Annotated in this window: 102 protein-coding genes, 2 tRNA genes and 2 pseudogenes (2 of these 106 running past the window's edge); 59 read left to right on the top strand and 47 right to left on the bottom strand. The window is 42.7% G+C overall.

Translation table 11 applies throughout. The annotated features are described in order from the left end of the window. On the bottom strand, positions 1 to 323 hold the 5' portion of the coding sequence (gene tsaA / locus C505_RS0101930) for a tRNA (N6-threonylcarbamoyladenosine(37)-N6)-methyltransferase TrmO (RefSeq protein ID WP_026317667.1). 379 nt of this gene lie to the left of the window's left edge; 323 of the gene's 702 nt are visible here — the first part of the coding sequence; its start codon is at positions 321 to 323; its stop codon lies off the left edge, out of view. A gap of 142 nt (positions 324 to 465) precedes the next feature. Between tsaA and C505_RS23375 the strand changes: the two genes are divergently transcribed. The 7 genes from C505_RS23375 (at position 466) to C505_RS0101895 (ending at position 9,799) form a co-directional block, all read left to right on the top strand. Then, entirely contained in the window at positions 466 to 1,773 is a 1,308-nt protein-coding gene (locus C505_RS23375) for a glycosyl hydrolase family 18 protein (protein WP_157368734.1), read from the top strand. Between the two features lie 326 nt (positions 1,774 to 2,099). After that, complete coding sequence (locus tag C505_RS0101920) at positions 2,100 to 5,393, top strand: ImpA family metalloprotease (RefSeq protein WP_018690912.1); 3,294 nt, start codon at positions 2,100 to 2,102, stop codon at positions 5,391 to 5,393. Positions 5,394 to 5,459: 66 nt separating this feature from the next. Then, complete coding sequence (locus tag C505_RS0101915; protein ID WP_211215038.1) at positions 5,460 to 6,239, top strand: substrate-binding periplasmic protein; 780 nt, start codon at positions 5,460 to 5,462, stop codon at positions 6,237 to 6,239. A gap of 7 nt (positions 6,240 to 6,246) precedes the next feature. After that, positions 6,247 to 7,026 (top strand): substrate-binding periplasmic protein, encoded by a 780-nt coding sequence (locus C505_RS0101910; protein ID WP_018690910.1) that lies wholly within the window; start codon positions 6,247 to 6,249, stop codon positions 7,024 to 7,026. 29 nt (positions 7,027 to 7,055) lie between these two features. Beyond that, the gene (locus C505_RS23370) at positions 7,056 to 7,826 is read left to right on the top strand and encodes a substrate-binding periplasmic protein (RefSeq protein WP_018690909.1); all 771 of its coding nucleotides are present in this window, start codon (positions 7,056 to 7,058) and stop codon (positions 7,824 to 7,826) included. 368 nt (positions 7,827 to 8,194) lie between these two features. Beyond that, the gene (locus tag C505_RS0101900) at positions 8,195 to 8,926 is read left to right on the top strand and encodes a substrate-binding periplasmic protein (RefSeq protein ID WP_018690908.1); all 732 of its coding nucleotides are present in this window, start codon (positions 8,195 to 8,197) and stop codon (positions 8,924 to 8,926) included. 84 nt (positions 8,927 to 9,010) lie between these two features. Then, a complete protein-coding gene (locus C505_RS0101895; RefSeq protein WP_018690907.1) occupies positions 9,011 to 9,799 on the top strand; it encodes a substrate-binding periplasmic protein in 789 nt (262 codons plus the stop codon). Between the two features lie 13 nt (positions 9,800 to 9,812). On the opposite strand, the gene C505_RS0101890 is transcribed toward C505_RS0101895, so the two are convergent. Together C505_RS0101890 and C505_RS0101885 are read right to left on the bottom strand one after the other, a co-directional pair. After that, positions 9,813 to 10,490: a 4'-phosphopantetheinyl transferase family protein gene (locus tag C505_RS0101890; protein WP_018690906.1), complete on the bottom strand. Its 678-nt coding sequence runs from the start codon at positions 10,488 to 10,490 to the stop codon at positions 9,813 to 9,815. 125 nt (positions 10,491 to 10,615) lie between these two features. Then, entirely contained in the window at positions 10,616 to 11,602 is a 987-nt protein-coding gene (locus C505_RS0101885) for an aldo/keto reductase (RefSeq protein ID WP_018690905.1), read from the bottom strand. A 138-nt stretch (positions 11,603 to 11,740) separates the two neighbouring features. Here C505_RS0101885 and C505_RS21130 point away from each other — a divergent pair, with 138 nt between their 5' ends. Continuing rightward, entirely contained in the window at positions 11,741 to 12,637 is an 897-nt protein-coding gene (locus tag C505_RS21130) for an AraC family transcriptional regulator (protein WP_018690904.1), read from the top strand. Between the two features lie 78 nt (positions 12,638 to 12,715). Here the strand turns inward: C505_RS21130 and C505_RS0101875 are convergent, their stop codons facing one another. The 3 genes from C505_RS0101875 to C505_RS0101865 all read right to left on the bottom strand — a co-directional run bounded on the left by C505_RS0101875 (position 12,716) and on the right by C505_RS0101865 (position 14,459). Further along, complete coding sequence (locus C505_RS0101875) at positions 12,716 to 13,270, bottom strand: DUF2931 family protein (RefSeq protein ID WP_026317665.1); 555 nt, start codon at positions 13,268 to 13,270, stop codon at positions 12,716 to 12,718. A gap of 21 nt (positions 13,271 to 13,291) precedes the next feature. Then, positions 13,292 to 13,519 carry a hypothetical protein gene (locus tag C505_RS0101870; protein ID WP_157368725.1) on the bottom strand — a complete coding sequence of 76 codons (228 nt, stop codon included), beginning with the start codon at positions 13,517 to 13,519 and terminating at the stop codon, positions 13,292 to 13,294. Positions 13,520 to 13,880: 361 nt separating this feature from the next. Further along, entirely contained in the window at positions 13,881 to 14,459 is a 579-nt protein-coding gene (locus tag C505_RS0101865; RefSeq protein WP_018690901.1) for an NADPH-dependent FMN reductase, read from the bottom strand. Positions 14,460 to 14,594: 135 nt separating this feature from the next. Between C505_RS0101865 and C505_RS0101860 the strand changes: the two genes are divergently transcribed. Then, complete coding sequence (locus C505_RS0101860) at positions 14,595 to 15,494, top strand: LysR family transcriptional regulator (RefSeq protein ID WP_040439212.1); 900 nt, start codon at positions 14,595 to 14,597, stop codon at positions 15,492 to 15,494. A 63-nt stretch (positions 15,495 to 15,557) separates the two neighbouring features. Continuing rightward, on the top strand, positions 15,558 to 16,562 hold the full coding sequence (gene hemH / locus C505_RS0101855) for a ferrochelatase (RefSeq protein WP_051090573.1): 1,005 nt from the start codon (positions 15,558 to 15,560) through the stop codon (positions 16,560 to 16,562). Between the two features lie 71 nt (positions 16,563 to 16,633). Here the strand turns inward: hemH and C505_RS24190 are convergent, their stop codons facing one another. Then, the gene (locus tag C505_RS24190) at positions 16,634 to 16,792 is read right to left on the bottom strand and encodes a hypothetical protein (RefSeq protein WP_018690898.1); all 159 of its coding nucleotides are present in this window, start codon (positions 16,790 to 16,792) and stop codon (positions 16,634 to 16,636) included. Between the two features lie 437 nt (positions 16,793 to 17,229). Here C505_RS24190 and C505_RS0101845 point away from each other — a divergent pair, with 437 nt between their 5' ends. Continuing rightward, on the top strand, positions 17,230 to 17,664 hold the full coding sequence (locus C505_RS0101845; protein WP_018690897.1) for a glutaredoxin family protein: 435 nt from the start codon (positions 17,230 to 17,232) through the stop codon (positions 17,662 to 17,664). Between the two features lie 168 nt (positions 17,665 to 17,832). Here the strand turns inward: C505_RS0101845 and C505_RS0101840 are convergent, their stop codons facing one another. Then, on the bottom strand, positions 17,833 to 18,612 hold the full coding sequence (locus tag C505_RS0101840) for a substrate-binding periplasmic protein (protein WP_018690896.1): 780 nt from the start codon (positions 18,610 to 18,612) through the stop codon (positions 17,833 to 17,835). A 184-nt stretch (positions 18,613 to 18,796) separates the two neighbouring features. Then, positions 18,797 to 19,762, bottom strand: a complete 966-nt coding sequence (gene cysK, locus C505_RS0101835; protein ID WP_018690894.1) for a cysteine synthase A — start codon at positions 19,760 to 19,762, stop codon at positions 18,797 to 18,799. 256 nt (positions 19,763 to 20,018) lie between these two features. Between cysK and C505_RS0101830 the strand changes: the two genes are divergently transcribed. The 5 genes from C505_RS0101830 (at position 20,019) to C505_RS0101810 (ending at position 27,774) form a co-directional block, all read left to right on the top strand. After that, positions 20,019 to 20,864, top strand: a complete 846-nt coding sequence (locus C505_RS0101830) for an AAA family ATPase (protein ID WP_018690893.1) — start codon at positions 20,019 to 20,021, stop codon at positions 20,862 to 20,864. Position 20,865: 1 nt separating this feature from the next. Next, the gene (locus C505_RS0101825; protein ID WP_018690892.1) at positions 20,866 to 22,035 is read left to right on the top strand and encodes a vWA domain-containing protein; all 1,170 of its coding nucleotides are present in this window, start codon (positions 20,866 to 20,868) and stop codon (positions 22,033 to 22,035) included. Between the two features lie 70 nt (positions 22,036 to 22,105). Next, positions 22,106 to 23,224, top strand: coding sequence for a beta-ketoacyl-ACP synthase III (locus tag C505_RS0101820; protein ID WP_026317663.1), 1,119 nt, complete (start codon positions 22,106 to 22,108; stop codon positions 23,222 to 23,224). A gap of 216 nt (positions 23,225 to 23,440) precedes the next feature. After that, on the top strand, positions 23,441 to 24,646 hold the full coding sequence (locus C505_RS0101815) for an efflux RND transporter periplasmic adaptor subunit (RefSeq protein ID WP_018690890.1): 1,206 nt from the start codon (positions 23,441 to 23,443) through the stop codon (positions 24,644 to 24,646). Beyond that, a complete protein-coding gene (locus tag C505_RS0101810) occupies positions 24,643 to 27,774 on the top strand; it encodes an efflux RND transporter permease subunit (RefSeq protein WP_018690889.1) in 3,132 nt (1,043 codons plus the stop codon). The genes C505_RS0101815 and C505_RS0101810 overlap by 4 nt, the downstream gene beginning before the upstream one ends. A gap of 22 nt (positions 27,775 to 27,796) precedes the next feature. On the opposite strand, the gene C505_RS0101805 is transcribed toward C505_RS0101810, so the two are convergent. From C505_RS0101805 to C505_RS0101765, 8 genes and pseudogenes are all read right to left on the bottom strand, one after another. After that, positions 27,797 to 28,507: a substrate-binding periplasmic protein gene (locus C505_RS0101805; protein ID WP_169336987.1), complete on the bottom strand. Its 711-nt coding sequence runs from the start codon at positions 28,505 to 28,507 to the stop codon at positions 27,797 to 27,799. Positions 28,508 to 28,644: 137 nt separating this feature from the next. Next, on the bottom strand, positions 28,645 to 29,364 hold the full coding sequence (gene arsH / locus C505_RS0101800) for an arsenical resistance protein ArsH (RefSeq protein ID WP_018690887.1): 720 nt from the start codon (positions 29,362 to 29,364) through the stop codon (positions 28,645 to 28,647). Position 29,365: 1 nt separating this feature from the next. Further along, positions 29,366 to 29,818: an arsenate reductase ArsC gene (locus C505_RS0101795; protein ID WP_018690886.1), complete on the bottom strand. Its 453-nt coding sequence runs from the start codon at positions 29,816 to 29,818 to the stop codon at positions 29,366 to 29,368. A gap of 26 nt (positions 29,819 to 29,844) precedes the next feature. Then, complete coding sequence (locus C505_RS0101790; protein WP_018690885.1) at positions 29,845 to 30,204, bottom strand: metalloregulator ArsR/SmtB family transcription factor; 360 nt, start codon at positions 30,202 to 30,204, stop codon at positions 29,845 to 29,847. A 426-nt stretch (positions 30,205 to 30,630) separates the two neighbouring features. Continuing rightward, positions 30,631 to 30,858, bottom strand: coding sequence for a hypothetical protein (locus C505_RS0101780; RefSeq protein ID WP_157368721.1), 228 nt, complete (start codon positions 30,856 to 30,858; stop codon positions 30,631 to 30,633). Between the two features lie 125 nt (positions 30,859 to 30,983). Then, positions 30,984 to 33,542 (bottom strand): annotated as a pseudogene (locus C505_RS24930) (methyl-accepting chemotaxis protein); the annotation flags it as partial. A 258-nt stretch (positions 33,543 to 33,800) separates the two neighbouring features. Then, positions 33,801 to 34,127: pseudogene (locus C505_RS24925) on the bottom strand (methyl-accepting chemotaxis protein); the annotation flags it as partial. Positions 34,128 to 36,081: 1,954 nt separating this feature from the next. Next, entirely contained in the window at positions 36,082 to 37,089 is a 1,008-nt protein-coding gene (locus C505_RS0101765; RefSeq protein ID WP_018690881.1) for a transposase, read from the bottom strand. A 127-nt stretch (positions 37,090 to 37,216) separates the two neighbouring features. Between C505_RS0101765 and C505_RS0101760 the strand changes: the two genes are divergently transcribed. Beyond that, on the top strand, positions 37,217 to 37,720 hold the full coding sequence (locus C505_RS0101760) for a GNAT family N-acetyltransferase (protein WP_018690880.1): 504 nt from the start codon (positions 37,217 to 37,219) through the stop codon (positions 37,718 to 37,720). A 126-nt stretch (positions 37,721 to 37,846) separates the two neighbouring features. Here the strand turns inward: C505_RS0101760 and yfaE are convergent, their stop codons facing one another. The 5 genes from yfaE to ubiG form a co-directional block, all read right to left on the bottom strand. Next, on the bottom strand, positions 37,847 to 38,104 hold the full coding sequence (gene yfaE, locus C505_RS0101755; RefSeq protein ID WP_018690879.1) for a class I ribonucleotide reductase maintenance protein YfaE: 258 nt from the start codon (positions 38,102 to 38,104) through the stop codon (positions 37,847 to 37,849). Continuing rightward, positions 38,104 to 39,234, bottom strand: a complete 1,131-nt coding sequence (gene nrdB, locus C505_RS0101750) for a class Ia ribonucleoside-diphosphate reductase subunit beta (RefSeq protein ID WP_018690878.1) — start codon at positions 39,232 to 39,234, stop codon at positions 38,104 to 38,106. Before nrdB ends, yfaE begins: the two co-directional genes overlap by 1 nt. Before the next feature lie 69 nt (positions 39,235 to 39,303). Beyond that, entirely contained in the window at positions 39,304 to 41,577 is a 2,274-nt protein-coding gene (nrdA, locus tag C505_RS0101745) for a class 1a ribonucleoside-diphosphate reductase subunit alpha (RefSeq protein WP_018690877.1), read from the bottom strand. Positions 41,578 to 41,993: 416 nt separating this feature from the next. Next, positions 41,994 to 42,659, bottom strand: a complete 666-nt coding sequence (locus tag C505_RS0101740) for an HAD family hydrolase (protein ID WP_018690876.1) — start codon at positions 42,657 to 42,659, stop codon at positions 41,994 to 41,996. A 12-nt stretch (positions 42,660 to 42,671) separates the two neighbouring features. After that, on the bottom strand, positions 42,672 to 43,388 hold the full coding sequence (gene ubiG, locus C505_RS0101735) for a bifunctional 2-polyprenyl-6-hydroxyphenol methylase/3-demethylubiquinol 3-O-methyltransferase UbiG (RefSeq protein WP_018690875.1): 717 nt from the start codon (positions 43,386 to 43,388) through the stop codon (positions 42,672 to 42,674). Positions 43,389 to 43,808: 420 nt separating this feature from the next. Here ubiG and C505_RS23360 point away from each other — a divergent pair, with 420 nt between their 5' ends. Next, complete coding sequence (locus tag C505_RS23360) at positions 43,809 to 46,970, top strand: PKD domain-containing protein (RefSeq protein ID WP_018690874.1); 3,162 nt, start codon at positions 43,809 to 43,811, stop codon at positions 46,968 to 46,970. 207 nt (positions 46,971 to 47,177) lie between these two features. On the opposite strand, the gene C505_RS0101725 is transcribed toward C505_RS23360, so the two are convergent. From C505_RS0101725 to C505_RS0101700, 6 genes are all read right to left on the bottom strand, one after another. Then, entirely contained in the window at positions 47,178 to 47,375 is a 198-nt protein-coding gene (locus C505_RS0101725) for a hypothetical protein (RefSeq protein WP_018690873.1), read from the bottom strand. Positions 47,376 to 47,433: 58 nt separating this feature from the next. After that, complete coding sequence (locus tag C505_RS0101720) at positions 47,434 to 47,868, bottom strand: DUF2069 domain-containing protein (protein WP_018690872.1); 435 nt, start codon at positions 47,866 to 47,868, stop codon at positions 47,434 to 47,436. Beyond that, the gene (arsC, locus tag C505_RS0101715) at positions 47,865 to 48,212 is read right to left on the bottom strand and encodes an arsenate reductase (glutaredoxin) (RefSeq protein ID WP_018690871.1); all 348 of its coding nucleotides are present in this window, start codon (positions 48,210 to 48,212) and stop codon (positions 47,865 to 47,867) included. Before arsC ends, C505_RS0101720 begins: the two co-directional genes overlap by 4 nt. Positions 48,213 to 48,254: 42 nt before the next feature. Further along, positions 48,255 to 49,688: a beta-barrel assembly-enhancing protease gene (bepA, locus tag C505_RS0101710; protein ID WP_018690870.1), complete on the bottom strand. Its 1,434-nt coding sequence runs from the start codon at positions 49,686 to 49,688 to the stop codon at positions 48,255 to 48,257. A 25-nt stretch (positions 49,689 to 49,713) separates the two neighbouring features. After that, complete coding sequence (locus C505_RS0101705; RefSeq protein WP_018690869.1) at positions 49,714 to 50,367, bottom strand: hypothetical protein; 654 nt, start codon at positions 50,365 to 50,367, stop codon at positions 49,714 to 49,716. Between the two features lie 250 nt (positions 50,368 to 50,617). Then, the gene (locus C505_RS0101700) at positions 50,618 to 51,466 is read right to left on the bottom strand and encodes an AraC family transcriptional regulator (protein ID WP_018690868.1); all 849 of its coding nucleotides are present in this window, start codon (positions 51,464 to 51,466) and stop codon (positions 50,618 to 50,620) included. A gap of 39 nt (positions 51,467 to 51,505) precedes the next feature. Here C505_RS0101700 and C505_RS21115 point away from each other — a divergent pair, with 39 nt between their 5' ends. Together C505_RS21115 and C505_RS0101685 are read left to right on the top strand one after the other, a co-directional pair. Further along, positions 51,506 to 52,741 carry an MFS transporter gene (locus C505_RS21115; RefSeq protein WP_018690867.1) on the top strand — a complete coding sequence of 412 codons (1,236 nt, stop codon included), beginning with the start codon at positions 51,506 to 51,508 and terminating at the stop codon, positions 52,739 to 52,741. Between the two features lie 431 nt (positions 52,742 to 53,172). Continuing rightward, positions 53,173 to 54,249, top strand: coding sequence for an AI-2E family transporter (locus tag C505_RS0101685; protein ID WP_018690865.1), 1,077 nt, complete (start codon positions 53,173 to 53,175; stop codon positions 54,247 to 54,249). 259 nt (positions 54,250 to 54,508) lie between these two features. On the opposite strand, the gene C505_RS0101680 is transcribed toward C505_RS0101685, so the two are convergent. Together C505_RS0101680 and C505_RS0101675 are read right to left on the bottom strand one after the other, a co-directional pair. Next, a complete protein-coding gene (locus tag C505_RS0101680; protein WP_018690864.1) occupies positions 54,509 to 56,833 on the bottom strand; it encodes a putative bifunctional diguanylate cyclase/phosphodiesterase in 2,325 nt (774 codons plus the stop codon). Beyond that, positions 56,814 to 57,455, bottom strand: coding sequence for a methylamine utilization protein (locus tag C505_RS0101675; protein WP_040439010.1), 642 nt, complete (start codon positions 57,453 to 57,455; stop codon positions 56,814 to 56,816). The genes C505_RS0101680 and C505_RS0101675 overlap by 20 nt, the downstream gene beginning before the upstream one ends. Before the next feature lie 161 nt (positions 57,456 to 57,616). Here C505_RS0101675 and C505_RS0101670 point away from each other — a divergent pair, with 161 nt between their 5' ends. After that, positions 57,617 to 57,988: a hypothetical protein gene (locus tag C505_RS0101670; protein WP_018690862.1), complete on the top strand. Its 372-nt coding sequence runs from the start codon at positions 57,617 to 57,619 to the stop codon at positions 57,986 to 57,988. Positions 57,989 to 58,029: 41 nt separating this feature from the next. Here C505_RS0101670 and C505_RS0101665 read toward each other — a convergent pair whose 3' ends face one another. Next, on the bottom strand, positions 58,030 to 58,515 hold the full coding sequence (locus C505_RS0101665) for a glutathione peroxidase (protein WP_018690861.1): 486 nt from the start codon (positions 58,513 to 58,515) through the stop codon (positions 58,030 to 58,032). Between the two features lie 171 nt (positions 58,516 to 58,686). On the opposite strand from C505_RS0101665, the gene C505_RS21110 reads away from it, so the two are divergent. The 10 genes from C505_RS21110 (at position 58,687) to C505_RS0101615 (ending at position 70,366) form a co-directional block, all read left to right on the top strand. Next, positions 58,687 to 58,968, top strand: coding sequence for an Hsp20/alpha crystallin family protein (locus C505_RS21110; protein ID WP_169336985.1), 282 nt, complete (start codon positions 58,687 to 58,689; stop codon positions 58,966 to 58,968). A 146-nt stretch (positions 58,969 to 59,114) separates the two neighbouring features. Then, positions 59,115 to 62,573, top strand: coding sequence for an AAA family ATPase (locus C505_RS0101655; RefSeq protein ID WP_026317654.1), 3,459 nt, complete (start codon positions 59,115 to 59,117; stop codon positions 62,571 to 62,573). Between the two features lie 53 nt (positions 62,574 to 62,626). Beyond that, positions 62,627 to 63,388 carry a cell division protein ZipA gene (gene zipA, locus C505_RS0101650; protein ID WP_018690858.1) on the top strand — a complete coding sequence of 254 codons (762 nt, stop codon included), beginning with the start codon at positions 62,627 to 62,629 and terminating at the stop codon, positions 63,386 to 63,388. A gap of 62 nt (positions 63,389 to 63,450) precedes the next feature. Next, on the top strand, positions 63,451 to 65,484 hold the full coding sequence (gene ligA, locus C505_RS0101645) for an NAD-dependent DNA ligase LigA (RefSeq protein ID WP_018690857.1): 2,034 nt from the start codon (positions 63,451 to 63,453) through the stop codon (positions 65,482 to 65,484). Positions 65,485 to 65,578: 94 nt separating this feature from the next. Then, positions 65,579 to 66,067 carry a DUF2919 family protein gene (locus C505_RS0101640; RefSeq protein WP_018690856.1) on the top strand — a complete coding sequence of 163 codons (489 nt, stop codon included), beginning with the start codon at positions 65,579 to 65,581 and terminating at the stop codon, positions 66,065 to 66,067. Between the two features lie 56 nt (positions 66,068 to 66,123). Next, positions 66,124 to 66,813, top strand: coding sequence for a GAF domain-containing protein (locus tag C505_RS0101635; RefSeq protein WP_018690855.1), 690 nt, complete (start codon positions 66,124 to 66,126; stop codon positions 66,811 to 66,813). Positions 66,814 to 66,859: 46 nt separating this feature from the next. Further along, positions 66,860 to 68,053 (top strand): amino acid aminotransferase, encoded by a 1,194-nt coding sequence (locus tag C505_RS0101630; RefSeq protein WP_018690854.1) that lies wholly within the window; start codon positions 66,860 to 66,862, stop codon positions 68,051 to 68,053. A gap of 594 nt (positions 68,054 to 68,647) precedes the next feature. Further along, positions 68,648 to 69,301 carry a class I SAM-dependent methyltransferase gene (locus C505_RS0101625; protein WP_018690853.1) on the top strand — a complete coding sequence of 218 codons (654 nt, stop codon included), beginning with the start codon at positions 68,648 to 68,650 and terminating at the stop codon, positions 69,299 to 69,301. Between the two features lie 274 nt (positions 69,302 to 69,575). Next, positions 69,576 to 69,652 (top strand) — tRNA-Arg (locus C505_RS0101620). A gap of 306 nt (positions 69,653 to 69,958) precedes the next feature. Next, positions 69,959 to 70,366 carry a VOC family protein gene (locus C505_RS0101615; RefSeq protein WP_018690852.1) on the top strand — a complete coding sequence of 136 codons (408 nt, stop codon included), beginning with the start codon at positions 69,959 to 69,961 and terminating at the stop codon, positions 70,364 to 70,366. 165 nt (positions 70,367 to 70,531) lie between these two features. Here C505_RS0101615 and C505_RS0101605 read toward each other — a convergent pair whose 3' ends face one another. Beyond that, positions 70,532 to 71,050 carry a DUF805 domain-containing protein gene (locus C505_RS0101605; RefSeq protein WP_018690851.1) on the bottom strand — a complete coding sequence of 173 codons (519 nt, stop codon included), beginning with the start codon at positions 71,048 to 71,050 and terminating at the stop codon, positions 70,532 to 70,534. Positions 71,051 to 71,320: 270 nt separating this feature from the next. On the opposite strand from C505_RS0101605, the gene C505_RS0101600 reads away from it, so the two are divergent. Both C505_RS0101600 and C505_RS0101595 read left to right on the top strand, forming a co-directional pair. Further along, on the top strand, positions 71,321 to 71,542 hold the full coding sequence (locus C505_RS0101600; RefSeq protein ID WP_018690850.1) for a hypothetical protein: 222 nt from the start codon (positions 71,321 to 71,323) through the stop codon (positions 71,540 to 71,542). 249 nt (positions 71,543 to 71,791) lie between these two features. Then, positions 71,792 to 72,148 carry a DUF3192 domain-containing protein gene (locus tag C505_RS0101595; protein ID WP_018690849.1) on the top strand — a complete coding sequence of 119 codons (357 nt, stop codon included), beginning with the start codon at positions 71,792 to 71,794 and terminating at the stop codon, positions 72,146 to 72,148. 57 nt (positions 72,149 to 72,205) lie between these two features. On the opposite strand, the gene C505_RS0101590 is transcribed toward C505_RS0101595, so the two are convergent. Then, positions 72,206 to 72,436, bottom strand: a complete 231-nt coding sequence (locus C505_RS0101590; RefSeq protein ID WP_018690848.1) for a DUF2789 domain-containing protein — start codon at positions 72,434 to 72,436, stop codon at positions 72,206 to 72,208. A 175-nt stretch (positions 72,437 to 72,611) separates the two neighbouring features. Here C505_RS0101590 and C505_RS0101585 point away from each other — a divergent pair, with 175 nt between their 5' ends. From C505_RS0101585 to C505_RS0101565, 5 genes are all read left to right on the top strand, one after another. After that, a complete protein-coding gene (locus C505_RS0101585) occupies positions 72,612 to 73,262 on the top strand; it encodes a GNAT family N-acetyltransferase (protein WP_018690847.1) in 651 nt (216 codons plus the stop codon). Further along, positions 73,259 to 73,621 carry a DUF962 domain-containing protein gene (locus tag C505_RS0101580; RefSeq protein ID WP_018690846.1) on the top strand — a complete coding sequence of 121 codons (363 nt, stop codon included), beginning with the start codon at positions 73,259 to 73,261 and terminating at the stop codon, positions 73,619 to 73,621. Before C505_RS0101585 ends, C505_RS0101580 begins: the two co-directional genes overlap by 4 nt. 65 nt (positions 73,622 to 73,686) lie before the next feature. Continuing rightward, positions 73,687 to 74,403 carry an AraC family transcriptional regulator gene (locus C505_RS0101575; RefSeq protein ID WP_018690845.1) on the top strand — a complete coding sequence of 239 codons (717 nt, stop codon included), beginning with the start codon at positions 73,687 to 73,689 and terminating at the stop codon, positions 74,401 to 74,403. Between the two features lie 86 nt (positions 74,404 to 74,489). Further along, a complete protein-coding gene (locus C505_RS0101570; protein WP_018690844.1) occupies positions 74,490 to 74,855 on the top strand; it encodes a VOC family protein in 366 nt (121 codons plus the stop codon). Between the two features lie 126 nt (positions 74,856 to 74,981). Continuing rightward, positions 74,982 to 76,553: a hypothetical protein gene (locus tag C505_RS0101565; protein WP_157368715.1), complete on the top strand. Its 1,572-nt coding sequence runs from the start codon at positions 74,982 to 74,984 to the stop codon at positions 76,551 to 76,553. 144 nt (positions 76,554 to 76,697) lie between these two features. Here the strand turns inward: C505_RS0101565 and C505_RS0101560 are convergent, their stop codons facing one another. Next, a complete protein-coding gene (locus C505_RS0101560; protein ID WP_018690842.1) occupies positions 76,698 to 77,405 on the bottom strand; it encodes a hypothetical protein in 708 nt (235 codons plus the stop codon). A gap of 111 nt (positions 77,406 to 77,516) precedes the next feature. Here C505_RS0101560 and C505_RS0101555 point away from each other — a divergent pair, with 111 nt between their 5' ends. From C505_RS0101555 to C505_RS0101535, 5 genes are all read left to right on the top strand, one after another. Continuing rightward, positions 77,517 to 78,320 (top strand): substrate-binding periplasmic protein, encoded by an 804-nt coding sequence (locus tag C505_RS0101555; RefSeq protein WP_083938201.1) that lies wholly within the window; start codon positions 77,517 to 77,519, stop codon positions 78,318 to 78,320. A gap of 83 nt (positions 78,321 to 78,403) precedes the next feature. Next, entirely contained in the window at positions 78,404 to 83,269 is a 4,866-nt protein-coding gene (locus C505_RS21105) for an alpha-2-macroglobulin family protein (RefSeq protein ID WP_018690840.1), read from the top strand. Next, on the top strand, positions 83,259 to 85,616 hold the full coding sequence (pbpC, locus tag C505_RS0101545; RefSeq protein ID WP_026317653.1) for a penicillin-binding protein 1C: 2,358 nt from the start codon (positions 83,259 to 83,261) through the stop codon (positions 85,614 to 85,616). Before C505_RS21105 ends, pbpC begins: the two co-directional genes overlap by 11 nt. A gap of 106 nt (positions 85,617 to 85,722) precedes the next feature. Next, on the top strand, positions 85,723 to 86,061 hold the full coding sequence (locus C505_RS0101540) for a hypothetical protein (RefSeq protein ID WP_018690838.1): 339 nt from the start codon (positions 85,723 to 85,725) through the stop codon (positions 86,059 to 86,061). Between the two features lie 19 nt (positions 86,062 to 86,080). Further along, positions 86,081 to 86,419 carry a hypothetical protein gene (locus C505_RS0101535; RefSeq protein WP_018690837.1) on the top strand — a complete coding sequence of 113 codons (339 nt, stop codon included), beginning with the start codon at positions 86,081 to 86,083 and terminating at the stop codon, positions 86,417 to 86,419. A 236-nt stretch (positions 86,420 to 86,655) separates the two neighbouring features. On the opposite strand, the gene C505_RS0101530 is transcribed toward C505_RS0101535, so the two are convergent. The 4 genes from C505_RS0101530 to lolB form a co-directional block, all read right to left on the bottom strand. Further along, on the bottom strand, positions 86,656 to 87,609 hold the full coding sequence (locus tag C505_RS0101530) for a ribose-phosphate pyrophosphokinase (RefSeq protein ID WP_026317652.1): 954 nt from the start codon (positions 87,607 to 87,609) through the stop codon (positions 86,656 to 86,658). Between the two features lie 40 nt (positions 87,610 to 87,649). Further along, positions 87,650 to 87,724: transfer RNA gene (locus C505_RS0101525), tRNA-Gln, on the bottom strand. 7 nt (positions 87,725 to 87,731) lie between these two features. Next, the gene (gene ispE, locus C505_RS0101520) at positions 87,732 to 88,595 is read right to left on the bottom strand and encodes a 4-(cytidine 5'-diphospho)-2-C-methyl-D-erythritol kinase (protein ID WP_018690835.1); all 864 of its coding nucleotides are present in this window, start codon (positions 88,593 to 88,595) and stop codon (positions 87,732 to 87,734) included. Next, positions 88,595 to 89,221: a lipoprotein insertase outer membrane protein LolB gene (gene lolB, locus C505_RS23355; RefSeq protein ID WP_018690834.1), complete on the bottom strand. Its 627-nt coding sequence runs from the start codon at positions 89,219 to 89,221 to the stop codon at positions 88,595 to 88,597. Before lolB ends, ispE begins: the two co-directional genes overlap by 1 nt. 103 nt (positions 89,222 to 89,324) lie before the next feature. On the opposite strand from lolB, the gene hemA reads away from it, so the two are divergent. From hemA to kdsA, 7 genes are all read left to right on the top strand, one after another. Beyond that, complete coding sequence (hemA, locus tag C505_RS0101510) at positions 89,325 to 90,593, top strand: glutamyl-tRNA reductase (RefSeq protein WP_018690833.1); 1,269 nt, start codon at positions 89,325 to 89,327, stop codon at positions 90,591 to 90,593. Further along, entirely contained in the window at positions 90,590 to 91,681 is a 1,092-nt protein-coding gene (prfA, locus tag C505_RS0101505; RefSeq protein ID WP_018690832.1) for a peptide chain release factor 1, read from the top strand. The genes hemA and prfA overlap by 4 nt, the downstream gene beginning before the upstream one ends. Before the next feature lie 55 nt (positions 91,682 to 91,736). Then, entirely contained in the window at positions 91,737 to 92,585 is an 849-nt protein-coding gene (gene prmC, locus C505_RS0101500) for a peptide chain release factor N(5)-glutamine methyltransferase (protein ID WP_018690831.1), read from the top strand. Between the two features lie 75 nt (positions 92,586 to 92,660). Then, entirely contained in the window at positions 92,661 to 94,214 is a 1,554-nt protein-coding gene (locus tag C505_RS0101495) for a response regulator (protein WP_018690830.1), read from the top strand. Between the two features lie 554 nt (positions 94,215 to 94,768). Further along, complete coding sequence (locus C505_RS0101490; RefSeq protein ID WP_018690829.1) at positions 94,769 to 95,551, top strand: tetratricopeptide repeat protein; 783 nt, start codon at positions 94,769 to 94,771, stop codon at positions 95,549 to 95,551. 98 nt (positions 95,552 to 95,649) lie between these two features. Further along, positions 95,650 to 96,909, top strand: coding sequence for a DUF819 family protein (locus C505_RS0101485; RefSeq protein WP_018690828.1), 1,260 nt, complete (start codon positions 95,650 to 95,652; stop codon positions 96,907 to 96,909). A gap of 131 nt (positions 96,910 to 97,040) precedes the next feature. After that, a complete protein-coding gene (gene kdsA / locus C505_RS0101480) occupies positions 97,041 to 97,883 on the top strand; it encodes a 3-deoxy-8-phosphooctulonate synthase (protein ID WP_026317651.1) in 843 nt (280 codons plus the stop codon). 150 nt (positions 97,884 to 98,033) lie between these two features. Here the strand turns inward: kdsA and C505_RS0101475 are convergent, their stop codons facing one another. Then, positions 98,034 to 98,306: a hypothetical protein gene (locus tag C505_RS0101475; protein WP_018690826.1), complete on the bottom strand. Its 273-nt coding sequence runs from the start codon at positions 98,304 to 98,306 to the stop codon at positions 98,034 to 98,036. A 218-nt stretch (positions 98,307 to 98,524) separates the two neighbouring features. Here C505_RS0101475 and C505_RS0101470 point away from each other — a divergent pair, with 218 nt between their 5' ends. From C505_RS0101470 to C505_RS0101435, 8 genes are all read left to right on the top strand, one after another. Beyond that, positions 98,525 to 99,436 carry a transcriptional regulator GcvA gene (locus tag C505_RS0101470; RefSeq protein ID WP_018690825.1) on the top strand — a complete coding sequence of 304 codons (912 nt, stop codon included), beginning with the start codon at positions 98,525 to 98,527 and terminating at the stop codon, positions 99,434 to 99,436. Next, the gene (locus C505_RS0101465) at positions 99,433 to 100,080 is read left to right on the top strand and encodes an alpha/beta fold hydrolase (protein ID WP_018690824.1); all 648 of its coding nucleotides are present in this window, start codon (positions 99,433 to 99,435) and stop codon (positions 100,078 to 100,080) included. The genes C505_RS0101470 and C505_RS0101465 overlap by 4 nt, the downstream gene beginning before the upstream one ends. Next, positions 100,077 to 100,448, top strand: coding sequence for a DUF423 domain-containing protein (locus C505_RS0101460; protein WP_018690823.1), 372 nt, complete (start codon positions 100,077 to 100,079; stop codon positions 100,446 to 100,448). The genes C505_RS0101465 and C505_RS0101460 overlap by 4 nt, the downstream gene beginning before the upstream one ends. 28 nt (positions 100,449 to 100,476) lie before the next feature. Continuing rightward, positions 100,477 to 101,547 carry a 23S rRNA (cytidine(2498)-2'-O)-methyltransferase RlmM gene (gene rlmM / locus C505_RS0101455; RefSeq protein WP_018690822.1) on the top strand — a complete coding sequence of 357 codons (1,071 nt, stop codon included), beginning with the start codon at positions 100,477 to 100,479 and terminating at the stop codon, positions 101,545 to 101,547. 152 nt (positions 101,548 to 101,699) lie between these two features. Continuing rightward, the gene (locus tag C505_RS0101450) at positions 101,700 to 102,512 is read left to right on the top strand and encodes a substrate-binding periplasmic protein (RefSeq protein ID WP_018690821.1); all 813 of its coding nucleotides are present in this window, start codon (positions 101,700 to 101,702) and stop codon (positions 102,510 to 102,512) included. Positions 102,513 to 102,593: 81 nt separating this feature from the next. Continuing rightward, on the top strand, positions 102,594 to 103,736 hold the full coding sequence (locus C505_RS0101445) for a response regulator (protein WP_169336984.1): 1,143 nt from the start codon (positions 102,594 to 102,596) through the stop codon (positions 103,734 to 103,736). Next, the gene (locus tag C505_RS0101440) at positions 103,737 to 106,451 is read left to right on the top strand and encodes an ATP-binding protein (protein WP_018690819.1); all 2,715 of its coding nucleotides are present in this window, start codon (positions 103,737 to 103,739) and stop codon (positions 106,449 to 106,451) included. A 70-nt stretch (positions 106,452 to 106,521) separates the two neighbouring features. Further along, complete coding sequence (locus C505_RS0101435; protein ID WP_083938199.1) at positions 106,522 to 107,280, top strand: substrate-binding periplasmic protein; 759 nt, start codon at positions 106,522 to 106,524, stop codon at positions 107,278 to 107,280. Between the two features lie 60 nt (positions 107,281 to 107,340). Here C505_RS0101435 and C505_RS0101430 read toward each other — a convergent pair whose 3' ends face one another. Further along, positions 107,341 to 108,144 (bottom strand): substrate-binding periplasmic protein, encoded by an 804-nt coding sequence (locus C505_RS0101430; RefSeq protein WP_169336983.1) that lies wholly within the window; start codon positions 108,142 to 108,144, stop codon positions 107,341 to 107,343. A 130-nt stretch (positions 108,145 to 108,274) separates the two neighbouring features. Here C505_RS0101430 and C505_RS0101425 point away from each other — a divergent pair, with 130 nt between their 5' ends. After that, positions 108,275 to 108,721, top strand: a complete 447-nt coding sequence (locus C505_RS0101425; RefSeq protein WP_018690816.1) for a type 2 periplasmic-binding domain-containing protein — start codon at positions 108,275 to 108,277, stop codon at positions 108,719 to 108,721. A 13-nt stretch (positions 108,722 to 108,734) separates the two neighbouring features. On the opposite strand, the gene ttcA is transcribed toward C505_RS0101425, so the two are convergent. From ttcA to C505_RS0101390, 7 genes are all read right to left on the bottom strand, one after another. Beyond that, entirely contained in the window at positions 108,735 to 109,649 is a 915-nt protein-coding gene (gene ttcA, locus C505_RS0101420; RefSeq protein WP_018690815.1) for a tRNA 2-thiocytidine(32) synthetase TtcA, read from the bottom strand. Positions 109,650 to 109,783: 134 nt separating this feature from the next. Next, entirely contained in the window at positions 109,784 to 110,707 is a 924-nt protein-coding gene (gene uspE / locus C505_RS0101415; RefSeq protein WP_018690814.1) for a universal stress protein UspE, read from the bottom strand. Between the two features lie 200 nt (positions 110,708 to 110,907). After that, positions 110,908 to 111,636, bottom strand: coding sequence for a fumarate/nitrate reduction transcriptional regulator Fnr (gene fnr / locus C505_RS0101410; protein WP_026317646.1), 729 nt, complete (start codon positions 111,634 to 111,636; stop codon positions 110,908 to 110,910). Between the two features lie 21 nt (positions 111,637 to 111,657). Beyond that, the gene (locus C505_RS0101405) at positions 111,658 to 112,338 is read right to left on the bottom strand and encodes a sulfite exporter TauE/SafE family protein (RefSeq protein ID WP_018690812.1); all 681 of its coding nucleotides are present in this window, start codon (positions 112,336 to 112,338) and stop codon (positions 111,658 to 111,660) included. Further along, the gene (ccoS, locus tag C505_RS0101400; protein WP_018690811.1) at positions 112,335 to 112,535 is read right to left on the bottom strand and encodes a cbb3-type cytochrome oxidase assembly protein CcoS; all 201 of its coding nucleotides are present in this window, start codon (positions 112,533 to 112,535) and stop codon (positions 112,335 to 112,337) included. Before ccoS ends, C505_RS0101405 begins: the two co-directional genes overlap by 4 nt. Then, positions 112,532 to 114,949: a heavy metal translocating P-type ATPase gene (locus C505_RS21095; RefSeq protein ID WP_018690810.1), complete on the bottom strand. Its 2,418-nt coding sequence runs from the start codon at positions 114,947 to 114,949 to the stop codon at positions 112,532 to 112,534. Before C505_RS21095 ends, ccoS begins: the two co-directional genes overlap by 4 nt. Beyond that, positions 114,946 to 115,343: the 3' portion of a FixH family protein gene (locus tag C505_RS0101390; RefSeq protein ID WP_018690809.1), read on the bottom strand. It continues 97 nt past the right edge of the window; the window shows 398 of its 495 coding nt (coding positions 98-495); the start codon falls outside the window, past its right edge; it ends in the stop codon at positions 114,946 to 114,948. Before C505_RS0101390 ends, C505_RS21095 begins: the two co-directional genes overlap by 4 nt.

The raw sequence follows: 115,343 nt of genomic DNA, 5'->3' as shown, positions 1-115,343 counted from the left end.
ATTAATTCGACAGCAGACATGCCAATGGCGTTTGGACGAAACGTTGCTCGAGTTGCAAAAACCCCTTTTTTGGCATTGCCACCCAGTCTTGGTGGACGAACGAGATTTGACCAACCTTTTTCCATAGTTTCGTGAAATGCAAATACCAACCATAGGTGTGAAAAATCTTCAATCCCTCTCAAAGTATCTGGATGATTGACGTGATCAGCCAGTGCCAACCAAGCACGCGCTTGTGGGATCAACCGAGGTTGCCTTGGGATTGCAAATTTTTGTTTGTAAGGGGAATGAAGGATCCCAACGGGTTCGAAAGAAATCTGCATGATGACTGCCTGACAAAAAGAGAAGGGCGAATTATGCCATGAGAAATGGTGTTTGAGTAGCATCGTGAAAATCAGTCCAGAGTCTGAGGTTTTTTTAATCCTTATCTGGATAATTGGATTTGCCTTTACAACAAGGAAAACAACAATGATAAATAAAATATTACTTTTCACAGCATCTGCTGTACTGTTTTCTCTCACTTCGCAAGCGGATTTGATCCGTGCTTCCCATCAAATCTGCCCAAGTGATTATATCCATGTCACACCTCAAGAAGCAGAAATGAATCGGGAAAAACTTTGCCAGCAACTGGATACCTGGGATATTGCTCGGTTATCTGGCAATGCGTCAATGGATGGGCCAGGGTATGGTTGTGGGCAAAGGAGCTTTGATGATCGTCAATTAGGCCCCTCTCTTTGTAAGTCGATCCAAAAAGTGGCTCAAGAGGAGTGCCCTCATGGGACTTTCCATGTGACTTCAGAAGAAGTGGCACAAAATATGGAGAAAATCTGCGGCATGTTAGACCGATGGGATATTGCAAGGCTGCATGGCAGCGCTTCTTTATCTGGCTCCGGCTATGGCTGTTCGATCATCGAAAAAGATACGCGATCATTAGGCGCTGCAATGTGTAAACCAATTGCAAATGATGCACCGGGTCGACCCAACTCAGATCTGATGAAAGTGGCTTATGTAGAAGTAAATGATCATCCGGTGCGTGATGCAGGTTGCTTTGTTGAAGATGATGGAGAGCCACTATTTGATATTGCCGTCATTTTTGCTGCCAATATCAACTATGATGGACAAAAAGCGGTACTGCACTTGAACCGTCAAGTGACTGACTTGCTGGAAAACAACTTACATCAAGTACGGGAACTTCAAGCGAAAGGGATCAAGGTGGTTTTGGATGTACTTGGTAATCATCAAAATGCGGGTTGGTCTTGTTTTGCGGATGATGCAAAAGCACGTGCATTCGCCCATGTGTTGAAAACAGCGGTTGAACAATATGGATTGGATGGTATTGATATTGATGATGAATACTCCAAATGTGATCGTGAATATGACGACTCGCTGATTAAAGTCACCAGTGCGCTGCGCGAGATCATGCCAAACAAAATCATTTCAAAAGCACTTTTTCATGATCAAAGGCATTTTGATGCACAGTGGCAAGGGAAAAAACTCCATGAGCAATTAAGCTATGGCTGGGAAATGAGTTACTGGGCAGCTGGCTGTGGTCGAGTAAATGGCTATTTGAATGCTGGCATGTCTAAGAAAAAGTTGGGGATTGGGGTCTCGACAACGATTACATCAACATCAACTGCGAATGACATTTCAGCTTGCCTAAAAAGTCAAAAGCTCGGAGGAGGAATGATGGTCTTCAATGTCAGTCGGCATTCAGAAGCTTTCCTGCAAGCGATTTGGCCGAATGTGACCGCTGATCAGAGTTGTCTCAACCGATAGCGCTCTTTTTTACATCGATCGATATAAGAATCAAAACTCAGTCTCAAGGATGAGGCGAGGTGATGTAAACATGATTGGTACTTTTGTTTTATTTTTAACTGATTGAATCGTTTTTGTAATAATCTGGTCGAAATTCAGTTGTGTTTATTGTTAACATTCTCTCCTGCATGACATTTCTAGTGAAATTTCACGATAAACCCAAGAATAAAGGAATGTCTGTGGTCATTCGACCTTAAGCCATTGTTCGTATTTTTATTTTTCGATAAAAGGGATAAAACGAAAGGGCAGCGTCCATACCTGCTTTTTTAGGTTTTTGATTTCACACCATGAATATAACGCGATTTTTCTTATTTTCTTTTTTACTGGCGATATGTCTTTACCTTGGGGCATGTTCTGATCAATTCAATCGAAACAATAATCAAGCAAATAGACCGGACAGCAAAACTTCCCCCACGCAGGATAATCAGGATGGGCACGAAGGTAATGAAAATGATGAGAGTGTAAAGCTGGTCCACATCAAAACACGGATTGGATCGGGTGGTGCTATCTTTCCTGAATTTCAAACAGTTCAGGTGGGGGAAAAAGCTGTTTTTTCAATGAAGTTATCACCAGGCTTTACGGTTTCCCATGTAGAGGGATGTGGTGGGGTGCGTCGTAAGTTACAGTACGACATTCTTTCAGCAACCCAAAATTGTACAGTAGAAGTGACTGTCCTGAAAAAGGCTGTTCATGCAATTCAAAATGAAGATCATCAACTTGCTTCTCAAGAAGAACTCATCGCTTATAGCCTGACGCAAATCCAGGCTACCAAGCAAAAGCACGAATCTCTCATTGAGACTTTATACCAAGGCATCGATCAAATTTCTTGGCACCCTTCGAGTGATAGTGTGACATTTGGGACATACAAGCCTGAGTTAACTTTCCAGATCCTCCGTTCTACTCAAAAAGAGGAAGGAGAGGCTTCAGCAAAAGGTTTGATGTACGTTGGTGAGCAAGCACAACATCGTTATGCAGCCATGAGCGCAAATATGTTTTATGTAAACCGTTCGAAAGAAACGACACAACTATTAAAAAATACGATGCAGTGGCTCACACAAACAGAGGAAAACGCGTATTTGAATGTAGTGACTGCACATATTTCGAGTCGTGAAGATAGTGACTACTTTCCTCACAACGAAGGGATCCGAAAGTGGTTAAAGGAGGTCTATCCGAATCGCCATTCAATCAACGATGCAAATACATGTGATGATATTGCGATGCTCCATTGTTTGGAGTCGCGTAAGCCTGATATCTTGATTTTGAGTAATCTGGATAGAAACAAAGTTGGTTATGTGGGAATAAAAGCCGCGATTGAATACGCTAAAGCGAATCGTATTCCGCTCTTTTATAGCAATTACTACCGAAATGAAATACCTTTTACCCAACAGATCCACAGATATATGGGGTTAACAGCATCGAATAATTACTGGTCAGAACACCTTGCTCGCGGTATTACGAAAGATAAAATGAAGCAGTTTGATACCTTTGATGATGTGACTGTTCTATTAAAGAATTTGAAGGCAAACGTGTTGGATAAGACAGCATTAGAAGCCTGTAAAGGAAATTTTCTTCGCTGCAATGAAGCGGGTTTCCTAGCTAATTTTAAAGCTGGTGCTGATTGGTATCGAGCGCATGCAATCATTTACGATAAGGTCGGTGAAAATGTGTTTGAAACACCAGCAACATTGCTACCAGCGGGATTACTTTTAGCTGATAAATATCGAAGTCACATTGATTACCCCATTGCTTTGAATGAAACATCTGCATGGCAACAAGCAATGTTTGCAGACTGGGCTGTGAGCTATCTCAGAAAGAAGAACACTCCGCAACCTGATTTGGGCGCTTTTATTGTTGATAGCAGTCAAGTTGAGAAAAATAAGTCTGCCCATTATGACTATCCAGCCCCTAAACAAGACTCAAAAACATTTTCTATTTTAAAATCCAATCAATGGACGACAACGGGTTGGTATGCCGTGCCAGGGCGAATAATACGTTTAAAACGCACAGATGAGTCTTCTGCAACTGTAAGAGTCAAACTAAACTATCATCGTTCCAATACAAACCGTGCTTACCAAACACATCGTTATTTGTTCCCTTTAGAAGTAATGCAGAATCGGATAATGCTGCCACCTGGAGAAACGGTGACATTTTCGACGCCGTATGGTGGTCCGATTTATGTTGAGATGAGTGGGGAAGAAATGCCAATTTCTGTGGAGATTAATGCACAGGGTGTTGTTCACCACCCTGTCATTACGGATTTTAAAAACCTTGAACAATTGTCCAATTTTCAAAAAACGATGGCGAGAACATCTTTACCTCATGTGGACTTGAGAATGGCAGATGCAGAAATGCACCTTCGTCGTGATCGTCTCGTTGAGGGTATCGCTGGGAAAGTGACCGACCTCAAGATGTTGCTCGATTCGATTGAACATGATCATATCAATCGGGTTTATACCTTAGCAGGATTTAAACGCCAGGGAACAACATTAGAAGATTCATTACCAAAAGATGTTCAATCCATTTGTCGTCGATTATTGGGTTCATCTGACTGTTTTGATCCTGTACTTCACACCCGGAAGAAGATCCAACATGCAAATTATGATGAGAACGCACACTGTGGCGGCGCATGTTCTGGTAATCCATGGGATTCTTCTTGGTATATTGATCCGCTCGGTTGGGGGGATAATCATGAACTTGGCCATAACTTACAAGTGACCCGATTGAATGTGCATTATGTTCCTGAGGAAAAACGGGATCGTTGGGATGCGTATTCTTCCAGAGCTAGGGAAAACTCGAATAATATTTTCCCATATTATGTGAAATGGTATGCCCACTATATGCGTGATAAACAAACAACAACAATCACGGATGGGCATATGAACCAAAAGTATGCGTTTTTCGCATTTATGTCTGATGCAGCAAAAGTAAAAAATGCAGAAGGTCAACGGGTGGTTTTCACCCCATCTTGTGATGTAATGGATGAAGGGGAAGATAGATTTACAGCACCTTGGAAGAGCAATAAATATGCGGCGCATAATGGGTATCGCATGGCTTTTTATATCCAAATGGCACTAAGAGCGCATGTGATGCAATTGGCACAGAACGAACGCTTTGAAAACGGGTTCCACTTATTCACATTGCTGTATCAACATGAGCGGATTTTTGGAAAGTATGCCCGGAGCCAGTCTGCATGGGATCAAGCAAAAGACAGGCTAGGGTTTAGTGAGTTTCCATATCAAGGTCACGCGGTTTATGGCGGTCATCTTGGAAATAGGACAGTCAGTTCTATGCCAGGCAATGACTTTATGTTGGTCTCTTTGAGTGTTATGACGGAAAAAGACTGGCGGCCATATTTTGATATGTTTGGACTTCGATACTCAAGTCTGGCTGAAAAGCAAGTCATCAAAAATGCAAAAAAAGGGAAAGTTCGAATGGGACTTTACGTGCTAGAGAGTGACTTACCGCCTGCAACAATGAGTCAAGGATTAACGTTTTTGCCATTGGATACAGGAAACCCAAGCACAATATGGCCTCGGGCAAAAGCAGGTGATATTGCTTCACCGATGGATTGTCAGGTTTAATTTACTTCATCCTGCCAAATTCCGCCTAAAATTGGGGTAGGCGTCCTTTCTTGATCGGTGGTCATGATGAGCATACTGAAACCAATCCTTTTGGCTGTTTTGATAGCTTTAGGCTTTGTTGTCAATGCAAAAGACCGTGTCACCCTGACCAATGGAGAATGGCCGCCATTTCTCGGCAAGCAATTGCCTCACTATGGTGCCTCGACACATATTGTTTCGGAGGCGCTGATGAAAGCCGGAATCGAAGTGAAGTATGAATTTTATGCTTGGCCGCGGGCGTATAACTTTGCGTTACAGGGGCTCAAAGATGGATCGGTGATCTGGGTGTGGACAGAAGATCGCGATAAACACTTTTACTTTAGTGACTCCATACTTGAGTCGGAAGACGTCTTTTTTTATCTCAAAAGCGCTAATTTTGATTGGCAAGGTTATGAAGATCTCGGTGAGCGGATCATCGGGGCATCTTCTGGTTATTCTTATGGTGCAGGATTTGACTTGGCTGATCGAACGGGGTTGATTGTTGTCGAGCGTGTGACTTCTGAGGCACAGAACTTTATGAAATTGATCTCAGGCAAGATCGATTTGGTTGTTGCAAATTACCATGTCGGCTGGGAGATCATTCGTACAAGCTTACCGAAACGTTTTCGAGAGCGGATCACCTCACATAAGAAACCAGTTGATAGAAATTCTTGGAAGTTGATCCTGAGTAAAAAAGTCCCTGAGAATGAAGAAAGGATGAAACAATTTAACGCAGCTTTGATTGATCTGAAAAAAACAGGTTATGTTGATAAGGTTTATCAAGATGCGCTGGCTGGAAAGTATAGTTTTCGGGTCGCAAAAAAATGAGACATCAATGAAATGGTTGAAGCAGCTAGCCTCATTGATGATATTGCTAAGTAGCAATAGTTTTGCAAAAGACTTGGTGCAAATTACGTCAGGAAGCTGGGAGCCTTTTACTGGAGAAAACCTGCCAGAAAAAGGTGTTTTTTGCCATATCGTGAAGTTAGCGTTTGAGCGTGCTGGGATCAAAGTTTACTTCGAGTTTTATCCGTGGGTGCGTGCATTCCATTATGGAGAAACAGGAAAGCGACATGGAACTATCCCTTGGAAATCGACGGCTGAAAGAGCTGAGAAATTCTATATTTCTCAGCCTATTATTTCTTACAGTTATCACTTTTATCACATGAAAAACCAGCCCATTGAATGGGAAAGCTATCAAGATCTCAAGTCGTATATAATTGGTGCGACAAAAGGATACAATTATGGACAGACTTTCCAACAAGCTGAAAAAGACGGTGTGCTTCAAGTGACTCGACTTGTGAAAAACTCTTCCGATTTTATCCGGTTGATTTTCAATCAGCGCATCCAACTATTTCTTGGCAATCGTCATGTCATGGAATATACCTTGAACCACTATTTCAATCAGGAAGAACGGGCGCGCATCACTTTTCATTCAAAAGCAATCGATCAAGATGAATTGCATATACTTCTATCGAAAAATCATCCTCAAAATCAGCGACGTATTGCACTTGTTGATCAACAAATCCAGCTAATGCGCGAAAAAGGTGAAATTCAAGCATTGATCCAACAGGCACTAGAGAATAGACAAAAAGACACTCTTGGCTCACAGTAAATGAGAGGCAAAACAATGAGAGGTTTGTGATGAGGCACTGTTGGTTTAGTCTTCTTGTTTTCATACTCTTTTCTCAGCCAATTGCTGCAAAGGAAGTGATCAGAATTGCGAATGGCGGCTGGGCACCGTATACAGGAGAAGATTTACCTGACAAAGGCATTTTTTCATACATAGTCACGGAGGCATTTCGTCGTGCAGGGTTGGAAGTGGAGTATGAGTTTTTTCCGTGGACGCGTGCTTACCATTATGCAAAAACAGGCGAAAGAGATGGCACGATCCCATGGAAGTGGGCGAAGGAACGTGCACAATTTTTTTATTTTTCCGAACCGATTATGTCCTATAGCTATAACTTTTATCATTTGAAAGAAAAAACGATTCAATGGGAACAGCTATCTGATCTAAAAATGTATTCGATTGCAGCGACAAAGGGATATAACTATGGAGAAGATTTTCACAAGGCTGAACGAGAGAAAATCATCAATGTGTCCCGTTTAGTATTTGAATTGCCAGACATGCTGAAATTGCTGATAAACAAGCGCATGGATATAATTGTGGCAAGCCATCATGTCGCTGAGTTTGCCTTATATCGTAATTTTACAAAAGAAGAGCGAGCGTTGGTCACGTTTGATCCAAAAGTTCTGGATACGGGGGGCTTACGTGTTCTTCTTTCCATCAAAATTCCCGAAAATAAAACACGCATCAAACTGCTGGATGAGCAAATCATTAAAATGCGTCAGCAAGGTGAAATCAAAGAAATCGTTCAAAAAAAGCTGCGTGGTGAGTTTCATATCAAGCATTAAGTTCGTTTACTTAGCATATAGAGATCAATAGACCCAAGTTATCGAGTGTATCGAGCTGATTTACCCGAGTTTCAGCTTTAAATCTTCAGTCCGTTTGAGACGATCCCGACTATTTATTTTTACCTGATTTCCCTTACAACTGTTCAAAGCTAAGTTAGCGTCAGTGAATTTAAAACCTGATTTTTAAAGATGAGGATTGGCATGGGTCTGCAACCCAAGTTTTACTGAAAGAATTGAGAAATCTGTGCGACAGCACGCTGATTGTATCTTGACTATGATTAAGGCTAAGTACAGCGGATAAAATCAATGATATGAGGTTTTTCAGAGCACTTTTATACAAGAAAATCGGGTTCATATTCTTGTGTATAATGCACTATCAGTTACACGCAGAGCCAATTCGTATCACGGTTGGTGAGTGGCCTCCTTTTATCGGAGAACACCTAGAAGATAAAGGTGTTGGAGCCAAAATCGTGAAGGAAGTTTTTCAAAATGCTGGTTATGAAGTGATCTATGAGTTTTATCCTTGGTCACGTTCATATCGGTATGCGGCCATTGCTGAAAGAGAAGGCACAATATTATGGAGTTATAACGAAGAAAGAGCCAAAATCTTCCACTATAGTGATCCGATCATGATGTCAGGCAGCTTTTTCTTCATGAAAAAAAATCGTCTTATACCATGGAAAAGCTTTCGGGATTTACGTGGGAATGTGGTTGGTGCGTTGAGTGGGTATTATTATGGTCCTGATTTCGCCAAAGCAGAAAAAAATCGTGAGATTGATGTACAACGGATGACGATTACGGATGAAAAACTACTTCGGTTGCTGTTAACGCGTCTGGATATCGTTGCGGTTGATTATTATGTCGGTCACTCGATTCTCAATCAATATTTCGAAGCTGAAGATAGAGAACAGATAACACACCACCCAAAACCACTTTCACTCGAAGATTTGTTTTTGATTATGCCGAAAAAAGGGAAGTATTCTCAGAAATATATTGACCATTTCAATGTGAAATTGAAAGAAATGAAAGCAAAAGGCGATATCGAAAGCCTGCTCAAAAAAGCCCTTGGTGGTGCTGAACTCCCTTCACCACAATCATGACTCTATTCCCTGCCGGATGACTTATCGAAGTCTTCGGCTGATTCGACTATTCTTTAATCTAAACGCAATGGATACACCTCGATTATGTGGAGATTTGATTTACCTACAGGTAAAAAATTCGGACTGTGTATTTACCTTGCTTTGCTATGTTTGACACATTGGTCCGTTCAAGCGACATCCATAAAACTGACCGTTGGTGAATGGCCACCATTCATCGGGCAGCACTTGGAAGATGAAGGTGTTGGCAGTAAAATCGTAAAAGAGCTTTTTCGTCGGGCAGGATATGAAGTCATTTTAGAGTTTTATCCTTGGCCCCGTGCTTATCGTCATGCAGCCGAGGCAGAAAAAGAAGGAAGTATTCTTTGGATTTGGACCGAAAAGCGTGCAAAGTTGTTCCATTATAGTGAGCCAGTTTTTAGTTCTGGCAGCTACTTTTTTATGCGTAAAAGTCGCTATATAGATTGGAACTCATTTAAAGATTTTAAAGGGAAAGTGATTGGAATTGCAGCGGGCTATCAGTACGGACATGATTTTGCACAAGCTGAAAAACAGAGGCTCATTGATACAGAGCGATTTAATGGTAATGATGAAAAGCTTTTGCGGTTGTTATTAGGGAGACTGGACGTTGTAGTTGTGGACTATTATGTTGCTTACTCGATTCTTAATAACTACTTTGAGCCGGATGAGAGAGCAAAAATCAAACACCACCCAAGACCCATTGCAACGGAAGGTCTTCATCTCATTATGCCCAAGAAAAGTAAGGCTTCTTTGAAATATTTAGAGCAATTTAATAAGAAGCTACAAGAAGCGAAAGATGAAGGCTACATTGAACGTATGTTAAAAAAAGCCCTCGGCGGTGCTGAGCTTCCTTAACCGCCTGATTCAATTAAACAGTGATCAATGTGATAACTTGATCATCATGCCAATAGTACTGACCTTCAAATCGGATACCTTGTTGTAGCTGCTCGCTGAGTGTTTCTTGAAGCTCTATCACAAAATGCCGCTCTCCGATATCAATCATCTTTGCCGCTTGAAAGTCAAAGAAACGCTGAACGGATGGATACAGTGCTTTATAAAGACTCTCTTTTGCTGAGAAAATCAAACTGATCCAAGATGTTTCATCAAGAGGATACTGGTTTGATGTGCGTTCTGATGGGGTGAGGATCATGGGGGTGAGTTCCTTCGCGGTTTTATGATCCATTTTGTGTTCGATATCAATACCAACGCCTTGATACAGGTTAGAAATTGCCGCAATTGCAATTTGGTCAGTATGGGTGATGGCGCCAGCAATGCCAGCAGGCCACATCGGTTCACGCATCTCTCCAGTATGAACCTGTACAGATTCATACTGGAGAGATAAAGAAGAAAGGGCTTTCTTTGCGCAGATACGTCCAGCTAAGAATTCACTTTTTCTTTTGATAACTGCATTGTTCAAACTTGTCGGATAGTTGATTTGAAATTGATGAAACAGCGCTTGTTGAAACAAATCACGGCGGAAACTTCCAAAAACCAGCTGACCTTGAAATTCAAAATGATTGAACGGACTGAGCGTAATAAACGACATATGATCGACATCCAGAACTGTAATTTACCTAAAATATCTGTGTACCCAAAAAAGCAATGACAGTATCCTATCATTGCCAGGAGTTTCAGTAAAAAGAATCTTGTTTATTGCCCAATCGCTCGACTTTATTGGTCAATGTACTGGAGCACTGATTCCGGGTACCTTTCACCCCAAACTTTGGTTTTATTGAGAATGCTTTCTAGCTCGTCCAGCTCATTGTCCAAGAAGCTGATCTGGCTTGCTGCAATATTTTCTTCGAGGCGCAGCGGATTTGTCGTCCCAGGAATTGGAATATGTCCTTGCCGGATCACCCAGGCAAGGGCAAGCTGTGCGGGGGTGCACTGCTTATTCGTCGCAAGCTCCTTGAGTTTCTCGACGAATTGAAAATTTAAGTCGAAGTTTTCTTCTGAGAATCTGGGATGCTGTTTTCTCCAGTCTCCTTCTGATAAATGATCCCGTGAAGATATCTTTCCTGTTAGGAACCCTCGTCCAAGAGGACTATATGCGACAAGGCTTACGCCTAACTGCTTGCATAATGGGAGCATTTCTAGTTCGAGTTCTCTTGTCCAGAGTGAATATTCACTTTGTATTGCAGATATAGGATGAACGGTATGAGCCTTTTTGAGATTCTTTGTTGAAACCTCTGAAAGGCCAATTGCACGAATTTTCCCTTCACGCTTTAAATCTGCCATAACACCGACCGTTTCTTCGATGGGGATGTTTGGATCGATACGATGTTGATAGTATAAATCGATAGTTTCTATGCCTAATCGTTTCAAGCTGGCTTCACAACTTTGGCGAACATAGTCAGGATGTCCACTGACACCTTGCCAAGTGCCATCATCATTTCGCATGATGCCAAATTTTGTTGCAATCACAACTTTGTCGCGTGCTTGCAGTGACGACAACTGATGCCCGATGAGTGATTCGTTGTGGTAGGGACCGTACATATCGGATGTATCCCAAAAATTGACACCAAGGTCTAATGCTTTTGCCAATGTTTCTTTTGCGCGATGATCATTGCGGTGACCATAAAACTCAGACATTCCCATACAACCAAGACCAATGTTGGAAACTTCAATATCACTGTGTCCAAGCGTTACTTTTTTCATAGATAGCTCCTTGTTTTTATTCGATTGATTTAAGTTGGCATGTCATATTATCCTTATCTATCTAATGGCGTGTTATCTCAATACTCCATAAGATTTGCCTATTTCTATCTTTTGCCTATTTCTAACTAAGGAAGGTTGATGAAGTATCAAAATCGACTCGCTCAGCGACTTGAGATGTTAGTGACTAAAAATGGAATCATGAAGACGGATATTCCTGGATTAGACTTAATACGAGTTTCTGAACCAACTCAGCCAAAACCCGTTATTTACCAACCCTGCATTTATGTTGTCGCTCAAGGAGAAAAGCGAGCTTATGTTGATGAGTACACTTATTGCTATGACGATCTTCACTATCTTATTTTGTCAGTACCATTACCGCTTTATGCAGGGGTCACTGTTGCAACGGAGGACGAGCCATTTTTAGCATTGCGACTGGAGATCCCTATTGAGCAGTTACAGGCTTTACACCAACAATGCTCTCCTCAAATGGAGATGCATACGCAGTTATGTGATCCAGGTATTTTTATCACGCCTCTTGATGAACAAATAGAGGATTGCTTTGTTCGATTGCTTCAAACGTTAAAAAATGCTGAGACGACTAGTGTTATTGCACCACTCATACAGCAAGAGTTGTTGTTTTATTTGTTGAAAGGACCGCAAGGGAAAGTGCTTAGCGACTTTGTTGCTCAGGATAGAATCGGGTTTAGAATTTCGACGGTGATCCACTATATTCAGCGACATTATCAAGAACAATTGGAAGTTGCAGAGCTTGCCAATATAGCAAATATGAGTCCATCTACTTTTTTTAAGCATTTTAAATCAGTGACAAAAGTATCACCGATTCAATATGTCAAAAGCATTCGTCTTCATCAAGCAAAGCGTATGTTTGATGAAGGCAGGCTGACCAGTGGTGAGGTTGCATATCAGGTTGGATATAGCAGCCTTTCACAATTTAGTCGTGAATATAAACGGCTATTTCAAGTCACTCCAAGTGCTTCGCGCAATGACCGATATCAAGAAATACGGGGTATGTAGTGTCATTTCCTCATCAGGACGCTGTACGCTGATCATTTCTATATCAGTAAACTTGACCTCATTCGGGTAAACAGGCCCTCAAAGCAGGGTCACACGCTTTTTTGGGCCATGAGTACGTCTGAGGGATTTGGGTTGTTGGTATGCATGAATATTTGCAGCAGCTCTACCAACGGTATGTAATACACGTCCTTTAACATTTTTATGAGATCGACTGTTGGACAGCCAGACTTCAACTTGACCTTGATGGTGGATCCCAATAATTAAGTGTTTTCTGGCAGAAATTCGTTTTCCAGAGTCAACGACTGTATAGGCTGGCAGTGCTTGTAACCTTTCTTCAAAGTCGACACTGAGATCAATTTGTGCATCATAGATCACATCCTGGCTTAAGTCTTTCCAGCGGAGAGATAGTTGCTTGGGAGGGTGATTATTGAATACACCGTTGACGGAGTGTGCTTCTTTCCAACAACAGTCGAGCTTTCCTGCTGTGATATTCCAGCCATTATCAAATGAGGCATCATAGACCCACACAGCGTTGCCTTCTGGTGTAGAAAAGCCAATCGAGAGTGTATCAATATGATTTTTTTGGCACCCGAATAAGGTGGATATGGCGAATAACATCAGCAGGTGTTTCATAATCTTTCTCCCAACTTTTTGTCAACAGGAGTACCGTGTTGATTTGATATTGAGTAGTTCGCAAAGCCGACTTCTCTCTTCAAAAGTTGACTCGGCTACTTCTTCATTCAACCAAGTATTATATGTTGGCTGTGTTTGACACCGTTTGGCTTTACGTTGATGTTGTTGCTGGATCCATTGATGAATGTTACTTAGTGTTTGATTCCCCATGTCGTCCATGTTGAGGTTATTCTCATTTTTATCTTGCATTTCGAAATCACACTTTTTTTTATGGTTATGTAATGTCATCGAATTGGGTTGCCCCATTCGGTAGAGACAAGTTAAGTCTAATAAAATCAGCACCTCACACAATAGCTAAAATAGGAACATGTTGATGTATATCAAATATCATATATGGTGATAAATCAAACAATGGGAGGATATGCTGTCATATTTTTATTTCAAAAAAATGATAAAACATGACAAATATCAAGATATGTATTTGAAATATAAGAGTTAAAGTTGTTTTTAGGTCATTATCGTCAAAAAGGCTTAATTTATCAAAACTAAGCCAAATAAAATCATTGATGAGTGATAAATTATTCGCAATTTATCAGAATTATGTGATGGGCTATTCACCTTTTAGGGCGGTAGTTAACTGGACCAGTGCCAGCATGGATTGCTGAACCATTGTGTTGATTTTCTCATCTTGAATATCACCTGACTCAGAAAAAATGCTATATGCACTAGGAACTGCAACGGTTTTTGGTGAAATAATTCCTCCTAGGTTGAATAAAACATCACGGACGTGGTTTAACCCGCGAAGTCCACCTAGTGCACCAGGGGATGTCGCAACGAGTCCAACAGCCTTACCAGCAAAAGCGGATCCAATCTCAACACTCTTGGAAGGACGAGAAAGCCAATCGATCGTATTTTTTAAGGCTGCTGTCATTGAACCATTGTATTCTGGGCTCGCAATGAGGATCCCATCTGCTTCTGCAAAAATGGCTTTCAAGTCATTGACGCTTGATGGGGTTTCTTGGGCTTCGATATCCTCTGAGAACAAAGGCATTGGAAAGTCATTTAATCGAATATGGATCACTTCAGCCCCTGCGGTTTCGATATGAGCTGCTGCTGCATGAATGAGCTTTTGGTTGAGTGACCGTTCTTTTAAGCTGCCTGATAGTGCGACAATTTTAGATGGTTGCATTGGATACTCCTTGGTGGTGTCTGTTCATTGAGCATAAGTATGTCAGTGTTTCTTTTGAACATAAACAGAATGTATGCAATAGTTTTGTGCGTATATGCACAAAAGTTGCCAAAAATTCTATGGGGTGAAAAGTTGATGGAGAAAAATAAAGACAAAGAAAACTGGCACGATATTTATACAGCTTACATGGTGATGCGTCATGGAACGTTGTCAAAAGCAGCAGAAGACCTTGGTGTGTATCATTCAACAGTATTGCGTCGGATCAATGCGCTGGAAAAACGTCTCAATACTCGGTTGTTTCATCGCCACCCACGGGGGTACACACCAACAGATGCTGGTTATCTGTTACTTTCAGCAGCAGAGAATGCACAATCTGAGTTTGAAAGGTTAATGGGAAAGCTGCAAGGTGTGGATGGCCAACTGACGGGACGTTTGGTGATCACGACAGTGGAGGAATTAGTACCGCGTGTGCTTCCCGTGATCCGTGCATTTCAAACCGAGCATCCGAATATACAGATAGAGCTGCTTGCAGATAGACGCGTTCTAAAATTGGAGCATGGTGAAGCGCATATCAGCTTTCGTCCCGGGAAGGGGCCAAATGAGCCGGACTATATTGCACAGAAGCTGGCCAAACTTCAGTCCTCTCTTTATGCAAGCCGAGCGTATATCGATCAATTTGGGGCAAACCTGTCGTTGGAAGATATTAGGCAGCATCGATTTATCAAGATCCTCGGTCATTCACATATTGCTTCGGTGAAATGGTTGGAGGAAAAAGTCCCTGAGTCGCAGATCTATCTATCTGTTTCCAGTTTTCATTCTTTACGTCAGGCTGTTTTATCTGGCTTTGGGGTTGGGTTGATGGATAGCTGGATCGCAGGACAGCATGAAAGTGTCGTACAATTAATCGAGCCGCCATCAGAATGGGATTATTATTTATGGATAGTGACCCATAAAGATGCACATCATGCAATAAAGGTTCATACGTTTGTACAATTTGCAAAAAAATTTTTTGCGAAGGATGATGTAAATAATTGATTGGTAATATTGGTCGTTAACCCTTTAAAATATGAGCCTCCTTCCGTGATGATCGAAAAGAATATGATAGATAACGAGCCGAACATTCAATTTTCTACAACCAATACAGCAGTATTGATCACTAATTTAGGAACGCCAGATGCGCCGACTACACCAGCGCTACGTCGATATTTAAAAGAGTTCTTATCTGATCCTCGAGTGGTGGAAAAACCAAGGTGGTTGTGGTGGCTGGTCTTGAATGGTGTCATTTTAAATATTCGCCCAAGCCGTTCTGCAGAAGCATATCAAACTGTTTGGACAGAAGAAGGCTCTCCATTACTGACTTATACTGTTGCGCAGAAAGAAAAGTTGAAACAACGTTTACAAGTGAAGTACGGCCAGGAACTCGTCGTTGACTTTGCAATGCGCTACGGTAACCCTTCAATTGCTTCTACTTTTCAGCGATTTGAAGAAAATGGGATTGAGCGAGTCATTGTGTTGCCATTGTATCCGCAATATAGTGGCTCAACATCGGGTTCTACTTTTGATGCAGTCTCAGCAGTGTTACAAAAGTCCAGAAAAGTCCCCAGCTTACATTTTATATCTGAATATCACGAAGAACCTGCATATATCGAAGCAATGGCACTTCGGATTGAAGAATACTGGAAAGAAAATGGACGTGCTGAGTTACTCCTTTTTTCATTTCATGGCATCCCAAAGAGTTATGTTGATAAAGGTGATCCGTACCAAAAGCAATGTCTGCGCAGTGCAGAGTTACTAGCGGCTCGTCTTGGTGTTCGTGAGTGCGACTATCGTGTGACTTTCCAGTCAAGGTTTGGTCCAGAGGAGTGGTTGAAGCCATATACGGATGAAACGCTCAAAGCATTACCAGGAGAAGGGTTCAAGCATGTGCAGGTTTTTTGTCCTGGATTTTCTGCCGATTGCTTGGAAACCATCGAAGAAATTGGAGAAGAAAACAGAGAATATTTTATGGAAAGCGGTGGTGAGACCTATGCCTATATCCCAGCTTTGAATGATTCAGATGCACATATAGAAGCAATGATGCAGCTGATTGAACGCGCTTTATGAAGACGAAAAGGACTCGCAAAAAGTCGCCTTGAAATAAACCGGAGCAATTTGCTCCGGGGTTGCCATTTTTGTCAGGACCAACACATCCATTGCAAGCAAACCACCTGACCTTGTAAGTCCACATCTGCTTCGGAGCACCAACAGCGGTATTCTGCTGCAGTATGAAACCCAACAATCGCAGCGAGCATCACTGCACCTGTTGTACAGATACGACGTTTTGTCACTTTCATAGACGTGTCTCAGTCGAATTTTTCCAAGGGGCATCTTTCATCCTATCTTGCGAAATCACCTTTCGCAATACAACGAAGAAAAAACATATTCATTCAAAAAAAGTTGCTAATTTTTCAGTTTACACTTTGTTCTACTTTACCGATAAAGTCATTCAAAATATGATACTTTTTTTGTATTTATAGGTAAGAAAAGTCATCAAGTTTCCCTACGATTTTTCATCTTGTTAACCCATATAACCAATTGTTTTTAAATAAAAAATAACAAAGGGTCAAAAGGTTCTGAGTTGACTTCAATGGTCAGGGCATTATTATCTAAAAGTATGATAAGTCAGCAACACCAATTGGTGAATGGATACGCAAACTTCGATTCAATATCATCTGACTGATGTGGCTGCGGGAATGCAAAGCTCAGTCAAATAGTATAGGTAAAGTCGGCCATGTCGCTTGTACAGCTCATTGATACGCTCAAGGTCTTTTTTTTCATATTTGCTGTTTTTCTTGGGACATTTGCTTGTGGTCGCTGGTATTTTGAATGGCGACACACACAGTCGGTCTCGCAGTTTCCGGTTGAAGTGAATCAAGATTTCTCTGAAATCCTTGCAGCCTACCAAACTAAACACATCATTGTCGGTGCTTCATGGTGTAAATTCTGTGAACAAACAAAACAATGGTTTATACAGCGTCAGGTGCCTTTTGTCTTTTTAGATATCCATCAAGATAAAGCGGCGAAAACAATCTATGAGAATTTAGGGGAGGGCCCCATCCCACTCATTTTATTTAAGGATGGTTATGTCCGAGGGTTTGATTCGCAAAAACTAGTATCGCGTGTTAACCAGAGCATGAAAGAGCATGAACAAAAAACAAGAATTTAGCACAACCCTCGCCATACATCCATGAACCAGCTTAGACGAGGTTAAGTAATTTTGCTGCCACTCAATACCTATTGATCCTGAACTAAGCTATGGGATGCAAGGAACAGTCGCCTTGAGTATATATTTTGAACATGTGATTTTTAACATATGCTCAAGTTTCTTGTATGCTCATTCCTTCTTTAGATTTGAGTCTATTTTTCCACGTAACGCACCATTCATATAAGTGTCGATGATCGCTTGATAACGACCGGACTCTTGAATGGCTTTGAGCCCCTGATTGAGCTGTTTGAGAAACATGGTGCTCTCATGCCGCTTTCGAGAATAGACAACATGAAGTTCACTGATATAGAAAGGTGTTGGATGGGCATCTACCAGTCCTCTCATTTTACTTCTCATTTGATTTTGTAGCATGTACCTGCCGATGTTGACTTCGGTTATGACCAAATCCAGTTGGTTTTGAATGAGTAATTGAAAGAGATCTGTTTCGTGTGTGGTTCGTGTGACTTGTATTCGTTGCTTCTTCTCGAGATCTTCAAGCGTGTCTCCATAATAATAACCACGCCCAATTCCTATATTTTTACCGTATAAGTCCGTCGGTTGCTTCCAGTGAAATCGTACTTTTTTCAAATAAAAGAAATGAGCTGTAGAAAGAAACACAGGGTCTGAATAGATCACCGTTTTTTCGCGTTCAGCACTCTTGACCCAGAAAGCTGAAGCAATCGTTTTACCTGATGTTGCAAACTGCATTGCTCTGGCCCAAGGGGTGAAAAAAAATTCAGCGGTGACTCCTTGCTGCCGATAGGCTTCACGAATAATTTGTAAAACAAGGCCTTTTTCAGGCAACTTTTTTCCTGAAAAAGGAGCCCATTCACCCGTCACAATTTCAATTTTCTGTGTGGCGAATAAAGGAAATGTGAACAATAAAAAAGAAATGAGCAACAGTCTCATATGAGCTATGTAAGCTGTTCAGCGTTTGAATTTATTGAGTATGATTTGGTTTTAAAGTTGGGTCAACATCATCAACTGAGATACTTTGCTAGAAAAAAGCGTGCACGCTGTTGGGAGTAGCGTGCACAACTTGTTGTTGGAGATAGTTCCCTCTGGGCAAAAACAGATAAGCCCAAAACGAGGGTTATTGACTGAGCTCCTGCTCAGTAAAATAGTCAGCAAATAACGGAGAGGTTAAATATCTCTCTGCTGAACTAGGGAGTACAACAACGATTGTTTTGTCCGTATACTCTGGTTGCTCTGCAATTCGGTTGGCTGCAACAATGGCCGCACCACTAGAAATGCCAGCAAGAATACCTTCTTCTTTCATTAGACGGTGTGCCATATCCATCGCCTCTTCATTGGAGACAGTCTCAACACGGTCGACCACTTCCAGGTCGAGGTTGCCAGGAATAAATCCAGCGCCGATCCCTTGAATCTTATGTGGACCTGGCTTCAGTTCTTCACCCGCAAGTTTTTGTGAGATCACTGGAGAATCACTTGGCTCAACAGCAACGGAAAGCACCTTTTTTTTCTTTTCGTATTTTAAGTAGCGGCTGACACCTGTGATTGTGCCACCTGTGCCAACGCCTGCGATGAACACGTCCACATCACCTTGTGTACCTTCCCAGATCTCAGGTCCGGTTGTTTTAAAGTGGATCTCTGGGTTTGCCGGGTTTTCAAATTGTTGCAGCAGGACGTATTTTTCTGGATTTTGATCGTAAATCTCTTGGGCTTTATCGACCGCACCTTTCATTCCTTTTGGGCCTTCTGTGAGGACGAGCTTGGCACCCAGCGCCTTGAGTAGTTTCCTACGTTCCAGGCTCATGGTATTTGGCATGGTTAGTGTCAGCGAATAACCTTTAGATGCAGCGACAAATGCCAGAGCAATCCCGGTATTACCGGATGTTGGCTCAATAATTTCTTTTCCTTCTTTCAAGAGACCTTTTTTCTCAGCATCCCAGATCATGCTGGCACCGATTCGGCATTTGACACTAAAGCTTGGGTTGCGAGATTCAATTTTGGCGATCACGTTTCCTTTTGTGACACGATTGAGCTTCACTAACGGGGTATTCCCTATGGAAAGTGAGTTATCTTCAAATACCGTCATCGTTTCTTACCTCATAGAAAATTACATTGGGTAAAGGCTTTTCCTACCCATCGTTGCATCCTTAGAAGCTTACTCTGAACAGCGTGAGAAAGAAGGATAGTTTCGCTATAAATTATGTCTAAACGTTATACATGAGCATTTTTTTATAATTTTTTATTCATATATCGCAAGAGATAATTCATCGTACATGATTGTGATGTTGTCAGACACTCCGATACAATGCAGGATAAATCACCATTTGAAAAGAGAAAAAGGTATGACATTTCGTGGTACGGACGAATATATTGCATCGCAGGAGTTGCAACTGGCCGTCAATGCGGCAGTAACACTGGAAAAGCCATTACTCATCAAAGGAGAGCCAGGGACAGGCAAAACCATGTTGGCAGAAGAATTAGCCAAAGCTTTGGATACAGATCTGATCCAATGGCACATCAAGTCAACAACCAAAGCGCAACAAGGGTTATATGAATATGATGCCGTATCCCGATTAAGAGACAGTCAACTTGGTGATGAGCGTGTTCATGACATCAGTAATTATATTGTCAAAGGAAAGCTATGGCAGGCATTTGAAGCCCCCAATCGTCCCGTTTTACTGATAGATGAAATCGATAAAGCGGATATTGAGTTTCCTAATGATTTGTTACAAGAACTGGATCGCATGGAGTTTCATGTGTATGAAACGCAGGAAGTGATCAGTGCGCAACAAAGACCGATAGTCATCATTACTTCAAATAACGAAAAAGAACTTCCAGATGCCTTTCTCCGTCGTTGCTTTTTCCATTACATTCAATTCCCAACACCAGAAGAAATGCAGGCAATCGTCAATGTACATTACCCTGACTTGAAAAAAGATCTCCTCGCCGTTGCCCTCAATTCATTTTTCCAGCTTCGAGAAGTGACTGGATTAAAGAAAAAACCATCTACATCAGAGCTGCTTGATTGGTTGAAATTACTGCTTGCAGAAGATATCGATCCAGCGGTGCTTCAAGACAAGCAAAACGAAGGCGGTTTGATGCCATTATTTGGTGCGCTATTAAAGAATGAACAGGATGTTTCTCTCATCGAAAAAATAGCCTTTATGACACGTAGGCACGGAGCTTAAGATGCTGATCGATTTTTTCATGACGTTACGCAAACATCGAGTACCTTGCACTCTACGGGAATATCTCGATTTGCTGAATGCGCTGGAAAAGGGGATCGTTTTTGCAGATATTGAAGGTTTTTATTATCTCTCTCGCGCCGTTTTAGTGAAAGATGAAACGCATTACGACCGTTTCGACCGTGGATTTGGTGAATATTTTGAGGGTATTCAATCCATTGACTGGCTGGAAGGAGAAATCCCCGAGGAATGGTTACGTAAGGAATTCGAGAAGTTTTTGACTGAAGAAGAAAAAGCCAAACTTCAATCACTGAGTAGCTTGGAAGAGCTGATGGAAAAATTTCGCGAACGGATGAAGGAACAACAAAAGCGTCATGCTGGTGGCAATAAATGGATTGGGACAGGCGGGACTTCACCTTTTGGAGCTTATGGCTTCCACCCTGGAGGGATCCGCATCGGCCAAAAAGGGAATCGAAATCGGCAGGCCGCGAAAGTCTGGGATAAGCGCGCTTTTCGAAATCTCGACTCAGATGCAGAATTAGGTTCCAGAAATATGAAGTTGGCGCTGAAAAAATTACGTAAGTTTGCCCGTGTCGGTGCGAGTGAAGAATTAGATCTGCACGAAACGATTCATGGAACAGCTAAAAAAGGTATGTTGGATGTGAATATGCGCCCAGAGCGACATAATGCTGTCAACGTACTGATGTTTTTTGATGTCGGCGGGTCGATGGATGATCATGTTCAAATTTGCCAGGACTTGTTCTCTGCGGCGCATGGTGAATTCAAACACCTTGAATTTTTTTACTTTCACAATTGCATTTATGAAGGCGTTTGGAAAGATAGTACACGACGCTACAGTGAAGTGATTGATACATTCGATATCATTCATCGCTTTGGGCGCGATTATAAAGTGATTTTTGTCGGTGATGCGACGATGGGGCCTTATGAAATCGCATACCCAGGAGGTAGCGTGGAACACTGGAACGAGGAGTCGGGAGAAGTTTGGATGCAGCGATTGGTGCATCATTTTGATAAAGCGGCATGGCTGAACCCTCAATCAGAGGAAATTTGGGGATATTACCCCTCGATTCAACAGATGAGAGGACTCATGGATGAAAGAATGTTTCCATTGACACTGGATGGGATCAGTACAGCGATTAAATCGCTGACTTAAACTTGTAATTATTTGAATTGTCCTGATAATGAGGGCAATTCAAAGCATTGAAAATGATGAAGAGAGTTCCATGACAGATATCGTGATTTCCGGTTCTGGTCTGTATGTGCCACCGAATGTGGTGACCAATGAAGAACTGGTAAGTGCCTATAACACCTATGTAGATGCGTTTAATACGGAACATCAACGTGAAATTGAGTCAGGAGAGATAGAAGCACTCCCTCAATCCAGTGCAGAATTTATCGAGAAAGCATCTGGTATCCGTGCGCGCTATGTGTTGTACAAAGATGGTATTGTTGACCCAAAAGTTATGCGTCCCATGTTTCCAAAGCGTGGTGAAGAGCAAGCGCCGGAAATGGTGGAAATGGCCGTTCATGCTGCCAAACAGGCTCTCGAAGCAGCGAATAAGACTGTAGAAGATGTTGACCTGGTGATTGTTGCATGTTCAAACATGCAGCGTTCATATCCAGCTTTGGCCGTGGAGTTACAAAAAGAATTGGGTGCAGGTGGCTATGCATATGACATGAATGTCGCTTGTTCTTCGGCAACATTTGGTATTTCCAATGCCATTGCTTCAATTCAGTCAGGTATGGCGAGTGTCGCGCTTGTCGTCAATCCAGAGTTTGCTTCGCCGCAGGTGAATTATAAAAACCGAGACAGTCACTTTATTTTTGGCGATGTGTGTACAGCAACGATTCTTGAGAAGAAAGAGACTTGTACTTCAGAGCACGCGTTCAAAGTCATTGCAAGTAAGCTGAAGACCAGCTTTTCGAATAATATCCGTTGTGATTATTCTTACACAGACCACTGTCATGCTGAGCTGCCTGATGACAATCCATTTTTTAAACAGCAAGGCCGAAAAGTTTTTAAAGAATTACTTCCGATCGTTGTGGATGTGATCACGTCTCAGTTGAAAGAACTTGAGTGGTCTGTCGAGAGTGTTCGCAGAATGTGGTTACATCAAGCGAATATCAATATGAATCTTTTTGCTGCGAAGAAGATTTTGGGGCGTGATGCAACGGATGATGAAGCGCCCATTATTTTGGATGAATTTGCAAACACGGCTTCTGCGGGGTCGATCATTGCTTACCATCGAACGCATCAAGACCTGATGGCAGGTGATAAAGCTATTTTATGTTCTTTTGGTGCAGGGTATTCCGTCGGCTGTATTGCCCTCGAGAAATGCTAAAAAATGCAGAGTACAAGCTGAGGTACTGACTTGGTGCCTCATTCTTCCTTCTGACGTGATTTCTTTCCATCTGCACACTAAACTCTCATAGATGCTCTGTCTCCAGTTTTGTTACATCTTGTAACAGCTTTAAACTATTAGATTTTTAAGAAACACATTATCATGGCGTGATACTCAAATGTGTTGAGTGTTTTGATACGAAAAAGGACCAGCCAGATGAACAAAAGACGTGTCTTTCTTCCAATCATTGTGTTGATGATTTTCCTATTGGGTGCTGGAGCACTCGTTTCCCTAAAAAAGCCTCCCGAGAAAAAGGAAGAAGTGAGAAAAGCGCTGCTTGTTGAAGTTCAACCTGTGGTGCAATCCAATGTCACTTATACAATTCAGTCTCAAGGGACGGTCGCGCCAAATATTAAAACAAATCTTGTGAGCCAGGTCTCAGGAAAAATTCTTGAAGTTTCTCCCACATTTGTGAATGGCGGCTTTTTCAAAAAAGGCGATATTCTAGTTCGATTAGAGCAAAGTGATTACAGCTCAGCGGTAAAGTCAGCAGAAGCCGTACTTGCACAGGCAAAAGCAGCGCTTGTAGAAGAGCGAGCTCGCGCAAAAGTGGCAGAAAAAGAATGGCGATCATTCATGAAAGGTGAAGCACCCACTTTGTATCTCAGAAAACCACAATTAGCACGGGAATATGCCAATGTCCGTTCGGCAGAAGCAAATTTGGAAAAAGCACAACGAGATCTAGAGCGGACTGTGATTGCAGCCCCAATCGATGGGCTGGTTAAAAGTAAACATGTAGATATTGGTCAGTTTGTGACGGCTGGCCAGTTGCTGGCCAATATTTATGGAACTGCTTATGCTGAAGTTCGATTACCAGTGACGGATCAGGATTTAGCGTTTATCAATCTTCCAAAACAATTCCAATCGGATAATGGCCCGCTCGTGACACTCAAAGCGAGCATTTCTGGAAAGTCACATGAATGGTCTGCACGTGTGACGAGATCGGAAGGAACATTCGATGAGAAAAGCCGGGTCATGTATTTGGTTGCCCAAGTCAAAGACCCTTATCAATTGACGCAGAACGGCCATTTACCGCTCCAGTATGGCCGCTTCGTTCAAGCCAAAATTGAAGGGGCGCAAGTCAATAATATCGTAGTGCTTCCTCGCCATGTTCTCAAATCTGGAAACCGTGTGTTATTAGTGGATGAAGAAAGTCGATTGCGTATTCGTCAAGTTGAGGTGGCGCGTACCGATCAGCGTCATGTATACATTCATGATGGATTGTCGACCGGGGATAAAGTGGCGATATCAGCAATCGCAAATCCACTTGAAGGTATGGAGGTTCGGATGAGTCACCAAGATAAAAAGGAGATTTCTGAGTCTGATAAAAGTGCGATCGCTGCCAGAGGAAGTGCTCTATGATTGATACCAACAAAGGGATCATCGCTTGGTTTGCCCGCAACAGTGTCGCTGCGAATTTACTCATGATCATTATCATGATTGTTGGTTTTGCTTCTGCTTTTTCGATTAAAAAAGAGATGTTTCCCTCCATAGAGCCAAAAACAATTACCATTCGTGTGGCTTATCCAGGTGCCGCTCCGAAAGAAGTGGAAGAGGGGATCATCGATAAGGTAGAGGAAGTCCTTCAAGATGTTGAAGGGAAAAAGAAAATTACTTCAACTGCTTCGGAAGGAATGGGTACGGTACTGGTGGAAGTTGAAGATGGCTATGAGCTTCAGGAGTTGATGGATGAAGTGAAAGGGCAGGTCGACTCCATTTCCAGCTTCCCAAATTTAGCGGAAAAACCGATTGTCTATCGTTCTCGATACCCAAGAGATGTCCTTTGGTTATCCATTTATGGGGACTTGGACGAACGAGGTTTGAAAGAGTTTGCGAAGGAAGTCCGAGATGAGCTCAAACTGTTGCCGGATGTATCTAAAGTAAAACTTGTAGGAGAAAGGCAATATGAAGTGGGTATTGAGATTTCCGAATATAATCTGCGTCAATATGAACTGACCTTCGATGATGTTGTTAACGCGGTTCGTCGCTCTTCATTGGATCTCCCTGGCGGTACGATCAAATCGGAGGCTGGAAATTTCCTCCTTCGCACAAAGGGACAGGCATATCGTGCCAATGATTTTGCAAATATTGTGCTTAGAACTGCGGCAGACGGAACCCGAATTTTGCTTTCTGATGTGGCAACAATCAATGATAGCTTTGTGGATGAAGTGAATTACTCGATGTTTAATGGAAAACCGAGTGTGAGTGTCCAAATCAGCGCATCTGGGGATGAAAGCGTATTTGATGTTGCCAAAGCAGTTAAAGCGTATGTCGCAGAGAAAAAGCAAACACTGCCTGATTCCGTCACTTTAGATCACTGGGGTGATAGCTCTTTCTACCTGCAAGGCCGTTTGGATCTCATGCTAAACAATATGTTTTTTGGTGGACTGTTAGTTTTGCTGGCGTTAACTTTATTTTTGGATTTAAAAGTCGCGCTGTGGGTGATCATCGGGATCCCGATTTGTTTCCTTGGTGCACTGGCTTTGATGCCATTGGAGTACTTCGACGTATCGATCAATGTGATTAGTTTATTTGGTTTTATACTGGTCCTGGGGATAGTCGTCGATGATGCAATTATCATCGGCGAAAGTGTCTACACAGAAATCGAAAAACGGGGTCACAGTGCCGATACGGTGATCATTGGTACCAAAAAGGTCGCGACACCCGCAACCTTTGGGGTCTTGACGACGATTGCCGCTTTTGTACCCATGATGATGGTGTCCGGTAACTTTGGCACAATCTGGAAAGCGATTGCGATGGTTGTTTCTTTATGCCTTCTTTTTTCCATTATTGAGTCAAAGTACATTCTTCCTGCACATTTAGTGAAGATGAAGGTCAGACGTCCCGATGAAAAGCAGACCCTACTGTATCGTACTCGTGCGAAGTTTAGTGGAATGATCCGGCATCTTATTCAACACAAATATCAGCCGCTTTTGATTCGTGCGGTAGAAAATAGATATACCACGTTGATGATTTTTATCGGAATGTTTTCTCTTGTCCTTGCTTTGTTAGCTGGTGGACATGTTCGCACTGTTTTCTTTCCAAACATTCCCAGTGATTTTATTCAGGCAAAAGTAGAAATGATGGAAGGTACTCCTTCAGAAACAACGGTTCAGTCCTTAAAAAAGATTGAGCAATCTTTGCTTGGCATGGATCAACAGTTGAAAGAAGAATTTGGAACGTCTGTTGTGAAACATCGCCTTTCCTGGAATGAGTCTGAAACAGTAGGTAGTGTTTTTGTTGAGCTTGAGAAAAGTGAAGGGCGAGAAATCAATGGTTTTGAAATCGTCAATCGTTGGCGTGAGAGTGTTCCTGAAATAGCTGGGCTTAAGTCAGCTTCATTCTCAGCGAGTATTAGTGGGCCTAAATCTGACATATCCTTTCAGCTCAAAGGGAAGTCACTTGATGATCTCAAAGAAGCAGCACAAGAGTTAAAACAAAAGCTGAATACGTATAACGGTGTTTTTGATATTCAAGATAGTTTTAGTGGTGGAAACGATGAAATTTTGCTCTCTATTAAGCCGGAAGCTGAGGCTTTAGGGTTATCTTTATCTGATCTTGCCAATCAAGTGCGTCAAGGGTTTTATGGTGCAGAAGCACAGCGGATCCAACGGGATGGGGAAGAGATTAAAGTCATGGTTCGTTACCCAGAATCAGAGCGACGATCGATAGGAAATCTGGAGAATATGCGGATCCGAACGATCAATGGCGATGAGGTTCCGTTTTCATCAGTCGCAACGTTCACGACTGAACCTGGCTATTCTTCGATAAACCGAATCGACGGTGTGCGTTCTGTGACAGTCACAGCATCTGTGGATAAAGGTCGCGTTGAGCCGCAAAAAGTGACGCAGGAAATTAACCAAGAATTTATGCCTGAATTACGTCAGCGTCACCCAAGTGTATCTACAGCGTTGGAGGGATCAAGTAAGGAAGAACAGGATTTACAGGGGGAAATGCTAAAAGCGCTTGGGCTGGCACTATTCTTGATTTATGCACTCATGGCGATCCCCTTAAAGTCTTATTCTCAGCCGTTGATTATTATGTCTGTGATCCCATTTGGTTTAATAGGCGCCATTTTTGGACACCTCGTTTTGGGGTTATCCGTGAGCATCCTATCTTTATTTGGGATCATCGCATTGTCAGGGGTTGTGGTGAATGACAGTCTAATTTTGGTGGATTTTGTTAATCGAGAAGTGAAACAGGGAATGCCTGTGAAAGAAGCGGTGATTGAATCGGGTGCGCAACGCTTCCGCCCAATTATCCTGACTTCTTTGACCACATTTTTTGGTTTAACACCCATCGTATTAGAAAAGAGCTTACAGGCCCAAATCGTGATACCGATGGCAGTCTCTTTAGCATTTGGGATCTTATTTGCGACGGTCATTACCTTGCTGTTGATCCCTTCTCTGTATGTCATTTTGGATGATATTCGCCGGGGTTTTCGCTGGATAATGGGAAAGGAAGAAGCAACCTCAACATCTACAGTTTAAATGAATGGTGTTTGAAGGGGACTTAATGGCAGGGAATGCCAAGTGCTTCAATTTGTTGAAAGCCTTCATCGAAGGCTTTTAACTTTTCAAGACCTGTTTTACTCTTTTTGGATGAGACGACAAACTCATTATTTTCACCTAAGTGTTTTAACTTTCGATAATGACCAAGTTTTCCCATTTTCATAATAGTCAAATCCCAATTCACCTCATAACCAAGAAACCCATCGAGGTGTGCTTTATCTAACATTAAAAGCCCTCGTTCTATATGGTCAAGAGGATAGACTTCAAATTGGTGCTTGTTTTTTCTCCAGAATTCACCATATTCAAACCCGCGCATGACCCCGATGGTCAGCCCTTTTAAATCGGCTATTGAATGCTTATCCAAAAACGCATTGTATCGAGTGTATATAACATAGCGTATCCGATTTAAAACATTTGCAGAGTAGTGAAATATTCTGAGTCGATTGGAATTGAGTGCAGTTGGAAAAAGCAATTCGATTTCACCTTTTTGGACCTCCTGATAAGCCCGGGACCAATTGGTGACAATCAATTCAATCACATACCCTTGCTGCTGCATAGCCTGTCGAAAACACTGCCAGCTGGTGCCTTTTAGCTTTTTTGAATCCTGTCCGACTAAAATGGTTTCGCGAAAGCTCTTTGTGTTGTTATTTTTAGTGTATGTAAAAGGAGGGTAGCCATATAGTGTGGCAGCGGAGACTCTTTTAGTATTCATTTCGGCTGCAAGAAGCCAAGGGCCCCAAAAAAGCAAGCAAAAATATAAGCTAAACCGCTGCATCTTTCCTCTTTCAAATTCAGTAAGGCCTTTGAATTACTATAAACAAGCTTTGTCGGAATGAGAAATAGTTGTTGTTATATACTCCGTTGGTTGACTCGCGCCATCAGTTTTTCTGCTGACTCAACACGCTCGGAATAACGGTCGAGCAAGAAGTCATTGTTATCTCTTGTGAGATAAGTGAATTTTATGAGTTCTTCAAGAACATCCACGATCCTGTTGAAAAATGGAGATGGCTTCATACGGCCATTTTCTTCGAATTCAGTAAATGCTTTTGGCACAGAAGACTGGTTCGGAATGGTTAACATCCGCATCCAACGGCCGAGCGTTCGCATTTGGTTGACTGTATTGAATGATTGAGAACCACCACAAACTTGCATGAGAGCCAGGGTTTTGCCTTGTGTTGGTCGAACAGCACCAAGAGAAAGTGGGATCCAGTCAATTTGCGCTTTCATGATCCCTGTCATGTTGCCGTGTCGCTCTGGGGAACACCAAACCTGTCCCTCTGACCAAGTCACCAACTCGCGTAATTCCTGAACTTTTGGATGCGTATCCTCTTCACTATCTGGAAGTGGTAATCCAGTAGGATCGAAAACCCGAGTTTCTGCCCCCATTTTTTGTAAAATCCGAGCACTTTCTTCAATGACCAAGCGACTGTAAGAGCGGTCTCTTAAGGAACCATAAAGCAAAAGGATCCGGGGGGGATGCGTTGAAAGTTTGGGATGAAATTGTGATGGCGTTGGTGCTGAAAATTGTGTTTCATCCAACTGGGGAAGGTTTAAATCGGTGAGGCTCATATTAGACTCCAGCTTCCTCTGTTTGGGTTTGCGTGATTTCTTTTAGGATAATTGGTAATTGTTGGATCTTTTCTTGAATTTCCGAAATGGTTTTGTGAAAAGCAAGCTGTGATTCGTATTCATTCTGAAGTTTAGATGGATCGACAATCCCCCAATGTAACCGCTTCGCTTGGCCAAACCAAACAGGGCATGATTCGCCTGCAGCAGAATCACAAACCGTGATCACAAGATCGGGTGCAAAAGATTCGAGCTGATCCCAAGATTGGCTTTTTAGCCCATGCGTAGAGATCCCTGCTTGATTCAAAGTGTGCAAAGTCATTGGATAAACTTCCCCTACGGGCTGACTACCAGCGCTTTTGGCTTGAATCTTTTCCCCAAATGTATGATTGGTGATTGCTTCGAAAAGAATGCTTCGACAACGATTATGGGTGCAAATATACAGTACTTTTTTCATAAATAATGCCCGAATGATAAAATGGCCTAACAGCAGTTCATTCGATTTGTTCCTGTTTGTGTCAGTGCTCTCAATCCTGATGCAATGTAGTTTAAGTTGCTTGTCGCTGTGCCTTGTAGCACTTTCTGTGCCCAATCAGGTAGCTCTGGGTGAAGTGAGTAATACACCCATTTTCCACGTCGTTCATCGAGTAACAAGTTGGATTTACGCAGATCGGCTAGATGGCGAGATATTTTAGGCTGACTGAGCTGAAGCGCTTGCTGAATATCGCAGACGCAAAGCTCGCCTTTGAGTGTGATGAGTAACAGAGACTTCAACCGCGTATCATCGGCGAGACATTTATAAAAAGCGAGTGGACAGAACATATTCACCAACGATGAAATCATATATATGGAATATCATATATATGTTATTTCATATGTCAAAGGTTTGTTTTCATCCATTGAAATGATTCTTCATGAGGAATGAGATATGAATAGGACTGATCTGAAAAGGACAGTCATAAACTTCTATTATTTTGTGACTGTCTAATTTTTGTTGTAGCCAGACATAACTGATTAGCGAAACTATGATCCCGACAGAAATTAAAGTTGTGAAGAAGTGTGACACACCAAAAGTCTGTTCAACCCAAGGTGGAATGAAATAGACCAAGGGGAGTAAATCCAAAAAAGTAAGTACGACAATGATGTATTGATTATCTCCATATTGAGAGTTTTTAAGTGGCATGAGATGTTCCTCTATTTTGAATGGTGTGCTGCATGGATACCGCACACCAGTGACTGTCCAATTATTTTGTGACTGTCTAATTTTTGTTATGACGCCAGCCATAATGACTTTTTGCGGCCACTTTTTTCGATTGTTTTGCGAAATCCATTATGATCCCAAGCGTTGATTTCTCCATCGCGCTTGATAACATCCTGCTCTAGAATTTCTGTCACCGCTGGCATCACAGGGCAGTTTGGACCTTCTGTGAGGCTCGCGGTAACGACGCTTTGTTGATATCTATGCCGTTTTTCCAAGTAGAAAGAGGATGATGCCAAAACTGCGCTCATTATTGGATTATTTTGATGAGGTATTGTGCAGTTAGATTTAGAGCGTTGTTTATCATAATTATAAAAGTGTAGGGGTGCAATTTAAGCATCCCCCTGACTTGATCTTATTGTCTTTCATTCGTGGTGAAGAACGAAAGTATATTCCTCATATCTCTGGCTTGATCTGCCATTGCTTCACCAGCTGCGGATACCTCTTCAACGAGTGCTGCATTTCTTTGCGTCATTTCGTCCATTTGCATAACGGCAGTATTTACCTGCTCAATACCTGATGTTTGCTCGATTGCTGCATGACTGATCTCTGCTACCATCTGGCTGACATGCTGTACAGAGTCAACAATTTCATTGAGTGTTTCACCGGACTGATTGACTAAATCGGTGCCAAATTCCACTTTATTGACACTGTCTCGAATAAGATCCTTAATTTCTTTTGCTGCGCCAGAAGAGCGTTGGGCAAGGTTTCGGACTTCACCTGCAACGACAGCAAATCCGCGTCCTTGTTCACCCGCCCTTGCTGCTTCTACGGCTGCATTAAGGGCAAGAAGGTTTGTTTGGAAAGCAATCTCATCAATGACACCGATAATATCATTGATCTTTTTACTCGATTCATTGATCTCTTCCATACCTTGAATGGCTTGAGAAACGATTTGGCCGCCTTCTTCGGCTTTATTTTTTGCTTCAATCGCGAGTGTATTCGCTTCTTTCGCATTCTCTGAACTTTGTCTGACATTACCTGTCATCTCTTCCATGCTTGCAGCGGTTTCTTCGAGAGACGATGCTTGTGACTCAGTTCGTTGACTTAAATCAGTATTTCCTTGTTCAATTTCTTCAGCACCACTTGCAACAAGACCTGCTGCATTATTGATACGCGCAATCACTTCTGTCAGCTTCTCAACCGTTGTATTTGCATCCTGTTTTAATTTTCCATACAGGCCATGATAGTCCGTAGTAATTGACTTAGTGAGGTCACCATGCGCCATTGCATCTAGGACAGTCACAGTATCATTAATCACGCCTTCTGCAATGCCAACTAATTGATTAAGTCCCTTAGATAAATTCAAGAAGAAACCTTCTTTGTCTTCTTCCTGGATCCGTAAAGTCAAATCACCATCCGAAGCAGAGTCGATGAGCTGATTAATTTCCTTCTCAATGGCCACTTCATCTGTTCTATCAGTCCACTCGACAACCGTACCAATCCTCTCGCCACCTTCATCATTGATTGGATTAGCAATGAGTCCAAAGGTTCTACCACCAATCATGATTTCTGTTTTGTAGGTGGATGTTAGGGCTTCGATCATTCGTTGCTGATGCGAAGGGTTTTTGTGGAATTGATCAATATTCTCACCAATTAACTTGTTACTGTTGAAGTTCGGGAGATCTTTTTGGATATCCCGTTCAGCATTCTTCATCATGGTATGAATGCTATTGTTCATATAGATGATGTTGTTATTTCTATCGCCAATCATGGTGTTGGTAGCAACATTATCAAGGGCTTGTTTTATCCGTAAATTTTCTCTAGCGATCCGTTGCTCTTCTTCGGCTCTGGCAAGCTCTTCGGTGATATCATTCCACTCGACGACAGTACCAAGCCGCTCACCCTCATCAGAGAATACTGGTGTTGCAATTAAGTCAAATGTGAGCCCGGTGAGTTTGAGGCGAGTATTGTAGACGTCAGTCATATTTGCAACGAGATCACGTTGATATGAAGGTTGCTTGTGGAATATGTCAACACATGTCCCCAATAGCTTGTCAGCATTAAATTGAGGTAGTGCCATGCGGAGTTTCTCTTCATTTGATTTCATCATTTTTTCAACAGAATTATTCATATAAACGATATTGAAGTCATTATCCGCCATCATGACATTGGCTTGACAGACATCCAGTGCTCGTTTGGTTCGAGCATTGGCTTGCGCCAGTTTTTGTTCTGCCAATTGTCTTGCCAGAGATTCAGTAATGTCATTCCATTCGACGACTGTCCCAAGACGCTCACCATCATCAGAGAATACTGGTGTGGCAATGAGGTCGAATGTGAGCCCAGAGATTTCGAGTCGGGTGTTATAGACTTCTTTCATCGCACTAACCATATTCCGCTGATATGACGGCTCCTTATGGAAGGTATCCACACAAGTACCAATCAAACTTTCTGCATCGAAATTGGGGAGGTGTGTCTTGATCTTGGCCTCATTCGACTTCATCATTTTTTCAACTGAGTCGTTGGTATACACAATGTTGAAGTCATTATCCGCCATCATAACATTGGCTTGGCATACATCCAGTGCTCTCTTGATCCTTGCGTTATCTTGTGCCAGTTGTTGTTCTGCTTTCTGTCTTGCCAGAGATTCCGTAATATCGTCCCACTCAACGACTGTGCCAAGTCTGTCTCCTTCATCGGAAAATACCGGTGTTGCGATGAGGTCAAATGTGAGTCCGGCCAGTTCAAGACGAGTGTTATATACCTCTGTCATGGCCCCGACCATATTCCGTTGATAGGACGGATCAGCATGGAATGTATCGACACAGGTACCAAGCAAAGTTTCTGCATTAAAGTTCGGAAGTTTTATTTTGATGGTTTCTTGATTGGACTTCATCATTCTTTGAACGGACTCGTTAACGTATACGATATTAAAGTCGTTATCTGCCATCATGACGTTGGCTTGGCAGACATCCAACGCTCGTTTGATTCGAGCATTATCCTCAGCCATTCGTTGTTCAAACTGCTGTCTTGCCAGTGACTCGGTTATATCATCCCACTCAACAACTGTGCCTAGGCGTTCGCCATTATCGGAAAATACTGGGGTTGCGATCAGATCAAAAGTGAGCCCTGCAAGTTCGAGTCTGGTGTTATAGACCTCTGTCATGCCGCCGACGATGTTCCTTTGATAGGACGGATCGGCATGGAATGTATCGACACAAGTACCAAGGAGCTTACTTGCATCAAAGTTGGGGAGTTTGATACGCAGTGTTTCCTGATTCGTTTGCATCATTTTTTCGACAGAATCGTTTAGATAAACAATGTTAAAGTCATTATCAGCCATCATTACATTGGCTTGACAGACATCCAGTGCTCGTTTTATCCGTTCATTATTTTGCGCCAACTTCTGCTCTTCACGCTGTTTCGCCAATATATCTGTAATATCTTCCCACTCTACGACTGTCCCTAGGCGATTTCCCTTATCGAAAATTGGTGTTGCTGTTAAGTCAAATGTTAAACAGCCAACTTCTAAGCGCGTGTTATAGACTTGCTTAAGATCTGCAATCATACGGCGTTGATGTGAAGGATCTTTATGGAATACATCGACGCAAGTCCCGATCAGCTTTTCAGAATCGAAATTGGATATGTGTGTCTGTAGTTCGGATTGGTTTTTGCGCATCATGGCATGAACAGATTCATTCAGGTAAACGATGTTCATATCGTTATCAGCCATCATGACATTCGCTTGACATACATCCAATGCAAGTTTGATGCGGTTCATTGCTTCATCTTGACGTGTTGGCGGTTCTTCACCAGATGCATACTCTTGCCATTCAACGATTGTACCAACACGCTGATTTGCACCATTATGCAGTGGGGTGACTTTACGCGTCATAATAGTTTCGCCCACTTGGATCTGTGTTTCAGTCATCGATTTGAGTTGTACCAGATCCTGTTCAAAAGCAGCTTTTTGTGTATCTAACTGTAAAATAGACAAGCTTGATAGATTGGAAACCTGGCCGAAAGCCTGAGTCATCGATGATTGATGCTTATCGAAGAATGTATGGCATGCTTGGTTTGCAAAAACAACTTCATGGTTGTTGTTTGCGATCATAATGGGTTGTGAAGCCTGTTCTAAACCAGTGATCAGTGCCTGATCTTGTTCTGAAGTTCCTGTGTTCGATAGATTTTGGATCAGCATATCGAATGCTCTTTTGATGTAGTAAGCATCAAACCGTTGTGCTAGCGGTTTAAATTCAGGCTGGGTTGTTGCCAGCTTCATGAGTCCACGGTGCATTTGTTGGAATGGTGTCACGAACTGATTGCGTGCAACCCAGAGGATACCCATAATGATACCTGCTGATATGAGGAATAAGAAAAAATAACCAGTACTACTTGATGAATCAATGTCCGATAAGCTCTTTTGATAGATATGCTCACTGACTTCAGTTGAAAACTGGTTTACATCACTCATCAGTGTATTAACTTTTTTTCCTTGCGTTTCAATTCTTTTCGAGAGGTTTTCTACTGTGGGTTGCAGGTTTGTAAGATAGTTTTGGGCAGCGGAGGCAAATTGAGATCGATTCACCTGACTGATGAGTGATTTCTGAGCGATTTCTAACTTTTTGTTGAGTGATGCATTAAAGTGAAGCTCATCCTGTAGTCTGGATATTTTCACCAGTAGTTTTGAGGTTGAATCGGAAAGAAAAGCTGCGCTTCCCAACTGTTGCTTGATGGATTTGATGAATTCTGCTTGTTGCCTGATTTCTGCAGTAATAGTGAGACCTAGATTTTCGATTGATGTAATTGCAGCTTTACTTTCTGAGAGAATACTGTGCTGGATCAAGCTGGACAGTTGGAATAACTGAGCGCGTATTACTGCTGTACTCTGTTCGGCTGAAGCGATATTTCGATTGAGCTGTAAAATTTCTTGATGGGTCTGACTCTGTTTATGTAAGCTTTGTCCTGCTATTCCACCATGATTGGATACCGTAAACATACCCAAAGCGCAAATTAACACACCTGGAATGAGAATACAGGCGAACATAATTTGATGTAAAGAGAACCGATTGAGTCCGGCTATGGACATCTCTTTATTACGATTTTCACTTAAAGATACTAAGTCCATCTTTTTTATCCCCATGCATTTGAAGGTTTGCTCTTGCAGACTGGCATGTCGGACATGATTTCATTGCATTGACTCGCATTGCTCGGTCATACATCGGGAAATGAGAATTTTTGCCCATACACAGGATTCATTTTAGGAAGATTCTTGCGAAGTGCTTCGTTTTTTTGGAATAAATATGATTCAAGACAGTCACATTTTAAGATCAATTCAGCAATTAGGGGCCGATAGACATTCCAAATTCTTTTTTCACTTGAAATGGGAAATTACTAGCCTAATTAACGACAATAAAGGCAGATTTAAATGTTATTCAGGTGGAATTGGTAGTATGTTTGAATATTTTGGACACAGGAATAGTGCCAAGTGTCTGTGTTTTAAAAAAGTCCAGTTCATATTCTTACCGAAATAATACACGGCTACATGATATCCCCTTACACCACCTCAAGCCAATAGATTCACACCACAGCTGCATTTTATCGACTAGACCGATAGCATGGCTAAATTGATATTCAATATGAGAGATTGTTTGTATCCATTGATGTGAAGAGATGTTTATCCGGTCTAAAATGGGTTGAATATGTTGGGGTATTACTCCAGATTTATCGGCTCTGATGGAGCGTCCCGTCCAATCCACAAGTTCAAAATAGTCTGTTGCAAGATATGGGATATAGGCTTTCGATTGCTTATCAGGATGAAATTCTTCTTTCATGAATGGTAGAAGCTTTGGTCGAATGGGTTGCTCTTTATGTGCATTTTGCTGTTCAAATTCTTGGAGTCGACTTTGAATGGATGTATAGGAAGATGCTTCTGGTGTTTGCGCAAGGCTTGCGCGAATTGGGTTTAAATCAACATAAGCCATGCAAGTGAGTAGGGCAGATTCATCAAGGAGGGCTTGGCTATCAAATCTAGCTTCCCAAAAGTGGCCTTTACAATCGTCCTCTTTATTGGATCTACGTGAAATATATTCGTTGGTAAATCGCATAAACCAGCTTATATCGGTCAGTTGTTTTCGGTATAAAGCGATATGTTTTTCAACAATGGATCGTTCTGGTTTCGTGAGTTGACTATCACCATGTTCTAACCAATATCGAACGAGGGGATGACCATGGTATAGTGTTAACCAGCGCTGGGCGACGTCGAAGTCGGAGAGTTTGGAGCAAGCTTCTATATTTACCCGCAAAACAAGATGGTAATGATTACTCATAATGGCATAGGCACAGACATCAATAGCAAAAGCAGATCCAGCGAGGGCTATCCGTTCAGCAAGCCACTGCTTACGGTGATGAAATGTGCGCCCAGTCAGTGGATCTTCCCCACATAAGAAAGCCCTGCGAACACAACGCGAAGTGCAGTGGTAATATGGAGTTTGAGAGAGGTCAATTTGATTTTTCCTTGCAATAGCCATCTTAAAATCAATATTTTAGAGTTACTTGCTGTGTGTTTATACAGTAATCAAAGTGATTTAATTTTGCAATATTTTTAATTGCTATGAAATATATTGTCATGAAATATATTCGGAAGAGCTTAGTAAAATGAATCAAATCGTGAACCGAAATAATCTAGAGTCGCGCATAACTTTCAGGGATTTGGTCGATAGCGACTTACCATTTGTAAAAGAGCTTCTGACAAATGAACAAGTGATGCGATTCATTGGCCCAGGTAGGCCTCTGACTGAGCATGAAATACAATCATGGTTTACTGACTTTATAAATAGACAACGTTCAGGCCATAGCAGGAGGGTTATTGGGTTAAAAGATGGTAAACAAGAGGCATTTATTGGTATTTGTGGTGTATTAAACGATGATGGCTGTGCTGATTTTGGATTTTATTTTTTACCTCGTTACTGGGGAAAGGGATATGCATTTGAAGCTTGCTCAATACTTCTGCCTGAAGCAATTGAACAATTCGGCGATAAACTAGTAATTTTCGTTTCAGAACAAAATATTGCGAGCCTATCATTGGTTAAAAAACTGGGATTGGTAGTTGATAAATACGAAAACTATCACGGTCGAATGGGGTATTTTTTTAAGGGATAAGTAAAGCAATATTCAAGACAGTCATATCTAACCATTGAGGCTGTACAAAATACATTCAAAACTTGTGACTGTCTAAATTTATTGTCTTAATTTATTACTTCTTGTGACTGTCTTAAATTCGGGGGGTTAAGGGATTTCCAACTCAATATCCGTCTGTGGAAGAGAGCAGCAAACGAGGACTTCGCCTTCTCGGACAAATGCAAGTGGTTCGTTGATGTAGGTGACTTCACCGGAGATAAGTTTGCAGCGGCATGCACCGCAGAAGCCTTCCCGGCAGTGGTATTGAACATGCAATCCGTGGTGTTCTAATGCTGTGAGTAGATTTGGGCAGGAATCATCAATATCAATGGGATCCTGCCCGTGGACTTTGAGCTGTTTGCTCATTAAAGATCAAACTCTCCAAAGTCGCTCGCGTCAATCTCAGAGTCAATTTGACCGACAAGGTAAGAGCTGATTTCAGCTTCCTGTGGGGCAACCTGTACATTATCAGAAACCAGCCATGCATTGATCCATGGAATTGGATTGCTTTTTTGCTCAAAAATAGGCTCGAAGCCCAGAGCGGTAATACGCGAGTTTGTGATGTATTCGACGTATTGGCACAGGATATCTTTGTTCAAGCCAATCATGGAGCCGTCTTGGAACAAATACTCTGCCCAGTCTTTTTCCTGCTCAGCCGCTTCGCGGAATAGCTCAATCGATGCTTCTTCACACTCACTTGCGATTTCTTGCATTTCTGGATCGTCTGCGCCTTCTTTCATCAAGTTAAGCATATGCTGTGTGCCTGTGAGGTGAAGGGCTTCATCGCGGGCAATCAATTTGATGATTTTCGCGTTTCCTTCCATTAATTCACGCTCAGCAAATGCAAAACTACAAGCAAAGCTGACATAAAAGCGAATGGCTTCAAGGACATTAACGGACATCAGACATAGGTATAGTTTGCGCTTGAGGGCGCGCAAGCTAATGTTGTATTCCTTTCCTTTGATCGTATGCAAACCTTCGCCATATAGGTTGTAGACATTCGTATGCTCAATCAAATCGTCGTAGTAGCAGGTGACAGCATCAGCGCGCTCGATGATTTTTTCATTCATGACGATATCATCGAAAATTTCTTTTGGCTCTTTCGTGATATTACGAATGATATGCGTGTAACTCCGGCTATGAATAGTTTCGCTAAATGCCCAAGTTTCAATCCAGGTTTCGAGTTCAGGGATTGAAACAAGTGGAAGCAATGCAACATTGGGTGAGCGGCCCTGAATACTATCAAGTAGCGTTTGGTATTTCAGGTTACTGACAAAAATGTGCTTCTCATGTTCCGGTAATCCTTCGTAGTCGATGCGATCTTTACTGACATCGACCTCTTCAGGGCGCCAGAAAAAGCTGAGTTGCTTTTCGATCAGTTTTTCAAAAATAGGAAATTTTTGTTGATCATAACGAGAAATATTCACGGTTTGCCCAAAGAACATGGGTTCTTTGAGGGGATCATTTTTCTCTCGACTAAAAGTTGTATATGCCATTCTCTTTTACCTAAACTACAAGCGCACAAAGAAATGACTGAGCAAGCCCAGCCATGCCATCATTTGTTCTTAGATTTTGCAAGCACCGCTTTCGCAATCATCCTGAGCTGCAAGCGCAGATTCATCAGAGGCGCCATCACGTGTGTTGTGATAATAAAGCGTCTTAATACCAAGTTTATATGCTGTCAGTAGATCTTTCAGAAGGATTTGCATTGGCACTTTACCTCCTTCGAATTTACCCGGGTCATAGTTGGTATTGGTTGAAATTGTTTGGTCGATGAATTTTTGCATGATTGCCATCAACTGCAAAATACCGTCGTTACCATTGATTTGCCAAAGGAGTTCGTACTTGTCTTTCAGCTCAAGGTATTCCGGCACCACTTGTTTTAAGATCCCATCTTTACTTGCCTTGACGCTGATAAATCCACGCGGTGGCTCGACACCATTCGTCGCATTTGAAATCTGAGATGAGGTTTCAGAAGGCATCTGCGCTGATAAGGTGGAGTTACGTAATCCGTGTTCTTGAATATCACGGCGTAAGCTTTCCCAGTCCAGGTGAAGGGGCTCACGACACACTTTGTCCAAGTCTTCTTTATATGTATCAATTGGTAGAAGACCTTTCGCATACGTTGTTTCATTAAACTTAGGGCAGGCACCAAGTTCGCGCGCAAGGTTGTTCGATGCTTTGAGTAGGTAGTATTGTATTGCTTCGAACGTTCTGTGAGTCAAGCCATTGCCTGAGCCATCAGAATATCTTGCGCCATGCTTCGCCAAGTAGTAGGCGAAGTTGATCACACCAATACCTAGAGTACGGCGGCCCATAGTTGCGTTATAAGCAGCAGGAACTGGATAGTCTTGATAGTCGAGCAGACTGTCGAGAGCGCGCACGGCCAAGTCTGCGAGTTCTTCTAGTTCATCAAGATTTTCTATCGCGCCTAAGTTAAATGCACTCAGTGTACAAAGAGCAATTTCTCCATCTGGGTCATTGACGTCCTTCAATGGTTTTGTCGGGAGTGCGATCTCGAGGCAAAGGTTACTTTGTTTAATTGGAGCAACCTTTGGATCGAACGGGCTGTGTGTATTACAGTGATCCACATTCTGTAAGTAAATACGGCCCGTACTTGCACGTTCCTGCATAAACAGAGAGAACAGCTCGGTCGCTTTAATTCGTTTTTTGCGAACTGAATCGTCCTGTTCGTACTGCGTGTAAAGTTTTTCAAATTCATCTTGGTCAGCGAAGAATGCATCATACAGTCCAGGGACATCGGATGGGCTGAACAAGGAAATATAGTCGTCTTTGATCAGACGTTGATACATGGTTTTGTTGAATTGCACACCATAATCGATATGACGCACACGGTTTTCTTCAACACCACGGTTGTTCTTCAGAACAAGTAGGGATTCAACTTCCAAATGCCAGATTGGGTAGAAAAGTGTCGCAGCACCGCCGCGGACTCCACCTTGTGAGCAGCTTTTTACGGCTGTTTGGAAGTGCTTGTAAAATGGGATACAGCCTGTGTGGAATGCTTCGCCATTGCGAATAGGGCTGCCAATCGCACGGATACGCCCCGCATTGATACCAATACCAGCACGTTGGCTGACGTACTTCACGATTGCACTTGACGTTGCATTGATGGAATCTAGGCTGTCAGAGCACTCTATCAGAACGCAGGAACTAAACTGACGCGTGGGTGTTCTGACACCCGCCATAATTGGCGTAGGTAGCGATAGTTTAAATAAAGAGGCTGCATCATAGAAACGACGGATATAGTCTAGACGTCGACTTTTCTCGTATTTTGCAAATAGGCAAGCCGCAATACAGACATAAAGAAACTGTGCACTTTCGTATATCTTGCCAGTGACACGGTTTTGAACGAGGTATTTCCCTTCGAGCTGTTTGACCGCTGCATAGCTGAAATTCATATCTCGATGATGATCGAGGAATGCATCCATTTCTGCGAATTCTTCTGGTGTATAATCTTCCAGTAGATGGCGATCATATTTCCCTGCTTCAACCATATTCACAACATGGTTATAGAGTTTTGGTGGCTCAAATTTGTCATAAGCCTTTTTTCTTAGGTGAAAGATAGCCAAACGTGCTGCCAAATACTGGTAGTCTGGTGTATCTTCTGAAATCAAATCCGCAGCAGCTTTGATGATCGTCTCATGGATATCTTCTGATTTGATCCCGTCGTAAAACTGGATATGTGACTTCAGTTCTACCTGAGAAACGGAAACATTATTCAGACCTTCTGCAGCCCATGTAATGACGCGATGGATTTTGTCTAAATCAATCGGTTCTCTTCGGCCATCCCTTTTTGTCACTGATAGATTTTGATTCATGTATTCCCGCTCAAAAATATTTAACCAAAAATGCAAATCCCCAAACCCTTCTGTACGTCATTATTATTGTGCCTTTCGCGAAAAAAACGCAAAGCATTAGCGCACGACTCAAGCCATGAATTTGTGTCATCAGCACACAAGGCATGGTGATTTTGTCGAGTTATCGCACAAGATATTGGGGTTCAATTTGAATGCGTCACAAGATAGTGTGTTCGAATTTAATTTTCAAGGAATAAGAAGCGAATAATCTGTGGATAAAATGGTGGGTAAATGAGTGCTGTAAGTACTCGCTTACCCTTCGTTTCAAATCCCTCTAACCCGTGAAAAAGATCAAGCAAAAAAGTTGTCCACTAGACTTTTTTTATAATTTTTCACGTTAGAAAATGCCTTTTTAATGCTGCAATTTTCTTGTCATTTTACTTGACAAACATCTGCTGCAAAAGCGTGTTTAATTCGGTAACGGAACTGGTGGTTTTATCGGCATTCCAACTATCCAATAACGCATTTTCTTCAATGTAACCATAACCTGCGATGATGGTTTTCATACCTGCACGGTTGCCAGCTTCAATATCACGAAGCGCATCGCCCACATAAATGCAATGTTCTGGTTGCACGCCCATGACTTCAGCTGCATGTAATAATGGCATTGGATCCGGTTTACGCTTGCTGAGTGAGTCACCAGAAAGTACAACTTTAGCTCTGGAAAAAGCAGGGAAACAATGGAGTAATTGCTCGGTTAAGAACCCTGGTTTATTGGTAACAACCCCCCAATCTATCGATTGTTCATCCAACCATTGCAGGATATCCTGTATCCCTTCAAAGAACTGAGTAAAGTGAGCAATATTACTTTGGTAGTAGTCGAAAAAGACTGACTTGAGTTCTTCAAAATTGAAGTCGTCAATTCTGTGTTTTAACCCTAGCTTGAGTAGTCCAAGAGAACCATTTGAAGCCTCTGGGCGATAGAACTCAGCTGGGATATGTTCTAGGCCATAATGAGCAAGTGTATGGTTGAGTGCTGCACCAAGATCATCCGCAGTATCGAGTAACGTACCGTCGAGATCGAAAAGAACTGCTTGATACATGAATATGTCTCCTTAGTCTGAATCGCTCTGAGTTGCGATGATGTAATTGACGTCCAACCCTGGGCCTAGTTTGAATATTTTGGTTAGAGGATTGTAATGGATCCCTGTTGCTTCTAGAGGACGAAGTCCCTCGTTTTCTGCCCAGCCCATTAAGTCGGCTGGACGGATGAACTTATCATGTTCATGGGTGCCTTCAGGGACAAGCTTGAGAATTTTTTCTGCACCAAGGATGGCAAATAAATACGACTTGAGCGTTTTATTTAATGTCGAAAAAAATACGTAACCACCGGGTTTGACAAGCTGAGAGCAAGCTCGCACGACAGAGGCAGGCTCTGGTACATGTTCCAGCATTTCCATACAAGTCACGATATCAAAACTGCCCGGTTGTTGCGCTGCAAGTTCTTCAACCGTTATCCGTTGGTAATTGACTTCGACTTGAGACTCTAAAGCATGGAGTCGAGCAACATTGAGTGGCTCTTCACCCATATCAATACCAGACACTTCAGCCCCAAGCTTTGCCATGCTTTCCGAAAGAATGCCTCCGCCGCAGCCCACATCAAGTACTTTCTTCCCAAATAGCCCAGAGACTTTATCTTCAACAAATCCAAGCCTCAATGGGTTAATATCATGGAGTGGCTTGAACTCACCTTCCAGATCCCACCATCGCGAAGCGACTTCTTCGAACTTGGAAATTTCAGCGAGATCTACATTCAAATTATTTTCAGACATGGATGTGCCTTGGTTGGATAAAGCGTGTGGGCATTATAATGCGAAATAATGTGAAGTGCTATGCAAGTGTTGGATGACATTGAGAGAACAATTATTGAACAAAAAACAATGGTGAATTTTTGCAGTTTGTCACAGAATTGATTTGTTTTTTGGACTTCATCCAGAAGCTACTTTTGACGGGGTCGCCTCTTTTTTATTGCAGAAAGCGAGCATAAACCAGTGATTGTGATTGAATGAGCAGTGATTGAATGACCAACAAATTTATATAATCCTTTATTGCTATTTTCTGTAAGAATCTTTGGATTACTCCCTTGTATTCAGTTTGGGTTCATCCTTCGTTGTTTACATTTTTTACTCTCTTTTCAATAGCATTGCGCGTTGAGTTGAGAGAAGAATCAAAAATAATAGTAAGGAAAAAGAATGAAATTACTGAAGTACTCTTTACTTCATACAGCAGTAAGTATCGCAGTATGCTCACAAGCTGAAGCAACAGAAAATCTATACCAAACAGCGTTGATTACCAACCCGGATCAAATCTCCTTTCCTCAACAAATGGCAAAAGATGAACAATCTTTGGTGCAATCGATTGCGGAGGCCGTTGCAAAAGAAAAGATACTTGTGGCGAATGATTCGACATTCGAATTGACACATGTACAAGAAAGTTTGGCTGATAAACATTACACCTTTGTACAAATGATAGATGGTGTGGTTGTTGCAGACTCGACAATCATTGTGACTGTCACGAAAGATACGCAAGAGGTTGTGAAGGTGTTCCACAATGTGGTTGATCTTCAAATGCCAAAAAAGCGAAGTAAGCGCCACGCGGGTCATCCGGAAAATAGCCGAAGGAATGGAGTCAGTACAGAGAAAGGAGCGACTATCAATGCACATGAAGCACTGGAAATTGCATTCAATAACCTAAAGCCTCAAGGCGATTTGCTTGCAGAGCCAAAATCAGTATTGGTTTTATATCCGCACCAAGAAAAGCTGGTCAAATCTTATAAAACGACGATCGCTTTATCTGAGCCGAAAGGTGAGTGGTTACAATATATTGATGCAAATACTGGTCAAGTCCTTCACTTGGAACAACGGATGCGTCGTGCACATGGGGTTCATCAGAAATTAACAGATCTGAAAACATCGCATTTCCATACAAAAACACAAACAGTGACTCTCAATACGGCAAGAAGCGCACTTTCAGAAACACTGCCACCAGCATCGTCTGTTGCAGTTGGCAATAAGTATGTACAAGGTGAAGGACAGGTTTTTGACCCCGACCCAGTAACAACTTTGATGGATCCAACGCTCAGTGATACGTCGCCTGCAAGTGCGTTCGATCTCGCGTACCAAAAGGTGATTTTACCTCAGGTTTTAAAAATGACAGATGCAAGTGGTGATGATGTCTATCATCTCGAAAGCCCTTGGGTCAAGATCACAAACTTTGAAAAACCAAATACACAGCCTCAGACTTCAACCGACGGAAAATGGCAATTTAAACGTGGTCATGGTGGGTTTGATGATACGAATGTATTTTACCATTTGAATAAGAGCCAAGGTTATATTCAAAGTCTTGGGTATACAGGAACGCAAGGGATTTTAAACGAGCAAGTGCTTGTGGATACAAATGGTGCTCTTGGTGAAACCAATGCATATTATACAGATGGAGAGTTTCGTATCTCGTTTGGCCAGGGAGATATCAACGCGAGTGAAGACGCAGATGTCATTTTGCATGAATACGGTCATGCCATTACGTTTGCGATTAACCCATCGTTCTATGGTGGGGATACTGGCGCAATGGGCGAAGGATTTGGTGATTATTGGGGAGCTTCGTATAGCTGGACAACACAAAATGGAAGCGTGTTTCAACCCAATACTATGGGGCAGTGGTTTACCTATAAGAGAACGCTAAATGATGTTGATGCGAGGTACAAAGACCACCAACGTTATGGCGCTCACGAAGATATAGATGGTGTAACAAATCGCTCAGATCAGTTATGGTCGACACCTTTATATCAGAGCTTTCTTGAGTTGACAGGGATGGGCTACTCACGAGAAAACATCGATCGTATTATTCTACAGTCCATGTATGGAATGGGCTCGAATATCACGATGCGGATGATGGCACAATCAGTTGTGAAAACAGCGTCTCGGCTTTATCCAACGGATGCATACGCAGAAGTCTTTCAACGACACTTTAAAAACCATCATATTCTTCCGAAAGCACTTGTATTTGGGATGGAAAGAACGCTCGGTGCCGGGACGGATAAATCAGTTAAGTTGACAGATGAGTTGATGCCTGGAGAAGTTGTTCGAATTCGTCCGCAACTGCTTAATAACGCGGATAGCAAAGCAACCAATGTTCAAGCATCGATTAGTGGTACTGGACTTCATATTATGCAGGCGAATGTATTACTCAACGATATTGAGCCGCATCGTGCACAACAATCTGCATCAGCACTATCTTTTCAGGTCCCGGATACTGCTGTGTGTGGTTCAGAGCTGGATTTTGAGATTGACTATCAAGCTTATATCAATGGGAACTTAGTCGCTGGTCAATGGAAGTTAAGTGATGCGTTTGGTGATGGTGACCGTAAATTAGGCATTCCAGAAAAACGGGTGTGGTTCAAGTCAGAAGAACAATCCCTGTCTGCTGGCGTCATGTCTGAGTCTTCTTTCTATTTACCTGCAATCACAGTGCCGCCAGAAGAATTGTTATTCTTTATTGAGGTTGAAAACAGTGAAAGTACTTATGTTGAGGTCAAAATTCAGAGTAATGATAAAGGTGAGTTCCATGATATTGTCTACGGGGAGCCAATTTATAATGACGGTATGTTTAAACGTCCATTAGCAATGCCACTCTCCGGGCTTTCTTTAGAAGGTCAATGGACAATTCAAGTCATTGCTGAAGGTGATGTGACTCTTAAGCGTTGGGGATTCTATCATGAGAGCAAAACTGCACGTGTCTGTGAACCAAAGTTACAAACGATAGAGCAAGTCCAAGTCTCGGAGGGACAAAAAGGGGTTATCAAGCCACTCACAACATTACCACTGACTTCAGATATGTCACTGCAATGGAAGCAAACGGACACCACTGGCGTGAAATTGAATATTCAACGCTCTGACAATGTCTTTGAATTTCAAGCACCAAATGTGAATGATGATCAAACATTTGAAGTCGAATTATCACTGCTGAAAAACGGTACTGTGATTGAGACAAAACAGATCCCGATTTTGGTTGCGAATGATAACCAAACTCCAACGCTATCTGTAGTGGACACACTATCAGTGAATGAAAACGAAACAGTCCAGCTTCAAGCGATGGCATCTGATGCCGATGGACATCACCTTGAGTTTTCATGGAAGCAAGTGGATAGTTCAGGACACACAGTCTCACTCATCAATCCGAAGAGTGCAATCCCAAGCTTTACTGCGCCGAAAGTCGATGCTGATATGGTGCTCATGTTTGAGGTGTATGCATCTGATGGCAAGACAGAAAGTGAAAAAAAGACAGTCACAGTGATTGTGAAAAATAAAAGAAGTTTCCTTGGCAGAGTTAAGGATTGGTTCAAAGGGTGGTTGTAACGCTGAATGAGATTGTTTTAGAGAGACCAATGATGGTCTCTCTTCCGCTCTATCATGGCAGGATGTTCATGAACTATTTCAAGCCTAAATCATTCTGTTTAGCCACTCCCTGGCCACCAAGATTTGCTTTCTCATATTTGTTTTTACTTTATTTGTGTCATGGGGTGTCAGATGTTGTTCAATATAGACTATAGAGAGTGACCCTCGCTAGGCTGAGTTGTTTCTGAGGTTTGAATCATCGTTGAGGGAAGCAATTTTTTGAAATAACGAACTGGCTGTATTGCCAAGCATTCGTGCGACACTGTAGTGGTTTGCACCGGATAAATGGAGACATTCATGTGGGAGCTGTTTTGTATTGAGCTGCTCGGAAAATCTTCTGGATTGACGGATAAATTTGTCAGTCATGAGAACTTTGTGAAAGCCCCAAAAATAGACGAATCAACCGAAGGCCAGAAATCTGGCCTTAAATGTTTTCTTCAAAAACTTTTTTCTCGTCAGCAAGATCCTGTTTGAGTTTTCTTAGCTTTAACCCTAATTCTTGCCCGCGATTTCGTGCGTAATAGGTCCCACCAAATAGCATCATACTGGCAAAGACAAGTTCAATGATCACATAGCCGAGTTCATCTGTTGCAACCCATAGCGACGTGAGGCCATGTAAGATGGGGATCAACACCACAAAATTTGCCCACGCGAACGTATATGGTTTGCCTTGCATTAACCCTTTTGCAGGGAGCAGTAAGGGTGCCCAAAATACAAGAAGCTGAAACTCCAGACTGACTGTCTCTGATGGCGAGATAAAAATAAACCATAAAGGTAAAAATAAAAGCAATCCACAATAACCAATTGTTGCAACTGTTCTGAGCAACATGGTTTTGGGCTGCATCGGGATGTCATTCATAGAATTTCCAGAACCTGCTCCGGTGGACGACCTAATCTTGCACGCTCATTCCGGATCACAATTGGTCTTTCGATGAGTTTTGGGTGGTTGCTCATCGCCTGACGTAATTTATCTTCGTCAGATTCTTGCGAAAGGTTGAGCTCTTTGTAGATGGTTTCTTTTGTGCGCATGAGCTGTCTTGCGGATGTGAAACCAAGCTGCGTTAATAACGTCGCAATTATGTCAGCACTCGGTGGTTCCTTCAAATATTCAACCACTTGTGGGTTGATACCTTTTTCTTGAAGCAGTGCGAGCGTCTCGCGGCTTTTTGAGCAGCGTGGGTTGTGATAAATCGTCACAGTCATTGGTATAGCCTGTTGTGAACTATAGATGCGCGATAGTTTAACTTATGTTTGCCGCATTTGTCTTTGTTGATAAGCAAACTTCTTCTCAAGCGCTTCGATACGCTTCTTTTCAGTGAAGTTATCTTCATCCAGTTGTTCTTTCGCTTGCCTCAGAGACTGGATCGCTTTTTGATACCGTCCAAGATACGCATCAGACTGTGCTTGATAAATATTGGCGTAAGCTGGATGTTTGGCTTTTCGATAAGCATTGGTCAACAAATCATATCCAAGATAGTTTTCACCCTTTTGAAGTAAAAAGGATTTCAGCATCCTAATAGCACGTTCAGGCTGATCTGCATGGATAGCTACGTTGGCGTAGTTCAGGGTCACAACCTGTTCATTTGGACGAAGTTGATACTCTTTTGCAAGAAATGCCAACGCCGTCTTATATTGTTTGGTCGCCGTCAGCAAGTCAGTATATGTGTCGATCAAAAAGAGGTTATGTGGTTGCAGCTTGAATAATTCTTTGAGGTGAGATGCTGCACTTTGATAACGTTGGTGGTCAACATCGAGTAGTGCAAGCCCATACTGACCAGCAAATTTGATATCTGGATAAGTCGATTTTTGCCAATCACGGAAAGTGTCTTTCGCATGGCCTTCAGATGAATTTGAAAAGCGAGCAATGATGCGGGCTTTTGTCAGCCAGAAATCGTATTCCGGTTTACGCGTATGTTTTTTGTATTGCTGTGCACGCAGGCGTATGTCCGAGACTCGGTTATCTGGAAGCGGGTGAGTTAATAAAAAGGCAGGGGGTTTCGTGGCTGCACGATATTTATCAGACATGCGTGTATAAAAAGATGACGCATCATGGGGGTCAAATCCGGCATTGGTCATGATCTGCATGCCAATTCGGTCGGCTTCTTGCTCATTCCCGCGAGTATAAGTAATGCTCGCTTGTTGTGTGAGACCTGCCGTTGTTTGCAAGGCCGCTATACCTAATGATGGATTCACGATCCCAAGTAAAAGAGAACTAAAAAGCCCAGCAATTGTCATGGGGGCACGTTGGTTCATTTTTTCGATTTTTCGGGCGAGATGTCGCTGCGTGATATGCGCGATTTCATGTCCGATCACCGAAGCAAGCTCACTTTCACTTTGTGCATTTAAAACGAGTCCTGTATGTGCGGTAATATTGCCACCAAATGTCGCGAAAGCGTTGATTGCATTATCTCTCACCCAGACAAATTGGAAGGGAAATTGAACTCCATCAGCCTGTGCGACCATTTTATTCCCGATGGTTTCGATATAGGAGGATAACAACGGATCGTAAACAATGGGTAATGCAGCTCTTGCTTTTCGGGCAAAGATATCGCCCATGATTAGTTCTTTTTCAATTGTTATCGTGGACAATGCTGTACCACCAAGATCGGGGAGGCGATTTGCTGCCTGGGCAGACGTAAAACAGGCACTTGCAATCACAAGTGATACAAAAAACTTCATCAACAATTTCATGGAAAAATGGGTCCTAATAACCATCCTTTAACGGATTCGACTGCAGACCCGCGACTGTATCATCGGCCACCGCATAACTCATCCGTTTTTTATAATCATCATACAGATCTTTTACTGAGACACCACTGACTTTAACGACGTTCACTTTTTTTTGCAGCAAGGCGATAATGCTGTTGACAAGCTTATGGGCGAAAATGATCAATGCGCGGTCTGCTTCATCACCTCGCTGAAAATAAAACATCATAAACTTGTCGAGTTGATTAATACGGATGATGTTACGCATATAGTGTGGGTCCCAGACAAGAAACTCCATATATGCACAATCCTTAATATATTGATCGACTTCTTTTTTCTTCGCGAAAGGAAACGCTTGTAATTCAAAACCGCGATCGGTGATCACTTGATACAAAGCAATCCTTGGCTTACCCGTATCATTTTCTGGTCTAGGGATATTGAGCAGTTCTTGGTTCCAGTTGCGTTCATCAATGAGTCTTTTAAGCGCGGTATCAAATCCATGGCTAAGCAACCCTTCTGATTCGCCAATGGATGATGCTACGAGGTGATAAAACGGCGGCAATTCACCCCAATTGATTTGTTTTTTAAACCAATTGATCTCTTTGAGTGTCGGATTTTCGGGGAGTTCGGCTTTGCCACCTGCTGCACTCATTCAAATAGTCCTATTGATTAACCCCTTTACCAATTAATACTACCTTATCAAGCATAAACCGCCAGATCATTTGGTGAAATGGAAAGAGGGAAATCGATTGTCTGTCATGTGATTCGATAAAAACAATCCAGCATGAGTCGATGGGTTAGAAATAACCAGTTAGGTGTGCGTGAGTAAGATGCCAAGGGGGTTATCATTCATGTACTCAAAGAGCGCATAAGACGTCTTATCAAAGGGGTCTCAGTAGAACTTACAGATCTCCGTGTGTCATTTTTATATATTTCTTTGGTGCATGTCCGAGTGTTTTTTTAAAAAACTGAATAAAAGCACTGACTGACTCATAACCGAGCTCCGTTGCAACGTATTGGACTGTATAACCAGAATTTAGCAGTTGAATCGCAACGACAATATGAAGCTGCCCTTTCCACCGTCCAAACGTCAGGCCCGTTTGTTGCTTGATGAGTCTTGATAGCGTCTTTTCACTCATTGCTGATTCCTGTGCCCACTCTTTGATGGTTCTCCGATCCCACGGGGAGTCTAATAGAGCGAAGGCAATTCGGCTCAGTCTTGGATCTTGTGGGATAGGGAATTGATATTTTTCGACGGGCATTTTTACCAACTCATCAAATAAGACATCGACAATTTTAGGGACAGTCAACAATAAATCATCGCCTTTTGGCTGTTTCGTCAAATGAAGAATCAGTTCTCGGAGCAAGGGGGTAATTGTCAGGGTGTAAACTTGATCGGGCATCTCTGCAATTTCTGGGTCGCATAATACCATACAGACCTCACTTTGAGGCGCAACCATATTGCAGTGAGGTGCCTGACTTGGTATCCAAACGGCATGATGAGGGGGAACAACCCAGATTGCATCTTGAATTTTGCAGCGAAGAAAACCGCTTAACAGGAAAACGAGCTGCCCTTTGTGATGATGGTGATAAGGTGACTCTTCAGATTGACTGCCTGTTTGCTCATAAAATGCGATGACTTTCTGAGGCAGCTGATCAGGGTTCTGAGGTTGAGTTCTATGCATGATATCTTTGTCCTTTTTCAGCAATAAAATATCCATTTTGCTAAATAAAGTCATTTGCTGAAACATTATACTAGCCCCTTTCCATTTTCAAGAAAAGGTGTTGTTATGAATGTCAAAACAGGAAGTCAATATCAGTGGGGAATGACAGTTGCAATCTTACTCATCGCTTTTAATCTCAGAGCTCCATTTACAGCAGTTTCTCCATTAATTGAAGATATTTGCACAGCTTTGTCGCTCTCAAATGTGCAAATGGGTTTTGTCACCAGCATCCCTTTATTTGCATTTGCGGTTTGCTCTCCAATGATTCCATTCATATCGCAACGTTTAGGGCTGAGTTGGTCTTTATGCATTGGATTAGTGTTATTCAATATTGGGATCGTCATTCGGTTTTATTCTTGCATTGAAACATTCATGCTAGGAACGCTCATTATTGGCATCGGTATCGCTTTTGCGAATGTGCTGTTACCCAGTATTATGAAACGATATTACGCAGAAAAATCGGCATCCATGACGTCACTATATATTTTCATGATGGGCATTGGTGCAGCCTTAGGATCAGGGATAGTTCGACCAATTGCTCATATGAACCAACTCAAAGATGTTTTTGGGGTTTCTGGTTGGACACTTGCATTGACTGTCTGTTTGCCTGTGACTTTTTTAGCATTGATGTTATGGTTTCCCTACGTTAAGGAAGAACAACGCGAGAAGTGCAAGGAGAAGAGGTCTAATACCAGAGGTTTGTGGCGTTCTTCTTTTGCATGGCAAGCAACTGGGTTTCTCTCTTTTAATGCTTTTATTAATTACGCCCTCATCGGCTGGTTACCAATGATGTTGCACACAAAAGGGATCTCATTGGACTTAGCTGGTGTTTATCATGGTGTGATGCAGTTCGCTGGAATTTTACCTGCTTTTTTCATGTCAATCTTTTTAGAAAAAGCCAAAGATAAGCGTCTACTTAGCTTGGGGGCTTCGTTTACCACAGCCATCGGGTTAATCAGTCTGTATCTGTTTCCTTCTATGGCACTGTTTTGGGTGATCTGTATTGGTTTTGGCATGGGAGCGGGTTTTGTTTTGGGTATGTCGATGTTGACGCTTCGTACAGAAAGTGTGGCACAAGCTGCGCGTCTGTCCGGGATGGCACAAAGTATCGCTTATTTCGCTGCGGCATCAAGCCCAATCATTATGAGTCAGGTATATCAAATTGATAGAACTTGGATGATGAATTACACATTGCTGCTCTTGTGCTGTATTGGTTGGGCGATTAGTGGTTTTTATGCATGCAAAAGTCAAGTAAACAAATCGCAACAGCAGGTGCAGTGCGTCCATGCGAAGTCGAATTAGAAGAGAGCGTATTTTCATTAAAAACCTTTATCGAACAACACAAAGCGGCACCAAGATGCTCATACAATGTTTTTGGTGTACTATACACATAGCTTTGTGTTGTAAACTTTGATGAATACGAATAGAAGTATGTTGTCATAGGTATGGGTATACTGGACAATCAATCGTGAAGACAAACCTTGTGAAATCTCAGCCTTTTTTTGATGCATCTGTATTTTGCTGCCCACGCGCATTTGTGGAAGCAAAGCGATTTATTATGCAAGTGTCAGAGGCTCGAAGTTGGCATATTCGGTTTTCTGACAAAATGAGTGCAACTAATTTACAAAAATTTTATCAAAGCCTAGGTTATGAGGTGGCCTTTGACGTGCTGACCGTCGAGTCCCGCCCCCATTATGATGTACGAATCACCAATAGGGAGTCCTTGCAGTCGCATGTTCGAAATCATTAAGCAGTGGTATCGCCGTAAGTTTACCGATCCACAGTCTGTTACTTTATTTCTCCTGTTATTTTTTACATTTGTCGGCCTTTATTGGGTTGGGCATCTTATTGTTCCAGTATTGGTTGCGATTGCATTTGCTTATCTGCTGGATTGGCCAGTGATCCGTTTAGCTAATTTTGGATTAAAGCGAACTTGGGCAACGGCGATTGTGCTGACGCTCTTCCTCATGTTCTTTATTTTATCCGTATTTGGTATTGTGCCTGTTGTATGGGAGCAGGGACAAAACCTGATTGCAGAAGCGCCAACAATGATTTCTCAAGGGAAAGATTACTTACAAAAGCTACCTGAAAAGTACCCAGGTGTTGTGACCGTTGAGCAAGTTGGTTCGGTTGTAACAGCCGTTGAAAACAAAGTAGTGGAATGGGGCCAAAAAGTCATTACTGTGACGGTTTCATCCATTGGTGATGCCATCGCGATTTTAATTTACCTCGTTCTTGTTCCTTTAATGGTCTTTTTTATGTTGAAAGATAAAGAAGAGCTGATGGCTGGAATTAATAAGTTATTGCCAAGAGAGCGCAAATTGATTAAGCAGGTTGCAAGTGAAATGAACCTGCAAATCATGAACTACATTCGTGGAAAAGTCATTGAAATCATCATTGTTGGCTCCGTGTCATATGTGACATTCGCTATGTTTGATCTGCGCTATTCGGCACTCCTTGGATTACTGGTTGGTTTATCTGTTTTGATCCCTTATATCGGTGCGGCTGTGGTGACACTTCCTGTGGCAGTTGTCGCATTGTTCCAGTTTGGCATGGGGGCTGAGTTTGGTTATATCATGCTCGCTTACGGCATCATTCAAGCGCTCGATGGTAACTTACTGGTACCCGTTTTGTTCTCCGAAGCGGTTGACTTAAACCCTGTGTATATCATCGTTGCAGTCCTGTTTTTTGGTGGGCTTTGGGGCTTTTGGGGTGTCTTTTTTGCGATCCCATTGGCTGCACTTGTCCGTGCAGTCGTGAATGCCTGGTCTGGGAACGAAGGACGACAAGAAAAACCACTACCTGAATGAGGCTCTTCCTCTTCTAAATCATACTCACAGCATGGATGGGGTGGCTAAATTGGCTATTGGTTGGCCACCTTATCTACGAAAACTGGAAAGCTAAAAATAGGCAACCCGCGCCTTGTACGATTATTGATGGCAGCTTCATCTCACGTTGTATATCCTGAGAGTTGCGTCCTTGCGCTACCTTCAACTTGGTTGACACCAAGAGTTGCAAGCAGCTTACCGGAACCCCAAACAGGCAAAAGATTGACATAATAGGAGAAGGCTACTGATCTGCGCACATCGGTTTTGATTCATAGGCTTGTAGCCATTCCCGAAATTGTTCTCCCGTCAGTGGTTTACTCAAATAATACCCCTGGATCTGGTCACAGGACATCGCTTCGAGTAATTGGAGAGAGGCTTTATTTTCAACCCCTTCAGCTACGACGGATAGTCCAAGGTTATGTCCAAGTGTGATGGTCGATTTCACAATGGTTTGATCGTCAGGTGTTGTGTCGAGGCGAAGAATAAAACTCATATCCAGTTTTAATTCATCGATGGGAAGTAAACGAAGTTTGCTCAGAGATGACTGTCCAATGCCATAGTCATCCAGTGAGACTTGAAAGCCGTGTTGTTTGAGTTCTTTGAGCACGCTTATTCCTTGTGACTCATCATCCATGATATCTCGCTCTGTGAGCTCGATAGTGATCAAATTTGTACTGACTTGATGATGTGTGACCGCCTCACATAATGTATCCACAAAATCCTTATGGGCAAGGTCTCTGGCAGAAACATTGATGGCAACGCCAACATTAAGGTGTTGGTTCTGCCAGACTTTTAACTCTTGGAGTACTTGATGTATCACCCAATGGGTGAGGGAGAGGATCAGGCCAGATTGCTCAGCCAGTGCAATAAATAATTCAGGGGAGATAAACCCTAAACTGGGGCTTTGCCAACGGATCAGAGATTCTGTTTTGTCAATTTTCTGAGTCTTTAAGTTGAGCTTGGGTTGAAAAACCATATACAACTGACCATCGTCATTTTCCAATGCAACTCTGAGCTGTTCAATGATTGCAAGCTTTTGTAAATGGTTTTCTTCTTCCCCCGATTTGTAGTACCGCAAGGCCAGTTGTTCATTTCTGGCTGCATCCAAAGCGATGGTTGCTCTTCGGAGGATTACTTTTGCATCGGATTCACCCGCTTCATGGATATAAACACCTGTACAAAACTTAAAATGTAAGGTGAGTTCAGAGACTTGAACTGGGGCCGATAAATGGTCTTGGAGTGCTTCTACGATCTGTGTGCTGTCTTTCGAATCGTCGAGGATCAACAAGGATAGAAATTCATCTCCATTCAGCCTCGCATGTGTTGCTTGCCCTTCAAAAGAAAAGAGCTCTAATCGTTCAGCGAGTGCTTGCAGGCAAGCATCCCCGACAATGGGGCCTAAGTGATCATTGACAGCGCGAAAGTTTCGGATATTTGATGCAATGAGCATAAATGTTGTTTGTGCTTTAAGCGTTTGGTTTATCCGGTCGACCATTGTTTGCCGATTGAACAGGCCAGTTAAACTATCGTGCTGCGCTTGATATTTTACTTGCTGTTCTCGCGCTTTGACCTCTGCGCCCATTTCATTAAAGGCAAGAATCAGTTGGCTGACCTCGGAGCTTGCAGATTGGGGAGAATCAATTGTGTCATAGTTACCTTGTGCAAAGCGCTTTGTCGTTTGGACGAGCTTGGAGAGTTGTTGGGTCAGAGTATTCGCAAGTAAACCACTTAATAAGATCCCAAGGAAGATTGTCAGGCCAGCGAGCAGGAAGATGGATGAAGCCAGATTATTGTAAGCCTGATAAAACGGTTGCAAGCTGGCACTGACCAAAATAGAAATTGACTGATTTCCCATACCATTGAGTGATATTTCCCGGTTGTTATAAGCAAGCCGCTCCCCAAATAAAGTTGGGACAGTCATAGTTTGGAGTTGCTGTTTGAGAGTATTTATTTCAACATTTGGAATCGTTGTGACAATCCCTTCAGTTTGATTTGCAAGAAAGCTAATATTTAAGCCTGTGAGACGTTTTAACTCTTGCGCAAGTTGCTGGTGAATTTCAAATGCAACACCGGCATAAGCGATAGCGAGAGGTGCTCTGACGGGCAGCATGATCATATGATAAAGCGAGCCATCCAGCAGGATAAATGTTGTACTTCCACTTTGGTGAATGAGATGGCTGAGATTGTGATTGGCATCATCCAATGGTTGACTACTTGAAAGGACTTTTCCTTCTAAATCAGTAAGCAGCATCAAATCGGCATTGATCCGTGAGCCGTGGTTTTTGAGCACGGATGTAATTGTATTTGCATCATGTGTTGCGACAGCTTGTTTGAATCCAAAATCAGTTGTGAGGATCTCCGTTGAGGTGATGAGTAGTCGTTCACGGACAGACAAGTATTGCTCAAAAACATTAACAGCTTTATTGATCTCATTGTCGATTTGCTTTTCATTATATTCGCTGGTTGACCACCAAGTGCTGAGCATAATCGTGACGGCAATGAGCAAAATCAGCCCGATACATAAGGCAATAATTTTGTTTTTTAAACTACCGTCTTTGTATGCCATCTGAATATTGGTCTCGGAACGAATCTCTTGGTTTTGGTGCAGTGACTTCTATCTTAAAACGATAGAAATTTTCTTGTGGGTTTTCCAATGAATTCAGTATCACAATATGTTGAAACTCAGCTCCTTTGTTCTGATGAGCATGCCAAATAGTGATTTGAGAATTGGGTGTCGGGTTAATGAGTGCCTGTCCTTTTTCGTTGGTTTTTACCCAGAATTCTGACTGAGCAACATAAATGTATCCCACCATCGAATCATGAATATTACACCCAAGAATGACAACGCCTGAGTGTTCAAATTCAACAGGTGCTTTGGGCCTGCCAGAATAGAGTTTCAATTCAAAGGGTTTGGCTTTCGAAAATGAATAAACATGATGCCGAATGTTGTCGCTATTTGGAAAGTTCACCCAACGTCCTTGGCGGATCACCAATAATTCAGGCACAAATCGTTTTTTGATTTGATCCATGATGGCAGGCTCTTGAGAAAGTGGCGTCGATGTCTTGCCAGCAGGATGATATTCAATGACCGCATTGTGGACAGGCTTTTGGTGCTGATCCACAACCTCAAGCGTGGCTGCATAAGATTGAAAAAAAGTCAGTAATAATAAGCTGAGCAAATATCTCATCTGGAAGTGATATTGATGAATTGATACAAACAATAATAGACATCATCAAGATAAGATGTTACTTCAAAAGAGAGCGAAAACCAACGGTGATGAGGCAAATGCTTCCCATTTGCTATTTATGGTAGCCTCAATTAGAATGCGCGACTTTTTAGGGCGTTAATATGAATCGTATAGTGCTTACAGGGATACTTTCTTCTGCCTTGATGGCATCTGGTTGTGCTTATTATAGTGTCGATATTAGTAAGTCGGGCGGAAGTCACTTTTCTTCTTATAAAGAAAACTGTCAAGTTGATATTTATACCACAAAGCCAGATAAGCCTTTTAAAGAGGTTGGTATTGTTGATGTTGCTTATCATCATCGTGCTGGTTATCTTTTTAGCTCTGCCTTTTTTGTTACAGATAAGTTAAGAGTTGCATCGGGCTTCCGTGATCATATTGCGAAAGATGTATGTAAAGCTGGAGGGAATGCGATCCTTCTCCACGAAAAAGATTTTACGTATAAAATCGCAACTATTCTGAGAGTTGAAAAGTAAATCCAGAGCAGCGATAAGAGTTTCTTATCGCTGTGAATGAATTAAGCACTCAACGCTTCTTGGACTGCACCATCAATCGATTTGGGGGTGGTACGGGGAGAGAATCGTTTGAGAACCTGTCCATCTTTTCCGATTAGAAATTTCGTGAAATTCCATTTAATTGCACGGGTGCGCATGACGCCTCTTGCCTGATCTTTAAGGTATTCGTACAGGGGGGAAGCGTCAGGGCCATTCACATCGACTTTTCTGAACAGTGGAAAAGTCACACCAAAATTTACACTACAAAACTGTTCGATCTGAGCATCATCCCCCGGTTCTTGTTGCCCAAATTGATTACAAGGAAACCCAAGGATGACAAGGCCTTGCTCTTTATATTTTTCGTACAGTTCTTCAAGGCCTTTATATTGTGGCGTAAATCCACATTGGCTAGCTGTATTGACGATTAAAAGGACTTTTCCTTCGTAGTCTGAAAGCGTGATTTCTTCCCCGTTATTTAACATACAGCGAAAGTCATAAACATTCTCCATTCAGTTCGCTCCTGTTGATTGTTAGTGTTTGAAAAGTATACCTTCTTTTATTGACGAAGACTTGACCTTTTTGGGTGAAAAATACAGAACTATTACTTGATTTATATCAAGCTGAATTTTAGGGAACTCGACTATTATCTGGATTGAAATCTGATAATGGAGGGCGAGGCGGTGAGCTTAATACCAAAACATTCATTGTTTGATTTTGACCAGTTTTTTGATCATTTCTTTGCCTCTGGCAAGGTACGACAATCTGAGTTCTTTTCACCAAGAATAGATGTCAGCGAGACTGAAGATAGCTTTAAAATTTCTGCGGAGCTACCCGGCGTAAAAAAAGAAGACATTCATGTGACTTTTGAACAAGGGATGTTGTCCGTTGAAGCTGAAGTAAAGGTGTTCTCAAACTCTCTGCGCCAAAGAAAACACCAAGTTCATCTGAAGGAAGGCGGATAGAAATCCGCTAGTTGTTGTCAAGAAGGTGGGGCAACTCACCTTCTTTTTTGAATACAGCCCCTATGTATGCAAAACTTCCATTGCAGACAAAACGAAACAAATTTGTTACCCTTCGCCATCATCAATGCCCACTTCAATCGTTCACCATGAGACTCAAACAAATCAAACTATCCGGTTTTAAGTCCTTCGTCGATCCGACTGTGATCCCTTTTCCTGATCAAATGACTGGGATCGTCGGCCCAAATGGCTGTGGAAAATCGAATGTAATTGATGCGGTCCGTTGGGTGTTGGGTGAGAGTTCTGCCAAGACGCTTCGTGGCGAGTCGATGACTGATGTCATTTTTAATGGCTCATCCACGAGAAAGCCCGTCTCTCAAGCGAGTGTAGAGCTTCGATTTGATCAAATCGAAGGGCAATTGAGTGGTACACTGGCTGATCGATCGGAAATCTCAATCCGACGTGTTGTGACGCGTGAAGGACAGTCAACTTATTTCTTAAATGGGAGTGCGTGTCGTCGCAGAGATATCACGGATATTTTTCTGGGAACCGGTCTTGGGCCAAGAAGTTATGCAATCATCGAGCAGGGCATGATTTCGCGTCTCATTGAATCAAAGCCTCAAGAGCTGAGAAGTTTCATCGAAGAAGCTGCTGGTATTTCAAAGTACAAGGAAAGACGTCGTGAGACGGAGAACCGTATCCGCCATACAAGAGATAACCTGGATCGCTTGATGGATGTTCGAGAAGAACTGAATCAGCAAGTTGAAAAGCTCGAAAGCCAGTGTGAGTCAGCACAGGAGTACACCACACTTAAAGCCACTGAAAGACAACTTAAGCTTGAATTATCCGTGATGGCTTGGGATAAATTTTCTCGCCAAGCGCAGCGGCTGGACGAACAACTGAAAGAAAAAGAACAACAGCGCCTACATTGGGAAGATGAGCGTCTTCAGGATGAAGCTCAGCGACTTGTTTTGAAGGAACAGAAAAGTGAGTTGCAGTATCTTTTACAACAACAACAGGAACAGTTTTATCAACTTGGCAATGATGTTGCGCGGTGGGAGCAAGTTTCCCAACATACTCGAGAAAGAACACAACACTTAAATGAAAGCCTAGATTCACTCACCCAGCAACTAGCAGAACTCAATCAGCAAGAAAAGCAACTCAAGGACTCACAGAGAGGAGTTGACCAACAACTGCGAGTTGGGCAGCCTCAATTGGATGAAAAGCGAGAGACTGTCGCTGAGACGGAAGCGATGCTGGCAGAAAATGAAAGTGTGCATCTGGAAGCCGCTGAGCAATACGAACAAGCTCGGCAATTATTCACACAATATGAAAAAGAGCACGCGCATACACGTGCCGAAGCGAATCGACACCAAGCATTACTTGAGCGGACACAGCAACAGTTGGAGCAGTTAGGCCTGGACTTAGTGCAGATTTCAACAGATGGTGATACGTCATTTCAAGCTTATCCACAAAAAATAGAATCGCTCAAAGAAACAATCGAAGTGCAAACACAGCAGTTGATTGATCACAAAAACAAACAGGCTGATCTGGAAGTCTCAACTCAGGCATTCCAGCAACAACTGGATGACACGAAAGAGCAGCGTCATCAAGTCACGGCAGAGCTCCTTGCCCTCCAGAAAATTATTGAAGAGAAAACCACGCAAGATGCGCAATTTCAACAGTGGTTGAAGGACTCTGGACTCTCGGCAACGGCATTTTGCGAGCAGCTAGTTGTTGCGTCTGGGTGGGAGCAAGCATTCGAGACATTGATGCAGCCTTTTGCAAAAGCGTTGGTGTTATCAGAGAAGCCTGCGCAGCTACCTGATATGAGTTGCCAGCTTATTTTTCCAAGTGAGTCGCCAGGATCTTCAAATCGTCTCCTTTCTAAAATCATTTCTGGGCAATATCCAGCTTTATGGCAGTACATTGAAGCGGTAGAGACGCAACAAGAAGCACAAGATAGTTTGAGCAATCCCGACACCCACTCAGTGCTTGTAAAAACAGGTGAATGGGTAGGGAAGAACTGGTTGGTCCGGGGAAGCAACTCAGAGTCCGGGCTGCTGCATCAAGTTCGGCGAAAAAAAGTGCTGGATGAAGAAAGACTCGCACTGACAAAACAGCAACATGATATCGAAACCAATCTAAATCAACTTATTCTTGAGCTGAAACAAGAACAGCAGTTGTACGAAGCACGAACGCAGGAAGTTTCAGCACTCAAAACACAGTTAGCTACGATTCGTGCAGAGTATCAACTTTACTGCCAGCAGCAGGAGAAAGCGACTCAACAACATTCACGATATCAAGCAGAATTTGAAAGAGCCCAACAGCGACAAACGGACGAGCTGAAAGCGCTCGAAACGTGTGAAAATCAAGTGAGTGTATTGGAAGAAAAGTTTACTCAGCAAAAAGCAACGATGGCAGAGTTGTATGAGGCGAAAGAACAAAAGGCTGCGCAACAGCGACGATTACGTGAACAAAATGAGCAAGTAAAACAACATTTGCACAAAGCGATTTTGCATATCGAAGGGTTGAAAACGCAAGCTAGGCATCTTGCAGAAAAAACAGAACAGTTGACTCAGCAACGTATTGCAATGCGCAATCAACGAGATGGCTTAGAGATAGAGCGAAAGGCATTGAACCAGCCAGATGACAATCAGGATGAGGTGCTTTCGATCATGGTGGAGTCACGCCTGAAGCTTGAGAGCCAAATGACCGAGAAGAAGCAACAACTGAATTTGCTGGAGTCAAATCTAGCGCAACTTCAGCAAAAAGATCAGGATCGTTATGAAAACATACAGAACCTTCGGCAATGGATTGAGTCAAAACGCTTGGAGCGAGAACGCCATCGTGTCAATGCAGAGAATGCGAAACTACGCCTAGGCGATCAGGTGCAAAATCTGGAGCCAGTGCGCCAGTCTTTACCAGATGGTGCAAGTGAGGCCCGCTGGAAGGCTAAGTTGGATCAGGTTACTGCGCAAGTTGAAGCACTTGGCCCAATTAATCTGGCAGCGATTGAGGATTACAAAGCGCATTCACAGAGAAAGGCATTTTTAGATGAGCAGCATACTGATTTGTCTTCAGCTTTGGATGTATTGGAAAATGCAATTCGCAAAATTGATAAAGAGTCACGTGCTCGTTTCAAGGAAACATTTGATAAAGTGAATGGGGATCTTCAGCACTTGTTTCCGAAGGTATTTGGTGGTGGGCAAGCCTACTTAGCGTTAACAGATTCAGATTTGCTTGAAGCTGGAGTCACGATTATGGCGCAACCGCCTGGAAAGAAAAACAGTTCAATCCAGTTACTTTCTGGTGGCGAAAAAGCTTTAACCGCTTTATCATTGGTGTTCGCGATTTTTCAGCTCAACCCGGCACCATTCTGTTTACTAGATGAAGTCGATGCACCGCTGGATGATGCGAATGTCGGACGATTCTGCAATCTAGTCCAGGAGATGTCGAATACCGTACAATTTATTTATATTAGTCATAATAAAATTGCAATGGAGATGGCCACACACCTATGCGGGGTGACAATGCATGAACCCGGCGTATCAAGAATGGTGTCTGTGGATGTCCAACAAGCAGTCGAGTTGGCAGAAGCATCCTAGCGTTTGCTCAGACGCAGGAGCAAAACAGAAAATATTTGAAAAAAGGTTCTCTCATGGCAGAAGAGTTGAGACTTGTACTTATTATTTTGGGGACATGTGCAATTGGAGGCTTTTTCCTCCATGGTTGGTGGACAGTCCGAAAAAACAATCAGAGTCGACAAAGAAGTCACTCACCGATTCAATCCGCAGCGTCTGCTGGAGATGATGTGGGTACGGTGATACCACCAAGCACAGTGAAGCAAGAAGGGCTAAAGCGAGAAACACAGCCGAGCGTATCACCGCGCAACCAACCTGAGACAACAGAGCGCCAAGAGCCAAGTTTTGGATCAGTCGACTCACAATCATCAGATCGAAATTTTCAGGATAATGATGCTGATGCACCGAACCCGGAAGAAGTGATCATCCTCAATGTGATCATGCCAAAAGGTGAAACCATCGCGGGCGCTGGCTTACTACCTTCTTTACTGACGTTGGGTCTAAAATTCGGAGAGATGGAGATATTCCATCGTCACGAAGATAGTGCAGGGAATGGTCCTGTATTATTCAGTCTTGCCAATGCTTTTAATCCAGGTGTGTTTGATGTGGACAATATGGAACAATTTAAAACACGTGGGTTAAGCTTATTTATGACGCTTCCTTGCGCTGGAGATGCGCTCAAAAACTTCAACCTCATGCACAATGCAGCGAAGAAGCTAGCAGAAGAATTTGGCGGAACCATTATGGACTCTCACCATAATCAGCTGACGATGCAAACGGTTCGCTATTATGTAGAAAAAATCAGAGAGTTTGAACGCCAGCAACTCATTAAAAATTAAAACGTAACGTTAATCGCTTAAAAGCCCCCCAGTTCGGGGGGCTTTTTGTTTGAGTAGGAATTATGTCGACAGATATTGAACAACGCATCGCGTCACTTCGTCAGGAAATTCACCTGCATAATGTCTTGTATTACGTCAAAGATGAACCTTCAATCCCAGATGCTGAATATGACCGCCTCATGCGGGAGCTTTTGGAATTGGAAGCGGAAAATCCTTCCTTGAAAACATCGGACTCTCCAACGAATAAAGTGGGTGGTGCGCCGCTGAGTGCCTTTTCTCAGATCACCCATGAAGTGCCGATGCTGTCATTGGATAATGCATTTGATCAAGATGAATTCGAAGCGTTTCATAAGCGACTTCAAGATCGATTAAAAACAAGTAAGACATTCACATTTAATTGTGAGCCAAAACTCGATGGTTTGGCGGTGAGCATACTCTATCGAAATGGTGTGCTGGAAAGAGCTGCGACTCGTGGCGATGGCACGACCGGGGAGGATATTACTCTGAATGTTAAAACCATCAAAAATGTGCCTTTGCAGTTAGTCGGTGAAAACATTCCTACAGTGTTAGAAGTCCGTGGTGAAGTTTTTATGCCAAAAGAAGGCTTCGATGCGATGAATGATGCAGCGAAGGCTAAGGGTGAAAAAATCTTTGCGAATCCACGTAACGCTGCAGCTGGAAGTCTACGCCAATTAGATTCGAAAATCACAGCAAAACGTCCGCTCAAGTTCTATGCCTACTCCATTGGTTTAAAAGAAGGACTGAAGATCCCCAATCAATTAGCGCATTCACACTGTGCATCACTGAATCAGTTGATGGATTGGGGGCTGCCGATCTGTCCAGAATCCAGACAGGTTGAAGGGGTTTCGGCTGCACTTACTTATTACCAGAGCATTTTAGAAAAGCGGGATGCACTTGATTATGAAATTGATGGTGTTGTGATCAAGGTCGATGACCTAGTACAACAAGAACAGCTCGGTTTTGTATCGCGTGCACCACGCTGGGCGATTGCATTTAAGTTTCCAGCACAAGAAGAGATCACGCAGCTGCATCAAGTGGAGTTCCAAGTCGGTCGAACGGGTGCCATTACCCCAGTTGCCCGTTTGGAGCCTGTGCTTGTCGGTGGTGTGACAGTGAGCAACGCGACTTTGCACAATCAAGATGAAATCGATCGTTTGGGTGTCATGGAAGGCGATTATGTGATCATTCGCCGTGCAGGGGATGTTATCCCACAAGTCGTCTCTGTTGTGCCAACACGTCGTGATGAAAGCCGTGTTCATCCGATTGAGTTTCCAAATCAATGTCCTGTTTGTGAGTCGGGTGTTGAGCGATTGGAAGGTGAGGCGGTCGCACGTTGCACAGCAGGTTTATATTGTGGTGCGCAGCGCAAAGAAGCAATCAAGCATTTCGCATCAAGAAAAGCACTTGATATTGATGGTTTGGGCGACAAATTAGTCGAGCAGTTGGTGGATGCAGAGCTGATCCAAACCCCAGCGGATTTATTTCATTTGAGCGTGTCTTCGGTAGCTCAGTTAGAAAGAATGGGACTGAAATCTGCGCAAAACCTCATTGATGCATTAAAAATTGCAAAAGGAACCACATTTGCACGATTTCTCTATGCACTTGGGATCCGAGAAGTCGGAGAAGCAACAGCAAGAAACTTAGCACAATATTTTAAAACGCTGGAAGCGCTAAAGCAGGCAAGTACGGAGCAATTGCAGAAAGTGCCAGATGTTGGAGAGATTGTTGCGAAGCATATCTACTACTTTATGCGTCAAACACACAACCTTGAAGTGGTTCAGGCGCTTTTAGATGCTGGGCTTCACTGGCCAGCAATTGAAGAAAAGCAGGCGGATGAGCAACCGTTAGCGGGAAAAAGCTTTGTCCTGACAGGTACTTTATCGACCATGGGACGTAATGATGCAAAAGCAAAACTACAAGAGCTTGGTGCGAAAGTTTCTGGCAGTGTGTCTGCAAAAACAGACTTTTTAGTCGCAGGCGAAAAAGCGGGTTCCAAACTGACGAAAGCGCAAGATCTCGGGGTTGAAGTCATGACCGAGGAACAACTGATAGCATTATTTGAATCTCATACATGATTTTCATGACAAAACCTTTACACTTATAATGCGCGATATAAGGGTGATATGGATCACCCTTGTTTCTTAAAAATTGGCAAGAAGAACTTATAAAATGAGCCAAAATATTATCTACGAACCGAAAGATTTCGATCGATATCATGTGCTAAAGCCGACATTCGGCTTCTGGTTGCTTGTGGCGATTCAGCTACGAGCCATCCTTATTGCAGTCGTTTCTATTACTTTTCCAGACGATCGTGCTTTTTTTCTTGGGTTTACTTATCCAGATTCAACCAGCTTTATCTTTCAAGCTTTAATTGCAATTCCAGCCACCACATTGTGTATTGCACTTGCAAGACGAACAGAAAACGGTCGGGACTTTAGTGCTTGGGTTTGGAAACGCGGCAAGCTCTTGCTCTTACTTGGCTGCGTGGCTGATACTGTCGGGATCCTATTACAGGCATCCATGAACCAATGGTTATTTGAGTGGATAACGGCCGTATTACTTCTCCTGAACTTTTGGTTGGCTGTCTACATGATCCGAAGTCGACGGATGCGTGATGTTTTTCGAGACTGGCCCGAGTTCTCTAGTAAAAAAGATTAGCGGATCTAAATTGGAGTTGTTATGATGCCATCTATTATAGGTATTTAGATGGCTAGATGTTTATGCTTCCAGTGAAAGATTATATAGAACAAGCCGGGATCCCACTTGAACACATTGATGTATCCAGAATTCAATTCTGGATTGAGCGGCTGCAAGAGGAACCTACCCGCACTTATCCAGAAGACACAATTTTTACCTATAAAATCCCTAAACTGGGAGAAGGTGGGAGTTGTTCTTTATTTGGTGAGTTAGAAGATAAACCATTTCGTTTGGATGAAGCTCTGAACGATTTCAATCAAGAGTCAGCGCTATATATTGCTCAACTTAAAACGTTGATTGATGTCTGTGTCGAGGCATCAAGTATAGATTGGCTCGGCATTTATCAAGCTCGTTCAGCATTACAAGAAAACCATCTTTTGAAACTCGCTTATCATGGTGCACCAAGCCGCCCTGTTTTCCCGCTCAATGATGAATTTGCGCAAATCAGCAACAATACCCAAGTGGGATTATCCGGCAAAGCAAAAGTGATCCAAAACGTCGAGGCTTATCTCAAAGAAGGTGGGGGTTATTACACTTGTGATCCAAAGGTTAAATCTGAAATTTGTCTGCCTTTATTCAGTACGAATAGAGAAATAGTTGGTATAATTGACGCCGAAGCTTTTTCTTGTGATTTCTTCAACAAGGAAATACTATCGATGTGTGTCGCACTGTGTTGTGTAGCACCATTATACTTGCCAAAACAATGATCTAACCCGAAAGGGAAAACGCGCAAAATTGGAGGTTGTTCCACTTATGTTCTCAGAATTAAAACCACTCCCGCTTGATCCGATCTTAAGCCTGATGCAAGCCTATAAAGAAGATACGCATCCAAATAAAATCGACTTAGGCGTGGGCGTCTATAAAGACGAAGCCGGACATACAAAAGTCTTAGATGCGGTCAAAAAAGCAGAAGAACACCGTTTAAAGACAGAAGACACGAAGACGTATATTGGACTGGCTGGTGATCTTGGTTTTAATGCAAAAATCGAGGCATTATTATTTGGTGCACAACATCAAGTGATCGAACAGGATCGTGTTGTCACTGCGCAAGCACCAGGTGGGACAGGTGCGTTACGTGTTGCTGCTGAGTTTATCAAGCGTTGTAACCCGGAAGCGACCATTTGGGTCTGTGATCCAACTTGGGCAAATCACTATGCTCTGTTTGAAGCGGCACACTTAAGTATTCGTGAATATCCATACTACGATCAAGCTGCAAAATCACTGCGCTTTGAAGAGATGATGCAAGCGTTGATGCAAGTGAAATCAGGTGACGTTGTTCTGCTTCATGCATGCTGCCATAACCCAACAGGTATGGATTTAACAAAAGAACAATGGCAAAAGGTTGCTGAACTACTCAAAGAAAAACAAGCCGTGCCACTCATTGATACTGCCTACCTTGGTTTTGGTGAAGGGCTTGAGGAAGATGCCTATGGTATTCGCTTGCTTGCTGATCAGCTTGATGAAGTGATCATTTGTAGCTCTTGCTCGAAAAACTTTGGTTTGTACCGTGAAAGAACGGGCGGATGTACCGTTGTTGCGAAAAATACAGCGCACAAAGACAATGCACGTAGCCTGCTCCTAACCGTTGTTCGGGGTATCTACAGTATGCCACCAGCACATGGTGCAGCGATCGTCGATATCATTCTTGGTAGTGATGAGCTCACAAAAATGTGGCATGACGAACTGGCTGAAATGCGCAACCGCATCAATGGTCTGCGTGAGCTAATGGTGAGCAAAATCAGTGACCGTAATGTTGCACAAGACTTCGGCTTTATTCAACAACAATATGGTATGTTCTCATTCCTTGGTATTAACAAAGAACAAATCGCTCGCTTAAGAGATGATTACAGTATCTATATTGTTGGCTCTTCTCGCGTCAATGTTGCAGGGGTGAGTCGTCAAAATATCGACTATTTTGCAGATGCACTAGCGGATGTCTTGAAGTAATTATTATTTCGCATTTTAAAAAGCCAGACTCTTGAGTCTGGCTTTTTTCTTGCCGACAAGCAAGTGAAGTTATATTCATGTCTCACTCAATCCTGGGCTGAACGCGCGCTTTAAGTATCAGGGAGATTGACCACACCTCTACTTGATTAGTGCACTTTTCTTCTTGTAAACAGTTTTACACAGGGTTTTAAAGGAATTTCAGAACCTCCATTTGATCACCTCATTCTAGACATAAAACGCTTGGGGAAAGCGCTGTCATTTCATGGACTGGTCGCATAAATCGAGACCTCTTAGCCACCTATTTCATTATCAGGACATACAGTGAATCAAGCTTTGTGTGCAATTGAGGTGATTATATACAGGCTGGATCCCTGAAATAGAGGCGCGGGACAAAGAGGCATATCGTTCTTGCAGAAATGTGATAGAGAAGTTAGAAGAAAATGCAGACTTGAAGCGACCGCATTCAAGATAATTACCAAATTGAGAATAAGGGACGATATTATTTCAGTTGCTGGTCTGTTTTCATGAAATGAATAGTCGTATTACTATCTCTAATCTTTTCTTTGGTAGTTTTCAAATATTGTGGGTCAAAGTATGAATGATGATAATGCTGCGATAGCAGGCCAAGCCGTTTATTCCAAAAGTGTTCTTTCTGTTTATGATGTATGGGTTTTGGGTATCTCGAATACTTTCTTTTGGAAGTGTCCTACAAAGCTCATCCGACATGAATTTGAAAAAAATGTGACGAACAACCATCTCGATGTTGGAGTAGGCACTGGGTACTATTTGAAGAACTGCCTGACGCAAACAGAACGTAGAGTCGGACTTGTCGATTTGAATGAAAATAGTCTTGAGTCAGCTGCGGCAGCCATCGCAGATTTCTCACCAGAAGTCTATCGACGAAATGTTCTGGAGCCACTTGATTTAGACTGTCCTAGATTTGATTCTGTAAGTATCAATTATTTACTGCATTGTGTGCCTGGGGGGTTCTCTGAGAAAGGTGTCATGTTTGCTCACTTGAAAGAAGTTATGAATCCAGGTGGTGTGATTTTTGGTAGTACAATTTTGGGGGTTGGTGTGCAGCATAATCTTATCGGAAAACGACTCATGCAGGTGTATAACCAAAAAGGAATTTTTGATAACACACGAGATGATCTGCAAGGGTTACGCACTGCACTAGAGTCTCAGTTCAAGCAAGTCAATATTCAAGTTGTTGGCTGTGTTGCTTTGTTTTCTGCAGTGAAATAAATCCAGCCTGACCTTGTGGTGTTCAATGCACCACTTCTGTTTCATCAAACGTCATACTTTTCACTTCATTTGCATTCACAAAAAAGATTGATCAAATTCCATACAGCTTTTTTTGTTGGTGTGCAATGAATATTTTCGTGATCAAACACAGCCATTTGACCGATTGAACAATTCGGGTGGGAATAAAAAGTATGTATTAAGAATGAAGGGGACTAAAACGCATCATAAAATAATATTTTTTAAAAATCTAACACTCTGATAATATGAGCTTTATGCCCTCATAGCTCAGCTGGATAGAGCGCACCCCTCCTAAGGGTGAGGCCGTAGGTTCGACTCCTACTGGGGGCGCCAATTTTTCTCTTCATTGATGATATGAGCGCAAAATTCTAACATCCGATACAACCTTAACAATGCTTGAGTCATTGTCCGCGTCAATTTCAAAAAATGGTATAGCAATGTGTTTATGTATCACCTTGCTTCATTTTATGTCAGCTCATGATGACCTGAAAATCGAATCAGTTGTTTACTGATCTGTACGGTTTACCTTGCAAGTTGTGTGTATAGTATTTTGGAAAATTGGCGAGTTGAGCAATATTAGAAAAAATTATTTTGATGATTGTATAAAATAAAAATCAACGAACAATAGGGAATATATCGATGATCACATCCATAGTGCATGCAACAATCTATGTCCTTAATCAGGACGAAGCTCTTGATTTTTACAAAAATAAGCTTGGTTTCGAAGTTGGTGATGACATGGAAGTGGAAGGCGGTTTTCGGTGGCTCACTGTATATCCGAAATCTAAATCACAGCTTCAACTGGTATTGGCAGAACCAAAAGAGGGACCAATGTTTACCAAAGATTCTGCTGAAAAAGTGCGAAGCTTAATCGAAGATGGCGCGTTTGGTGCGGGTGTTTTCGAAACCGAAAATTGCCGAAAAACCTATGAAGAGCTTGTGGCTAAAGGTGTGGAATTTATCCAGCCACCGACAGAGCAACTTTATGGTATTGAAGCCATGGGTATAGACAACTCTGGTAATTGGTTTAGCTTGGTTCAACGATAAACAGCAAAACACAGCAAGCGACGTTGATGGCAATAAGGTGGAGCTAGTTTGGATATTCCATTTGATCAGCAGGATTTCAAATTACCGAACACTCGGTTTTACCAAGTGATTTCTAAGGGTATTGCTAAAGAGGCAGGAGCGATTGCTCCTGCCTCTAAACGAACTCTAATTTGACAAAAGAATGACAATACCAAAGCTGAGATATGCAATCGTGAGTAGTGCAAATACCCATGTGATCACTTTTTGCCAAGTGGGGCTTGGTGTTGGTGGCTGTCCCCAATCATTCTCATTTCTTTGTCCTTTTGCCAACATTAAGTAGAAATAAAAGAAGGTACCGAGAACTGGAATGATCAGCAATAGTGACATCCAACCTGAGTGACCTAGATCGTGGCAACGTCGAATACACAGTGAGAAGTAGCCAATTACGAATGCAATATAAAGCACAATAAAAATCGCAATAGCTGGGCCTGATGGATCTTGTGTACTCGTGCTGAATAGTGCTATCACAGGAACCATTACAGCGGCGAAGAGAAATAAGTAAGCCATCCCAAAAAGGAAAAAACGGATCCGATTCAATCGCCCACTAAAACCAAAAAAGCTTGGTTTGATAGCGACGCCAACAGGGGAAACTTGAGAAAGAACAGAAGCTTCAGGGGCTGCATATACACTTTGGGATGAACTCATAGACACTCCAACTTAGAAACTAACAAACATCTTCACGCTGTCTAAAATTTGGACGAATTATAAAGTAAATAAAATCAAATTGATACAATTTTGTTAATATAAATCTTTTCACCAAAATCAAATTAGTTAACAGTTTGTATTATAAGACTTTATGCTTTATATGGTTCTTTTCTGATTAAAAATAAACCGAAAAGTGTTGACACTTTTAAATATGCATGTAGAATACAACTTAAATCTTGCATCTAAAATGCAACTTAAGAGGTAAAGACGATGAAAGCGATTACATTACTGAAAACTGCACATATCACAATGTTTCTATTTTGCTTAATTTGTTTAGTCGCAGCAGTGTTAGCCTACGGCTATCCTGAAAAACTGACGCTTGCTGAGCAGCTGGTCGCACATATGAGTCTTATTGTACTTCCCGCTTTCATTAAGATTGGTTATGTCTTACGTCTGGTTTCTTTGGACATTCTTGGATTGCCAGTGAATTAATTACACTCTAAAAGCACTTGTAACAATTCGAAAGCGGCTCTTTTTCCCCTTCATTGCTTTCACCACTGACTTCGGTCAGTGGTTTTTTTTACTAAAAAATTAATATTTTCACCATTTTATAAGTTATTTATGTATATGTTCTAGAGAGGGAACATGCTAATCTATTGAAGTATCAGTACTTTTTAATTTGGCAAGAGTCTTGCTTTCGCTGACATTCATACTGACGTATTCAAATAGAGGAAATCAAAAATGAATAAAATGGTTATCTTAAGTCTGGCATGCTCTTCTCTCTTAACAGGTTGTATTTCTTACAAAGGGGGAGATTGTGATGGGTATACATCAACAACTTCAAGCGCACAGGAAGAAAAGAATCGCCAAATTATTTCAGGTTTGAAACTTGGCCATGACTACCAAAATATTATGATGTTGATGGGGACACCTGACTTCACTGATATGTATGTCAAAAATCAAAAACAATACAAAGTGCTGATGTATCGTACGCAACGCACAAAATCAGATGGCCACACTTCAAAGGATGAATGCACACCACTTGTATTTGAAGAAGGAAAACTCATTGGCTGGGGCGCTTCAGCACTGACTTTATAGACGCAGCTGATGTGACAGCGTGGATGAACGCTCATCCACACTTAGCCTTGAAGCGATTTATTTCCGAAGCATCGTGTCTAATTGATCGATGATCTCAGCCCAATCCGCGTCTTCGGTCAGAGATTCTCGGATAAAGCAGGCTTGAGATGATGTCCAAAAACTGGCTTCATCAATCGCCTGTTCCTTACGCAGCGAATGGCTTGCAATAAATTGATCAATACTCGCATCATCACTTGGTAAACCTAGCTGCGTAAATAGTGTTGTCATATTATGAGCAGATGTATCCATAAATCACACCTTTGCATTAATTTTATAGAACTGGTCAAATTATAGTATTTCTTCTGATTGTTGTTTTATTTTTCATCTGTTAAAAATAACCATACTCTAAGTATGGTCTATCTGATGTGCGCCAAAGCCCGCAATCATGAGCAGCCTAAAAGAAAAAATGACGAAGGGGAAGTGTATGACTGATGTCACAGAAATGATGGCGCAGAGTGAAGGCGTCAAAGCAGTTTACCTGACTGGGGAGGATATGAAACTTGCATCATCGTTGTTGTACTTGGCTTATCATGATGATCCTGTTTTTATGGACGTATTGAAGCATCAAAAGTCAGGGTACGATGACCGTTTACGCCACTTGATACGTGAAGAGTTGAATGCATTTTGGAAAGGGCATCAACCGATGTTTGGTATATTTTCCGGGGAACATTTGCTTGCAGTTGCTTGTGTGACAAAACCGGATGGAGAGCTACCCACTGCAAGATATTGGCATTGGCGTTTGAAAATGATGATGTCGTCAGGATATTTTTCAACAAAACAGATGATTGAAAAAGAAAATAAGATCCAGCAGGCAATATCGGATTTTCATGGGCACTATCTGTCTTTTATCGCTGTGCATCCGCAACATCAACAGCATGGGCTTGGTCATTATTTATTACGAGCGATTGATTCGCTGGTTTCTGAGGATGGACAATCTGATGGGGTTGCAGTTTATGTCACAGATAAAAAGCATCAGGCATTTTTTAAGCAGAATGACTTTGTAGAAAAAACAGAGATCTCCGTTGGCACCATTCAAGGCGTACTCATGATTAAGGCAAAGGAGACGCGCAAATGAAAACTTTTACATCCTTCCGAGCATTTTACCCATACTACCTATCACAACATGCTGATCCCACATGTCGTGCATTTCATTATATTGGTGTGGTTTTGTGCTGGTGTTGCTTTGGTGTAGCATTATACATGAACGCTTGGGCGTATTTATTATTGATGCCTGTCATGGGCTATGGATTTGCATGGCTGGGGCATGGACTGTTCGAAAAAAATAAACCGGCCACTTTCGACTACCCGATCTATAGTTTCTTCGGTGATTGGCTGATGTTCTATCACTTTTTGACTGGCCAAATCCAGGCTCAACTTGTTGAGGCGTTACAAGCCTATCCACAAGGAGAACTTGTATCAGACTCTCCTTCATGACGGAAATCCGTTAAAATGATCCAAAACGGGCCGTTGTCGGCCCTCGGATTGAGATGTTGTCGGTAATGCAAAAAGGCTATTTTCAATATCAACCAACCCCAATCTTGAGACCTTTCGTTGATTGTTACTGGCTCTCTTTTGGCTCTGAGTGCATACAATTTGATGCACTGCCGGATGGGGCGATTGATATTGTCTACCATGCTTCTCCTTGGGCATCGAATACCTGGATATACGGGACAACGACGCGAAGTACGAAAATCCAGCTGATGTCAGATAATTGTTATATTGGGATCCGGTTTCGTCCGGGGCAATACCGCCACTTTCTTTCGATATCAGCGAAAGCACTCACAGATGCTCATTCTGACATTTCTACCAGTTTGTTTCGCTCTCACCAATCCGTATTGATTGAGGCTGGGGAGTTAGAACATATTGACAGGGTTTTACTCAAACATCTCGAAAAACACCCGCCAGTACTTCATGTGATGGATGAAGTCATGCCGTTTATACAATCAGGGCACATGTCGATCCCAGATATCGCGGCAGTGTATGGAAAAAGTGCCCGTCAGTTTGAGCGAACGTTCACAGACATGATCGGGTTATCACCAAGTCAGTTTCGGGTGATTGATCGCTTTCAAAAAGCGCTCAAACTCATTTCGCAACAACCATATATTCCTTTAGCAGAAATTGCATACGCTATGGGTTATACCGATCAAAGTCATATGATCAGAGACTTTAAAAGACTCAGTGGCCGTCCACCAAAAGATTTTAGAGAGTTGCGGTAAACGCTAATATCTGTCGTATTTTTACAATCTTTTCGAGATAAAAGCATACACACTGGATTCATATTGTTTAATTCGAGGAAATCAATATGAAACTTTGGTGTGGGTTTATTACAGAACAGCTGGCTGCGTCGAAAGAATTTTATCAATCAGTGTTTGAATGTGAGGTTATTTATGAAAGCGACTGGTTTCTTTTGTTGTCTTGTGGAAAAAGTGAGCTTGGATTTATGTTACCTGGGCAAGCGTCGCAACACCCGATGTTCCAACAACCTTATCACCAAGGTGCCTGGCTGACATTCGAGGTTGCAGATGCAACCACAGATTATCAACGGATACAAGCATTGGATATCCCAATCCAACAACCGCTAAAAGATGAGCCATGGGGCGATCGGCATTTTGCGATTTTGGATCCCAACGGCATTGGGGTTGATATAGTGCAGCGGATTGCAGAATAAAATGTGAAGAAATGTCAATAGTTTGCAAATGTTTAATAAATGTTAATTTTATTCATTTTTCGTTCAGGTTAAGTATTTAGACTGACCATCATTGAAATTCATCCAAATGATAAAGAGGTACTTCCGATGAAGAGAAAATCAATGATGGTTACCGCAATCCCTGTGATCTGTTTGTCGCTTGTGGCTTGCGGCGGTTCTAACTCAGATTCAAAGAATCAGTCTCCTGTAGCAGAAGCCCCGACGGCAGGTGCACAAACTCAGAACATACTCACTTGGAAGTCTGATAAAGATTACCCGTATTATCGGGTTATCGGTATTAGCCCAAATGGATTAAAAACACTGATTGTGGCGAATATTAAAGATAAAAAATATCAGTTACCTGTCACTTTGGCCACGAAATCTTTCGAGTCTTTCCTGATACAAGGTGAAACGGATAAACAAAAAATAGAAGATATTATCGAGATTAAAAATGATCTCCAATGGTCTGACAATGTCTCCACACTCAGCACATTATTGAGCAAGAATGTTACTGATATTCAGTCACTTGGTTTTACAGCTGCACAAGCAACTCAACAAGATAATCAAGCAACGTTGGTTGCATATGTTGAGAATGGAAAAGCATCCGTGAAGTTAACAAACGGTTTTACAACGGAGCAGGACACAGTTGCTGGTGAAACAACACAGTTTGGCCGAAATATTGTGATGAATAAAGAAGGGACGCTTGCGTTTGTGTCTGATCATGCATCAGATGAAGGAGTGGTCAAAGAAGCAGGGCAGGTCCGTGTTTTTGAAATCAAAAATGGCAGTCTCACACAAAAGCAAAAACTTGTTTTTTCTCAAGCGAAAGAAAAGTCGCATTTTGGTCAACGTCTCGCCTTGAGTGATGACGGCAAAATTTTATTTGCAGCGCATCAAGATGGTCTCGCTGGATTTATTCAGCAAAATGGCCAATGGGAAGAGGTTGTCCGATTTGGTGTTTCAAACGAAGCTGGAGATCTTGATATCAGCGCTGATGGGAAAACTGTTGCATACCACGCTGAGTGCGGGATCACGATGTATGAATGGGATTATAAAATTGGCAATAGTAGCAGTTCATCATCAAGCAGCACGAGTGCTTCCACCTCTAATGGCCCTTGTAACATTGTTTTAGGTGCACAAAATAAATCAATTGATGGTCAAAAATTAGAAATCACTGCCTCCGGTTATTCATTTGACCTTGGCAGCACACATCAATACATCAAAGGGCAAAACATCGAACTGCAACAAGATGGAAAAGTGATTTACGTTTCAGATGCAAGCGAAAACGGGAAGATCCTTGTTTTTTCTAAATTCGATGATAAAAAGTGGAAGAAAGAGACTTCCATAACAATGAAAGCGACCGATACATTTAAGTTATCAAAAGATGCGAAGTTTGGTTATCAATTTGCACTCTATGCCAATGGGTCAGCACTTGCTGTGACTGCACCTGGCCAAGCCAATGAAGGTAACGCTGCTGTAAAAGGTGAAGTTTACTTCTTCTTCAAGCAAACTAACGATTGGTATTACCATTCGGCATTACCTGCTAGTGCGATGAATAATGCTGAAGAAGCCAATGGCTTTGGACAATCGATCTGGGTTGATGAACAAGGGAAACGAATGATGGTTTCCAGCCAGGCATCCTCTCAAAGCGAGTCATTTTACTTTGATTTAAACAAGTAAAACTCCTCTCTACTCATACGACGGTCTGTTGATCTTTCTCGGTAACAGTGTGGATTTTTGAAAGATCAACAGGTCCTCATCAACATGTATTCTTTTTCTGTTGAGACTGGCTCAGTGAGTCGGTTCGAAGAGGAATGCACTTTTTTATCCAATCCCTTTTTCTTTTATCCGACCCACAATAGCCTTTTCCATTGCTTGTGAGAGAACCTGATTCCCGAACTTAGACAAATGATGGTTGTCCGATAAGAATAACTGATCCGCATCAACACTATCAAAGGCATGCGATAAGAAACCATCCCCAAATATTTGTGCAAGCACTTGATTGTATTGCTGGATATTTTCCGCAATCCGAGGATTTTTTTGGACATACGCGGGGCAGGCTGGTGCAATTGGAACCACAATAAATGGTACATCGAGCTGAGATTTCACCTTGTACCAGCTTTGTTCAAATAATGGCAATGAGACATAAGTGATATCTCTGGATTGTACAATCTCTTTGTACCACTTTTTGACGAACCATTTGCTCAGTTTTCCAAGAAGGGGCAGGCGGGACAGAATTGATACTTCATTTTTCTTCAGCGCACGTGGGTAGCAATCGACAATTCCTTGCTGCACAACGACGAGATCAGGCTGGTAGGCTTTTAATATGCCTTGACTCGCAATTGCAACAGTATCTGATTGCAGCCCAGAAACGCAGTAAAAATAGAATTGAATGTGCGTATCGAACATGTTGCGTATTTGTTGTTCAACTTGAACAATCCAAGTCTCTTCAGCAAGGATAGGTTCTGGATCTAACCGCGGAAGTCCCAGAGAATCAGTAATAAAGAGTATTTTCAAATCTGCGCCTGTCATAATTTTTTCGGGACATTCTCGAATTTTTACTTGCGGAAATTTTCTTTGTCAAGTGAGAAATATGTACCAAGGTCTATAATATGTACCACGGTTGACGAAAATGCTTGGGCTATGAAAACTAAACTCTTTTCACTGCTGATCTGTTTGATGTCATGGGTTGTCTCTGCTGAGAAACTTCAATTGACGAACGGTGAATGGCCGCCATTCACGGGAAGACAACTACCGCATATGGGTGGGGCGACACATATTGTGAAGCTGGCATTTGCGAAAGAAGGTGTCGATGTAAAATTTGCTTTTCTTCCTTGGCAAAGTGCGTTTGATCAAGTTGCCAGTGGGAATGCGGACGGCTCTTTGGTTTGGTCGAAAAGCGATGATAGGGCAAAACTTGTTTTATTCTCTGAACCCGTCATTGAATCTTCGGAGCACTTTTTTCATTTGGAAAAAAATAAGTTTGCTTGGCGTGATATGGGCGACTTGAAAGGCAAAAAGATTGGTGCGGTTGAAACTCATTATTATGGTGAAGCCTTTGATAAGCTCGAAAAGAAGCGCATGGCGAATATTCGGCGGACAAGTACATTAAGGGGAAGTTTTAAGCGGTTATTGCGGGGTCATGTTGATGTGGTGATTGCAAATCGATATGTCGCTTTCTATACCCTCAATGCCTTCTTTACAGGCGTAGAGATCGCTAAGGTAACTTTTCATCCGAAAATGATCCGTGGTCGGGCGAAGTGGCGCTTAGTGATTTCAAGAAAGCACCCAGATGGAGAGCGGCTGATTAAAACGTTCAACCGAGGTCTAAAAAAATTAAAAAGCGATGGGACTTACGAACAAATTATTAAAGATGTCACTTCAGGAAGAAAATACTTACCAGAAATGAAGCGTTTTGAAGGAGATGATGAATCTGAGGAATTTTAACGATATTCATGTTTTGTTAATTTAAATTTGCTAAGCTATTAAGCTAACTCTACTCGGGTATCTCATAAAGAAGAAGTACAAAGATGTATCAAATCAACTTATCTCGCTGGTTTGCGGTCTTGCTTTTTTGGATCAGCAGCCAGGCCTTTGCGAATGCTGAAGTCAATGCACTTCAAGTCCTCGATATTTCTGAAAGACACCGAACAGGGCAAAATATGCTCTCGGTGCGATTTTCACAACCACTGGATACCAATACTCAGTGGGAACAATATCTTTCTATCAAAGATGGAAACAATACTTCCGTTGATGGCGCGTGGATCATCGGTGAACGAAAGAAGACAATCTGGTTCCCCTATGTAGAGCCGAGTCAGCCCTATGTAGTGACGGTACTCGAAGGGCTACAAGCAGCAAATGGTTCGCGATTAGATAAGTCGTTTGACAAGCGGATCACAACAAGAGCGTTACCGCCATCTGTGTCATTCTCCTCTGATGGTTCGCTTTTTGTGCCAAATGTTAGTAAAGGTTTACCCATTACAACAGTCAATATTGATAAAGTTCAAATTGACTTCTTCCGGATCCCATCAGAAAAAGTCAACCAATTCTTCAGAGAATATAGTGACAGAAACTACAGTTACTGGTTCCCGCGTTTGGCGGAGAAGTTTGGTGAACTGGTTTATTCTGGCCGTTATTCGCTTGAAGCACAAAAAAACAAGCAAACTCAGCAAAGTATTGACTTGCAAGATATCTCTGAACTGCAAAAGCCCGCAGTTTATTATGCATTGATGTACCGCCCAGGGAAGTATGATGAGAAATATATGAAACGGACCTGGTTTACGGTGTCAGATTTTGGTGTGCATGCGCGGGTCTATCATAATCGACTGGATGTTCATCTGTCTTCTGTCGAATCCGGTGAGGCTCAAAAAGGGATTGAAGTGACGCTTCGAGAGCAAAATGGTGAGGTTTTCAAGACACAATCATCGAATCAAGAAGGTGTCGCAACATTTCAACTGACCGATCAGGAAAAGGGTAAAATTGCTTATATCTACGCGCACAGGGATGAGCAACTCAGTGTTTTACAGTATCGTTTGCCTGCGCTTGATCTGTCTGCATTTGATCTCGGAACTCGACCTCAACGACCAACAGAAATCTTTCTTTATTCACCCAGAGATTTGTATCGCCCAGGCGAGGTGGTCACTATCAGTGCGCTAATGCGTGATCATGATGGTGTGTTTCAACAAGCATCCACACTGAGCGCGACAGTTGTTCGTCCAGATGGAACGGAGTTGATGACTACAAAAATCCAGCCTCAGGCATCGGGATATTTTCAGGATTCTTTTACGATCCCAAGAGCAGAAAAGACAGGTGATTGGCGATATGTAATACAAGGGCCATCCGGTTTTCAACATGAATATCCGTTTAAAATTGAAGAATTTCTGCCTGAGCGAATGAGCTTGACACTCAGTGATGAAAGCAAAAAGTTGAGTTATGGTCTCGATGAAACAATCCGCATCAAAGTGCAAGGTGATTACCTATACGGTGCGCCTGCTGCGGGGAATAAACTGACGACCCAAGTAAGCGTTCGACCAAACTATGAACCAATCCCTACATGGAAAGACTTTATTTTCGGTGATAAAACGAATACGTCATTAAGACAACTGATTAGTCATGGCAAGCAAAACTTGGATGATAAAGGCGCTGCGACAATTGAGCTGCCCTCTCAGTGGCATGGGCAATCAAAAACGGCTTTATCGATTCATGCCATTGTGAGTTTATTTGAAACTGGTAGCCGCCCTGTCACGCGTATGTCCAAGTATTTAGCTGTGCCGAATCATCCGATGATTGGTGTCCGCCCAACATTTACGGATAACGAACAAATATATGAAAATGATGCGACATTTGAGGTGTTACTATCGGATTTAGATGGGCAGCTACAACACCATGACAATGTGAAAGTCACGCTGATTCAAAAAGATCGAAATTACTTTTGGGTCTTTAACAACGAAGAAGGCTGGCATTATGAGTTTGATGAAAGTGATATTGTTGAATCCGTCCAAACGATTTCGCTAAGTGCGGATGAACCAACAAAAGTAAAAGTACCCGTCTCTTATGGTTCCTATTGGATAAAGCTGGAAACAGACCAAGCAACAACAGTTTATCCTTTCTACGCAGGTTACAATTGGTATGAAGAATGGGTGGCGGCCCGCAAACCTGGGGGCGCTCGTCCGGACCGTGTGGTCATGGCACTCAACAAAGGGAGTTACAATGCGGGAGATGTGGCGACCGTTCATATCAAACCACCGTACGCGGGAGAAGCCTTGATTATGGTCGAAAGCGCAGAAAAGCCATTATGGATGAAGCGCTTCAATCTTTCGAAAGAAGGCAAAGATCTAGAGATCCCAGTTGGTGCAGATTGGAGCCGTCATGATTTATTTGTCAGTGCGGTTGTGTTGAAGCCGATGGCAAGTGAGGAAAAAGCGTTAGCGAAGCGAAGCTTTGGTTTGATCCACTTACCGCTGAATCGAGAAAACAGAAAACTCACTGTGGCACTCGATGCACCAGACAAAATGTCGCCGAACAAAACACTCACGGTGAATATCAATGTGAATGGTGAAGAGAAACCTGGCGAAAAAGTTCATGTCACATTGGCCGCTGTGGATGTGGGTGCATTGAATATTACCAACTTTAAGACACCTGATCCGGTTGAATACTTCTTTGGGAAGCGCCGTTATACACCGATGAGTAAGGATATTTATAACAAGGTGATCGAGGCAAGTCTTGCGAATAAAGCGAAGCTTCGATTTGGTGGTGATGCCGATCTGGGTGCTCAGCAGGTCCTACCGGAAACAGATGTACAGATTGTTAGCTTATTTTCCGGACTGACAACAGTAGAAAACAAACAAGCGAGTGTTTCCTTCGAGCTACCAGACTTTAATGGTCGCGTTCGGCTGATGGCTGTCGCTTTTTCAAAAAGTCGTTATGGCGCTGCTGAGAAAGATGTGACGATCAGTGCGCCAATTATTACCCAGTTGGCGATGCCACGTTTTATTGCGAAAAATGACCAGACAACTATTGCACTTGATGTCGTGAATAACACAGAAGCCGCGCAAAATCTCACAGTGGTCATGCGCGGACTTGATGCCGTAGAGATGACGAATGCGACTGTGCAGGAATCTGATGGTCTCCCTGCCGTTATCCATGAGGTTGTGCTTTCTCCAAAAGAGAAAACAACATTGAGGGAAAAGTTGCTTGGTAAAGCCATGACAGGAAAAGGGACGATTGAAGTCCAGGTTGCTGGTGATGGGATCGAAGATTTCGGTCGCGTATGGACGATTGGCGCAAGGCCAGCATACCCAATTACAACCAAACAGAAGACTGCTGCGTTGGAAACAGGTGCTTCGCTTTCATGGCTTGAAGCAGATAGGCAATCTTTCTATCCAGAAACCCTGAATGTTCAAATCACTGCATCGAGTCGGGTACCGTTGAATTTGGAAGACCATTTGGATGGCCTGCTTCGTTATCCTTACGGTTGTTTGGAGCAAACGACGAGCGGCGCATTCCCACTTCTTTTTGCAACTCAATCGATACAACAGAGGATGCATCTGAACAGTATGCCTGAGGATGTAAGAGTGAAAGGGATCCAGGCTGGTATCAATCGTGTCAGCACGATGCAAAAGAGTAACGGTAGCTTTGGGTTATGGAGTTCCGAATCACCAGAAGAACACTGGTTAACTGCCTATGTCATGGACTTTCTGCTAACGGCAAGAGATAAGGGCGCAATAGTGCCTGAAGGAATGATAGAAAAAGGGGTAAAACGCCTAAAAGCATATGTCCATGAGCCTGGCGGGATGATTGGTGAACGTTACTCAGAGGATAAGCCGCATTATCGCTTTGCTTACAAAGCTTACGCAGGTTATATCCTGGCAAGAATGAATCAAGCAAGCTTGAGCAGTTTACGTGTGCTTTATATGCATAAGATGAAAGATGCGAAATCTTCCCTAGCTAAGTTGCATTTAGGGCTAGCACTTTTACTTGCTGGTGACACAAAGCAGGGTGCTGCTGCGATCGAAGCAGGGTTGACACAGGTAAAACGTCAGCCAGGTTATTTGGGTGATTATGGTTCAAATATCCGTGATTACGGTCACATGATTTATTTACTTGAGAAACACCAAGTCCAAAAGGAGCAGGTGCTTGCCCTTGCGAAAGAATTAGCGACAGCATTGGAAGGAGAGCAATGGTTTAGTACGCAGGAACGTCAAGCGATGTTCTTAGCTGGAATTGCGATGGATAAGCTTTCAGGCAAAGCGATGACATTAGGTGTCCAACTTGGGAATGAACCACAGAAGTCAATCACACAAACAGACTATCGACGTACTTGGTTTTCGGGTGATTTTACGGATGCAATTGTGCTGAAGAATCAGGGAACAGAAGGTCTTTACGGTAAAATCACTTGGCAGGGTTACACGAAGAAAAGACCAACACCAGTTCGTCATGCCTTCCAGGTTGAGCGTTCGTACTTCGATCAGAAGGGTAATCAAATTGATGTGCAAAAAGTCAAATCTGGGGACATTGTCGTTGTTGGTTTGAAAGTAGAATCAGAACATCGTGCGCCAGATGCGCTGGTGGTTGACTTATTGCCAGCTGGTTTTGAATTGGAGAACCCGAATCTTGTTCATTCTGTCAAAATTGAGCAAGTGAAGTTTGCTGATCGCTTGCCGAAAGACTGGATGTCACCTCAAGATATCAAGCACCAAGAGTACCGCGATGATCGGTATGTGGCTGCGATTCACCTGAACAAAAATTCTTCGAGAATGCTGTTTTACGTGATGCGAGCAGTGACACCTGGTGTTTATCAGGTACCACCACCATTCATTGAGGATATGTACCGTCCAGCTCGTCACGCAATTGGTAAGTATCTCGACACGATGACAGTAGAAACCAGTGACGATTAAATTAGAACAATTACAACAATATTGGCGGCGACTTCCAGGTCGCCGTTTCATTTTATTGTGCCTTTGTTTCATATTGGGACTGAAGGGAATCGACCTGATTTTCCCAATACACGCTGAGAATAAACGTTTTGCACAAGTCGTCACGGATCAACATCAGAGGCCGATGCGCGCATTTGCAGATACGCAGGGTGTATGGCGCTATCAGGTTTCCATACAAGATGTATCACCATTGTACATTCAGGCATTACTGACGTATGAAGACCGCTGGTTTTGGTATCACCCTGGTGTGAATCCACTTTCCTTAGCCCGCGCAACATGGCAGAACATTCGTAATCAAACCGTGATTTCGGGCGGTTCGACGATCACTATGCAGGTTGCCAGAATGCTCTATCCCTATCCAAGGAGTTATGGTGGAAAATTCAAACAGATTTTACGGGCGCTTCAACTGGAGTGGCATTTATCAAAAACCGAGATTTTAGAACTCTATCTGAACCATGCGCCATTTGGTGGCACACGGGAAGGCGTGCAAGCCGCAAGTTACCATTATTTTGGTAAGAGCGCGAAACAATTGACCCATGCAGAAGCCGCATTATTGGCCGTTCTACCTCAAGCACCGAGTCGCCTACGACCAGATCGTTATCCAGATAGAGCAGAAAAAGCGCGGAATAAAGTGTTGGCCCGATTACAGCGTTTCCAGGTCTGGTCGCAGGATGAAGTCACGCCTGCGAAGCAAGAGCCAATCTTTGTATTTACTGGCATGTTTTCACAAACAGCAAATTTACTGAGTGAACGATTAAAGCGCCAATATCCGAATCAGCCTGTAATTCAGACAACCATCGACGGGGATTTACAACGCCAGATAGCATCTTACAGTAAAGGTTATGTGCAAAAGCTCCCAAAATATAGTTCTGCGGCAGTACTGGTGGTAGAGAATCAAACCGGTGCTGTACGTGCCTATCTCGGGAGTGCTGATTATGGGAATATCACAAGATTTGGTCACATTGATATGGTTCAAGCCAGTCGTTCCCCTGGCTCAACGCTGAAGCCTTTTTTGTATGGTTTGGCGCTGGAAGAAGGACTGCTCCACTCCCATTCTTTACTGGCTGATGTCCCCAGAGTTGGTCAAGCGTACCAGCCAGATAACTTTGAAGGGAAGTTTCAAGGGCCAGTGACGATGGCGGCTGCACTACAGCGTTCGCTGAATGTCCCGGCGGTTGATGCGTTGGAGCGCCTTGGGCCGAAGTTTTTTGCTGCCAGACTACAACAAGCTGGGATGCAACTCCATTTTCCGCCCTTTGCAAAACCCAGTTTAGCGATGATTTTAGGTGGTGTTGGTACGTCACTAGAAGACTTGGTGCAAACTTATACCGCATTCACGCATGATGGAAAAGCACTTGCGCTTCGCTTTACACCTGAAGAACCGATGGTAGAACGACCTTTTATGTCGGCTGGGAGTGCCTGGATCATTCGAAAAATTCTGACAGGCGCATCTCAGTCAGCAAGTCTACTGAGTGGACGTCTTTCTGCTCATCGAAGAAGCTTCGGCTGGAAAACTGGTACCAGCTATGGGTTCCGTGATGCATGGGCAGTGGGTGTTGGACCAGAATACACAATTGGGGTTTGGGTTGGGCGACCAGATGGCTCCCCAATGCCGGGATATTATGGCCGGAACACAGCAACACCGTTACTGAGAAGTATTGCAGAATTTTTAGATCAGTTTGACGGAGCATTACCAGAAGCACCCAAAAGCGTGAAGCGTCAATCGATTTGTTGGCCACTAGGCACGCTTGCCTCGATGAACAAGCCCCAATGGTGCCAGCAGAGCCATGATGCATGGATATTCGATGGGAATGTGCCACCAACGTATCATCGTTTTGAGGCGGAACATGATGCTGCTTTGCTGACTGCTTTTATCCAGGATAAACAGACAAAGCGACGAGTGAACTTATCCTGTACTCATGGAGACGTTGAGAGTCATACCGCCGCATTGTGGCCACAACGATTGGAACCTTGGCTTCCCAGCCGTTTTCGTCGAGCACAGTTGTTGCCAGAGTGGTCTTTGAAATGCCAAAACAAATCGGGCGCAATACGCGGCATCAAAATATTTGGGATTGAGGAAGGAGAACGATATCGGCGCCCACCAGGACAAGATGACTTTCCTAAAATTGCCATGCATGGATTTGGTGGCTCTGGAGATTTTCACTGGTATGTGAACGGGAAGTATCGCTCAACAACCCAAGGCGAGCAGCCTTTTTACCTACAGCCAGGGCACACAGGCGTTCAACAAATCGTACTTTCTGATGATAGTGGGCATATCGAGAAAGTCACCGTTTATTTTGAGCAATAATGTAATATAAGTGTAAGATTTTATCGTTTCGTTCAGCTTCAGTTAATTTTAGATCTGCTACCATTGCTTAAATTTTGAACATTATTGTTAGTAAGTAGGAAGCAGTATGAAACAGGCTTATCTTTTTATTATTTTATCTGGTGGTATTCTTTTGACTGGTTGTTCCAACTTAAAAACCACAATGATTCCACAACAGCATGAAACTTACTCGATCATTGCTACGCATGATTCGAAGGATGAAGCTTTAGAAGGTGCGATTGAAGAAGCGGAAGAGTTTTGTGAAGATAAAGGAAAGCGGGTTGTTGTGCTTAACCATGAGATGCCTTCAGATGAAGGTTCAGATATCCACACAGCTAAGAATATTGCTAATACAGTGTTACCTAGATTTTTACAAATCGATACAAGTGAGCACACTAGAACGACCGTTTTATTCCGTTGTGAGTAATTTTGAGAGAATTCGTTTCATGAAACAGTTAATCAGTATCATCATGATCGCTACTTCATTATTGACGAGCGGCTGTGTCACTAAAATGAAAAAGCTTCAACGTGAAATAGCACCTACACTAGATACGGTTCTTATTGCTGAACCAAATCAGGTATATTTGATTAAAGCTTCAGCAATGGACAAAAATGAAGCATCTATTGGTGCAATGAAGCTGGCGAACAAAACTTGTAATAAGCAAGGGTTAAAGCCAGAAGTTATTGAGCAAATCTCCGTGGAGAAAGCTCGAACTGAGTCTGATAGTCAGGAAGAAAGTATCTTGTTTTATCAGGACCTCAGATTTCAGTGTGTACAATTCTAAAGTTTCATCATAATAGGCCAACGTTATCAGTTGGCCTATTTTACTTGCGACTCATCCAGCCTCACTCTACCTATCAACCATAGTCACAGTCCTTGTAGGATATTTACGTTTATATCCTTTCCAACTTGAGATTTGAAAGATCGGTTTGGATTATTACACTCTGTATGAATGTAACAGCACAAAAAAACGCCGATCTAGTGATCGGCGTTGGCTAGAAACAGTCAGCGTTGTTGACATTAATATTCGAACATCGCAGAAATTGACTCTTCATTTGAAACACGGCGTAATGCTTCAGCAAGCATGTCACTGAGCGTCAACTGTGTGACTTTATCCAAAGATTTCATCTCGTCAGTGAGTGGAATGGTATCTGTAATGACCACTTCATCAATCACAGAATTTTGGATATTTTCTGCAGCATTTCCGGAGAAGATAGGGTGAGTTGCATAAGCAAAGACGCGTTTAGCACCATGTTCTTTCAGTGCTTCGGCTGCCTTACAAAGTGTGCCACCCGTGTCGATCATATCGTCGACGATGATACAGTCGCGGCCTTTGACATCACCGATGATATGCATCACCTGTGATACGTTGGCGCGAGGGCGTCGTTTATCGATAATGGCAAGGTCTTTATCATTGAGAAGCTTCGCGATAGCACGAGCACGGACAACACCGCCAATATCTGGTGAAACAACGACAACGTCTGTTTCGTGGAAGCCTTTCGACTTCATATCTTCAAGAAGGATCGGACTGCCGAACACATTATCTACAGGAACATCAAAGAAGCCCTGGATCTGCTCTGCGTGTAAGTCAACGGTTAAAACGCGATCCACACCAACACTGGACAGGAAGTCAGCAACGACCTTTGCAGTAATCGGCACCCGAGCACTGCGAACCCGGCGATCTTGTCGCGCATAACCAAAATAAGGAATCACAGCTGTAATACGGCCTGCTGACGCTCTACGAAGGGCATCGACCATTACAATAAGTTCCATGACATTATCATTGGTGGGGGCACAGGTGGATTGGATAATGAAAACATCAGAACCACGGACGTTTTCGTTGACTTGGACACTGATTTCGCCGTCGCTAAAACGGCCAACAACAGCATCTCCTAGGTTAATGTATAACCTTTTCGCAATCTTTTCGGCGAGTTCTGGTGTTGCGTTACCAGTAAACAGCTTCATGTCAGGCACTGTCGAATCCTCAAGGCAGTTCGATTGAGCACGATTTGATTGGCTGGGGTACCAGGATTTGAACCTGGGAATGGCGGGATCAAAACCCGCTGCCTTACCGCTTGGCGATACCCCAACTGAAGTTAAATAAGTTGCGCGAGCGCGAGATGAGTCGGCGACTTATTTTTACCTTTGGCTAAAAATCCTCTCAGATGGTTGGGTAACTGGTTGAATACCGTCTGTGCTGCGGCTTTTGAGTCAAAAGCAGCGAAGACACAGGCGCCTGTTCCCGTCATCCTAGCCGGCGCGTATTCTACCAACCACTCGATTGCGTTTGCAACCTCCGGGTAAAGCTTTTTCACGAGAGGTTCGCAATCATTCCGGGTCATTTCTAGGTTCCAGGACGTCGGTGTGATGATTTCTGTACACCGATTCAGCGCCGGATGCTGAAAGACCGCTTGGGTAGAAACATGCACATTCGGGGTAAGTATGAGATACCAAGACTCATTTGGAAAACAATCGGTGAAAATTTCTCCAACACCCTCTGCAAAGGTGGCATTGCCATGAATGAATACAGGCACGTCAGCGCCAAGTTGTAGTCCAAGTTCTGCCAATCTATCTAGTGATAAATTGCATTCCCATAAATGATTCAGTGCTAATAATGTTGTCGCTGCATTAGAAGAACCACCACCAATTCCTCCTCCCATCGGGAGTTGTTTCTGTATATCAATGGATACACCACTGTTTATTTTATCCGGACAGGCATTCTTCAAAGCCATCGCAGCACGATAAATCAAGTTACTCTCTAGCGGAATGTCTGCGAATGTGGGGGTAATATCGATCTGTGGTGTTTCAATGTGTGTAAAAGTGAGCGTATCCCCATAATCAAAAAATTGAAAAACAGTCTGTAAAAGATGATAGCCATCCTCACGCTGCCCATTGATATGAAGAAAAAGATTGAGTTTGCCAGGCGAGGGCAGTGTGATGGTCTTACTTTGTTGATACATCAGAAATTCCATGTATGAACTTTGAGTTTGATTTTGTAATCTGGGCTTTCGAGCTGGATAAATGAGGGCAACTCCAGACCACGATAAGTCTTATATTGGTGATAGTTCACTTGCCATTGGACACCAGACTGATTCGTAAATATACCCGATTGAATGAGGTGCGGTTGATTGGGCTTCATTGTCGTGGAATCAAAATCTTGAGTTTCGCCTAGCAACCAGCGGGGACTTTTGAGGTTAGGAAATGATGCGCCTCTTGCAGCGAGAAATGCCTCAGGGTCGTCTGTTTGGTAATTTTTTCCGTCAAATTCCAGCACGTAACTTTGTCCGTTTTCACTTTTGAGGTGAGCAATGGAGACACCAATCACTGTATTGAGCCAAATTTCACGTTGGACATGATTGATACGCTCATGCCATTGAATGGATGCGGAGTGGCGTTCTTGCGGGCGAATAAAAGCAATTCGACCTTCCATCTCCCAGCTTGTAACCGACTGTAATCGTTGCTGATGTTTTGCTGGTGTTTTTGCTGGATTGAGGTATAAATCTGACTTTTGTTGCCCAGTGAACAACGTACAACCAGAAGAAAGAACTAGAATAGAAAAAAGGGACAAAAGGGTTCTTATTGACATCTATTTTTACCTGAACGTATGAGCAACCTTTTATTATGATGCATATTCACTTAAAATTGCGTCCTGACTGTGAGTAGCTTGAGTAGACGATTACACATTTTACATGACCATTCTTGCATTAGGTATTAATCATAAGACAGCCTCGGTTGATCTGCGTGAACGCGTGGCGTTTAGTCCAGATCGGCTTGCTTCGGCACTTCAGGAAATGGTGCAGAAGATTGCTGTTGAATCCGCGGTCATCCTATCGACCTGTAATCGTACAGAATTGTATTGTAACGGTACTTCTCACCAATCTGAAACAATTGTTGACTGGTTAGCTGATTTTCATGGGATATCTTCCCATGATATCCATTCCCATTGTTATACCTACCGGGAAACCGAAGCCGTTCGCCACTTGATTCGTGTAGCTTGCGGTCTGGACTCTCTTGTATTGGGTGAGCCACAGATCCTGGGACAAATCAAGCAGGCGTATCAGCAGGCGCAGGCAGCAGGAACACTCAATCATACATTTGATCGACTTTTTCAACATGCGTTTTCTGTTGCAAAGCAGGTGCGTAGTGAGACAGAAATTGGCTCCAGTGCTGTTTCTGTTGCGTTTGCGGCGGTCAATTTAGCAAAGCATATTTTTGGTGCGTTGGAAAAAAGCCAAGTTTTATTAATTGGTGCTGGGGAAACAATCGAGCTTGTTGCAACACATTTGAAGCAACAAGGGGTGACGGAAATGACGGTTGCAAACAGAACACTGGCACGTGCTCAAGTGGTTGCAGAAGCTTTTTCGGCCAAAACGATCCCCCTTGCGCAGGTACCGGAGCAACTTGCGAATGCCGATATTGTGATTAGTTCGACAGCCAGTACCTTGCCGATTGTGGGTAAGGGGATGGTGGAAGCTGCGTTAAAGCGGCGTCGTCATCGTCCGATGTTCTTTGTGGATCTGGCGGTTCCACGAGATATCGAAAGCCAAGTGGACGAGCTTGCTGATGCCTACCTCTATACCGTGGATGATCTCCAAGCGATCGTGACAAAAAACATAGAGTCCCGTCGTTTAGCTGCGACTCAGGCTGAAGTGATTGTCGGGGAGCGTGTCGAAGAATTTTATCAATGGCTGAAATCACTGGATGGGGTTGCCATGGTGAAAAACTACCGCCAGCAGGTTGAAGTTCAAAAAGACGAATTACTTCAAAAGGCTCGGGCACAATTAGTGTCTGGTCAGGACCCCGAAAAGGTATTGACTGAATTCGCAAACCGTTTTTCCAACAAACTCATGCATGGTCCAACACGAGCGATTCAGCAAGCAGCCAGGGAGGGAGAGCTCGAACTCCTGGCTGAAGTGATGCAAATTTTAGAAATATCAGGAGACAGAGACTCATCATGAAAGAGTCTGTATACAGAAAATTAGAAGGTCTTGTTGAGCGATTTGAGGAAGTTCAGGCGCTTTTGAGTGATCCAGAGGTCATCTCTGATCAGGACAAATTTAAAGCACTTTCCAAAGAGTTTGCTCAGTTAGAAGAGGTTACGAAGCCATTTCTTGAATATCAAACAGCACAGGAAGATCTTGCGACAGCCCAGGAAATGATGCAGGAATCCGATCCTGAGATGAAAGAAATGGCACAAGAGGAATATAAAGCAGCACAGAGTGACATTGAGCGCTTGGAAGATGAGTTACAAATCTTGTTACTGCCAAAAGATCCGAATGATGATAATAACTGCTTCTTAGAGATCCGCGCTGGTGCGGGTGGTGATGAGGCTGCTATCTTTGCTGGTGACTTATTCCGAATGTACAGCCGTTATGCTGAAACGAAAAAATGGAAAGTCGAAGTCATGTCTGCGAATGAAGGTGAACATGGCGGGTTTAAAGAAGTTATTGCTCACATTACGGGTGAGGGTGTCTATGGGATCTTAAAATTCGAATCCGGTGGTCACCGTGTACAACGTGTTCCAGACACGGAATCACAAGGACGAGTTCATACTTCTGCTTGTACCGTTGCTGTGATGCCGGAAATTCCAGAAAGCGAAGCAATCGAGATCAATCCCTCTGACTTGAAAATCGATACCTTCCGCGCTTCTGGTGCTGGAGGTCAGCACGTGAACAAGACAGATTCTGCGGTGCGTATTACCCATATTCCAACTGGGTTTGTGGTGGAATGTCAGGATGAGCGTTCGCAACATAAAAACAAAGCGAAAGCCCTCTCAGTGCTTGCATCACGGATGCAACAGGCTGAAGATGAAAAGCGCCGTTCAGAAGAAGCGAGTCAACGTCGTAATTTGGTCGGCAGTGGCGATCGTTCAGAGCGTATTCGGACATACAACTTCCCACAAGGTCGTATGACAGATCACCGAATTAATCTCACACTGTATAAGCTCACAGAAATCATCGAAGGAGACATGGAGTCGGTATTCGGACCGCTATTACAGGAGTATCAAGCGGATCTTCTCGCTGAAATGGCAGAAGAAACGAAGTAACCTTTGTCTGGCTATCGGCCTTGGCGATAGCCTTTTCCATTGAAAAGCGATCAACATGCAAACCATTCAATCTATACTCGATCAGGCAACCCAAGCGATGAAAGGTATCTCGGAAACTGCAAAGCTGGATGGGCAGTGTTTGATGTGCCATGTGTTGAATTGTTCTAAAACTTACCTGTTCACTTGGCCTGACAAGGTCCTTTCAGAAGAACAAAAAAAGCAGTTCGAACAGTTATTGTCACGTCGTGTTGAAGGTGAGCCTATTGCCTATATTCTCAAGGAAAGAGAATTCTGGTCGCTGTCATTGGAAACAGCACCATCGACTTTAATCCCGCGTCCAGATACAGAACGATTAGTCGAGCTTGCGCTCGAAAGCGGACTCCAAAATCAAGGAAAGCTTGTTGATTTAGGGACTGGAACCGGGGCGATTGCATTAGCCTTTGCATCAGAAAGGCCAGACTGGCAAGTCTATGGTTGTGACTTATCGAAAGATGCAGTTGAATTGGCGAAAAGGAATCAAAAGAAGACTGGATTCGAAAACGCTCGTTTTTTTGAAAGTTCATGGTTTAGTAAATTTGAAGAAAATGGGCTTCAAGATATTGATATTCTCGTCAGCAATCCACCATATATTGACCCACAAGATCCACATCTGGATGAAGGGGATGTTCGTTTTGAGCCGAAGTCTGCGTTGATCGCTGACAATCATGGATTGGCGGATATTCAAATCATTACTCATTCTGCACCTGAATTTTTAAAGGCGGGCGGGTGGCTGCTGATTGAGCATGGCTTTGAACAAGGTAAAGCTGTGCGAGATTGTTTCGAAGATGCGGGTTTCATTCAAGTGAAAACCTACCAAGATTATGGTGAGAATGATAGAGTGACGCTCGGTCAAAAACAGGGATAATTTTACAGCTTTCGTATCAGGGTTTATGCTTCATTTAACACGAGCGTATGTCTTGAAAGTTAAAGCGGAGCGGCAATGTCGAACGATTTCCTGTTTGATGATGAGCAGCATGAAGAAGATCATGAAGGTGTCACTGCATGGAAAATTCTCATTGTTGATGATGAGCCGGAAGTTCATGCGGTGACGCGGTTAGCGTTAAGCGATTTTACTTTCCAGGATAAACCCCTCGAATTTATCAGCGCTCATTCAGGGAAAGAAGCAAAGGAATTGATTCTGCAACACCCAGAAGCGGCGATTGTGTTACTGGATGTCGTGATGGAAACTGATGATGCAGGCCTTCAGGTTGCGCGTTATATTCGTGAAGAAGCGAAGAACGACAAAGTCCGAATCATTTTGAGGACAGGTCAGCCTGGGCAGGCACCAGAGCGGCAAGTCATCGTAAATTATGACATCAATGATTATAAGTCGAAGACTGAGCTGACGGCACAAAAACTCTTTACGGTTGTTATGGCCAGCTTACGCTCTTATCGTGACATTTTATCCCTTGATCAAAGTAAGCAGGGACTTGAGAAGATCATCATGGCTTCTGCTAACCTGTTTTCTGCGCACTCCATGGACCAATTTATTAATGGTGTGATGCAACAATTGGTCAGTGTGATAGGTAGTGTCGACGAAGCGCTTTATGCTACTTCGCAGCTGGTTGCACAAATTGAAGGCCAACCGATGGATCTGTCTGGATTAAAAGTATTGGCAGGCCAAGGAGAGTTTCAAGGATCGGAAGGTCAAGCAGTGAATACGGTGCTTAAAGGTGATCTCGTCAGTGCATTTCAAGAAGCTTTGAGTCGAAAGAATATTGTCTATCGTGGAAACTACCTTGTCGCGTATTGCTCCAGCCGATTTACGCAAGGCTCTTTGCTTTATGTGTCAGGTATTCCTCATTTGATGAGTGATACAGATAAGAGTCTTATCGAATTATTTGCACAGAATGTTCAAGTTGCATACGAGAATGTTCAACTCCAGCAGGAAATTGAAGAAACCCACCGTGAGCTGGTTTATCGTTTAAGTGAAGCGGTTGAGGCTGGCGATATTGAAAAGGGCAATCATGTCAAACGTGTCGCCATGATCTCTCAACTTATTGCACAAAAATCGGGATTGTCAGAGGAGGAAGCAGAAATCATTATGCTTGCTTCTCCACTTCATGATGTGGGTAAATTATCGATTCCAGATAGTATTCTGCAAAACCCAAACAAGCTGGAAGGAGAAGATTGGGAGGTGATGAAATCCCATGCAGAAAAAGGTTACCAAATCTTGAAAAACAGCTCGCATGAAATCATTCAGGCTGGCGCTGTGATTGCCAAGGAACACCATGAGTGGTGGGATGGCTCTGGCTATCCTGAAGGAAAAAGTGGCGATGCAATTCATTTGTATGGAAGAATCGTCGCACTGGCAGATGTATATGACTCTCTTCGCCATGAGCGTTGCTATAAACAGCCTTGGGATAAAAATGCGACGGTACAATGGATCAAAGAGCATTCAGGTAAGCAATTTGATCCGAAGTTAGTTCAACTGCTAGAAGATAATCTGGAAGAAATCGAGAGAATTTTGACAGAGTATCCGGATGATAGTTAAATTGTACTCGTTCAGATAGGAACTGACCCATCTGAAATTGTTGGAATGAAGCCTGAAGTTTCATTTGAATCACGATCTGATTTGTATTTCATGAATAGAAAAATAGCGAATCAAAATTTGGAGATAGATGAATTTTTTAAATTAGTTATTTCCTGATGCTTGTTTTCGTTGGATCTCCCTATTGAATCTCAGTTCCATCTTGAAAAAAGCTTTGTGTTCATTTTAGACTTTCAGTGTTGCCTCATTTCATTTGTTCACTCAGTAATTTTAAGAAAAATTGAAATTTACCAATGGCTTCATCTGAATTGTCCAGATGTTGATGCCCTGTTGTTCGGTTCGGTCAGGAAGGGTTCTTCTCAATTCATATGATGCGGTGAGCGTTTGCCCACAATATTTTTTATTTGAAGTGAAGTCTATGTATTATCGAGCCCTTTCTTATATTTAGCCTGACAATCTACCATGGATACCCAGTCAAATATCGCACAAAGCTTGAAATGAGTAGCCGTTTCGCGGGATAATTAGCACTTTTCAGGTTTGAGAGGGCGCAGAATAGAATGAGTTTGAAAGGGGACTTGAATCATAACGGGTTAATCTTGGAAGCAATCCAAGAAATCCTCAGGCTTGAGCGAAGCTGGAATTTTGCACTGAGGACCCAGGACGTTTTCCCAAAACTCGAAGCCTTATCCAAATCTTGCAAAGATGTTGTCGATGGTATCGTCAATTCTCACGAACGCCTTTCCTGTCTACTTGATCATATCTATGAGAACTTACTATTTAGTGGCACTTGTCAATCAGTACCAGAAAGCCAATTAAATGCGTTGAGTTTTGTGATCCATTACAGAACTGGGAATGAGCTTTCACTCGGGCTGGTTGTCGGCTACTTGCTTGAAGCTTCAGGGATTGACTGCGAATTTGTTGCATATCAGGATAGTTTGTTACTTCTGGTGACGATAGATGGAGAAGGGGGATATCTGATTGAGCCAACCAGTGGACAGCAGAGCTGGTTCGCAACAGAGCACCAGCCGGATCCATCAGAGTTTGAGGAGTTTGATCTGGAACATTTAATTTCTATGCATACTTCCAGACAAAAAATGGAATTTATCGAGGAGAATAATTACACCTCAGCTTACTGCTGTGTTTCTTCTCTCATTGCTAAACGTCCAGATGATCCTTATCAGCGTCGAGATCGGGGCTTTATTTTAGAACAACTCGATTGCGCCCATTTAGCGACAGAAGATTTCAATTTCTTTGTTGAGCAGTGTCCTGATGACCCAGTTGTGGATATTGTGAAAATGCAACTTGATGAACTCTCAACGGTTCCGCACACCTACCATTAAAAAAGATATCCATGAGGATCCGAGACATCACACTCATGGGTATCGCGACACATCTGAAAACTGATTCCAAAAATTTAAAATGATAACTGGAGGCTTTCATGAAAGAAGCGGTTGCGCGCGAGGTGTTGATCACCAATGATGCGACAGTCCTAGGGCTGGTGGCTCTGATTTTAGGCGGCATTTTTTATACGGTGAATAGCTCGCATCGTTTTTGGGTTAAATTTTATAAATATGTCCCTGCAATACTATTGTGTTACTTTATTCCATCTCTTTTGAATACATTTGACGTTGTTGATGGTGGCAATTCAAATCTTTACTATGTCGCCTCTCGTTTTCTACTCCCAGCCTGTCTCGTCTTACTCACGATGACAATTGACTTGAAAGCAATTGCGCAACTTGGTCCTAAAGCACTGATCATGTTTTTAACAGGTACAGTTGGCATCATGATTGGGGGACCCATTGCTGTATTTGTTGCGTCATTTATTTTCCCGGATTTGATGACTGTTCAAGGACAAGATTCCGTCTGGCGAGGAATGACAACAGTTGCAGGAAGTTGGATTGGTGGGAATGCGAACCAAGCAGCGATGAAAGAAATCTATGAGGTTGGAGGTGATGTATTTTCCGCAATGATTGCTGTGGATGTTCTCGTTGCGAATATTTGGATGACTGTCATCCTATTTTTTGTTGCAAGAGCAAAGGATATTGATAAGCGAACAGGTGCGGATACAGAAGTCCTTGATGGGATCCGGGATAGAATCGAAGCGTATCAGGCGAAAAATGCGAGAATGCCAGTGTTCTACGACTACATCAAGATGTGTATGATTGGCTTTGGTGTGACTGGTTTCTCTCATTTTGCAGCAGATATCATCGCACCATTTTTTGTTGAGCACTATCCTGAGTTACAGCGATATAGTTTACATAGTAAGTTTTTCTGGATGGTTGTCATCGCAACAACAATCGCGATCATCTTGTCCTTCACAAAAGCGAGAAAAATTGAAGCTGCTGGCTCGTCTAACGTTGCCACCGTCTTTCTTTATATTCTGATCACATCCATCGGCTTGCACATGGACGTTTCAAAAATTCTCGATTCGCCTGCCTATTTTGTAATTGGTTTAATATGGATGAGTGTCCATGTGCTTCTGATGGTGGTGATGACCATTGTGATTAAAGCGCCATTCTTCTATATGGCTGTGGGTAGTCAGGCAAATGTTGGTGGTGCAGCTTCCGCACCTGTTGTCGCTTCTGCCTTTCATCCATCGCTTGCGCCAGTTGGCGTATTGTTGGCAATTTTGGGATATGGCATTGGGACATATGCAGCTTGGATCTGCGGCCAACTCATGTTTTCAGTATCTCCTTAATGTGAATGTAAAACTAGATAAATCACCAGAGGCGTGCGTTGAATTAACGTGCGCCTCGTTCTGATATGTTAGAAAATTGGACTCAGGCGAAATTGAATTCCTGTGCCAATGAATTGAAAGGAAAGATTATGATGAACCAAGATGTCATTCAAGTTGGCGATATTCAGGTAGCCAATCATTTGCCGTTTGTTTTATTTGGTGGCATGAATGTCCTTGAATCACGTGACTTGGCGATGCAAATCGCAGAAAAATATGTTGAGGTCACGGAAAAACTTGGGATCCCATATGTTTTCAAGGCATCATTCGATAAAGCGAATCGTTCCTCCATTCACTCTTATCGTGGTCCTGGTATGGATGAAGGATTAAAAATATTCGAAGAAATTAAAAAGACATTTCATGTGCCAGTGATTACGGACGTTCATGAGCCATTTCAGGCTGCACCTGTTGCTGAAGTTGTTGATGTGATCCAATTGCCAGCATTTTTAGCACGTCAAACAGATCTGGTTTCTGCAATGGCCAAAACGGGTGCGATCATTAATGTGAAGAAGCCGCAGTTTTTAGCACCACACGAAATGCGTCATATTTTGAAAAAATTTGAAGAAGCAGGCAATACAAATGTGATCCTCTGTGAGCGCGGCTCGTCATTTGGATATAACAACCTCGTTGTCGATATGCTTGGCATGGATGATATGAAGAACATGGCGCCGGTCATCTTTGACTCAACGCATGCGCTTCAACGCCCTGGTGGGCGCTCTGACTCTGCTGATGGTCGTCGTGCGCAAGCTGCTGAGCTCTCTCGTGCTGGTATGGCTCTTGGTCTCGCTGGACTCTTTATAGAATCACATCCAAACCCAGCTGAAGCGAAGTGTGATGGCCCTTGCGCATTACCTCTCGATAAGCTGGAAGCATTCTTAAGTCAGATGAAAGCAGTCGATGCGCTGGTCAAAGGGTTTGAGCCTCTGGGCATTGAATAATTTCTGGAATCACAAAGGGGCTGAAAAGCTCCTTTTTTGATTGGTTGCTTTGCAGGTGGCGTGAATTTCATTTGTCTAAGGCATAAAAAAGGCTGCTATAACAACGAAGCAGCCTGTGGTTGGGTGAACACGAATGAGGTGATCAAAGTCTTATTCGCTGGTTTCCTGTTCCTGCAAAGGTACAGTACTTGCAAGATCAAGGTTCTTTGAACTCACCATTTGTTCTGGTTCAAAGCGGATAAGCTGTTGGGTAATATGCTCTCTGACTTCTTGTAGGCTCTCAGCAGCAGTTGACTCAAATGCTTGCTTCATTTGTAGCATGATTGCTGTCTCGAGTTCATTTGCACTGGAAGTCGCAGGTGCGAGCGAGAATAGAACACCGAACAGAAGTACGAAAGTGCGCGTGAAGTATGTATGTTCCATTTCAGTCTCTCTATGGAATAAGAAATATTAATGAAATAAAAAATGAATATCTATGCAATATAAGGTGATTTATCATTGGTTTTCAGTGGGTGAACGCTAGTAGTAACTGAAGATCCAATTAAATCAGGGTACATAATAGCGGAAAATGAGTTGGTTAAAAAATGATATATTTTTATTCAGTTCATTAGAAAAACTTATCTAAATTTCACGGAATTGACATGTCGCGACGATTACCACCCCTCAATGCCTTAAAAGCTTTTGAAGCTGCGGCAAGGCATCTGAGTTTTACGAAAGCCGCGGAAGAGCTGTTTGTCACGCAAGCGGCGATTAGCCATCAAATCAAGTCATTGGAAGAGCACTTGGGATTAAAGCTGTTTATGCGGCGGAATCGCTCACTGTTATTGACAGAAGAAGGACAAAGTTACTTTCTGGACATCAAAGATATTTTCTCCCAGATAAATGATGCTACAGAAAAGTTACTTGCCCGCGGTGCCAAGGGTGCAATCACGATATCGTTACCGCCCAGCTTTGCCATTATGTGGCTTGTTCCGCGACTGAGTGAATTTAGTGAGCTTCATCCTGAAATAGATGTTCGGATTAAAGCTGTTGATCTGGATGAAGGTTCACTCACGGATGATGTGGATGTTGCAATCTACTATGGAAAAGGGCAGTGGCCTAGCTTGCGTGCAGACAAGCTGCATACCGAGTATTTAATCCCAGTTTGTTCACCTAAATTGCTCAATAGTACGAAACCTTTAAGAATGCTTGAAGATCTTTCACAACATACACTGCTCCATGACGGTTCTCGCAAAGACTGGAAGCAATGGGTTAAGAATTACAACCTGAAAAATATTAATGTGAACCAAGGTCCCATTTTTTCTCATTCTTCGATGGTATTGCAAGCTGCTGCCCATGGTCAGGGGATTGCATTAGGGCATAGTGTTCTGGCGAAACCAGAGATAGAAAGTGGGCGATTGGTTTGCCCTTTTAATCAGGTGTTAGTGAGTAAAAATGCTTACTATCTCGTTTGTCAGGAAGGGCAGTCTGATTTAGGTAAGATTGTTGCGTTTCGTGATTGGATGATGACAATGGTTGAAGAAGAACAAGATGAATATATGGAGCACCGATGAGTGATAACCCAGCCGAAATACTCGTCACAGAAGTGAGTGGTAAACCCAAGGCAAGGTTGATTTTAGCACATGGTGCTGGAGCAGGGATGAGCCATCCATTTATGGTTGAGTTAGCACAAGGGTTAGCTCAGCATCAAATCGAAGTGATCCGTTTTGATTTTCCATATATGCAACAGATGACTCAAGAGGGAAAACGCCGTCCGCCAAATAAGCAGGCAATCCTGGAAGCTGCTTTTATCGAGGTGATCCAGGCAAACACAGATGCATCGACACCATTGTTTATTGCAGGAAAGTCGATGGGAGGGCGGATTGCAACGCACTTGATCCAGTCAGAACCTTGCCTGGCTGGTTGTATTGTATATGGTTATCCATTTCACCCGCCGGGAAAGCCTGAAAAGTTAAGAATTGACCATCTTCAGGATGTTGAACAGCCGATGATGATCCTACAAGGTGAAAGAGATACGTTTGGGAAACGAGAAGAAGTGAATGGGTATCCAATATCTACCAGAATCAACATCGCCTATATTCCTGATGGGGATCATAGTTTTTCACCAAGAAAAAGCTCAGGACTGACACAGCTTGAAAATTTGAAGCTTGCGACTCAACACACCAACCGCTGGATTGATGAGGTTATCAACGTATGAAATGGATCGCAATATTTACGGCTTTAAGCGGTGCATTCTCTGTCATTTTAGGGGCTTACGCTGCACACGGTTTGAAAAAAGTCTTATCAGATACCATGCTGCAAACATTTCAAACGGGTGTGCTCTATCAGTTTCTACATACGATAGCACTCTTGTTTGTGGTGTTATTTTGGATGCATGAGAAAGAAAATACGCTGTTTCTTTCGGCTTATGCGTTTATTTTTGGTATCATCGCGTTTTCCGGAAGCTTGTATGCACTGGCATTGACTGGCATCAAGTGGTTTGGACCGGTCACTCCCTTAGGAGGACTTGGATTTATTCTTGGATGGTGCTTGCTTGCCTATGCGTTATTCAAGGCGTTACCGTGATTTGAATGAGTAAAGATACAAGAGTTTTATGAGCCGTCAAATGCTTCTCCTATATTGCCGACCTGGGTTTGAAAAAGAATGTGCTGCTGAGATCCAGCAGCGAGCGTCTGAGCGTGAGATTTTTGGGTTTGCGCGTACGAAAGAAAACACCGGGTATGTCCTCTTTGAGTGTTTTGACGAAGAAGATGTCGATGTTCTTGCGAAGAAGCAGGCACTCAAAGATCTTGTTTTTTCTCGCCAAATTGTCGCCATCACACATCAGCTCACGAATTTGCCACAAGACGATCGGATCACGCCAATTCTTGATGCCGTTGAAGAATATACACTCTGCGGTGATGTCGTTGTTGAATATCCGGATACGAATAAAGGAAAGGAACTCTCTAAATTTTGCCGAAAGTTCACGGTACCCCTGCGCAATGCTTTGCGCAAAAAAGAAGTGTTAACGAATCAAGAAAATACAAACAGGCCAGTGATCCATCTTTTCTTTAAAGATGGTCAAACAGTGTTTGTTGGGTATTCCTATACCTATAATCGCTCTCCATTCTTTAATGGCGTACCTCGCTTAAAGCAACAAGCGGATGCACCAAGCCGCTCCGGTTTAAAGCTAGAAGAAGCCTTTCACGTGTTTGTACCAAAAGAAGAGTGGGATGATCGTGTCACCTCGGGAATGAAGGCTGTGGATCTTGGCGCATGTCCCGGTGGTTGGACACACCAGCTCGTTCGCCGTGGTATGTTTGTCTCGGCTGTAGATAATGGCCAGATGGATCAAAAGTTGATGGATTCTGGGCAAGTGAAGCACTTTGCTGAAGATGGCTTTAAGTTTGAGCCTGTGCGTAAGAATATCTACTGGCTTGTCTGTGATATGGTTGAGAAGCCAATGCGGGTCACCCACTTGATGGCAGACTGGTTTGCAAGAGAGTGGTGTCAGGAAGCCATCTTTAACTGGAAGCTTCCCATGAAAAAACGCTTCGAATGCGTTGAAAATAATATGGCAAAATTGACGGAGTTGCTGAGTAGTGTTGGTGGGCGATATGAAGTTCATGCAAAGCAACTCTATCACGACCGTGAAGAAGTCACGGTTCATATCCGCCGCCTATAATCGATAATTCAATTTCTATTTGTTGGTGTAGTTTCTGACTGCACCATCCACTTCTGTTCAATTCCTTCATTGTTTTACTGCTTGTTATTGGGGGTTTTTAGCCAGATTGTCTAAGCTAAAATAACTAAAATGACGATTATTGGTGAAAGACGTTGCTGCACAATAATAACAAGGCTTATCGAGCTATCACGCTTTTTCTGTGGCTATGCGGTTTATTCACTGCAGAGACTCTTGTCGCAAAGGAACAAATCAAAATTGCTAGTGGTGAGTGGGCACCCATTGTTGGCGAGCGCTTACCAAAACATGGTGCGGCAGCAGTTGTCATCAATGAGGCATTCCAGCGTGCGGGCATGGTCACAGCGTGGAAATTTTACCCGTGGCAACGTTCTTACCTTTATGTCACGAAAGGTCGTGCTCATGCCAGTGCTATTTGGGCGAAAACCCCTAAACGTGAAAAGCACATGGTATTTAGCGAACCAGTATTAGAAACAACTAACGTGTTTTTTCATTTAAAGTCTAAAAATTTCCAGTGGAATAGTTTTGCGGATGTTGAGAAAAAGCGGATTGCGATTTCTAAGGGGTATTCTTATGGGCCTGGTTTTGACGCATTAGTTGAAGGGAATCGCATTAGACCAGTTTATGTTTTGTCCGGATTACATGGTATGCAGAAGTTGTTGGGTGGGCAAGCAGAGCTTGTTGTTGTGAACTTCTATGTTGGTCAACACATTGTACATAATCGCCTTTTACCAGAAGATAGAAGCAAAGTTGTGTATCATTCTAAACCAATCCATGATGGTTCTTGGAGCCTTGCTTTTTCTAAAAAGAAAAAGGGAAATGATAAAATCATTGCGAGTTTCAATCGTGCGTTACGCCAGCTGAAGAATGAAGGGTTTATTGATCGGGTTTACAAAGATGCGAGCAAGGGTTTATACAGTAAGCTCAAAGGGAATGCGAAAAACAATTGATCGCTTGGAAAGGCATCCGGGACGGACTACACTCAAATAAATCGTTCCTTAAATGTGAACTTGCCTTAGGGATTGATGGTGGTGAAAAAAAAGATACAACCCAATATCGTACTTGTATCAGAGCACCCGGATGATGACGAAGTTGTTGCGAAACAGCTCAGTGGGGATTATCAAGAACGTTTCTTCTGGGCGAAAGGGAACCCAGTTGCTCGAAAAGCTTTTCATACTGGAGATACCCGTGTTCTCCTCCTATCTTACCGCTCAATCAGAGATGCGCTTCACTTTTATAATATGCTGTTGGATTCCAGCTCCGATCAAATTGTAGCTGAGCATCGCGTGATCATCTGTTGCCGTAAGAATGAAGAAGGCATTGCCTATCAAGCATTTCAATCTGATTTGATAGATGAATATTTTATCTCAAAGCCCTTATTTGAAATGCATCGCCCGTCAGCGCTTGTGAAGCAGATGCTTAAAGAGCTTGGAGAATATGATCTCATTAGTCGCAGGTTACCACTCTCTTGCCATGATGAATCGATACAGAAAATTGTTGAAGTAGGCCAAGATAAAAAGGAGGCAGTGAAAAAACAGGCCAATAAAACCATTACGGCATTAGAAGATCAATTAGATAAAGCGATATCTGAGTTACCTTGTCACCAGAATATGAAAGAGCTTGTAGATATTAGTGTTGTTCGCGAAGTGCTTGCCCAGTATAAAAATAATCAGCTTCGACCACAAATTTCTCAGTTGGAAAATAAAGTCTGTGACTTTCTTCAAGCCGTCATCGAGCATACATCAACGACCATCGACCTTTATCGAAGTGCTGCCAAAGAACCCAAACCACCGACACTGGAGCACCAACCAAAAATTTTGGTTGTGGATGATGACCCTTGGTGCCTAAGGCTGGTTTCAGGTGTGCTTGAGAAAGAAGCGATGAAAGTTGATACGGCATCAAATGCAACGGATGCACTGGAAAAAATTCGTCGTGAGGATTACCAGCTTGTTTTTATGGATATTGAATTACCAGACTCTGATGGAATCACGGTGATTGAAGATATGCGATCCGAAGGTCGAAATCACAATACACCCGTTGTTATGTTGACTGGTCGTAAAGACACGGATGCAGTCAATCGTTCGAAAGTTGCAAAGGTACAGGGATATCTTGTGAAACCTGTCAAGAAAAACAAACTGCTGGAAAAACTGAGCCGCTTTGTCGTAGGAGCATAAATGAAAAAGGCCAAGGACGCGTTTTATTTTTCACTGCTCTGTTTGTTCGTTTTAAGTTCAGCGCTTCTTGTTGCCCTCTATACATTAAATACGTATCGAACATGGCTTGGCTTAAACCAGTATTGGATGTTTGGTATTTATATTTCCATTGTGATCATCGGTGTTTTTACGACGGCAACTGCGATTTACCGCTACTTCGATCGGCACTTGTCCGACTTACTGTCCTATTTTCATTCCAAGCCCCATGAAGGGGATAATCGATTACAGTGGATGAAAGACGAGATCCATGCGTTGCTCGTCCGAAATCAGTCATTGAAAGAAAGAGGCGATCATCTACAAAAAAAACTCCGAGTAGAGCATGCTTATTTTCAATCATTCATTGATACGCTTAGTGGTTATGTATTGATTCTTGATAGGCAGATGAATGTGTTGCAAAGTAACCGACCAATCCAAGAGTTGCTTTGTTCAACACGACTCAGAAATACAAACCTCAATCAAACCAAACTATCTGACTTAGCAACCCGTTTATCGACCAGCTTTTCATTGGAGTTGGAAGACGATGTTTTACTTGTCGAAGAATGCCCATTCCAGATCACGGCTGCGGAGCAAAAAATCATTCGTTGGCATTTTAGTCCGTTAAATAACCTAGAGGGGATACGGTATTTATTATTTGGCATTGATATTACGGAAGTACGCCAAGCAGAAGAAGGGTTGATTGAAGCAAAATTGACAGCAGAGTCTGCCAATAAAGCAAAGTCGACGTTTCTAGCGACGATGAGCCATGAAATTAGGACGCCACTCAATGGTGTGATAGGCATGATTGGGTTGTTAGATAGAGACATTGAAGATCCGGTTCATCGAGAAATGTTTGATAAAATCCAGTCTTCGTCAGAGCACTTACTTGAAATCATTAACGATATTTTAGATTTTTCAAAAATAGAAGCGGGCAGCTTAGATCTGGAGGAAACCAGTATTGATCTCATCCGGTTGGTCAGTGAGTTGAGCCAGACTTTCAGAGTGAGTGCCTTACAAAAAGAAATCTACCTTCAAGTCTTGATTGAGAAAGATATCCCTTGGCACGTGCGAGGGGATATTACCCGAATCCGACAAATTTTGGTCAATTTACTTTCCAATGCGATTAAATTTACGGCGAAAGCGAAACGGGATTATAGTTTTGTAAAACTAAAAATGGAGAACTTTGATCAGGAAGGTGATGTGTATGGGGTTGTGTTTTATGTTGAAGATAATGGGATAGGAATTGATGTAAGCAAACTGAGCCATATTTTCCAGCCTTTCGAGCAGGAAGAAAGCTCCACAACGCGAAAATTTGGTGGCACTGGCCTTGGGCTAAGTATCTCATCTCGTTTGGCAAAAGCAATGGGCGGAGATATTTGGGTGACAAGTGATAAAGGAAAAGGAACTCAATTTGCTTTGTATATTCCATTTCAATTGACGCCAGAGGATCACAGTATATTTTTCCAAGGGCAATTGGAGGATAAAGTTACATTATTAGTGATCCAAAATGAATATATTCACGGTGAAATTAGGAAGGCGCTCGAAGATTTTTCTGCCCAAATCGAAACTTGCCTGTTATCTGAAATACCTTCCATCGTAAAACAAATCGAAATCGAGTATCTCATGGTCGATATAACGATTTTGAAGGAAAACTATGAAGAAGCACTCAGCATTTTGACAGAGTGTAGCCAGCATACCAGAATCATCCTTTTATATCGTGACCATGAAGTGCTGATGTCTTTACCAGAGCAAATGCAAGGTTTCCATAAGGTGAGTGTTTTGCCATTAGATTATGTTGCGCTCAAAGATTCGATTGAGGCGAAACTCTCAACTGCAAATACTCAGGTTATTTTTGATGATTTGCCAAGAGTGCCGCCACAGGGAAGAAATGAGACAAAAATGCACTTATCACAAACGAAGATCCTTGTTGCAGAAGACTATGAAATTAACCAGCATGTTTTAAGAGCACAGCTCAAGAAAATCGGTTACGCTTGTGATGTTGTCGATGATGGAAAGCAAGCTTTCGATGCGTTATTAAACACCAAGTACGATATATTACTGACTGATTGTCATATGCCAGAAATGGATGGGTACGAGCTTGTCCAGAAAATCCGAGCAACGGATCACCCTCATTGTCATGCGTTGCCCGTGATTGCAATTACCGCAAATGCGGTGAAAGGAGAAAAAGAGAACTGCTTGGAGGCTGGGATGAATGATTATATTACGAAGCCAATTCAGCTCGAAAAGCTCCGCCAGGTATTATATCTATGGTTAAACAAGCAGGCCATAAGTAATGAAAAAACGGTTGAAGACGATGAGGAGCTTGAAGAAAAAGAGCAACCATTAAAAGTGGATGAAGTTGATCTTCACCGTTTAGTTGAAATTGTTGGTGATGATGTTGAATTTCAAATGGAGATGCTCGGTCATTATTTGCAATCATCGGAAGAAACACTTTCAGAAATTTATCTATTCATGTCAGAGCAGGATTATACGGCTGTTGGAAAGCAAGCGCATAAATTAAAGTCCCCTTCGGTGGGTTTAGGTGGGGATAGTATTCACAAAATTTGCCAGGCATTGGAAGATGCCAGTAAAACGCATGAGCTTGATCAAATTTCTGATCTTATATTTTCATTAGAGTCCCACCTCAAACCATTCCAAAATTCCATTCAAGAGACTCTGGAGAAGCTAAAAGCGGGCTGAAAATGGCCATTTTATAAACATGTGCAAGACTTATTGAGTTAATCTTTTGATTTCGAATAGGGTTAGTACGATGAAACACATGTTGCTTGCTGTAATCTGTTCTGCGTTTGCGATGCTATCCATGCAAGTGAATGCAGAAACTATCAAAATCTCAGCCTCAGAATATGCGCCATTTACCACTGCAAAAGCGAATCATGGTGGGTTTGTGAACCGGGTGATCAAAGAAGCATTTAAGCGAAAAGGCGTGACAGTGGAGTTTGTCTATTATCCTTGGAAGCGTGCACTTGAGGATGGTCGAGCAGGTAAAGTAGCTGGTGTCTCATTTTCTTTTACCAACCCGGAACGAAAAAAAGACTTTGTGTTTAGCGATAAAGTCTCCGATCACCGCGAAGTTTTATTTCATAAAAAAGGGAAAGTAATCCCGGAGTGGGCAAATATTGAAGACTTAGGTGCATTTAAGTTTGGTGCAACGCGTGGCTATACCTATACCAAAGAATTTTGGGCTGCAGCAAAAGCCGGCAAAATTAAGGTTTCTGAAACACCCTCGGATGAGCAAAGCTTTAAAAAACTGGCGGCAGGAAGAATCGATCTCTTTCCGATGGATGAGATCACCGGTTGGGACTTACTGAAAAATAAACTCAGCACAATTAAAGAAACATTGACGACGCATGGAAAGCCACTTCGTTCCACGACAGGTCACCTGATTCTTTCGAAGAAAGCTGGTAATCATGCTGACTTGCTGAAAAAATTTAATGAAGGCTTGGCTGAAATCCGCAAAGACGGAACCTATAAAAAGTTTGAAGACGACTTATTTGCTGGGAATTTCTAAATCGGACAATCATGAGCATGTTAAAAAGCAAGAAGCCATCCAGTTGGATGGTTTCTTGCTTTAAGGGTGTTGTTTGTTTCCAGCTGCGAGTTCTTGTCGCCACTCAATTAATGCATCGCGGATAAGCGTCAGTTTCTGCGCTTCAGTTAAGTTTTCCAGATATTGTTTAATTGTTGCTGTCCATATTGGACAGTCAACCTTGGCGGATACTGCAAAATAGATCCCTTCACGATTGAGTGGTGTATGGACATAAACCAACTTCGTTTGTAAATTGAGACGGTCAATTTGTACAAGTGCAGGCACAAGATCCAAAACCGCATAGTCGACCCTGTTTTTTGCGAGCATCAAAACAGCTTGATCGATTGAACTGACCTTTTTAACATCCATCTTTTCTTGCTCAAAAGCATCGAATTTATCACCACCACTGTGACCTCGGACACCCACACCTACTTTTCCAAATAAGTCCTTCAATCCCTGATAGTTCCATGCATTTTCCTGACGGCGGTAGAACAGCGTCATTTGCGTCAGAGCAAGTGGTGGTTCGATAAATTGTAAATGTTTGGAACGATCCAATGTTTTGTATGGCACAATGATCATATTGGTGACACCACGCTTAATTGAATCAAGCGCACGACTCCAGTTACCTTCAAATGATGGTGTGATCTTGACCCGCTGATTTTTAAATGCATCTTCAAGCATTCGAACACCGAAACCTTTGAGACGAACTTTCGAGTCATTTCGCTGCCATGTTAAAGGTGCATAATTGGGGTCGCCAGTCACAATGATGTGTTGGCATGGTGCAGAGGCGCACCTGAAGCTCAATAATATCAGGAGAATACCAAAGCGAAGTGAGTATCTTTTCAAGGCAGTTCCCAATCAATTCCAACTGTTTAGAGCATAGCTGCTTTTTCAAGGAAGCTGAGAGAGTTCGTGATACGTTGGACTGATCTATAATTGATTCAATACTCGCTAAAAGTTGTGAGGAAGGGTCTGAATGAATGCTCGGTTGTGTTTGACAAAATTACTCATGGTCTATTGTTTCGTATTTATCATGGGAATTGCGACATTCGTACGTGCTGATGTGGTGATCATTGTCCACCCAACAGCTGAGCAACTTTTAACGGATATTCAAATTGCGCGCATCTTTCTTGGGAAAGATAAATTTCTGCCAAATGGAGAACAAATTACGCCAGTCTCTATGAAGAAAACAACATCCGCCTATAAAGAATTTAGTCAGGATGTGATGAAGAAAAAGCCAAAGCAATTTAGTGCGCATTGGTCACGAATTGCATTTACAGGAAAGGCAGCGCCTTTGCAGGAAGCAACAACTAGTGAAGAGTTGAAGCGCATGGTCGCAGAAAACCCAAATATGATTGGCTTTATCCCCAAAGAAGATGTCGATGACTCTGTGAAAGCCATCGACATCAGTCAGTCCTTTTAAGCAATCTCTGCGATTAAGTCAGTTCGACAACTTGTACTGGGTTCGGTGTTTCAGTTGTTTCTTCAAGCTCAGCAATGCCTATGGGTTGTTTTGGCACATCTGGCGCATCAAATGCAATATCCCCCTCAGCAACTTGTGACAGATCTTTAAAGTCAAATAATGCAGTATCTGCTAGATGGGAAGGCACAACATTTTGAAGTGCTTTAAACATGGTTTCAATACGACCAGGGAATTGCTTATCCCAATCCTGTAGCATGCCCTTAATGGCTTGACGCTGAAGGTTTTCTTGTGAGCCACAAAGGTTACATGGAATAATCGGGAATTCCTTTGCTTGTGCATACTTTACAATATCTTTTTCACGGCAATATGCCAATGGTCGGATCACAATATGTTCACCGTTATCGGACATTAACTTCGGTGGCATGGATTTCATTTTTCCACCGTAGAACATATTCAAAAATAATGTTTCGAGAATATCATCCCGATGATGACCAAGAGCTATCTTTGTTGCCCCCAGCTCTTTCGCTGTTCGGTATAAGATCCCACGACGCAGGCGTGAGCAAAGAGAGCAAGTTGTTTTGCCCTCAGGGATCTTGTCCTTCACAATACTGTATGTATCTTCTTCGACAATTTGAAAAGGAATATTCAGCTGAGAGAGATATTCAGGAAGAATATGCTCAGGAAACCCCGGTTGTTTTTGGTCGAGGTTGACTGCAATCACTTCAAAAGAAACGGGAGCGGCATTTTTGAGGTTTAATAGAATATCCAAAAGGGCATAACTGTCTTTACCACCCGATAGGCATACCATGATGCGATCACCTTCTTCAATCATGTTGAAGTCCGCTATGGCCTGGCCGACATGGCGACGAAGACGTTTTTGGAGTTTATTTAAATTATATTTTGCTTTTGCCTCAGCAGCGCTGCCCATAAAATTTACCGCCTTTACTCACATTCAAGGCGGCGTATTATAGCAATGACAAGTTTAAACGCAAAATTTTCGGATATTGGGAGGCTGTTGGTTGTTCATCAATAACAGCGCGCATTTCCGAAAGTTCAACAGGCCTAAATTGGACACTTAAACCCGACGGGTTTGAGTGCCAGCACATCGCAGTTGAGGCGATCAATGACGTGTTCAGCAGTATTTCCAATGAGTGCCGCAGATAGACCAGTCCGGCCAATGGTTCCCATGATCACAAGTTCTGCATCAATATCCTCGGCAACTTTAGGGATCACATCTTCAGGAAGACCTTCCGCAACATGAATATGATTTTGAGCCAGTGAAAACTGTTCAGCGATCTCACTGGTGGAATCTTCATGATGCGTTCGGACTGCTGCGTTATATTGATTTGGATCGAACTCAGGAATTTCAATTGCAATATTTACAGGGGTACCTGGATACGCATTCACAATATGCACATTGGCAGCGATGAGTTCAGCCATGTATTTCGCTTCATTGACTATTTCTGTATTGAGAGAAATATGGTGACTTTCTTCACTGCCTGAATTCACTGCGGCAAGAATGCTCCCATCAGCAGGCCAAGCATGATCCTTCACGAGTAATACAGGAGAAGGGCATTTGCGTAACAGATGCCAATCAGTCGGTGTAAAAATTACAGATTTGAGCGCATCATGTTTATGTGTGCCTTTAATAACTAAGTCAAAGTCAGAACTTTTTACGGCATTAATGATGGCTTCAAAGGGGCGGTTATGCCAAACAACGAGACTTTCGATCTCAATCCCTTCTTCAAGATAAGGTGCGATAAAATCACTGATCCACGTTTCACGATCTGTAATTACTGCATTACGCATTGCTTCGCGCTCAGCGACGGAAAGCATGGTTGTCATTTCGTAAGAGAAATCATAGATGGCAATAAATGCAGTTAACTTTGCACCACATTTTTTTGATAGCTCAACGGCTCGAGAAAGTGCTTTTTGCTCATCAGTTGTTGGATCAAGTACGACAAGGATCTTAGAAAAGGTACGCATCCGTCTCTCCAAAGAAGTCTTTACATTAGTTTAGTTAGCACAGTTTGACGTTGCCAGCGACGATAGATTTGCCAGCGCTAAAAACACTATATAAAAAAGAGAGAAAATTTGCGATGTTTTAGATCAAAAAGGTATGTAAATCAGAGAAGTGCGCTTCACCCCAATCAATGAAGCGCAATTCCATGACAAGAAATGAGCAATCAAGAACCGCATGTATCCTGAAGCAGTTCTAAATCGAGTAATTTGATCATTTTTCCTTGGGCATGGATCACTTCCTGCTTTTGCAGCTTACTCATGATCCGGCTGACGGTCTCGACAGTGAGCCCAAGATAGTTACCAATTTCACTGCGAGTCATGGAAAGCTGAAACTCCGTTGAAGAAAACCCGCGTGAGTTGAAATAGTTGGAGAGATTACTGAAGAAAGTCGCAACGCGTTGCTCAGCAGTCTTTTTGTTGAGCAGGTGCAGCATTTGCTGATCGGTATTGATTTCTTCACTCATTAAACGAAAAATCTGCTGGCGTAGCTTGGGGATTGAACCTGCTAGCTCATCGAGTGTTGTAAATGGAATCTCGCAGACCATTGATGTTTCTAATGCTTCCCCGTAGCTCACATGGACTTGTGATGAAAGGGCATCAAAGCCAATGATGGAGCCTGGCATATGGAAAGCAGTGATTTGTGCCTCCCCTTGTTCATTGATCGTATAGGTTTTGAATGAACCAGAACGAACAGCAAACAAAGAGGAAAGCTTCTGACCATTTTCAAACGCAATTTCACCTTTCTGAAAGGGTTTTTTGCGATAGATGATTTGATCAAGTTTGGCCATTTCTTCATCCGACAAAGAATACGGCATGCATAAATGAGAAAGGCTGCAATTTTGACAATGTAGCGAAGAGTTTGGGCTAAACGGGACTTTTGATTTCACTCCCATAGTGCACCTCGTTAATTTGGTTCATAGTGGAATACGAACATAAAGTTCATGGGCGAGCGTATACACACCAAAACAGACGACGACGACGCCAGAAGTATACCGAAAAACTCTGTGTTTTAACACCGTTGTCAATCTTTCAGCGACTGTTCCCATGAGCAATAGCGGCGTAAATGTACCCAAACCAAACATAGCCATCGTCAGTGCACCTTTATAGGCACTGCCTGAGCTAATGGACCATGCTAACGTAGAATAGACCAGACCACAAGGGAGCCAGCCCCAAAGCATACCCAGAAAGAATACTTGGTGGAAGCTTTTCGCTGGGAGTACAAATTTAGCAACCGGGGAAATGTACTGCCAAAGATGTTTACCCAAACGTTCAATAGATAAGATAAAGGTTTGTTTTCCAATTAAATAAATGCCAAGCCCAATGAGGAAAATGCCAGAGATCATTCTTAAGATTAAAATCCAATGATGGGTAAGGGTAACCAGTGATGCACCAATGCCACCAACGATTGCACCTGCTGCACAATAACTTAAGATCCGTCCGAAATTGTAGATTGATAGAAAAGCAATCCGTTGAATATGGCTGTTGGTCTTTGGTAAGGTCAGACTAATTGAAGCGACAATTCCACCACACATACCTAAGCAATGCCCCGCACCCAGTAGTCCAACTAGAAATGCTGCAAGTAAGTCCCCACTCACTCTGGTTCGTTTTCCTGATTCGAGCCTGTGATTGAGGCATTTTCATTCGATTTTTTTTCTTCATCATCGAATAAAATACTATGGCCATGTTTGTCCAAGTCTTGAAACTGGTCGCTCTTGACGGCCCAAAAGAATAGCGCGATAGCACAAATGACAAAAATGATGGCAACCGGAATGAGGAAGTAAATGACGTTCATTGTTTCAGTAACCCTTGTTTTTCAGTCTTCCTGCTCTTCAATAATCTGAGGGAATTGGATAAAACAATCAGTGAACTGGCTGTCATACCAATAACAGCGATATAGGGAACCACAAAGCCGCAGACGGCTAGTGGCAGTATGGCAGTATTATACCCTAAAGCCCAGAAGAGATTTTGCCGCATGATCCGGACTGTTTTGTGGGAAGTACCAATTAAGGTTTGAATATTACTTAAACGGTTATTAAGAAAGATCACATCTGCCGCAGTTTTCGTTATATCTGTGCCTTTTTCAATCGCAATAGAAATTGATGCAGATTTAAAGACGGGACTGTCATTGACACCATCGCCAATCATGCCGACAACTCTGCTTTTATTTGATTTTAAAGGTTTTGCAATCAGGGATTGAACGTAAGCCACTTTATCCTCGGGCGAGCAATTACCTTGGTAATGCGAGATCCCCATTTCTTGAGCAAATCGGTTCGCATTTTTTTGTTGATCACCCGTGAGCATATGAGGGGTGATCCCATTCGATTTTAGCCAAGACAATAATGCAGGTGTATCCTCGCGGGTTGCATCTTTGACTTTTAATTGCATCACAAGCTGATTATTAATCTTGATGAGAATATCAGCGTCAAGCGTGGTATTTGAGTCGACCCAACTTGGTTTTCCAATGATGACTTCCTTCCCATGCCATAGTGCAGTGATCCCCTTGCCGATATGGGACTGGATTTGCTCACATTGCTCAACTTTAGTGAGATAAGGGCGGAATGCTTTTGCGATTGGATGCTCAGATGCTGTTTCAATATTTGCAGCGAGATTTAGAAGTTCATCTTGATCGTAATCATTAGACAGACATTGGATATCTCGAAATGAAACTTCCCCTTCTGTGAGCGTACCTGTTTTATCAAAACAAACGTCAGTGAGTTGATTTGCGCTTTCAATCACATGGCCTTTTTTGACCAAAATACCATGACGATTTAATTGAGAAGTACCACAAGTGAGTGCCGCGGGTGTTGCAAGGCTTAGCGCACAAGGGCAAGTAGCCACTAGGACGGAGAGGGTGACCCAAAACGCGTCATCAGGCGAATAGATGGACCAGCCAATTGCTGTGAGCGTTGCAATGCAAAGGAGAACCGCAACAAAGTAGACGGAAATCTTATCTGCAATTTGTCCCATTCTTGGCTTTTCGATCGTTGCTTGATCCTGTAGATGAATAATTCGACGAATAAGTTGTTCTTGCGGTTCTTTGCTGACTCGAATATTTAAAATACCGTCATGATTCACCGCGCCAGCAAAGACTTCGTCGCCAGTTATTTTGCGAACAGCGTCGAATTCACCTGTAAACATGGACTCATCATTTGATGACTGTCCTTCGATGACTTCTCCATCTGCTGAGATTGTGGCGCCAGGGCTCACACGAATGACATCACCAATGATGAGTTTTTGTGCTGGAATAGAAACTTCACCATCTGGTGTTAACTTGATGGCTGAAAATGGAATGAGTTTTAACAGATTACTTGAAATCTCGGTTGCTTGGAGTCGGGTCCGAAATTCTAGATATTTGCCAAGAAGCAGGAGAAAAGTGAACATGCATACAGATTCGAAATAAACTTCTCCTTTTCCTTGAAAGGTTGCCCAGGCACTTGCAGCGAAAGCCCCATAGATGGCAATACTGACAGGAACATCCATATTCAAGTGGCGTGCTCTAAGCGCTCGAAGCGCACTGAATAAAAATGGAAGCGCGGCATAGAGCACAACGGGTGCTGAGAGAATGAGACTCACACCTCGAAGAAAGTTTTCGTGATTAGGGTCGACGACGCCAAAATAAAGAGCAATCGCAATCATCATGACTTGCATCGTCATTAAGCCGCCCAGACCAAGACGCATGATAAATTGCTTATTTTGTTTTTGCTTGATTTGCTCTTCTTCATTCACTTGGAATGGATAAGCTTTATAGCCTATTTTGGCAATTTGCTGAAGGATTTCGCTGAGCTTCAATTGATCCTGATGCCACTTGATATGAAGCCGCTGGGAAGTGATATTCACATTCACTTCAGTGATAGCTTCTTGCTGTCCAAGTTGTTTTTCAATCAACCAACTACAAGCAGCACAACTGATCCCTTCAACGGAGAGCGTGACTTCATCCAACCCTTCGTGATGGCCAAGAAATGCTTGATTGAGTTCCTGATCATCAAATGCGGTCAGCTCTTTGAGCGACTCTGGAATAAGTTGTGTTGCTTTATCTGCTGTTTCTGTCCGATACCTGTAATAGTCTTCCATGCCATTTTGCAAGATAGTATTGGCAACGGCTTCGCAGCCAAAGCAACAAACGGGCTGGTCAGTTTCTTGATAGTGAATTGTGACATCAAACCCATCTGGAACGGATTCACCACAATGAAAACAGGATAGGCTCATTGATTTAACTTCGGTACGGCATCAATCTGAAATTTTGAGTCTGTTGGTAGGTAAAGTTCTTTTTTAAGTTTCCACGATTTATCGAACGGTTCGACATAAATCGTCCAGTGGCCTGATAGTTTTTCTTCAAGTATACCCTGATACTGTCCAACAGCATTTGCTGTGAGCAGAATCGAAAAGTCTTTTTCTTCCAAGGTTGGGTGGAAAAATGATAGCGTCAGCGCAGTTTCGTCTTTGAAAGCCACCTTCGGCTTGAATGAGATTGAGTCCGGCTGGATCTGAGCTTGAAATTCAACACCAAGCTCAAGTGCTTTACGGTATTTGGAAAGTTCCAAATTAATGGCTTTCCCCTCTTTATAGTAGTCATCAATCACCATGGCAGGCTGATTAAGGT

The organism is Algicola sagamiensis DSM 14643 (assembly GCF_000374485.1).
Lineage (GTDB): Bacteria > Pseudomonadota > Gammaproteobacteria > Enterobacterales > Alteromonadaceae > Algicola > Algicola sagamiensis.
This window is presented reverse-complemented; position numbering and strand designations above follow the sequence as displayed.

Coding starts and splice junctions, on each gene's coding strand:
- C505_RS23375 (WP_157368734.1), top strand. CDS start 466: ATGATAAATAAAATATTACTTTTCACAGCATCTGCTGTACTGTTTTCT.
- C505_RS0101920 (WP_018690912.1), top strand. CDS start 2,100: ATGAATATAACGCGATTTTTCTTATTTTCTTTTTTACTGGCGATATGT.
- C505_RS0101915 (WP_211215038.1), top strand. CDS start 5,460: ATGAGCATACTGAAACCAATCCTTTTGGCTGTTTTGATAGCTTTAGGC.
- C505_RS0101910 (WP_018690910.1), top strand. CDS start 6,247: ATGAAATGGTTGAAGCAGCTAGCCTCATTGATGATATTGCTAAGTAGC.
- C505_RS23370 (WP_018690909.1), top strand. CDS start 7,056: ATGAGGCACTGTTGGTTTAGTCTTCTTGTTTTCATACTCTTTTCTCAG.
- C505_RS0101900 (WP_018690908.1), top strand. CDS start 8,195: ATGCACTATCAGTTACACGCAGAGCCAATTCGTATCACGGTTGGTGAG.
- C505_RS0101895 (WP_018690907.1), top strand. CDS start 9,011: ATGTGGAGATTTGATTTACCTACAGGTAAAAAATTCGGACTGTGTATT.
- C505_RS0101890 (WP_018690906.1), bottom strand. CDS start 10,490: ATGTCGTTTATTACGCTCAGTCCGTTCAATCATTTTGAATTTCAAGGT.
- C505_RS0101885 (WP_018690905.1), bottom strand. CDS start 11,602: ATGAAAAAAGTAACGCTTGGACACAGTGATATTGAAGTTTCCAACATT.
- C505_RS21130 (WP_018690904.1), top strand. CDS start 11,741: ATGAAGTATCAAAATCGACTCGCTCAGCGACTTGAGATGTTAGTGACT.
- C505_RS0101875 (WP_026317665.1), bottom strand. CDS start 13,270: ATGAAACACCTGCTGATGTTATTCGCCATATCCACCTTATTCGGGTGC.
- C505_RS0101870 (WP_157368725.1), bottom strand. CDS start 13,519: ATGCAAGATAAAAATGAGAATAACCTCAACATGGACGACATGGGGAAT.
- C505_RS0101865 (WP_018690901.1), bottom strand. CDS start 14,459: ATGCAACCATCTAAAATTGTCGCACTATCAGGCAGCTTAAAAGAACGG.
- C505_RS0101860 (WP_040439212.1), top strand. CDS start 14,595: ATGGAGAAAAATAAAGACAAAGAAAACTGGCACGATATTTATACAGCT.
- hemH (WP_051090573.1), top strand. CDS start 15,558: ATGATAGATAACGAGCCGAACATTCAATTTTCTACAACCAATACAGCA.
- C505_RS24190 (WP_018690898.1), bottom strand. CDS start 16,792: ATGAAAGTGACAAAACGTCGTATCTGTACAACAGGTGCAGTGATGCTC.
- C505_RS0101845 (WP_018690897.1), top strand. CDS start 17,230: ATGTCGCTTGTACAGCTCATTGATACGCTCAAGGTCTTTTTTTTCATA.
- C505_RS0101840 (WP_018690896.1), bottom strand. CDS start 18,612: ATGAGACTGTTGCTCATTTCTTTTTTATTGTTCACATTTCCTTTATTC.
- cysK (WP_018690894.1), bottom strand. CDS start 19,762: ATGACGGTATTTGAAGATAACTCACTTTCCATAGGGAATACCCCGTTA.
- C505_RS0101830 (WP_018690893.1), top strand. CDS start 20,019: ATGACATTTCGTGGTACGGACGAATATATTGCATCGCAGGAGTTGCAA.
- C505_RS0101825 (WP_018690892.1), top strand. CDS start 20,866: ATGCTGATCGATTTTTTCATGACGTTACGCAAACATCGAGTACCTTGC.
- C505_RS0101820 (WP_026317663.1), top strand. CDS start 22,106: ATGACAGATATCGTGATTTCCGGTTCTGGTCTGTATGTGCCACCGAAT.
- C505_RS0101815 (WP_018690890.1), top strand. CDS start 23,441: ATGAACAAAAGACGTGTCTTTCTTCCAATCATTGTGTTGATGATTTTC.
- C505_RS0101810 (WP_018690889.1), top strand. CDS start 24,643: ATGATTGATACCAACAAAGGGATCATCGCTTGGTTTGCCCGCAACAGT.
- C505_RS0101805 (WP_169336987.1), bottom strand. CDS start 28,507: ATGAATACTAAAAGAGTCTCCGCTGCCACACTATATGGCTACCCTCCT.
- arsH (WP_018690887.1), bottom strand. CDS start 29,364: ATGAGCCTCACCGATTTAAACCTTCCCCAGTTGGATGAAACACAATTT.
- C505_RS0101795 (WP_018690886.1), bottom strand. CDS start 29,818: ATGAAAAAAGTACTGTATATTTGCACCCATAATCGTTGTCGAAGCATT.
- C505_RS0101790 (WP_018690885.1), bottom strand. CDS start 30,204: ATGATTTCATCGTTGGTGAATATGTTCTGTCCACTCGCTTTTTATAAA.
- C505_RS0101765 (WP_018690881.1), bottom strand. CDS start 37,089: ATGGCTATTGCAAGGAAAAATCAAATTGACCTCTCTCAAACTCCATAT.
- C505_RS0101760 (WP_018690880.1), top strand. CDS start 37,217: ATGAATCAAATCGTGAACCGAAATAATCTAGAGTCGCGCATAACTTTC.
- yfaE (WP_018690879.1), bottom strand. CDS start 38,104: ATGAGCAAACAGCTCAAAGTCCACGGGCAGGATCCCATTGATATTGAT.
- nrdB (WP_018690878.1), bottom strand. CDS start 39,234: ATGGCATATACAACTTTTAGTCGAGAGAAAAATGATCCCCTCAAAGAA.
- nrdA (WP_018690877.1), bottom strand. CDS start 41,577: ATGAATCAAAATCTATCAGTGACAAAAAGGGATGGCCGAAGAGAACCG.
- C505_RS0101740 (WP_018690876.1), bottom strand. CDS start 42,659: ATGTATCAAGCAGTTCTTTTCGATCTCGACGGTACGTTACTCGATACT.
- ubiG (WP_018690875.1), bottom strand. CDS start 43,388: ATGTCTGAAAATAATTTGAATGTAGATCTCGCTGAAATTTCCAAGTTC.
- C505_RS23360 (WP_018690874.1), top strand. CDS start 43,809: ATGAAATTACTGAAGTACTCTTTACTTCATACAGCAGTAAGTATCGCA.
- C505_RS0101725 (WP_018690873.1), bottom strand. CDS start 47,375: ATGACTGACAAATTTATCCGTCAATCCAGAAGATTTTCCGAGCAGCTC.
- C505_RS0101720 (WP_018690872.1), bottom strand. CDS start 47,868: ATGAATGACATCCCGATGCAGCCCAAAACCATGTTGCTCAGAACAGTT.
- arsC (WP_018690871.1), bottom strand. CDS start 48,212: ATGACTGTGACGATTTATCACAACCCACGCTGCTCAAAAAGCCGCGAG.
- bepA (WP_018690870.1), bottom strand. CDS start 49,688: ATGAAGTTTTTTGTATCACTTGTGATTGCAAGTGCCTGTTTTACGTCT.
- C505_RS0101705 (WP_018690869.1), bottom strand. CDS start 50,367: ATGAGTGCAGCAGGTGGCAAAGCCGAACTCCCCGAAAATCCGACACTC.
- C505_RS0101700 (WP_018690868.1), bottom strand. CDS start 51,466: ATGTTTCAGCAAATGACTTTATTTAGCAAAATGGATATTTTATTGCTG.
- C505_RS21115 (WP_018690867.1), top strand. CDS start 51,506: ATGAATGTCAAAACAGGAAGTCAATATCAGTGGGGAATGACAGTTGCA.
- C505_RS0101685 (WP_018690865.1), top strand. CDS start 53,173: ATGTTCGAAATCATTAAGCAGTGGTATCGCCGTAAGTTTACCGATCCA.
- C505_RS0101680 (WP_018690864.1), bottom strand. CDS start 56,833: ATGGCATACAAAGACGGTAGTTTAAAAAACAAAATTATTGCCTTATGT.
- C505_RS0101675 (WP_040439010.1), bottom strand. CDS start 57,455: ATGAGATATTTGCTCAGCTTATTATTACTGACTTTTTTTCAATCTTAT.
- C505_RS0101670 (WP_018690862.1), top strand. CDS start 57,617: ATGAATCGTATAGTGCTTACAGGGATACTTTCTTCTGCCTTGATGGCA.
- C505_RS0101665 (WP_018690861.1), bottom strand. CDS start 58,515: ATGGAGAATGTTTATGACTTTCGCTGTATGTTAAATAACGGGGAAGAA.
- C505_RS0101655 (WP_026317654.1), top strand. CDS start 59,115: ATGAGACTCAAACAAATCAAACTATCCGGTTTTAAGTCCTTCGTCGAT.
- zipA (WP_018690858.1), top strand. CDS start 62,627: ATGGCAGAAGAGTTGAGACTTGTACTTATTATTTTGGGGACATGTGCA.
- ligA (WP_018690857.1), top strand. CDS start 63,451: ATGTCGACAGATATTGAACAACGCATCGCGTCACTTCGTCAGGAAATT.
- C505_RS0101640 (WP_018690856.1), top strand. CDS start 65,579: ATGAGCCAAAATATTATCTACGAACCGAAAGATTTCGATCGATATCAT.
- C505_RS0101635 (WP_018690855.1), top strand. CDS start 66,124: ATGTTTATGCTTCCAGTGAAAGATTATATAGAACAAGCCGGGATCCCA.
- C505_RS0101630 (WP_018690854.1), top strand. CDS start 66,860: ATGTTCTCAGAATTAAAACCACTCCCGCTTGATCCGATCTTAAGCCTG.
- C505_RS0101625 (WP_018690853.1), top strand. CDS start 68,648: ATGAATGATGATAATGCTGCGATAGCAGGCCAAGCCGTTTATTCCAAA.
- C505_RS0101615 (WP_018690852.1), top strand. CDS start 69,959: ATGATCACATCCATAGTGCATGCAACAATCTATGTCCTTAATCAGGAC.
- C505_RS0101605 (WP_018690851.1), bottom strand. CDS start 71,050: ATGAGTTCATCCCAAAGTGTATATGCAGCCCCTGAAGCTTCTGTTCTT.
- C505_RS0101600 (WP_018690850.1), top strand. CDS start 71,321: ATGAAAGCGATTACATTACTGAAAACTGCACATATCACAATGTTTCTA.
- C505_RS0101595 (WP_018690849.1), top strand. CDS start 71,792: ATGAATAAAATGGTTATCTTAAGTCTGGCATGCTCTTCTCTCTTAACA.
- C505_RS0101590 (WP_018690848.1), bottom strand. CDS start 72,436: ATGGATACATCTGCTCATAATATGACAACACTATTTACGCAGCTAGGT.
- C505_RS0101585 (WP_018690847.1), top strand. CDS start 72,612: ATGACTGATGTCACAGAAATGATGGCGCAGAGTGAAGGCGTCAAAGCA.
- C505_RS0101580 (WP_018690846.1), top strand. CDS start 73,259: ATGAAAACTTTTACATCCTTCCGAGCATTTTACCCATACTACCTATCA.
- C505_RS0101575 (WP_018690845.1), top strand. CDS start 73,687: ATGCAAAAAGGCTATTTTCAATATCAACCAACCCCAATCTTGAGACCT.
- C505_RS0101570 (WP_018690844.1), top strand. CDS start 74,490: ATGAAACTTTGGTGTGGGTTTATTACAGAACAGCTGGCTGCGTCGAAA.
- C505_RS0101565 (WP_157368715.1), top strand. CDS start 74,982: ATGAAGAGAAAATCAATGATGGTTACCGCAATCCCTGTGATCTGTTTG.
- C505_RS0101560 (WP_018690842.1), bottom strand. CDS start 77,405: ATGACAGGCGCAGATTTGAAAATACTCTTTATTACTGATTCTCTGGGA.
- C505_RS0101555 (WP_083938201.1), top strand. CDS start 77,517: ATGAAAACTAAACTCTTTTCACTGCTGATCTGTTTGATGTCATGGGTT.
- C505_RS21105 (WP_018690840.1), top strand. CDS start 78,404: ATGTATCAAATCAACTTATCTCGCTGGTTTGCGGTCTTGCTTTTTTGG.
- C505_RS0101540 (WP_018690838.1), top strand. CDS start 85,723: ATGAAACAGGCTTATCTTTTTATTATTTTATCTGGTGGTATTCTTTTG.
- C505_RS0101535 (WP_018690837.1), top strand. CDS start 86,081: ATGAAACAGTTAATCAGTATCATCATGATCGCTACTTCATTATTGACG.
- ispE (WP_018690835.1), bottom strand. CDS start 88,595: ATGTATCAACAAAGTAAGACCATCACACTGCCCTCGCCTGGCAAACTC.
- lolB (WP_018690834.1), bottom strand. CDS start 89,221: ATGTCAATAAGAACCCTTTTGTCCCTTTTTTCTATTCTAGTTCTTTCT.
- hemA (WP_018690833.1), top strand. CDS start 89,325: ATGACCATTCTTGCATTAGGTATTAATCATAAGACAGCCTCGGTTGAT.
- prfA (WP_018690832.1), top strand. CDS start 90,590: ATGAAAGAGTCTGTATACAGAAAATTAGAAGGTCTTGTTGAGCGATTT.
- prmC (WP_018690831.1), top strand. CDS start 91,737: ATGCAAACCATTCAATCTATACTCGATCAGGCAACCCAAGCGATGAAA.
- C505_RS0101495 (WP_018690830.1), top strand. CDS start 92,661: ATGTCGAACGATTTCCTGTTTGATGATGAGCAGCATGAAGAAGATCAT.
- C505_RS0101490 (WP_018690829.1), top strand. CDS start 94,769: ATGAGTTTGAAAGGGGACTTGAATCATAACGGGTTAATCTTGGAAGCA.
- C505_RS0101485 (WP_018690828.1), top strand. CDS start 95,650: ATGAAAGAAGCGGTTGCGCGCGAGGTGTTGATCACCAATGATGCGACA.
- kdsA (WP_026317651.1), top strand. CDS start 97,041: ATGAACCAAGATGTCATTCAAGTTGGCGATATTCAGGTAGCCAATCAT.
- C505_RS0101475 (WP_018690826.1), bottom strand. CDS start 98,306: ATGGAACATACATACTTCACGCGCACTTTCGTACTTCTGTTCGGTGTT.
- C505_RS0101470 (WP_018690825.1), top strand. CDS start 98,525: ATGTCGCGACGATTACCACCCCTCAATGCCTTAAAAGCTTTTGAAGCT.
- C505_RS0101465 (WP_018690824.1), top strand. CDS start 99,433: ATGAGTGATAACCCAGCCGAAATACTCGTCACAGAAGTGAGTGGTAAA.
- C505_RS0101460 (WP_018690823.1), top strand. CDS start 100,077: ATGAAATGGATCGCAATATTTACGGCTTTAAGCGGTGCATTCTCTGTC.
- rlmM (WP_018690822.1), top strand. CDS start 100,477: ATGAGCCGTCAAATGCTTCTCCTATATTGCCGACCTGGGTTTGAAAAA.
- C505_RS0101440 (WP_018690819.1), top strand. CDS start 103,737: ATGAAAAAGGCCAAGGACGCGTTTTATTTTTCACTGCTCTGTTTGTTC.
- C505_RS0101435 (WP_083938199.1), top strand. CDS start 106,522: ATGAAACACATGTTGCTTGCTGTAATCTGTTCTGCGTTTGCGATGCTA.
- C505_RS0101425 (WP_018690816.1), top strand. CDS start 108,275: ATGAATGCTCGGTTGTGTTTGACAAAATTACTCATGGTCTATTGTTTC.
- ttcA (WP_018690815.1), bottom strand. CDS start 109,649: ATGGGCAGCGCTGCTGAGGCAAAAGCAAAATATAATTTAAATAAACTC.
- uspE (WP_018690814.1), bottom strand. CDS start 110,707: ATGCGTACCTTTTCTAAGATCCTTGTCGTACTTGATCCAACAACTGAT.
- fnr (WP_026317646.1), bottom strand. CDS start 111,636: ATGGGAGTGAAATCAAAAGTCCCGTTTAGCCCAAACTCTTCGCTACAT.
- ccoS (WP_018690811.1), bottom strand. CDS start 112,535: ATGAACGTCATTTACTTCCTCATTCCGGTTGCCATCATTTTTGTCATT.
- C505_RS21095 (WP_018690810.1), bottom strand. CDS start 114,949: ATGAGCCTATCCTGTTTTCATTGTGGTGAATCCGTTCCAGATGGGTTT.